Origin of the sequence: Paenibacillus sp. 7516, assembly GCF_002272715.1 — a bacterium.
Taxonomy (GTDB): domain Bacteria; phylum Bacillota; class Bacilli; order Paenibacillales; family Paenibacillaceae; genus Paenibacillus; species Paenibacillus illinoisensis_A.
Genome location: NZ_NPBI01000029.1, coordinates 1 through 95,518 on the forward strand (window position 1 = coordinate 1; position 95,518 = coordinate 95,518).

At 48.9% G+C, this 95,518-nt stretch carries 84 protein-coding genes and 3 riboswitches; of the genes, 61 read left to right on the plus strand and 23 right to left on the minus strand.

Annotated elements, in window-relative coordinates; translation table 11 throughout:
• Window positions 1-118: 118 nt before the first annotated feature.
• Complete coding sequence (locus CHI14_RS23110; RefSeq protein ID WP_095291684.1) at window positions 119-1,159, minus strand: ABC transporter substrate-binding protein; 1,041 nt, start codon at window positions 1,157-1,159, stop codon at window positions 119-121.
• 208 nt (window positions 1,160-1,367) lie between these two features.
• Window positions 1,368-1,480: riboswitch (TPP riboswitch) on the minus strand.
• A 200-nt stretch (window positions 1,481-1,680) separates the two neighbouring features.
• A complete protein-coding gene (locus CHI14_RS23115) occupies window positions 1,681-2,067 on the minus strand; it encodes a VOC family protein (RefSeq protein ID WP_095291685.1) in 387 nt (128 codons plus the stop codon).
• A 172-nt stretch (window positions 2,068-2,239) separates the two neighbouring features.
• On the opposite strand from CHI14_RS23115, the gene CHI14_RS23120 reads away from it, so the two are divergent.
• Window positions 2,240-2,740, plus strand: coding sequence for a DUF2798 domain-containing protein (locus CHI14_RS23120; protein WP_095291687.1), 501 nt, complete (start codon window positions 2,240-2,242; stop codon window positions 2,738-2,740).
• A 227-nt stretch (window positions 2,741-2,967) separates the two neighbouring features.
• Here CHI14_RS23120 and CHI14_RS23125 read toward each other — a convergent pair whose 3' ends face one another.
• Window positions 2,968-4,200 carry an MFS transporter gene (locus CHI14_RS23125; protein WP_095291689.1) on the minus strand — a complete coding sequence of 411 codons (1,233 nt, stop codon included), beginning with the start codon at window positions 4,198-4,200 and terminating at the stop codon, window positions 2,968-2,970.
• A gap of 376 nt (window positions 4,201-4,576) precedes the next feature.
• On the opposite strand from CHI14_RS23125, the gene serS reads away from it, so the two are divergent.
• The 29 genes from serS (at window position 4,577) to sdaAA (ending at window position 36,466) form a co-directional block, all read left to right on the plus strand.
• Window positions 4,577-5,872: a serine--tRNA ligase gene (gene serS, locus CHI14_RS23130; protein ID WP_095291690.1), complete on the plus strand. Its 1,296-nt coding sequence runs from the start codon at window positions 4,577-4,579 to the stop codon at window positions 5,870-5,872.
• 235 nt (window positions 5,873-6,107) lie between these two features.
• Entirely contained in the window at window positions 6,108-7,214 is a 1,107-nt protein-coding gene (locus CHI14_RS23135; RefSeq protein WP_095291692.1) for an Ig-like domain-containing protein, read from the plus strand.
• Between the two features lie 249 nt (window positions 7,215-7,463).
• Window positions 7,464-7,847 carry a ribosomal maturation YjgA family protein gene (locus tag CHI14_RS23140; RefSeq protein ID WP_249281215.1) on the plus strand — a complete coding sequence of 128 codons (384 nt, stop codon included), beginning with the start codon at window positions 7,464-7,466 and terminating at the stop codon, window positions 7,845-7,847.
• Window positions 7,837-8,394, plus strand: a complete 558-nt coding sequence (locus CHI14_RS23145) for a GNAT family N-acetyltransferase (protein WP_095291695.1) — start codon at window positions 7,837-7,839, stop codon at window positions 8,392-8,394. Before CHI14_RS23140 ends, CHI14_RS23145 begins: the two co-directional genes overlap by 11 nt.
• 53 nt (window positions 8,395-8,447) lie before the next feature.
• Complete coding sequence (locus CHI14_RS23150) at window positions 8,448-8,777, plus strand: DUF952 domain-containing protein (RefSeq protein ID WP_095291696.1); 330 nt, start codon at window positions 8,448-8,450, stop codon at window positions 8,775-8,777.
• Between the two features lie 50 nt (window positions 8,778-8,827).
• On the plus strand, window positions 8,828-9,400 hold the full coding sequence (locus CHI14_RS23155; protein ID WP_095291805.1) for a DUF1572 family protein: 573 nt from the start codon (window positions 8,828-8,830) through the stop codon (window positions 9,398-9,400).
• A gap of 49 nt (window positions 9,401-9,449) precedes the next feature.
• Window positions 9,450-10,031, plus strand: coding sequence for a histidine phosphatase family protein (locus tag CHI14_RS23160; protein ID WP_095291698.1), 582 nt, complete (start codon window positions 9,450-9,452; stop codon window positions 10,029-10,031).
• A 72-nt stretch (window positions 10,032-10,103) separates the two neighbouring features.
• Entirely contained in the window at window positions 10,104-10,829 is a 726-nt protein-coding gene (gene pxpB, locus CHI14_RS23165) for a 5-oxoprolinase subunit PxpB (RefSeq protein ID WP_095291807.1), read from the plus strand.
• Window positions 10,826-11,854: a 5-oxoprolinase subunit C family protein gene (locus tag CHI14_RS23170; protein ID WP_095291699.1), complete on the plus strand. Its 1,029-nt coding sequence runs from the start codon at window positions 10,826-10,828 to the stop codon at window positions 11,852-11,854. Before pxpB ends, CHI14_RS23170 begins: the two co-directional genes overlap by 4 nt.
• On the plus strand, window positions 11,851-12,615 hold the full coding sequence (locus tag CHI14_RS23175) for a LamB/YcsF family protein (RefSeq protein ID WP_095291701.1): 765 nt from the start codon (window positions 11,851-11,853) through the stop codon (window positions 12,613-12,615). The genes CHI14_RS23170 and CHI14_RS23175 overlap by 4 nt, the downstream gene beginning before the upstream one ends.
• Window positions 12,616-12,679: 64 nt before the next feature.
• Window positions 12,680-13,138 (plus strand): NUDIX domain-containing protein, encoded by a 459-nt coding sequence (locus tag CHI14_RS23180; protein ID WP_095291703.1) that lies wholly within the window; start codon window positions 12,680-12,682, stop codon window positions 13,136-13,138.
• A 400-nt stretch (window positions 13,139-13,538) separates the two neighbouring features.
• The gene (locus tag CHI14_RS23185; RefSeq protein WP_095291705.1) at window positions 13,539-13,955 is read left to right on the plus strand and encodes a pyridoxamine 5'-phosphate oxidase family protein; all 417 of its coding nucleotides are present in this window, start codon (window positions 13,539-13,541) and stop codon (window positions 13,953-13,955) included.
• Window positions 13,956-14,426: 471 nt separating this feature from the next.
• Complete coding sequence (locus tag CHI14_RS23190; RefSeq protein WP_095291707.1) at window positions 14,427-16,673, plus strand: bifunctional 2',3'-cyclic-nucleotide 2'-phosphodiesterase/3'-nucleotidase; 2,247 nt, start codon at window positions 14,427-14,429, stop codon at window positions 16,671-16,673.
• A 211-nt stretch (window positions 16,674-16,884) separates the two neighbouring features.
• Window positions 16,885-17,928, plus strand: coding sequence for an EAL domain-containing protein (locus tag CHI14_RS23195; protein WP_095291708.1), 1,044 nt, complete (start codon window positions 16,885-16,887; stop codon window positions 17,926-17,928).
• A gap of 228 nt (window positions 17,929-18,156) precedes the next feature.
• Complete coding sequence (locus CHI14_RS23200; protein ID WP_095291710.1) at window positions 18,157-20,250, plus strand: methyl-accepting chemotaxis protein; 2,094 nt, start codon at window positions 18,157-18,159, stop codon at window positions 20,248-20,250.
• A gap of 140 nt (window positions 20,251-20,390) precedes the next feature.
• Entirely contained in the window at window positions 20,391-21,683 is a 1,293-nt protein-coding gene (locus CHI14_RS23205) for an arsenic transporter (protein WP_095291711.1), read from the plus strand.
• A 646-nt stretch (window positions 21,684-22,329) separates the two neighbouring features.
• Window positions 22,330-23,262 carry a phosphate ABC transporter substrate-binding protein PstS family protein gene (locus tag CHI14_RS23210; protein WP_095291713.1) on the plus strand — a complete coding sequence of 311 codons (933 nt, stop codon included), beginning with the start codon at window positions 22,330-22,332 and terminating at the stop codon, window positions 23,260-23,262.
• 114 nt (window positions 23,263-23,376) lie between these two features.
• Window positions 23,377-24,312 carry a phosphate ABC transporter permease subunit PstC gene (pstC, locus tag CHI14_RS23215; RefSeq protein WP_236146679.1) on the plus strand — a complete coding sequence of 312 codons (936 nt, stop codon included), beginning with the start codon at window positions 23,377-23,379 and terminating at the stop codon, window positions 24,310-24,312.
• Window positions 24,313-24,314: 2 nt separating this feature from the next.
• A complete protein-coding gene (pstA, locus tag CHI14_RS23220; RefSeq protein WP_095291810.1) occupies window positions 24,315-25,202 on the plus strand; it encodes a phosphate ABC transporter permease PstA in 888 nt (295 codons plus the stop codon).
• A gap of 12 nt (window positions 25,203-25,214) precedes the next feature.
• Window positions 25,215-25,970: a phosphate ABC transporter ATP-binding protein PstB gene (gene pstB, locus CHI14_RS23225; RefSeq protein WP_095291715.1), complete on the plus strand. Its 756-nt coding sequence runs from the start codon at window positions 25,215-25,217 to the stop codon at window positions 25,968-25,970.
• A gap of 238 nt (window positions 25,971-26,208) precedes the next feature.
• Window positions 26,209-27,264 carry a phosphotransferase enzyme family protein gene (locus CHI14_RS23230; RefSeq protein ID WP_170948246.1) on the plus strand — a complete coding sequence of 352 codons (1,056 nt, stop codon included), beginning with the start codon at window positions 26,209-26,211 and terminating at the stop codon, window positions 27,262-27,264.
• Window positions 27,265-27,477: 213 nt separating this feature from the next.
• Window positions 27,478-28,188, plus strand: a complete 711-nt coding sequence (locus CHI14_RS23235; protein ID WP_095291812.1) for a response regulator transcription factor — start codon at window positions 27,478-27,480, stop codon at window positions 28,186-28,188.
• Complete coding sequence (locus tag CHI14_RS23240; protein WP_095291718.1) at window positions 28,185-29,648, plus strand: sensor histidine kinase; 1,464 nt, start codon at window positions 28,185-28,187, stop codon at window positions 29,646-29,648. The genes CHI14_RS23235 and CHI14_RS23240 overlap by 4 nt, the downstream gene beginning before the upstream one ends.
• A 34-nt stretch (window positions 29,649-29,682) precedes the next feature.
• Window positions 29,683-30,774, plus strand: a complete 1,092-nt coding sequence (locus CHI14_RS23245) for a LolA family protein (protein ID WP_095291719.1) — start codon at window positions 29,683-29,685, stop codon at window positions 30,772-30,774.
• Window positions 30,775-30,805: 31 nt separating this feature from the next.
• The gene (locus CHI14_RS23250; protein WP_095291721.1) at window positions 30,806-31,300 is read left to right on the plus strand and encodes a PH domain-containing protein; all 495 of its coding nucleotides are present in this window, start codon (window positions 30,806-30,808) and stop codon (window positions 31,298-31,300) included.
• A complete protein-coding gene (locus CHI14_RS23255; protein ID WP_095291723.1) occupies window positions 31,293-32,813 on the plus strand; it encodes a PH domain-containing protein in 1,521 nt (506 codons plus the stop codon). The genes CHI14_RS23250 and CHI14_RS23255 overlap by 8 nt, the downstream gene beginning before the upstream one ends.
• A gap of 211 nt (window positions 32,814-33,024) precedes the next feature.
• Complete coding sequence (locus CHI14_RS23260; RefSeq protein WP_095291725.1) at window positions 33,025-34,308, plus strand: MFS transporter; 1,284 nt, start codon at window positions 33,025-33,027, stop codon at window positions 34,306-34,308.
• A 193-nt stretch (window positions 34,309-34,501) separates the two neighbouring features.
• Window positions 34,502-34,627: riboswitch (glycine riboswitch) on the plus strand.
• Window positions 34,628-34,631: 4 nt separating this feature from the next.
• A riboswitch (glycine riboswitch) is annotated at window positions 34,632-34,733 on the plus strand.
• 106 nt (window positions 34,734-34,839) lie between these two features.
• Window positions 34,840-35,529, plus strand: coding sequence for an L-serine ammonia-lyase, iron-sulfur-dependent subunit beta (sdaAB, locus tag CHI14_RS23265; protein WP_095291727.1), 690 nt, complete (start codon window positions 34,840-34,842; stop codon window positions 35,527-35,529).
• A complete protein-coding gene (gene sdaAA, locus CHI14_RS23270) occupies window positions 35,519-36,466 on the plus strand; it encodes an L-serine ammonia-lyase, iron-sulfur-dependent, subunit alpha (RefSeq protein WP_095291729.1) in 948 nt (315 codons plus the stop codon). The genes sdaAB and sdaAA overlap by 11 nt, the downstream gene beginning before the upstream one ends.
• Before the next feature lie 178 nt (window positions 36,467-36,644).
• Here sdaAA and CHI14_RS23275 read toward each other — a convergent pair whose 3' ends face one another.
• Window positions 36,645-38,405 (minus strand): alpha-glycosidase, encoded by a 1,761-nt coding sequence (locus CHI14_RS23275; protein ID WP_095291730.1) that lies wholly within the window; start codon window positions 38,403-38,405, stop codon window positions 36,645-36,647.
• Window positions 38,406-38,610: 205 nt separating this feature from the next.
• Between CHI14_RS23275 and CHI14_RS23280 the strand changes: the two genes are divergently transcribed.
• The 6 genes from CHI14_RS23280 to CHI14_RS23305 all read left to right on the plus strand — a co-directional run bounded on the left by CHI14_RS23280 (window position 38,611) and on the right by CHI14_RS23305 (window position 46,450).
• Complete coding sequence (locus tag CHI14_RS23280) at window positions 38,611-39,294, plus strand: response regulator transcription factor (RefSeq protein ID WP_095291732.1); 684 nt, start codon at window positions 38,611-38,613, stop codon at window positions 39,292-39,294.
• Window positions 39,291-40,802 (plus strand): HAMP domain-containing sensor histidine kinase, encoded by a 1,512-nt coding sequence (locus CHI14_RS23285; RefSeq protein WP_095291734.1) that lies wholly within the window; start codon window positions 39,291-39,293, stop codon window positions 40,800-40,802. The genes CHI14_RS23280 and CHI14_RS23285 overlap by 4 nt, the downstream gene beginning before the upstream one ends.
• A gap of 99 nt (window positions 40,803-40,901) precedes the next feature.
• Window positions 40,902-41,816 carry an ABC transporter ATP-binding protein gene (locus tag CHI14_RS23290; protein ID WP_095291735.1) on the plus strand — a complete coding sequence of 305 codons (915 nt, stop codon included), beginning with the start codon at window positions 40,902-40,904 and terminating at the stop codon, window positions 41,814-41,816.
• Window positions 41,813-42,529: an ABC transporter permease gene (locus CHI14_RS23295; protein WP_095291737.1), complete on the plus strand. Its 717-nt coding sequence runs from the start codon at window positions 41,813-41,815 to the stop codon at window positions 42,527-42,529. Before CHI14_RS23290 ends, CHI14_RS23295 begins: the two co-directional genes overlap by 4 nt.
• Before the next feature lies 1 nt (window position 42,530).
• Window positions 42,531-43,265, plus strand: coding sequence for an ABC transporter permease (locus CHI14_RS23300; protein WP_095291738.1), 735 nt, complete (start codon window positions 42,531-42,533; stop codon window positions 43,263-43,265).
• A gap of 476 nt (window positions 43,266-43,741) precedes the next feature.
• Window positions 43,742-46,450, plus strand: coding sequence for a PAS domain S-box protein (locus tag CHI14_RS23305; protein ID WP_095291740.1), 2,709 nt, complete (start codon window positions 43,742-43,744; stop codon window positions 46,448-46,450).
• A gap of 120 nt (window positions 46,451-46,570) precedes the next feature.
• On the opposite strand, the gene CHI14_RS23310 is transcribed toward CHI14_RS23305, so the two are convergent.
• Window positions 46,571-47,524, minus strand: coding sequence for an L-lactate dehydrogenase (locus CHI14_RS23310; protein WP_095291742.1), 954 nt, complete (start codon window positions 47,522-47,524; stop codon window positions 46,571-46,573).
• Window positions 47,525-48,019: 495 nt separating this feature from the next.
• Between CHI14_RS23310 and CHI14_RS23315 the strand changes: the two genes are divergently transcribed.
• A complete protein-coding gene (locus CHI14_RS23315) occupies window positions 48,020-48,673 on the plus strand; it encodes a MerR family transcriptional regulator (protein WP_095291744.1) in 654 nt (217 codons plus the stop codon).
• Between the two features lie 92 nt (window positions 48,674-48,765).
• Window positions 48,766-49,635, plus strand: a complete 870-nt coding sequence (locus tag CHI14_RS23320) for a serine/threonine protein kinase (RefSeq protein ID WP_249281216.1) — start codon at window positions 48,766-48,768, stop codon at window positions 49,633-49,635.
• A gap of 97 nt (window positions 49,636-49,732) precedes the next feature.
• Here the strand turns inward: CHI14_RS23320 and CHI14_RS30345 are convergent, their stop codons facing one another.
• The gene (locus CHI14_RS30345; RefSeq protein ID WP_095291745.1) at window positions 49,733-49,942 is read right to left on the minus strand and encodes a hypothetical protein; all 210 of its coding nucleotides are present in this window, start codon (window positions 49,940-49,942) and stop codon (window positions 49,733-49,735) included.
• A gap of 214 nt (window positions 49,943-50,156) precedes the next feature.
• Here CHI14_RS30345 and map point away from each other — a divergent pair, with 214 nt between their 5' ends.
• Window positions 50,157-50,906 carry a type I methionyl aminopeptidase gene (gene map, locus CHI14_RS23330; protein ID WP_095291747.1) on the plus strand — a complete coding sequence of 250 codons (750 nt, stop codon included), beginning with the start codon at window positions 50,157-50,159 and terminating at the stop codon, window positions 50,904-50,906.
• 258 nt (window positions 50,907-51,164) lie between these two features.
• Complete coding sequence (locus CHI14_RS23335) at window positions 51,165-52,184, plus strand: NADP-dependent oxidoreductase (protein WP_095291748.1); 1,020 nt, start codon at window positions 51,165-51,167, stop codon at window positions 52,182-52,184.
• Window positions 52,185-52,300: 116 nt separating this feature from the next.
• On the opposite strand, the gene CHI14_RS23340 is transcribed toward CHI14_RS23335, so the two are convergent.
• Window positions 52,301-52,786 (minus strand): CcdC family protein, encoded by a 486-nt coding sequence (locus CHI14_RS23340; protein WP_170948247.1) that lies wholly within the window; start codon window positions 52,784-52,786, stop codon window positions 52,301-52,303.
• Between the two features lie 301 nt (window positions 52,787-53,087).
• Here CHI14_RS23340 and CHI14_RS23345 point away from each other — a divergent pair, with 301 nt between their 5' ends.
• The gene (locus CHI14_RS23345; RefSeq protein WP_095291750.1) at window positions 53,088-54,221 is read left to right on the plus strand and encodes a hypothetical protein; all 1,134 of its coding nucleotides are present in this window, start codon (window positions 53,088-53,090) and stop codon (window positions 54,219-54,221) included.
• A gap of 87 nt (window positions 54,222-54,308) precedes the next feature.
• Here the strand turns inward: CHI14_RS23345 and CHI14_RS23350 are convergent, their stop codons facing one another.
• Window positions 54,309-54,881, minus strand: coding sequence for a TetR/AcrR family transcriptional regulator (locus CHI14_RS23350; RefSeq protein WP_095291751.1), 573 nt, complete (start codon window positions 54,879-54,881; stop codon window positions 54,309-54,311).
• Complete coding sequence (locus tag CHI14_RS23355; protein ID WP_095291753.1) at window positions 54,878-55,603, minus strand: MBL fold metallo-hydrolase; 726 nt, start codon at window positions 55,601-55,603, stop codon at window positions 54,878-54,880. Before CHI14_RS23355 ends, CHI14_RS23350 begins: the two co-directional genes overlap by 4 nt.
• A 420-nt stretch (window positions 55,604-56,023) precedes the next feature.
• On the opposite strand from CHI14_RS23355, the gene CHI14_RS23360 reads away from it, so the two are divergent.
• Window positions 56,024-56,482, plus strand: coding sequence for an Rrf2 family transcriptional regulator (locus tag CHI14_RS23360; protein WP_095291754.1), 459 nt, complete (start codon window positions 56,024-56,026; stop codon window positions 56,480-56,482).
• Between the two features lie 212 nt (window positions 56,483-56,694).
• Window positions 56,695-57,321, plus strand: a complete 627-nt coding sequence (locus CHI14_RS23365; protein WP_095291756.1) for a nitroreductase family protein — start codon at window positions 56,695-56,697, stop codon at window positions 57,319-57,321.
• Window positions 57,322-57,439: 118 nt separating this feature from the next.
• On the opposite strand, the gene CHI14_RS23370 is transcribed toward CHI14_RS23365, so the two are convergent.
• Complete coding sequence (locus CHI14_RS23370) at window positions 57,440-58,123, minus strand: S-layer homology domain-containing protein (RefSeq protein WP_095291758.1); 684 nt, start codon at window positions 58,121-58,123, stop codon at window positions 57,440-57,442.
• Window positions 58,124-58,262: 139 nt separating this feature from the next.
• A complete protein-coding gene (locus tag CHI14_RS23375) occupies window positions 58,263-59,294 on the minus strand; it encodes an AraC family transcriptional regulator (protein WP_170948248.1) in 1,032 nt (343 codons plus the stop codon).
• A 90-nt stretch (window positions 59,295-59,384) separates the two neighbouring features.
• On the opposite strand from CHI14_RS23375, the gene CHI14_RS23380 reads away from it, so the two are divergent.
• From CHI14_RS23380 to CHI14_RS23405, 6 genes are all read left to right on the plus strand, one after another.
• Window positions 59,385-60,440 (plus strand): lactonase family protein, encoded by a 1,056-nt coding sequence (locus tag CHI14_RS23380; protein ID WP_095291762.1) that lies wholly within the window; start codon window positions 59,385-59,387, stop codon window positions 60,438-60,440.
• Window positions 60,441-60,789: 349 nt separating this feature from the next.
• Entirely contained in the window at window positions 60,790-62,598 is a 1,809-nt protein-coding gene (locus tag CHI14_RS23385; RefSeq protein ID WP_212677024.1) for a rhamnogalacturonan lyase, read from the plus strand.
• Window positions 62,599-63,072: 474 nt separating this feature from the next.
• Window positions 63,073-64,152 (plus strand): sulfate ABC transporter substrate-binding protein, encoded by a 1,080-nt coding sequence (locus CHI14_RS23390; RefSeq protein ID WP_095291765.1) that lies wholly within the window; start codon window positions 63,073-63,075, stop codon window positions 64,150-64,152.
• A gap of 79 nt (window positions 64,153-64,231) precedes the next feature.
• Window positions 64,232-65,068: a sulfate ABC transporter permease subunit CysT gene (cysT, locus tag CHI14_RS23395; RefSeq protein ID WP_095291766.1), complete on the plus strand. Its 837-nt coding sequence runs from the start codon at window positions 64,232-64,234 to the stop codon at window positions 65,066-65,068.
• A 44-nt stretch (window positions 65,069-65,112) separates the two neighbouring features.
• Window positions 65,113-65,988: a sulfate ABC transporter permease subunit CysW gene (cysW, locus tag CHI14_RS23400; protein WP_095291768.1), complete on the plus strand. Its 876-nt coding sequence runs from the start codon at window positions 65,113-65,115 to the stop codon at window positions 65,986-65,988.
• Window positions 65,989-66,209: 221 nt separating this feature from the next.
• Window positions 66,210-66,449, plus strand: a complete 240-nt coding sequence (locus tag CHI14_RS23405) for a YezD family protein (protein ID WP_095291770.1) — start codon at window positions 66,210-66,212, stop codon at window positions 66,447-66,449.
• Window positions 66,450-66,587: 138 nt separating this feature from the next.
• On the opposite strand, the gene CHI14_RS23410 is transcribed toward CHI14_RS23405, so the two are convergent.
• Together CHI14_RS23410 and CHI14_RS23415 are read right to left on the minus strand one after the other, a co-directional pair.
• Window positions 66,588-68,126, minus strand: coding sequence for an extracellular solute-binding protein (locus CHI14_RS23410; protein ID WP_249281217.1), 1,539 nt, complete (start codon window positions 68,124-68,126; stop codon window positions 66,588-66,590).
• A 168-nt stretch (window positions 68,127-68,294) separates the two neighbouring features.
• Window positions 68,295-70,604 carry a helix-turn-helix domain-containing protein gene (locus CHI14_RS23415; protein ID WP_095291774.1) on the minus strand — a complete coding sequence of 770 codons (2,310 nt, stop codon included), beginning with the start codon at window positions 70,602-70,604 and terminating at the stop codon, window positions 68,295-68,297.
• Between the two features lie 313 nt (window positions 70,605-70,917).
• Between CHI14_RS23415 and CHI14_RS23420 the strand changes: the two genes are divergently transcribed.
• Window positions 70,918-73,674, plus strand: coding sequence for an S-layer homology domain-containing protein (locus CHI14_RS23420; protein ID WP_249281218.1), 2,757 nt, complete (start codon window positions 70,918-70,920; stop codon window positions 73,672-73,674).
• Window positions 73,675-73,839: 165 nt separating this feature from the next.
• On the opposite strand, the gene CHI14_RS23425 is transcribed toward CHI14_RS23420, so the two are convergent.
• On the minus strand, window positions 73,840-74,727 hold the full coding sequence (locus tag CHI14_RS23425) for a hypothetical protein (RefSeq protein WP_095291775.1): 888 nt from the start codon (window positions 74,725-74,727) through the stop codon (window positions 73,840-73,842).
• Between the two features lie 111 nt (window positions 74,728-74,838).
• Between CHI14_RS23425 and CHI14_RS23430 the strand changes: the two genes are divergently transcribed.
• The 3 genes from CHI14_RS23430 to CHI14_RS23440 all read left to right on the plus strand — a co-directional run bounded on the left by CHI14_RS23430 (window position 74,839) and on the right by CHI14_RS23440 (window position 77,901).
• Window positions 74,839-75,255: a GNAT family N-acetyltransferase gene (locus tag CHI14_RS23430; protein WP_095291777.1), complete on the plus strand. Its 417-nt coding sequence runs from the start codon at window positions 74,839-74,841 to the stop codon at window positions 75,253-75,255.
• A 259-nt stretch (window positions 75,256-75,514) separates the two neighbouring features.
• On the plus strand, window positions 75,515-76,147 hold the full coding sequence (locus CHI14_RS23435) for an NAD(P)-dependent oxidoreductase (protein WP_095291778.1): 633 nt from the start codon (window positions 75,515-75,517) through the stop codon (window positions 76,145-76,147).
• An 80-nt stretch (window positions 76,148-76,227) separates the two neighbouring features.
• The gene (locus CHI14_RS23440) at window positions 76,228-77,901 is read left to right on the plus strand and encodes an NAD(P)H-hydrate dehydratase (RefSeq protein ID WP_095291781.1); all 1,674 of its coding nucleotides are present in this window, start codon (window positions 76,228-76,230) and stop codon (window positions 77,899-77,901) included.
• Between the two features lie 299 nt (window positions 77,902-78,200).
• Here CHI14_RS23440 and CHI14_RS23445 read toward each other — a convergent pair whose 3' ends face one another.
• A complete protein-coding gene (locus CHI14_RS23445) occupies window positions 78,201-79,811 on the minus strand; it encodes a gamma-glutamyltransferase family protein (protein WP_095291817.1) in 1,611 nt (536 codons plus the stop codon).
• Window positions 79,812-80,002: 191 nt separating this feature from the next.
• On the minus strand, window positions 80,003-80,902 hold the full coding sequence (locus tag CHI14_RS23450) for a glucose 1-dehydrogenase (protein ID WP_095291783.1): 900 nt from the start codon (window positions 80,900-80,902) through the stop codon (window positions 80,003-80,005).
• A 156-nt stretch (window positions 80,903-81,058) separates the two neighbouring features.
• On the opposite strand from CHI14_RS23450, the gene fosB reads away from it, so the two are divergent.
• A complete protein-coding gene (gene fosB / locus CHI14_RS23455; protein WP_095291785.1) occupies window positions 81,059-81,478 on the plus strand; it encodes a metallothiol transferase FosB in 420 nt (139 codons plus the stop codon).
• Between the two features lie 134 nt (window positions 81,479-81,612).
• The gene (locus CHI14_RS23460; RefSeq protein ID WP_095291787.1) at window positions 81,613-83,424 is read left to right on the plus strand and encodes a S9 family peptidase; all 1,812 of its coding nucleotides are present in this window, start codon (window positions 81,613-81,615) and stop codon (window positions 83,422-83,424) included.
• A 123-nt stretch (window positions 83,425-83,547) separates the two neighbouring features.
• On the opposite strand, the gene CHI14_RS23465 is transcribed toward CHI14_RS23460, so the two are convergent.
• From CHI14_RS23465 to CHI14_RS23480, 4 genes are all read right to left on the minus strand, one after another.
• Entirely contained in the window at window positions 83,548-84,582 is a 1,035-nt protein-coding gene (locus CHI14_RS23465; protein ID WP_095291789.1) for an aminoglycoside phosphotransferase family protein, read from the minus strand.
• A gap of 17 nt (window positions 84,583-84,599) precedes the next feature.
• Complete coding sequence (locus CHI14_RS23470; RefSeq protein ID WP_095291790.1) at window positions 84,600-85,571, minus strand: SMI1/KNR4 family protein; 972 nt, start codon at window positions 85,569-85,571, stop codon at window positions 84,600-84,602.
• A gap of 153 nt (window positions 85,572-85,724) precedes the next feature.
• On the minus strand, window positions 85,725-86,756 hold the full coding sequence (locus tag CHI14_RS23475; RefSeq protein ID WP_095291792.1) for a ribonucleotide-diphosphate reductase subunit beta: 1,032 nt from the start codon (window positions 86,754-86,756) through the stop codon (window positions 85,725-85,727).
• A 160-nt stretch (window positions 86,757-86,916) separates the two neighbouring features.
• The gene (locus CHI14_RS23480) at window positions 86,917-89,250 is read right to left on the minus strand and encodes a ribonucleoside-diphosphate reductase subunit alpha (protein WP_095291793.1); all 2,334 of its coding nucleotides are present in this window, start codon (window positions 89,248-89,250) and stop codon (window positions 86,917-86,919) included.
• 753 nt (window positions 89,251-90,003) lie between these two features.
• Between CHI14_RS23480 and CHI14_RS23485 the strand changes: the two genes are divergently transcribed.
• Complete coding sequence (locus tag CHI14_RS23485) at window positions 90,004-90,330, plus strand: MTH1187 family thiamine-binding protein (RefSeq protein WP_095291795.1); 327 nt, start codon at window positions 90,004-90,006, stop codon at window positions 90,328-90,330.
• A gap of 147 nt (window positions 90,331-90,477) precedes the next feature.
• On the opposite strand, the gene CHI14_RS23490 is transcribed toward CHI14_RS23485, so the two are convergent.
• From CHI14_RS23490 to CHI14_RS23500, 3 genes are all read right to left on the minus strand, one after another.
• Entirely contained in the window at window positions 90,478-90,999 is a 522-nt protein-coding gene (locus CHI14_RS23490) for a stalk domain-containing protein (RefSeq protein ID WP_249281219.1), read from the minus strand.
• A 318-nt stretch (window positions 91,000-91,317) separates the two neighbouring features.
• On the minus strand, window positions 91,318-92,430 hold the full coding sequence (locus CHI14_RS23495; RefSeq protein WP_095291798.1) for a PsbP-related protein: 1,113 nt from the start codon (window positions 92,428-92,430) through the stop codon (window positions 91,318-91,320).
• A 47-nt stretch (window positions 92,431-92,477) separates the two neighbouring features.
• Window positions 92,478-92,879 carry a helix-turn-helix domain-containing protein gene (locus tag CHI14_RS23500; RefSeq protein ID WP_095291800.1) on the minus strand — a complete coding sequence of 134 codons (402 nt, stop codon included), beginning with the start codon at window positions 92,877-92,879 and terminating at the stop codon, window positions 92,478-92,480.
• Window positions 92,880-93,273: 394 nt separating this feature from the next.
• Here CHI14_RS23500 and CHI14_RS30350 point away from each other — a divergent pair, with 394 nt between their 5' ends.
• From CHI14_RS30350 to CHI14_RS23515, 5 genes are all read left to right on the plus strand, one after another.
• Window positions 93,274-93,378, plus strand: coding sequence for a sporulation protein YjcZ (locus tag CHI14_RS30350; protein ID WP_192262833.1), 105 nt, complete (start codon window positions 93,274-93,276; stop codon window positions 93,376-93,378).
• 50 nt (window positions 93,379-93,428) lie between these two features.
• Window positions 93,429-93,533: a YjcZ family sporulation protein gene (locus CHI14_RS30355; protein ID WP_212677023.1), complete on the plus strand. Its 105-nt coding sequence runs from the start codon at window positions 93,429-93,431 to the stop codon at window positions 93,531-93,533.
• Window positions 93,534-93,766: 233 nt separating this feature from the next.
• The gene (locus CHI14_RS30565; RefSeq protein WP_095291802.1) at window positions 93,767-94,084 is read left to right on the plus strand and encodes a hypothetical protein; all 318 of its coding nucleotides are present in this window, start codon (window positions 93,767-93,769) and stop codon (window positions 94,082-94,084) included.
• Between the two features lie 522 nt (window positions 94,085-94,606).
• Window positions 94,607-95,203 carry an RNA polymerase sigma factor gene (locus tag CHI14_RS23510; RefSeq protein WP_095291804.1) on the plus strand — a complete coding sequence of 199 codons (597 nt, stop codon included), beginning with the start codon at window positions 94,607-94,609 and terminating at the stop codon, window positions 95,201-95,203.
• Window positions 95,200-95,518 (plus strand): zf-HC2 domain-containing protein (locus CHI14_RS23515; protein WP_170948250.1); only part of this gene is annotated, 319 nt, incomplete at its 3' end. The genes CHI14_RS23510 and CHI14_RS23515, both read left to right, overlap by 4 nt.

Sequence of the window (95,518 nt, forward strand, 5' to 3'; positions counted from 1 at the left end):
GCATATGCTTCCGAAGGAGCTTTCTTTCAGAAAGCTATTAGGCGACCACTTTGTTTCTACAGATGGGTTCTGCACTCTTCGTTCTGGTGTACATAAAAGTCGACTATATAATTGTATTTTATTGGGGTAAAAAATCGTTTGTATAGGCTTGGGATACATCAATCTGCTCATCAAGCAGTTTTTTGCTGAACATCCAGTCCGTGTAATTCTGCCACACTTCCTGTTTTTGCTCACCCCAGCGCGGAGCGTCATCCTTGTATTTCGGGCTCAGCCATTTCTGACTTGCCACCACAAGGTCTTTATCGAGATCAGGTACAGCCTTGATTAAAATGTCTGCGGCTTCTTCGGGATGATCAATCGCATATTGATACCCTTCGGAAGTAGCCTTCATAAACGCCTTCACCAGCTCTGGGTCATTCTGAATGGTCTGCTCGTTCGTCACGAGTACAGGCGTGTAATAGTCCAGCGCATCGGAATAATCTTTCACATACAGCATGTCGAAGGGTTCTCCGCGCAGCTCGGCCTCAATGCCGGTCCATGCATAGAAAATCCATGCAAAATCAATGTCCCGTTTCACTGCGGTAAAAAAGTCGGCGTCGCCCATGTTGATATTTTTAACCTTGGACACATCGGCACCTTCGCCTTCCATAATGGACTGCATAACCGCTTCTTCAACGGGGGAGCCCCAGCCTCCATAGGATTTGCCTTCGAAATCCTTGGGTGATTTGATGTTTCGGTCCACCGGAGCGGCGAATCCAGATGTATTATGCTGAATGACGGCTGCAATGGAGACGAGCGGAACGTCCTGTGTACGGGCCTGTGTTACGCTCTCCTGATAACTTACCCCAAAAGGAACTTCGTTTGAGGCTACCATTGTATCCGCACCGCCGGCTCCCGGCTGCACAATCTCGACATTCAAGCCTTCTGCCTGATAAAATCCTTGATCCACGGCGGCATAAAGCCCGGTGTGATTCGTATTGGGTGTCCAGTCGAGCACGACTTTAACATCCTTCAATGCAGCGCTGTCACCTTCGCTGCTGTTTTCAGTGTTGGTGCTGCCGTTCTGTCCTGCAGGCGCTGCTTCCTTGCTGCCGCATGCAGCGACGGTGACCAGTGTCACACACAAGAGCAGGAGTCCGATCATTTTACGCCATTTCATCTTGTTTTCTCTCCTTCATATGGTCCGGCCAGTGGCGCGGGGTACTCCTTGGCTTCATATCCAAGCATGGTGCATAAATCCTTCGATTTATACCAGCTATGATCCGGATGACGTACTTTTTGTGTCAAAAAGATACCATCAAAAAAAGCGCCCCGTAATCCGGGACGCGTGCAGGCGTTAGAGAGGTGGCTACAGCACATGGCTGGGCCAATTCGATATACTCCGATTCCTACGCTGGCATGATCCAGATCAGGTCTAAGGGTTAGCATCTTGATGGGATACACTCTCAGCCGGCCAATTCCGACTCCCCTGGGAAACTATGAAGTTACGGGCATTACTAGGTGTAATTATAGGCCAGAGGTCGGAATGTGTCCAGTCAGGAACTGGATGGAATAGCCAAGGGGAATTTGCTTTGGGGAGTGTATCGAATATCAGGAAGGATAAGCAGATCGGAATCGATCTTTGTTTGAAGGCAGACCGGTACATGCTTGATTTACTGAACTTTGATTTTGATCACGTAATTAGCGCTGGAAAAACTCAATCCATTCCTTCTCCGGTCCATAGATGAAGAAATAGCGATAGCCATTGGGCAGCGTAATGATCTCCCCGTCAATAAACTCGGCCTCCGTAGCCTGAATACGCTTATATTCCGCATCAAGGTCCTCCACGTGGATGGCGAAATGGTGCACCGTTCCTTCGGAAGGCAGCTTATCACTGTATCCCTGAATCAACTCAATCTCCGTTTCCTCACTACCATTGAAGCCAAGGAAAGCGAGTTGAATGACACCGTTCGTGTGAGTTACCCGGTCTTTCAATTCGAGTCCTACAATCTCCGTATAGAAACGCAGTGTAGTGTCCAGATCACGTACAGCAATGCCGATATGGTCAATACGCTTTTGAAAACCCATCATAAAAACCTCCCAAGTTCAGAAAATCGTTTCTTACATATTAAGGGATATGATAGATTCCTAATTCCGAGTTGTCAAATATGATTTAAATCGAATTCACAGAATGTTCACTTATGTGGAGATATTCGCGATCTTTATAATTGGCAGAGTAAACAGAGAGGATGAGAGAGAGTTGCCAACCACGAAGAAAGAACATATTTATTTTGGCTTGATGATGTGTACAGGAATGGTCATCGTGATGATGTCCTTTAACCTGATTTACAACGGATTAATCGGTAGATTATCCCCACTTGAATTACTGTTTCAGTTTGTTTTGTGTTTTGCCGTTGCTTTCCTGGTGGAATCCTTTATTGTCGGCCCGGCAGCCCAGAAAGTTGCTTTTTCACTGCCGTTTGACAAGTCCAACAAGCTTCTCGGTATTGTGGCCATATCTTGCTGCATGGTTGTTGGCATGGTTTTGATCATGTCCTTGTACGGTATGGTTACATCTTATTTTGCGAATCAATTGGAGGGGGAATCGCTGCTCGAAACCTATCTTCACACCATCACTCGTAACTTTAGCCTGGCCCTTCCGCTGCAGCTTCTCATTATTGGGCCCCTTGTTCGCTATGTATTCCGCACATTTATTAAAGGGAAAGAAGTGGTGGCTCCCTTGATCAACAATGAAGCTTAGTAAACCTGATGAATGTAATTCATTAATTAATGCTAGTATTTCTTTCTCCAGAAATGAAATAACCTGCCGCAAACTATTTCCTGGGCAATCATGATGTAGACCATTGAACTGCATGAGTTTCAGTCTTCATTACGATTATTGAAGCAAAAAGGGCTCCAAAGCATATGCTGCGGAGCCACTTTACATTAAAGCTAATTGGTGAATTTAATACGAACGCAAGACGGTGATCAAACGGAAGCTGCACGTTGTCTGTTCTGCCACTGATAAGCAACCAAGCTGATTACAAGCAGACCTGCAGTAAACAGCGCGAGCATCCATGTGGATTGATTGACGTCCAGATGATCCAGACTCCAACCGGTGAGCAGAGGCAGAATGGCGCCGCCAACTCCGCCTGATGCAATCAGGATACTTGGGGTGGACTCTTCTGTTCCTGGCAGCATTTTGCTGGCAAAAACGAGAGCAATGGAGAAAACTCCCGAAAACGCCAGCCCAAGCAGGAGAATAATTAGAAAAGCAGACCAGATCTGGTTGGTGAACGGGAAAATGGCCATAAGCAGCACAGCTGCCAGACAGCTGTATAAAATGTACACGCGATACTGAAACTTTTCAGCGATATATCCGGCGAAGAGTCTTCCAACAGACATCGCAATCCAGAAGCAGGTAACACTAAGTGTTGCCCCAGCTTCCTTCATGTTCATTTTTTCAATCAGAATGGCAGGCATGAAATTGGCAAGGCTCATCTCCGTGCCGACATAGAGAAAGAAAAATACAACAAATAAGATCATCAGGGCCAGATTACGGCCTCGGTAGGTTGAACTGGTTGTGCCACTACCTGCAGGAGACTCACCATCGGATGATTCCACAGCATGGATATGTCCAGCAGCGGCATCTGGCTGGTGCCTGCTGAGTGCATGATCCAGCTCCCCGAATGACATTTTGGCCCAGAAGAGGAATGTTAGTGCTGAACAGACGGCAACGACGAGGAAGGACATGCGCCAGTACCCTGCCGAGATCAGACCGCTGGCGATAAGCGGCATGACCATGGCTCCGATGCCGAATAATACTTCAAGTTTGCTCATCGCAACTGCGGTATTTTCTTTGATGGCGGCAATGATGATCGTACCGATTACGGCTTCAATCATGCCGAATCCGAAACCGGCTGCGGGTGCAATGACGAACATAAAGCCCCAGGGAGGCAGCAGCATATAGGATAACTCTGCAATGCATAGCAGAGCTGCAGCGATAAGTAACCCGCCGCGTTTGCCAAAGCGACGATTTAACGGAGGGGACAACAGTACACCGCCCAAGAATCCGGCAAATTGGGCAAAGATCAGTGTTCCTCCCTGGCTGTAATCTTTGCCATAATGTTCTAGTGCGACAGGCAGAATGGAACCGAGGACCACGTGTGCAAGTCCGATAAGAAAGTAGGACAGACAGCCGATCCATAACAATTTTTTCATGGAAAACTCCTTCTATACCCTATGTACAATTTGAAGTCAGCTACTTCGGACCATTCATCCGAGTGCAAACAAGTCTATCATAACAGCATATGTAAGGATTTGGTAGGACTTGCAAAGTGGTTCATGGTTCGTATATACTGAGACACAACAATTACAGATCGGAACCATGCCGTTGAAGAGCATCCAACTCGGAGGCGTTATCGCCAGGGGAGCGAATCCATCCCCAAGTTAACCGGAACCGCCCGTTATCGCGGACCAAGAGGCTGGAACAGGGTATCCTGATTCGGCAAGTTGGGTGGCACCGCGAGCAGAGCGCTCCTCGTCCCAAGGGATGAGGGCGCTCTTTGCATTTTTTTAGCCAAAGGAGACGGTGACCATGTTGGACATGAAGTGGATTCGGGCCCATGCAGATGAAGTGCAGGCGGCGGCAGACGGGAAGAAAATTAATATTAGCATTCGTGCATTGCTGGAGCGGGATGAGGAACGCAGAGCGCTTTTGCAGGAGACAGAAGAAGGACGCAGGATGCGGAACACCTTATCAGCGGATATCGGAAAATGGATGCAATCCGGGGACCGTGAACAGGCCGAAGGATTAAGAACTCAGGTGAAACAGCTGAATGAGAAGCTGGAACAGGTCGAAGCGAAGCTTGCGGAGGTGCAGGAGGAAGTGACCCGGCTGCAATGGCTGGTGCCTAATGTCGTATCACCGGATACGCCGATTGGAGCATCGGACGAGGATAATGTGGAGCTGCGACGTGTGGGGGAAACACCGACATTCGCTTACACAGCCAAGGACCATGTGGAGCTCGGGGAGCTTCATGATCTGATTGACATTCCGCGCGGGGTGAAGATCGGCGGGACACGAAGCTATGTGCTAAAAGGAGCAGGGCTGCTGCTGCACCGGGCAGTACAGCAGCTCGCACTGGATCTGCTGCTGCGGCAAGGGTTCACCCCTATGGAAGTGCCTCTAATGGTCAGAGAGGATGCACTTGTAAACACGGGATTTTTTCCGACAGGACGCGATCAGGTCTATGAATTGGAAGGTGAGGACAAGTGGCTGGTCGGCACCTCCGAGGTACCACTCGTATCGTACTATGCCGATGAGATTGTAGATGTACAGAAGCCGATCAAACTGGCTGCCGTATCCAACTGTTTCCGCAGTGAGGTTGGGTCAGGCGGAAGGGATGTACGAGGTTTGTACCGGGTGCATCAGTTTGCGAAAGTCGAACAGGTCATTCTCTGTGCACCGGATGCAGAGGAATCGGAGCGGATGCTGCAGGAAATTACCGGACATGCAGAGGAATTGCTGCAGCTGCTTGAACTGCCTTATCGGGTCGTGGCGGTATGTACAGGCGATATGTCGCAGAAAACGTATAAACAATACGATATTGAGACATGGATGCCGAGCCGGGGCGCTTATGGGGAAACCCATTCGTCGTCAAACCTGCATGATTTCCAGGCACGTCGTTCGAATATTCGCTGCCGCAATGCCGAAGGTCAGCTAGCGTACTGCCATACGCTCAACAATACGGCCGTGGCATCGCCGCGGATCCTCATTCCACTTTTGGAGAACCACCAACAGGAGGATGGAAGCATTCGCATTCCGGCAGCTCTCCAGCCTTATATGGGTGGGGCTGAATATTTGACATTGCCTCTTCAAAGTGAAGAGTAACCGTAAAGTATAAGTTGGTAGCAAGACAGAAACGGAGCTCCTTTCCCAAAAGGTTCTGTTTCTGTCTTTTCAATGTAAATGGCGTATAGCTTTGGTTGGTTAAGGTTCATCGGTAAAATGTCGAATCTCACTTCTTTTGACCATCCTGGCACTATAATATTCATTATTATGCATTCAATCTCCGATATAATATAATAGAAGTAAAATATTGGGTTATGGGAGATGGAAGATTACAATGAAAAGAGTTAAACGAACACTACGAGGAATGCTTGCACTGATCATGGTATGTGCCATCTTGGCTCCATCACACATTCTGGCGGCTACGGGTGATGTGACCTCCATTGAAATTACCAACAGCAGCCCGCAGAAGTTAAGTGTGTCACAGACGGCTGCGCTGAAGGTGATGGCAGAAGTTGAAGGGTTTGATAGCAAGCAGGATGTGACTGCTGGGGTTACATGGTCTACGAGTAATGCAGCAGTTGCAACCATTGTGAAAGGTAAAGTAAAGGCAGTAGCAGTGGGTGAGGCAACGATTCATGCTGAAGTCGATGGGGCCAAGGCGCAGCTTGTTGTCCAGGTTTCCGAGAAAATCAAAAGCATCAAGGCATCGCCCAAATCCTATAGTTTTGTCAAAGGCAGTGAAAGTGCACTGCCCAAAGTCAGCATTGTACGTGCGAGCGGCAAGGAAGAAGATGTAACATCAGAGATCGTGTGGAGCGTTTCGAATGCAGCAGCTGTCGTGGAAAACGGCAAGATCAAAGGTAATACGCCTGGCCGGGTGCTGTTGCAAGGCAAATACGGCTCGGAAACAGTCAAGGTGCCTGTCGCCATTACCGACATTATTACCAAAGTGGAAGTTACTCCTACTGCAATGCAGTTGAACATCAAGAAATCCAAAGCATTGAAGGTCATTGGTACATATGCCAACGGAAAAACAATTAATCTGTCGAAACAGGTGACATGGACTTCATCGAACAATGCAGTGGCTACCGTTAAAAACGGGACGGTCAAAACGCTAACTGAAGGAAATGCAACCTTGACAGGAACCTACCAAGATCAGACAATAAAGACAGAAGTTACGGTTGTTCCATTGCTCAAAAAGTTGATTACAGGTCAGAAGAAGCTGGTGTTATCCCCGCAGGGAAGCACAACGCTAACCGTTATGGCGCAGTATGATACAGGCAAAACAACGGTGGTTACCAACAATGCAGTTTGGAGCAGTACGAAACCGAGCGTAGCTACCGTAACTAACGGCAAAGTGGTGGCTGTAGGTAAAGGCAAAACGAGCATAACCGCCAAGTGGAACAACAAGAAAGTGACGATACCGGTAACGGTAAAATAAAGCTTATTTCAAACCAGCGTATAACATAGCATTTTACATCATAGAGACAGACAGCAGAGGGGCGTAGAATATACGTCCCTTTTTAGATACAAAAATACGAAGTCACCGGAACTAAGAGGCTTACCTGCGCGGGCCCAGAAATAAAAACGGAGAGGACGTGACCCGCATGAAAGCTACAATTATAAGTTCAAATGGAGATCCGATGGATCGTAAGCATTAGAGAAGGTGATGTTGATCAGAGGAAGACATATGTACTTTATTGCGTTAGTCATTACCATGGCAGCTGGGCTGGCATCCCGTCGCTATGGGGATATGCTGCCTGTTTTCTTACATGAACATGCTGGAGATGCCTTGTGGGCAGGCATGATCTATTTCGGATTTCGGATGGTTTGGATCAGGCGAAGTAAGGCTTGGGCTTTCCTATTGAGCTTTGTGTTTAGCTGGGGAATAGAATTCTCGCAAATGATTCAGATGCCATGGCTCAATGAGGTGCGTTCAACCATGTTGGGTGCCCTGATTTTGGGACACGGTTTTCTTGTCATAGATCTCGTCAGATATACAGCAGGGATTCTGTCCACGTTCGTAATAGACCATTATTTCCTGAGCAATAGGAGGAGTTCGTATGAACATTGAAAAGTTATTCGCGGAATCGCCAGAATTTGAAACGGAACGGCTGCTGCTCAGACGTCTTACATTAGATGATACGGAGGATTACTATGCATTTGCTTCCGACCCCAGAGTGAGCGAGCAAAGTCTGTGGAACTGCCATGAGACGGTGGATGACTCCGTTCAATACATCCAACGGGCCCTGGACAATTATGAAAAGAAATCGGTGTATCTATGGGGATTTGTTCGCAAAGACACGGGGCGCCTGATTGGCCGCGGGGGAATATTTCATTTTAATGAACTTATGCAGAGTGCTGAACTGGGATATGCCATTGCAAGCACGGAGTGGAATAAAGGGATTGCTGCAGAAGCGATGCAGCCCATTGTTCATTACTGCTTTCAGGAACTGGACTGCAACCGGCTGGAGGGCAGATGCAATGCTGGCAACATCGGTTCGGCGCGGGTTATGGAGAAACTGGGCATGTCGTATGAAGGCCTGCTTCGCAAGCAATTGAAGATCAAAGGCGTGTTCACGGATCAAAAATTGTACTCCCGTATCCGGGATGATCTATAATACTTGCAATGATACACAGGATACATAGAAGAGATTGATAAGGAGGCGGCGCAATGATCTACAGCATTATTTCTCAATCGGTATGGAAACAGGTATCCAAGGAGAGCGTGTATGCACCGGATAGTCTGGACACGGATGGATTCATTCATTGCTCTACCAAAGAGCAGATTCCATGGGTAGCTGCGCAATATTATGCAGGGCGTACGGATCTTCTGCTGCTGGGTATTGATGAAAAAACATTGAAGCCAGAACTCGTATATGAAGACCTGTATGAGTTAAATGAACTTTTTCCTCATATTTATGGAGAGCTTAATCTCGATGCGGTGAAAAAAGTGATTCCTTTTCCGCCGAATGAAGAAGGCGTACTGGTATTTCCCGAATAAAGCAAGCCTTGCACTCACTATGGATATAGAAAGGTGTTGGCCAATTGGATATGAATATGAATCAGGTATTTCTGGAGACAGCCGAGAAGCAATTTCTGTATTATAAGCAGCTTGGAGAGAAGGCCATGGAGCAGCTGGAGACGGAGCAATTATTTCAGGCATGGCATGAGGATACCAACAGCATTGCCGTTATTGTGAAGCATCTGTGGGGCAATATGTTATCCCGCTGGACGGATGTGCTCACAAGCGATGGTGAAAAGCCTTGGCGGGCGCGAGACGCGGAATTCGTCAATGACATCTCCACACGAGAAGAACTGATGGGCAAGTGGGAGGAAGGCTGGAACTGCCTGCTGAATGCCATTCGTTCTTTTGCACCGGAACAACTCTCACAGATCATATACATTCGCAATGAAGGTCATACCATCATGGAGGCTATTACACGGCAATTGGCGCATTATCCGTATCATGTGGGACAAATTATTTATGCAGCCAAAATGCTGAGAGAAACACCATGGGCCAGCCTTTCCATACCAAGAAATGGGTCAGCGGTATACAACGGCAGCAAGTTTGCTAAACCAAAAGAACGCAGACATTTTACCGCGGATGAGTTAGACACGGATTGAATGATCGACAACATGATTAACCCTACTATAGAACAAAGAGAGGGACACTATGACACAGTTTGCATTAATACGTCACGGAAGCACGGCATGGAATAAGGAGAAACGGTCTCAGGGACAGACGGACAATCCACTGGATCAGGAAGGGAGAGAACAGGCCGTTTTGCTTGCGGAAAGGCTGAGTTCGGAATCGTGGGATGCCATCTATGCCAGTGATCTGGGGCGTGCACATGAGACGGCGAAGATTATCAGTGAACGGCTGGGTATTCGTGAGATTCATCTGGACCCAAGGCTGCGTGAGATGGGCGGCGGTCAGGTGGAAGGAACAACGGAGGCAGAACGTATAGCCAAATGGGGCCCAGAATGGAGCACTCTTGAGCTGGGACGGGAAGCTGCAGAAGCTGGGACGATGCGTGGCAGTGCTGCGATCGAGGATATATGCAAAGAGCATCCTGATGGTAAAGTGATTGTGGTCAGTCATGGGGCCATTCTGCGTAATACCCTTCGAGGATTGGTACCCACGCTTGATGTTAGTACGAAGTTGTCCAATACCTCAATTACCCGAATAGAAAAGAAAGCCGGGTCCTGGGCGTGCGAATTATACAATTGCAGTGTGCATTTGAATTCGAAATAGAACATGATCAATCCTAACTTACCAATAGGGGGAGATGGCGTGAGCAAAATCAAGTATGAATGGACAGAAGAGATGCTGTCTCCACTGGGTGAGGCTGGGGTAATGATTCGTTGCGGAGATGCAATATCGGATGAAGTTCACCGCAGAGTGATCTCGGTTTGTGCTTGGGTGGAGGGAAATTCCTTTCCGGGTTTGGTGGAGTTGGTTCCATCATTCGCGTCGGTTGCACTGTTTTATGATCCAATAGTTGTTGCAGAATCGGCTCGATCGGCTTTAGGAAAAGGAACAAATAGAGTTTCTCCATATCAACAGGTGTGCAGGATGATATTGTCCCGGTTAGAGATGCTGGAGGATTCCGTACATAATCAATTCAGAACCATAGTAATCCCCGTGTGCTACGGAGGTCCATTCGGGCCTGATCTGGAGTATGTTGCGAGTGAAAACGAACTGACCCCGGATGAGGTTGTTGCGATTCATACATCCGGGGAATACCTGGTCCACATGATTGGATTTGCCCCGGGGTTCCCCTACCTTGGCGGATTACCCAAGCGGATTGCGACACCCCGAAGAGCAACTCCGAGGCTGAGAGTGGAAGCCGGTACCGTCGGAATCGGCGGCGAGCAAACCGGAATATACCCGGTAGCCACTCCTGGTGGTTGGCAATGCATCGGACGAACACCCCTGAAGCTGTTTCGTCCTGAACACGATCTGCCGAGCCTGCTCCAGGCAGGGGATCGGGTCTGGTTTGAAGCGATAACGGAGCAGGATTACTTGGAGTGGAAGGAGGGCGAAGGATGAGAATGGAGGTCATTCGCCCAGGCCTGTTGTCCACAGTTCAGGATGAGGGAAGGTACGGATATCGACGGCATGGGGTACATCCGGGTGGAGTCATGGATACATTTGCAGCAAGAACAGCCAATATGCTGGTGAATAATCGCCGTAATGCAGCTGTGATGGAAATAACCATGACGGGCCCTGAGCTTCGATTTCATGAAAATAGCCTCATCGCTCTATGTGGTGCAGATCTGTCGGCGTCCGTGGGTGATCAGCCCGTTCCCCTGTGGCGTCCGGTCGCGTTAATGGCGGGAAGTGTATTGAAATTTGGGCGATGTCGATCCGGATTGAGAGCATATCTGTCCATTGCCGGTGGGATAGCGGTGAATGAGATCATGGGGAGCCGAAGTACGGACCTGAAAACAGGTATTGGTGGCTTGGAAGGCAGAGCTTTGCGGGCAGGAGATAAAATATCTGCTGCGGAGGCATCTTGGGAAGCGCGAGCCATGCTCCATCAATTGCTGGAACAAGCGAAGCTGGAAAAGACAAAAATAAAGGGGCCGATATGGTACCTATCCAGCAGAGAGTGGCCTTTATATCAGAAGGATCCAGTGATCCGTGTAATGTCGGGTGCCGATACCTCCAAGTTTACCAGGGAAAGCCTGGAACGATTGTATAATGAACAATATGTGATTGCTCCTCAGTCGGATCGGATGGGATATCGATTGGAGGGTTCAAGGCTGGAGCTTGAACAACCCATGAGCCGGTTATCGGAAGCCGTAACCTATGGCACAGTTCAGGTCCCAGCAGATGGTCAGCCTATCATCCTGATGGCAGATCATCAGACCATTGGTGGATATCCTGTGATTGCACAGGTAGCCAGGGTGGATTTACCGGTATTGGCTCAGGCAAGGCCCGGGACTCGGGTGGCTTTTCAGCCAATTACACATGAAGAAGCGCAGCAGTTATTCCTGGAGCAGGAACGGGGATTACAATTGAGCGCTGCATTCATCCGCAGAAGATTGACCGAAACGGGGGATCGCCAATGAAGACGGTAGATATCAATTGTGATCTGGGCGAAAGTTATGGGATATACCGAATGCCGTGGGATGAAGCGGTTTTGCCGCTGATCACTTCGGCCAACATTGCTTGCGGATTTCATGCAGGGGATCCAGCCACGATGCGATCCACGGTGGAAAAGGCGATGGAGCATCAGATTGCAATTGGAGCACATCCGGGATTGCCGGATATGCAGGGGTTTGGCAGGAGAAGCATGGATATAACCCCGCAGGAGGCCTATGACATGGTCGTATACCAGATTGGGGCACTGGATGCCTTCGTACGAGCATACGGCGGCTGTATGCATCATGTGAAACCGCACGGTGCGTTATACAATATGGCTGCGGATAACATACAGCTTGCTGAAGCCATTGCTCAGGCGGTTTACAACGTGAGCCCAGAACTATACCTGTATGGTCTTGCGGGCAGCGCGCTCATTGAGGCAGCAGATCGTACCGGTCTGCGCAGCATAAGTGAAGTGTTTGCAGATCGGACTTACGGTTCGGATGGTAAATTGACGCCCCGCAGTCATACCGGAGCAGTCATTGGGCAGCCGGAACAAGCACTGGCTCAAGTGCTGCGCATGGTGAATGAAGGTATCGTTGTGTCCACGGATGGCATAGTGGTTCCTCTCACAGCGGAGACCATATGCATACATGGTGATGGAGAGCATGCTCTTGCTTTTGCAAGAGAAATCCGCAGATTACTTGAGGCTGAAGGGGTAATTCTATCGGCTGCAGGCCATGCTTGAGAATGGATCGGTACCGGAACCGTCCGAGATCAATACATATGAATGAATTGGAGTCGATAAACAGATGAAACCGATACGAAATTCCGCAAAGGCGGTCATCGTACATAATGGAAGGCTGCTCGTCATCCGTTTGGAGGATCAATACGGTACAGCTTATGTTTTCCCAGGTGGAGGACAGGAGAAGGGGGAAGAACTGAAGGATGCCGTCGCTCGTGAATGTTTGGAGGAGATCGGGCAAGCGGTGACTGTGGGAGACTTGCTTCATATCCGGGAGTACATCGGGAAGAATCATGAGTTTGCCGAATGGGATGCAGACATTCACCAGGTTGAATTTTATTTCGAATGCAGTCTGAAGGATGTAAATGCCACAGTATTTGAAGGCACCAACCCGGATGACCATCAGGTCGCGGTCGAATGGATCGCCCTTGGGGATCTGCCATCCGTTCGTTTGTATCCCCAAACGATTGGCGGGTTGCTGCTGAAACGTGAAACATCGAGGATTTATCTTGGGGATATAAACTAATAACCTTTCCAATATTGTCACGTTTACGAACGGATTCATGGATTCACCATAGGTGGGGTGGGTACACTATAAGTACAGGCTTTTATGTCACAACAACTTATATATAGCAGGCCGATGCTTACTCGATAACATCAAAAGAAGCCCTTAAGACGGGTACTTAATGAGGTGTCCTGTATGCTTTGTCTTAGCTATCTCTGATTTGAAGAGTTGTGGGAGCAGTGAAGGGGACGGAATCGATTCTGAAGAAGCGTCAGCGGTCACGTTTGTCTCTGAATTATAACCTTACAACAATAAAATCGAGAAAATTCAGAGACAACAGTGATCGGAAGAACGATCCGTAACCGTAACGGCTGCCCATATGTACTTCAATACTACCCCCAAACCGGAAGGAGCATGTCCCATGAATAAGACGGAACTCGAACAAAACATTGTAAAGGCATTGGAAAACAACCCTTTTTGCAGCTTCTCAACTGTGGAAAATGGTAAACCGAAATCCCGCTATATGGCGCTTTTCAACGATGGTATGAATATCCACTTGGCGACGAACCGCCGCACGCATAAGGTAGAGGAGCTTGAGAACAACCCTAATGTCAGTCTTTTGCTCGGCTATGAGGCGGGTGGCTCCAAAGAAGTGGTTGAGATCGAAGGTACCTGTGAAGTGACCAAAAATGAAAACCTGCGCGAAGAAGTGTGGAATGATGAACTGAAAGCATGGTTTGACGGACCGAACGATCCGAATTATGTCATTTTGGATATTACACCAGTTCGTATTGAGTATACAGGCAAGGACCATGAGCATCAGGTGTGGGAACAATAAAGCAACCAAATGAAGTGCCCTGTGGGAGCGCTGAATAATCAGATATCTTGATGGACATATAAACCGTGAGGCCGCAGGGCTTCACGGTTTTTTGCTGGCTGATGAATAGGCTGAAATGGTTACATATGTAAGTCCTATGTAATATACGTATTTAACACGCTTGGTAAACTATATATTAACAAAAAAAGAGAGAATAATGTCGAAATCCCGCATGATTATGTAAAGTTGGATTCTTATGTGCGGATAATGTAAAAAATAATGCTTTTCAACCACGCTTCATTGCGTTATGATTTGGAATGTAAACGATACGCACAGATATGAATAGATGTTCATGTGAGATAAACTAACCTGAATTCAGCTGGTGAAGACCATGATTTCAGCACGCACAACCCATGAAATCTATGCTATTTCTGCGCCTATTCGTTTGCACACTATGGCATGATTCAATGTACATAACCGGGAGGGGTTATTTTGAAAAAGAACAAAAAAGTATTATCAAGCCTGACTGCCGCTTTGGTTGCATTAAACGTGCTTGCAGTTTTTCCGGTACCTGTATCGGCTGCAGATGCTGCCAAAGTAAAATTGCGGATCATGGAAACAACGGACATTCATGACAATCTGATTAACTACGACTACTACTCCGATAAAGAGACCGATCAATATGGACTCGCCAAAACAGCTACGCTGATCAAAAAAGCGCGTGATGAAGCGAAGAACAGCCTGTTGTTCGACAACGGTGACCTGATTCAGGGTAATCCGCTCGGAGACTATGTAGCCAAAATCGATCCACTTCAAAAGGGTGAGACTCACCCTGTATATAAAGCAATGAACCTGCTCGATTATGATGCCGGTAATATCGGGAACCACGAGTTTAACTATGGTCTGGATTTCCTGGACATGACGCTGGAGGGCGCCAACTTCCCTTATATTAATGCGAATGTCTATGTAGATGACGGTGATGACGATGAAACGAATGACAAAAATTACTTCACACCATATGAGATTCTGGACAAAAAAGTAACGGATGAGAGCGGTAAAGAGCACACGATCAAAGTGGGTGTTATTGGATTCGTACCGCCACAAATCATGCAGTGGGACAGTGCTAATCTGGAAGGCAAAGTCATTGCCAAGGATATTATTGCTACAGCCAAGAAATTCATTCCGCAAATGAAGGCTGAAGGGGCAGACATTATCGTTGCCATTCCTCACTCCGGTTTTGAGGATATCCCTCAAACGGATCTGATGGAAAACTCGGTGCTGTATCTGAGCCAGGTAGAGGGCATTAATGCGATTCTGTTTGGACATGCCCACAAGGTGTTCCCAAGTGCTGATTTTGAAGGCAAAAAGGGAGTAGACCTTGAAAAAGGAACCATCAATGGCGTTCCAGCAGTGGAGCCAGGCTTCTGGGGTGATCATCTCGGAATCATTGATCTTGATCTGGAGCTGGTGGATGGCAAGTGGAAAGTGGTAGATTCTGCGACAGAAGCACGTCCAATCTATGACACTGCGAACAAAAAGCCATTGGTTGATGCAGATCAGGAGATCATCGACGCGGTTCATGAAGAGCACGAAGGTACGCTTGACTATGTACGTGGTCCGGTCGGAGAGACAACGGCTCCAATCAACAGCTTCTTCGCTTTGGTTCAGGATGATCCATCCATTCAGATCGTGACGAATGCTCAGAAATGGTACGTGGAGAAACACATGCAAGGAACCGAGTATGAAGATATCCCGGTATTGTCTGCAGGAGCTCCATTTAAAGCGGGCGGTCGTTCAGGTGCTTCATACTATACGAATATCCCTGCAGGCACCATTGCGATCAAAAACGTAGCTGATCTGTACGTATATCCGAATACGGTACATGCCGTAATGGTCAACGGTGCAGAAATCAAGGAATGGCTGGAATGGTCTGCAGGCCAGTTCAATCAAATCGACCCGGCTAAGGGTGGACAGCAGCAGCTGATCAACATGGATTTCCCGACGTACAACTTTGATGTTATCGATGGTGTAACGTATCAAATCGATGTGACTCAGCCTGCCAAATACGATTCCAAAGCAACCGTGGTGAATGCATCGGCAAGCCGGATCAAGGACCTGAGCTTCAATGGCAAACCGATCGATCCGGAGCAAAAGTTTATCGTGGCAACGAATAACTATCGTGCTTCTTCGTCCAAACTGGCCAATCCGGATGGTAAACGTATCGTTTTGGCAGCACCGGATGAGAACCGTCAAGTCATCATTGACTATATCCGTGATAACAAAACAATCAATCCGGCAGCGGACGGCAACTGGTCACTGGCACCAATTAAGCCTTCTGCAAGTGTAACTGCAGCAGCACTGAACGATCTTGAAGTGGTGTTTGCGTCTTCTCCGGATGCCAAAGCGCTGGTTGAAGCTAACCCGGCAATGTCGTTCATTGGTACGAATGACGAAGGTTTTGCCGAGTATGGATTGAAATTGACTGGAGAAGCAGCGGTGACTCCTGAACCGGGAACGAAGCCTGCTCCAGCACCGACACCTGCCCCAACAACAAAACCAGAACCGCAACCTGAGAAACCAGCAAACGGCAAAGTGGTATATGTGGTGAAAAAAGGGGACAACCTGTACCGCATCGGCTTGAAATATGGTGTGGACTGGCGCAAGCTTGCCACAGCCAACAAAATTTCAAATGTACATCAATTGAAAGTTGGACAGAAAATCGTAATTCCCGCTTCTTAATATTCAGCGGATCATGAAGGCCGACAGTCAACAGACTGGCGGTCTTTTTTACTGCAAAAATGTTTAAGACTGTAGCAAAAACGTTCATACCGGAAGTCATCAAAACACTAGAGATTAATTTTATGACCCATGCTATAATATTTACAAACTTTGGGTATATACCATTTAACATTAATTGAAATAGAAACATAAACCGGCAAGGGGGTTCTACATGAATTGCAGTGGCTGCAGTCCAATCTATCCAATTGAGGATCAAGGTACTCTGTATCTGCGTCCCGTTTTCCCCGTTTTGCTGGAATTGCTGAGAACGTTGGGTGGGCATGTTGAACATTCGGATGAAGAAATATGGATGACCTATACGAATGTTGAATCTGTACAAAACTGGCTGGAAGCGATACAGAAGCTCGAAGCCATCCGCCCGGAATCGATTACAGTACAGGTAACTCCAATTCATGAACAGGCGGATCAAGCAGGCTGGATTAGTCTTCAGATGATGAAATCTCGATTCAAGCATGCAGATCTGGTATCGATTATTTTGAACAATCAATTCAGCAGTCATATGCAGCCTATTGTTGATGCAAATGAACAGATTGTCGGATTCGAGTTTTTGCTTCGGCCTTCCGAAAATGGCACGCCATTTAGCCCGTATAACTTGTTTGAGGTTGCCCGGGACACGGGTTTACATTCCTTTTTGGATCGGACCGCAAGAATCACAGCAATCGAAACAAGTGCAGCTTTTTTGCCTCATGGTGTTAAGCGCTTTGTGAATTTTCTGCCCTCCTCTATATACAATCCTGAATTTTGCCTGACCCATACGTTTGAAGCGATTGAGCGCTTGGAACTGGATCCCAAGGATTTTGTGTTTGAAGTTGTGGAAACGGAACAGATCCAGCATATGTCCATTCTCCAGCATATTTTTTCGGTGTATCGTTCCCGTGGAATGTCGGTAGCACTGGATGATGTTGGGGCAGGGTATTCGACCATCGAATTAATGAATCGGCTGGAGCCTGATTTTGTCAAAATTGATCGCAGTCTGATTGATCAGTGTGATCGTGACCCGGTGAAACAACAGCAAATTATCGATATTGTGCAGATGTCACGCCGATTCGGGGGACGAGTGCTTGCTGAAGGCATCGAACGCATGGAGGAATTCGATTTTTGTCGCTCCATAGGGATCGAGCTGGCTCAGGGATATTACTTTGGCAAACCGTCGCCCAAGCCGCCACAGGGCCCATACCGTCAAACATCCGCCTAGATAAATGCCTTTTTAATGTGTACATATAAACAAGTCACTTCCAATTAGCGGAGTGGCTTGTTTGATATGTCATGTAATTTATTGTAATCAAATAAATTTGAACTTAAGCCGATATATAAGATAACCCTATCGCGAAGATTTGGTATGAAGAGAAGGGTTAAGGTAGACATGGAGAGGGTCCTACATACAAACAAAGAAGGATTGAACTTTTTAGAGGGGGAAAAGCAGATGGGGGAGAATCTGGACCAAGGGCAAGCGAAAAAGGCGGCCAAACCAGTCAAACAGAAAGATAATAAAGCAAAAAAGAAGAACAAGAAAAAAGGCTTTGTCTGGAGTATACGAAATAAATTGCTGGTATCCTTTCTGGCCGTATTGCTCGTGCCTAGTTTGATCATTGGAATGATCACACTGATGATTGCCGATCGCACGGTAGAAGGTCAACTGATGGATAGTGCCAAACAAAGTGTAAGCACGACGAATTCAATTATTGAAACCCATGTGAATGCGAAGATTCACGATATCAACTATTTTGCCGATTCCATTCGGACGGACATGCTTAGTGAGGATAGTGGTCTTTCTGAAGTGGAAGTGAAATTACAGCAGTATGTCGGATTGCATCCCGATGCGTTGAATATATTTGTAGGAACTGAAGATGGGACCATGGTTAGGGGGAAAGAAACATCCGGAAGTGCACAAGGGTCCAACTATGATCCAAGGGAGAGGGAATGGTACAAGCTGGCGATGGCCAACCCGGGTAATCCCGCTGTGTCAGCCGTGTCCAAGAATACGGATGGAGTAACGGTTGTGTTCATCTCCAAAACACTGGAAGATCAATCTGGTGTAGTAGGTCTGTCTTTGGATCTAACGGAACTTAGCGAACAGGCTTCCATTAAGGTGGGCAAGGAAGGGTACGTCATTATCATGGATCCGGAGAAAAATTATATCTCCTCACCTGTGGTGGAATCTGGCACGCACGAAACGTCAGAGGCTTTGGACCCCATGTTTGAAGAACAGGAGGGATCGTTCGATTACACCTACAATGGTGATTCCAAAATGATGATTTTCTCCACCAATGAAGCTACGGGCTGGAAGATTGGCGGAACGATGTTCCAAAGTGAGCTGTCGCATGCCAGTAAAGACATTCGGATGGCAACCTTAATCGTCATTCTCGCTGCGACTTTCCTCACGCTAATATTCATAATCTGGTTTACACGTTCCATGCTGCGTCCAATCCGGCGCCTGCAGGAGTCTGCTCGTGCGGTGAGCAAAGGTGATCTGACGGTCAAGATGGAAACCGGACGAAAAGATGAAGTCGGTGATCTCGCCAAGTATTTTGAGCGGATGGTAGATAACCTTCGAATGATGATTCTGGGTGTACAGGAGACGACGGAGCAGGTATCGGCTTCCTCTCAGGAATTATCGGCGAGTGCGGAGCAAACGACCAAAGCCATTGAGCACTCGACACTTTCCATTCAGGAACTTGCGGAAGGTGCAGAGCAGCAGGTGAAGAGCGTGACGGGCGGATCGGGGCAGATGAGTCGTATGGTCGAAGATGTCCGCATGATGTCTGAACGTGTGCAATCCATTACGCAGAACATGCGGAATACATCCGGAGCAGCTTATTCCGGTAATGAAGCAGCGGGACAGGCCATGGATCAGATGAGCAGCATTCAGGAGACGGTGGAACAACTGGCAGTGGTAGTTCAGTCCTTGAATGCGCGGTCCACAGAAATCGGAAACATGGTTAATGTCATCGCCACCATTTCCAAACAGACCAACCTGCTTGCACTGAACGCATCTATTGAAGCGGCGAGAGCAGGGGATGCTGGCCGCGGATTCGCAGTTGTCGCAGGTGAGGTTCGGAAACTGGCGGAAGAATCCGGCAGCTCTGCAGCACAAATCGGTGAACTTGTTCATAATATCCGTCTGGATATGGATGCCGCCATGGGTGCCATGACGGCTGCCCAGACCCGGGTAGAGGATGGCATTCAGGCAGTAAATACTTCAGGACAGTCATTCGCACAGATTCGTGTGGCCGTTGAAGATGCAGCCCATACGCTCGATGATCTGTCTCAAACAACAAAGCAGCTGGAAGAAGGGGCGGCTCGTGTTGCCCAAGCCATGAATGATATTTCTGTTGTAACCCAGGAGAGCGCTGCGAATACGGAATCCGTGTCCGCTTCGTCTGAGGAGCAGCTGGCATCTGTAGAAGAGATTGCCTCGTCATCGGCACATCTGAACAGTATGGCGGAACAATTGCAAGGCCTGCTGGGCATGTTCAAAATGGTGGAAGATACGCCGAAGAACAAGGACCAGGCATAACCCGGTGATAATACTTGTTCATAGAATAAAATAAAGATAGACAATCCTCCTGTTGCCCTGTATAACTATATCGTTGGTTTTTCTCTTAGATTGCGGTGTATTTATAATAGTAGTAACAGGGTGAAGGTACAGGAGGATTTATGACATACGTAGCTATACTAATCTTTGCATTAACCGTTACATTGGTGATCTGGCAGCCTCGTGGACTGGGTATTGGCTGGTCTGCTTCAGGTGGAGCCGTGCTTGCCTTGCTATGTGGTGTCGTCAGTCTGAATGATGCCTCCGATGTGGCATCCATCGTATGGAATGCAACACTGGCATTTGTCGGTATCATTATGATTTCACTAATTCTGGATGAGACGGGATTTTTCGAATGGGCTGCACTTCATATGGCGAGACTCGCTGGAGGGAATGGGCGCAGATTATTTATCTACTCCATTTTGCTCGGAGCAGCAGTGTCTGCTTTATTTGCCAACGATGGTGCGGCGCTTATCCTGACTCCGATTGTTCTCGCCATGGTGCGTGCGCTGAAATTCGATGAACGCATGGTACTTGCATTTGTCATGGCAAGCGGGTTTATTGCCGATACCACCTCTCTGCCGCTGGTTGTCAGCAACCTGGTGAATATTGTGTCAGCCGATTATTTTGGAATTACGTTTGTGGAGTATGCTGTGCGGATGATCGTTCCCAATATCTTTTCCATTGTAGCGAGTACAGGAATGCTGTATCTGTTTTATCGTAAAAGTATACCCCATCGCTACGACATCTCCGCCGCTCGCGATCCCAAGGAAGCCATTCGCGATCCGCGGATGTTCCGTATTGCCTGGTATATGCTTGCACTGCTTTTGATAGCTTATGTCTCCAGTGAGTTTCTGCCGATCCCGGTATCGGTTATCGTGGGCGCCGTCGCTCTGCTATTCGCCATATTGGCACGCAAGAGTGAAGCAGTTGATCTGAAACGTGTTGTCAAGGAAGCGCCTTGGTCCATTGTGGTTTTTTCGGTAGGCATGTACATCGTTGTATACGGACTGCGTAATGCCGGATTAACAGATCATCTGAGCCGCTGGCTGGATGCCATAGCAGAGCATGGCCTGCTGGCTGCATCGGTGGGCATGGGATTGATTGCAGCAGTATTATCATCGGTGATGAACAATCTGCCAACCGTGTTAATTAATGCACTGGCGATCCAGGGTGCCCATACCGAAGGCATTGTTCGGGAAGCGTTGATCTATGCCAACGTGATTGGGTCTGATCTGGGTCCCAAAATGACGCCGATCGGTTCATTGGCCACATTGTTGTGGCTGCATGTGTTGTCGCGGAAAGGTGTAAAGATTACGTGGGGATATTATTTTAAAGCAGGTGTTATCCTGACGATCCCGACATTGTTAATCACCTTGGCTGGACTGGCCCTATGGCTGTGGATTTTGAATTAGTAGAAAAGGCTGCTTTTACTCTGGTGCCATGCACTTGAGAAGAGCAGTTTTTTTATTTTCTTCTATATATGAAGTTTAAATACATCTAATCAACCATTAATAAAAGACCAGCCTTTTATTGGCTGGTCTTTTGTATTTTCTCATCTCTCCCCAGGCGGTGGATTGAAACGTCTGGAAGCGACCACACAACACCGAAGCAGTGGAGGGGACGGAATCGATTCTGAAGAAGCGAAGCATTCGCCTGCTGTTTGAAGTTTTTTAACATTACATTGGAACGGAGAGGACAGAAATAATCTGAAGAAGCGAAGCGCTCGCCTTTAGCACCGGATTTTTACCAAATGGGAAAAAATGAATGAAATCCGGGGATAACAGCGATCGGAAGATTGTTCTGTCAGCGTAGTGGCACCATGTGATTTACGTGAGGTGGGACAAATACAGCGATCGGAAGAACGATCCGGGACCGTAACGGTCGCTCGATAGTTGAATTAACTTCCATATATTTCAAAACACTGCCCATAATTTTAACATTGCGTTTACAAAACATTGATTTTGAGATGACATACCGAAACTACAATGATAAAAGAGTTGATGGTGAACAAACAAATTCACAAAACGCCATCACTACATTGGGGGAGGAAAACAAAACATGTTTAAAAAGTTGCCGTTTATTTTGATGACCTTAACGTTCGTACTGGTACTCGCAGCATGCGGATCCAAAAATGACGCTGGTACAGAGGGCGCTACAAGCAATGGTTCAGGATCAGGCGAAACAGCTGCTGAGCTTAGCGGAAACATCCTGGCTGTTGGTTCAACAGCACTGCAACCTCTGGTAGAGCAAGCTGGACAAAAATTTATGGCAGTTGATGAATATAAAAATGTAACAGTGCAAGTGCAAGGTGGCGGTAGTGGTACGGGTTTGACTCAAGTATCCGACGGACAAGCTACAATCGGTAACTCCGACGTATTTGCAGAAGAGAAGCTGGAAGATGAAGCAAAAGCAAAAGAACTGGTTGATCATCAAGTAGCAGTAGTAGCGATCGCACCAGTAAGCAACAAAGATGCAGGTGTGGAAGACTTGACGAAACAACAATTGATCGATATCTTCTCCGGTAAAATTACAAACTGGAAAGATGTTGGTGGTGCAGACCAAGCAATCGTTATCGTTAACCGTCCAAGCAGCTCCGGTACTCGTGCAACATTCGAGAAATTCGCTCTGGGAACGAAAGTAGAAGATATCCAAGGTTCCATTCAAGAAGATTCCTCAGGTACAGTGAAGAAGCTTGTATCCGAGACTCCAGGCGCAATTGGTTACCTGGCACTGTCTTACCTCGATGACAGCCTGCAAGTATTGAAATACGAAGGCGTTGAAGCAACAGTTGAGAACGTAGAAGCTGGAACATATCCAGTGTGGGCTTACCAGCACATGTACACGAAAGGTGAGCCGGATGCAGCTACAAAAGCATTCCTCGACTACATGCTGAGCGACGAAATTCAACAAAATGATGTAACGGAACTGGGTTACATTCCGGTATCCGGCATGAAAGTAAAACGCGATGCAGCGGGTAACTTGACTCAATAATCTTTGAACTTGCGCATACAGCGAGAGAGGCGGACTAAGGTCCTGCCTCTTTACGCGGTTTGAACTGAAATAATCCCATATTTTACATTACTCTATTATAGAAGGATGGTTGTTATGGAACAGACCGAAGGGGGAACGGTAATGAACAGCAAGATCAAGTCACGCCGGCCCTTGAGAGAGAAACATTTCTGGGAAGAATGGACAGGACGGATCTATACGTCGATTTGTGTCGTATTGTTGATCGTTGTCATGTTTTCCATCGTTTATTTTGTGGCGTCCAAGGGTCTCTCCACCTTTTTTAAGGATGGTGTGAGCCTGAGTGAATTCCTGTTCGGCAAAACGTGGAGTCCATCATCAGAACCAGCAGCCTATGGAGCATTACCGTTCATCACTGGTTCCTTCACAACCACCCTGCTGGCCGCTTTGATTGCAAGCCCGCTCAGTTTGTGTGCGGCACTCTTTATGACGGAGATCGTGCCGGGTAAAGGGAAAAAGATACTGCAGCCTGCCATTGAATTGTTGTCCGGTATTCCGTCTGTCGTTTACGGTTTTATCGGTCTGAGTGTCATCGTGCCTTTATTGCGCAGCATCTTCGGCGGAGCCGGCATCGGGATTGCAGCCGGATGTCTGGTTCTATCCGTAATGATTCTGCCTACCGTAACAAGCATTATGGCCGATGCTCTGTCTGCTCTGCCCAAAGGTTTGCGTGAATCGTCCTATGCTCTGGGCGCTACGCGCTGGCAGACGATCTACCGCGTTATTATTCCAACGGTTCTGCCAGCCTTGCTGACAGGGATCGTTCTGGGTATGGCTCGTGCCTTCGGTGAAGCACTCGCTGTACAGATGGTTATCGGTAATGCACCGCATGTACCGACATCCTTGCTTGAATCAGCTTCTACATTAACAAGTGTAATCACCCTGAGTATGGGTAACACCACAATGGGTTCGGTTCATAATAATGCACTCTGGAGTATGGCGCTTGTCCTGCTCGTAATGACGTTTGTATTCGTCATTCTGGTTCGTTTGCTCGAAAGGAGAAACCGGGTATGAAAATGAAGGCGAAAACGGTCGATAAAATTGCTACATCCGTCATAGTTGTTTTGGCCTTGTTCATCGTGGTATTGCTGCTCGGTTTGCTGGGATTCATCCTGTTCCGGGGAGTAGGGCAAATCAACTGGCACTTCCTGACGAGTGCACCGCAGCTGCTCAAAGGGGGCGGCGGGATTGGACCGCAGCTCTTTAACTCCATCTTCCTGTTGATCTTAACGCTCATTATCACCATTCCGCTCGGTTGGGGTGGAGGAATCTATATGGCGGAGTATGCGAAGCCAGGCAAGATTACAAGTTTTATCCGATTGGTTGTTGAGGTATTGTCCTCCTTCCCATCGATCGTTATTGGTTTGTTTGGACTCTTGTTGATTGTGAATACGTTCGGCCTCGGCTTCTCCCTGATCTCGGGTGCCATGGCGCTCGCGATATTCAACTTGCCGCTCATGGTACGAACAACGGAGCAGGCTTTCCGGGCCGTTCCGAAGGAACAGAAGGAAGCGGGCCTGGCACTGGGTCTGTCCAAATGGAAGATCATCACGTCGATTCTGCTGCCTGTGGCACTGCCAAGCTTGATTACAGGTACAATCCTGGCTTCCGGCCGGATCTTCGGTGAAGCGGCAGCCCTGATGTTTACGGCAGGAATGAGCAGTCCGCCACTGGACTTCACGGATTGGAATCCGACAAGCCCAAGATCGCCGCTTAACCCATTCCGTCCGGCAGAGACACTTGCCGTTCATATCTGGAAAGTCAACAGTGAAGGCATTGGACCAGATTCCAAGGAAGTGGCAGCCGGAGCATCTGCGGTGCTTGTTATCCTTGTACTGGCGTTCAATCTGAGTGCGCGCTGGATCGGCCGGGTTGTATACCGCCGCATGACAGCTTCGAAATAAGGAGGAACCAACATGGCCATACCTTTTGGTACGGAACAGTTAAGCATATATTATGGGCATTTCCAGGCAGTTAAGCAGATCAGCCTCGCGTTTCCTGAAGCCAGCGTTACAGCGCTGATCGGACCTTCCGGTTGCGGTAAATCCACGTTTTTGCGGTCCCTCAACCGCATGAACGATGAGATTTCCGGTTCCCGTACAGAGGGACACATCTGGATGGATGGTAAAGACCTGAACGAGCCAGGCACCGACGTGATCAAATTGCGCCAGAAAATCGGCATGGTGTGGCAGAAGCCTAACCCATTTCATAAGTCCATCTACAACAATATCGCGTTTGGCCCCCGCTACCGCGGTATCAAAGGCAAGAAGGCACTGGATGAAATCGTGGAGAAAAGCTTGCGCCGCGCCGCGCTGTGGGATGAAGTGAAGGATCGACTGAATGAGTCGGCCCTGTCTCTCTCTGGTGGACAACAACAGCGTCTGTGTATTGCCCGTGCACTGTCTGTTGATCCTCAGATTTTGCTGCTCGATGAGCCGGCATCCGCGCTGGACCCGGTATCGACGGGTAAAGTAGAGGAACTCATTTCCGAGCTTAAGAAGGATCTCCGAATCGTAATCGTAACCCATAATATGCAGCAAGCAGCACGCATCTCGGATTATACAGCGTATTTTTATCTGGGAAGCATGATTGAGCACGGGGATACAGAACATATCTTCACCAACCCCGATAACCGTTTGACACAAGAGTACATTATGGGACGTTTCGGTTAAGGAAAGTGCATGACATTGGATGGAGTATAATATAAAGCAATAAACAGAGAAGAAAGCATAGCACCCAAACGACAACGTTTGGGGTTATGCTTTTTATATTTTAATATTGGTAGAGTTTGCCATAACAAAAACAATCATGCTACGATAACCAGAGTTACAAGATGAGTAGTACAGAGATCCATGTTTCTGAAGGTAGAGATGACGAGTTGAAATATCTAGAATTCTGAAGGAGATGTTGATGATAACAACGGACCGCGAACGATTCCTGGACAACTTGGTAAAGGATGCGATAACACGCTACCCCTTAAGAAAGCCCTCGGCCTCCTTTATCCGTCACAATGAGAACCTGACATATCGTATTATGGACGAAGCAAGTGGGCAGAAGTATCTGCTGCGTATACATAAAGCTGCTTATGCAAGCATGACCGGTATTCAACATACACTTCCGGCGCTGGAAGCGGAGATGAGTCTTCTTCATGAATTAAAATTATCTACCGGATTACGCGTGCAGAGCCCTGTTCGTAATCTGTCGGGAGATTGGGTTACTGTCTGCTTCTTAGAAAGCGGGGAGGAAATCTGCTGCACTATGCTTGAATGGATTGAGGGCAGGGACATTCAGCAAGGGGAGCAGCTGACAACAGAGCAGATTCATGACCTAGGGATGCAGATGCAGACACTTCACCAGTATGGTCGCGTACAGGATAAACCTGATACAACCAGCACCGGACCAGAAGCGAAGGATGGCTGGTCAGGCCAGACTGAAGTTCGTCCATCATATGGAAGTATGAAGGAAAATCTGAACATGCTTGGGCAGCTTGAGGAAGGCGTCAGATTGGGCATATTTACACCTGAGGACTTTGCTTTGATACGTGAGACATTTGCGAATATCAACAACCAGCTGGAAGCATATCCTATTGGCCCAGAGACATGGGGAGTCATTCATGGTGACATTACCCGGGGGAATCTGCTGGTGACGGAACAGGGAATCTCCATGATCGACTTTTGCTTATATGGTTATGGCTATTATCTTTTCGATGTTGCAGGTGCGGCCTTGATCTTCAACAGGGAAGAACGGGATATCTTCCTGTCGGGGTATATCAAACAAACAGCTTCGCTCACCAAACAAGAGATCAGGTTGATGGAAGGATTCATGTTGATATTTACGTTCGGTTATTTTGCCTTCCAGATGGCCAACGAGTCCAGACATGAATGGATGAAGGATCGGATGCCGAAGCTCTGCAGCAAATACTGCAGACCCTACGTCGAGAACCGCAGTATCTTCTATGAATTATAAGATCATTATCTAATACAGTAATGAAGGCATTACGGCATCACAACATTATGACCACATGCTTCAGCCAATATAATTGGGGCGTCCTGAACTCAGGGGGCTCTTTTTGTATACTCTTAGCTTTTTGCTTCAAGAACCATTTATGAAGAAAGTATAAACTCTGAGGAGAGAAAGGTGTATTTCGTTAAAATACAGTCATGGGAGGATGAAGCAGCGATGAGAGACAACGTGAACATACTGCTGGTGGAGGATGATCCGGAAATTGCCCGTATTTTGATGGACCATCTTCGGCGTGAGGGATATGGGGTGACCTGGGCTTCAAGCGGCCTGGAGAGCTGGGAAGATTTCAGGGAGGGGACCTATCAGCTGGTCCTGCTCGATCTGATGCTGCCGGAGATGGACGGGTTCACGGTATGTAAAAATATCCGGCTGATCAGCGACGTTCCGCTGCTCATGATGAGTGCACGCATCGAAGAGGAGAGCAAGGTTAGAGGGCTTGGTCTGGGCGCTGACGATTATATTACCAAGCCGTTCAGCCTGGCGGAGCTTACAGCCCGCATTGAATCCCATCTGAGCAGATATCGCCGATATCAGGGCATCAAACCGGAAGCGACCCATCAAGCGTACAACGACGGATTGGCGATCAACCCATTGAATCAACAGGTGCAAATTCACGGGGAAGATGTCGTACTGACGGGCAAGGAGTGGGCTTTGCTCACGCTGCTCGCCTCTCATCCGGGCCGTGCATTCACCAAAGCGGAGCTGTATGAACATGTGTGGAACCAGCCGGCAGTAGGAAGCTCAGGTACGGTTACCGTCCATGTCAAAAGCCTGCGGGCCAAGCTGGGCGACGAACCACATCAACCACGCTGGATTCAGACCGTGTGGGGCAGCGGATACCGATTTATAGGAGATATAGCAGAATGAAGCTGAAGTACTGGTTGATGGTTGCTTTTCTCATTGTGATGCTGCTTCCTGTCGCTGCAGGTTGGGCACTCTTCTCCCTGTACAACTACTATAATGACCAGCGCTCCGTAGCGGAATATGTAGAATTAACCGGGCGGCTGGCTCCCATTGAAAAGAGGTTGTCCGATCCGGGCCTGTACCGTCTGCAATCTTCGGATGCCTATGCTTCGCTCTCCGGACTTGTTAGTGATCAAGTGAACGTTGACCTCTATCTGCCTTCAGGGATCCGGGTGTATACATCCGGCGGAGATACCTGGGCTGCCGGAGCTTATACGGTAAGGGGTTCGGAATTATATCGTGATCTGTACGACATGCAGATTCGTCATCGCACGTTTACGCTGAAAAAGCCGGTATGGGAAAAGGGTGAACTGATTGGCATTTACGAGATTACCATGCTTCGCGGAGAATGGCTGGAGGGCATCTCGGTTCGGACAGCCTGGGTTGTTGGGTTCGCTGGTATTTTTTTCATCCTGTTATATGGCACCGTGCTCTGGCTGCTATCCAGAAAGCTCTTCCGTCCGATGAGACATCTGATGGGCCGAATGCATGCGTTTGCGCGGGGTGAGGTCCCCGTAGATAGCGTGCCGGCACGTCGGGATGAAATGGGCATGCTGCTGGAGCAATTTGATGCGATGCAGGAGAAAGTCAGGCAGACTCAGGCAGAGGTGGAGAAGGAGCAAAAAGAGAAAGAGCTCATGGTCGCTTCGCTGTCTCATGATCTGAAGACGCCATTAATGTCCATCAGTGCCTATGCGGAGGCACTCAGTGTGGATGCTCCGCTGGAGCCGTCAGAGAGACGGGACTACCGGGATGTGCTGTTTGGTAATGTGGAACGGATGAAACACATGATTGGTGAACTTGAAATGTATACGGCGCTGGGTTCCAGTGAATTGGAGATGGCCATGGTGGAGGTGGAAGGAGAAGAGTTCTTCGATATGCTGCTTGGAAGTTACGGGGGACTTGCCGAGCGTGGACAGATTGAGGTGAGAACGGCTGTCCGCACGGACTGCCTGTACCGGCTTCATCCCGAACAACTGATGCGTCTGACAGATAATTTGATCAACAATGCACTGCGTCATACAAGCCAGAACGGTTTGATGGGTCTGGGTGTGATTGCTTCAGATCAGCCGCTGCCCGAATGGGTTATTCCAACACTGGCGCAGGAGCTGAATGAGTACAGAACGGGGGCAACATTAATTCTGGTGCAAAATGAAGGGACTGCTATTCCCGAAGAACAGCTGGATCGTATTTTCGAACCCTATGTTCAACATCAGAATCAGGAAGAGAAGGCGTATGCGGGCAGTTCGGGTCTCGGATTAAGCATAGCCAAACGGATTGCGATCAAGCATGGAGGTGAGATGCGCATGTGGTCGGCTGAAGGATATGGCACGCTGGCTGCATGTCGATTGCCCGAGTTGTAATGCCCTTAAACGAAATGAGAGAGGATGAACGATAATGATGAAAAAAGGTTGGATGATGCTCGGTACAGCGCTACTTGCGGGGTCACTGCTCGGAGGCTGCGCTGAGAAGGATCTGGTTGGCCTGTCTGGTGATGAGATGATCGAGAAGGTCGTCACTGCAGAAACGAAGCCCGCTTCCTACTATGCCGAAGGTGTAATGAAAGTGTGGTCGGATGATAAATTGAGTCACACCATGCACATTAAGGAATGGGTTGACGGAGAGACCGGGCGTAAGCGCACCGAAACAGAGGAGAATGGCCATGTCAGCTACGCGGTCAATAACGGAACAGATATCACCATTTACGAAAAAGAGACCGGTACGGCCTATTCGATGAACGTAGCTGCCACGGGACAACAGCCAGAACAGACTCAAAAGCAGATGCTGGTGGATCAGCTGGAACGGTTGCGGGATTCCCATGATGTGGATATGATGGGACAGGAAGAGCTTCACGGACAGGAAGTCATTCACATCAAGCTGATGCCGAAAGAGAATGGCACCTTATCCATCTCCTCCGAATATTGGGTTGACCCCAAAACGTGGATGATTGTTAAAGTCATCAGCACATATGGTGATGAAAAGTCAGAAATGGTCTATGATCCGATTCAATATGATCCCGAATTTTCGGAGGATACGTTCGTAATCGACATTCCCGAAGAAGTGGAAGTGAAAGATCTGAACGATCTGAGCCAGAGTTCGGAAGTGAGTCTGGAAGAAGCCGAACAAGCGTTGGGCCAACCCTTTTTACAGGATATGAGCGGTGAACTTGAGCTGTCTCGGGTGGAGATGTTTTCATCAAGCGGAGAGTTTGGCAGGGATGAAGTGACTTTGTATTACGTCAACAACGACAAGGTTGAAGTGAGTCTGTCCGTATTCAAGGCACCGGATGAAAATGTGGATGATACACTGCTGCCTGATGAGTCCAAGGTAGAGGTTCGGGATACCGAGGGTTCGTATATGAAGAGCATACGAAACATATCATGGACTGAAAATGGGCTGCGTTACTCCATCATGGGTGAGAACGAGGAATGGACGAAGGAGAAGCTTCAGGATTGGGCGAAGGATCTGAAGCTTCCTAATCAGCCTTAATTTTGAATGGTAGGAGAGTGTGAGTCACGCAATGGATTACACAGAGGTTAACAACGGAGAACTGCGACGTCTCCACCCCAAAGCGAAACAAGCTACAGCCCTGACGGCCCTTATGGTCAATGGGCTGTTGACTCTTTTGGCCGCTGGATATCTGATGATCGCATGGGTTAGAGACTGGGTGCTGTGGCCGGGCTGGATCGGCTTAGGGCTTTTTATTATTTCACTGGTCTGGTACACATGGATTCTGCCCGGCTTGCGGCACCGACACTTTAGTTTTCGGGTGGCTGAGGATGAAGTGGAGATCCATTCCGGCTGGTTATGGCATACGGATACGATTGTGCCGATGACGCGTGTACAGCAGGTGGAACTGGAGAGCGGTCCGCTGCTGCGAAAGTATGGACTTGCCAAGGTCAGCATCGTTACTGCCGCAGCCACACTCCATATCGCAGGACTGGAAAGAGAGGAAGCAGAGCAATTGAAGCGCAGTATCGGACATCTGGCGAAGGTGGAAGATCCCGATGAATGAACCAAAGCATCTACATAAGCTGTACATGTTATTTCCCTTTTTTAGCGTAATGAAGTCCATCATTCCCATCCTCGTTCTACTCATCATCAAAGGCGTGAACTGGAGCAAATTTCCCTGGTATGGTTATGCTGCTGCCATTGTTCTATTTACGCTTCCGTTTATTCTGTATGGGTGGTTTAAATGGCGTAAATTCAGCTACACGCTTCAGGATGATCGGATTATGCTGCGTCAGGGCATCTTTGTCCGGGAGGAGAAATCGATCTATTTCAGCCGTATTCACTCCATCCAGACACAGCAGCCTTTGATTCAGCGCTTGCTCCGGCTGGCACAGCTCAAGATTGAGACGCCGGGCGGCAGCAAAGAGGCCGATGGTGTATTGCCCGCTCTCGCAGTTGCGGAGGCCGAGCGGATAGAGCAATGGTTATATCAGAAGCGGAATGAGGCTGTGAAGAAAGCGGAAGCACCTCTCTCAGCTGAACATGCTGAAGATCTTAACTCAGATGAAGAGGGGGAATCTCCTGAGCAAAAGGAGAAGCACATCCAGGCATCCGCTCCGCTTATGCAGCCAGAACGGGAGGTTTTGCTTCGGCTGTCAGCCGGAAGACTGTTTGCCGGAGCGCTGACCACGATGAATCTGCCGCTCGTCGTCGTATTCGGAACTGGGGTTTATTCCTTCGCAGATGACCTGCTCCCTGCGCATTTCTACAGCAGCTTGGTTGAGCGGGCTGGACAGCTGCCAGCGATCTGGTGGCTCGGACTAGTTCCTGTCATGTTTTTGCTGGCCTGGATCTTGTCTGCTGTCCTGTTCACGATAAAGTATGCCGGATTCACGGTCGAGCAGGAAGGCGGTAATATTACGATTGTTTCCGGATTGCTCGACCGAAAGAAGCATGTGTTCTCACCAGGGAAGGTCCAGGCGGTGGAGATCAGGGAGGGACTGCTGCGACAGCCGTTTGGTTATGCCGAGGTGGAGATTTTTGTTTTGACTTCAGAGATGGAGAAAAAAATGATGCTTCATCCGCTGCTGCCGCTCCGCGATGTCAATGAGCTGCTTGCCCGAATTGTACCGCAATTCGTCATGCAGCCACCCGCTAACAGACCCCCGGACCGAGCTCGCTGGTTATTCTTGCGCTGGAAACTGCTTGGTGCAGCCCTGCTGGGAACAGCGGGGACGGTGTTTCTGGGCCCGATGGGTGCATTTCTATTTCTCCTTATTCCCTTATGTGCCGTTTGGGGATACGGGTGCTTCAAGGATGAAGGGCTGAGTATTCAGGGCAAGCTGCTAACCATTCGCCACCGGGCCATCTCCCGCAGAACAGCGCTGATGCGCCGGCCTCATGTGGTCACAGTAGATACAGTTGCTACCCGAAGACAGCGAAGCAAGTCCTTGTTATCCGTTCGGGCGAGGCTGATGGTAAATCGGAGCGGCTTCAAAGCCATATTCCTGGAATATGGCCAGGCTAATGCCGTAAAAGAATGGTTTCGGCAGGCTTCGGATTTGGCCCAAAAATGATATAGAAAGCATCTTAGATTAAAACGACTTGAGACTGCCAGATTAAGGGCAGTCTTTTTTGTACGGGAAGTCTTGCACAACATGATGATCGACGCAGGCATTGTCCATTTTTTTACTGCGAAAAAGGATCAAATAGGAGATAATACAATTATTGGGTTTTAAATCAGTGCATTGAATGATTTAAGGAATGAATCCGGGAGGGATATAATGGATGAGTAATGATCGTGATCAGGGGAAAGGGAAGGGCGCCGAGTCAGGTGGATGGAAACATGCCGGCTTGCTGCTGGGCGGAGTAGGCATATCCAATCTGGGGGATTTTATCTACATTGTGGCCATTAATTTGATGGTGCTTAACATGACACAGTCCCCGGCGGCAGTCGCAGGCTTGTGGATTATCTCGCCGATTGCCTCGGTATGCACCAAGTTCTGGTCAGGCAGTCTGATTGACCGCTACGACCAGCGGCAGCTGATGATTGGGGCGGATGTGGTGAGAGCTGTGCTCGTGGCATTGCTTCCGCTGATGCCCAGTCTATGGATGATGTACGGCATCATGTTTCTTGTCAGCATGTCGTCATCCATATTCGTACCTTCTTCGCAGGTGTACATCACCCGTCTGGTTCCTGCAGAGCGGCGCAAGCGATTCAATTCCCTGCAGGCGATGATCAGCTCAGGTGCTTTTATTACCGGTCCGGCCATAGCCGGAGTCATGTTAATCTATCTGTCTCCTGTAGCGGCGATCTATGCCAATGCAGCTTCCTTTGTTGTGTCGGTGCTCGTCCTGATGTTTCTGCCAAGGCTGGGCACTGGAGAGCAGAGCGGCGGTAGGACAAGGCTGACCCCTCGCCTGATCGCCCAGGATTGGCGGGCCGTAATGCAATTCAGTCGCCAAGCAGGATATGTGGTAGGTATCTATGCCTTATTCCAGATTATTCTTGTTATTGGTATGTCGCTGGATGCACAGGAAGTGGTGTTTATCCGTCAAGTCATGAACCTGTCTGAGTCACAGTATGGTGCGTTGATGAGTGTTACTGGAGCTGGATACATGGCGGGTTCTCTGCTGGTGTGGTTGTTCGCCAAACACTTGTCCATACGTCACATGATGGGCGGGGGCGTGCTCTTAGTTGCGCTTGGCTATTTCCTGTTCGCTCGTTCGTTTTCGTTCGAGCTTGCCGCATTCGCCTTTATTCTGCTTGGGTTGTGTTCGGCGCCGGCAAACACGGGACTGGTCACCTTTTATCAGAATAATATACCGGTAGACTTGATGGGGCGAATGAGCAGCGTACTTGGACTCATGCTGAGTGCATTGCAGGTCATTTCGATTTTGGTCATGGGTGTAGTTGCCGAAATGATCTCTCTTCGAACCGTATATACGGTCGTTTCGGCAGTTCTGATGCTGGGTTCCCTCCTGTTATGGCTTACGAGCTGGCTTCCTTCAAGACAGTCATATTATAAGGATCACAGCTCATCATCAAAATCAAAATCTCTCCACAGCTAGTCTATAGCCTATTGAAAACTGAACGATTCTGTGGAAAGCTGCATATAATATTAGAGGAATTTTACCAAGATGATAATGATGCGTTACTTTTGTTGACATTACGTGTGTTGCATATTAATCTGTTATATGAATGATCAATCTCATAAGGACAACGTTTGATATGTGTTCAAGCGAATATATACGATACAGCGGATGAGAACGAGCGGGAGAGACCTGGGCAGGCCATTGGTTTCAGTAGGCTGCCAGGCACCGAAGGAGCAAGCCGCTGCGCACCCGGCGCAGGTGGTTAATCTCTCAGGTAAAAGTACCATCGTTGGACGCAACTCTGGAGAGTGCGCGAATGCGCCACCCAAGGGGTATATGATGAGTAGGGTACCCCTTGGGGCGGCCTCTGATCATGAAACTCTCAGGTAACGAGGACAGAGAGAGGGCCTAAGGCCTTCTACTGTCCTTTTTTGATGTCATCATTCAGTAATTAAGGAACATTATGGTGCATGTCTGGATGGATATGACGATATGGAGGGGTGCAGGATGCGATTTAAAGATGTTTTTTCAATTATTGGTCCGTCGATGACGGGCCCTTCAAGTTCACATACAGCTGGGGCAGCGAGACTGGGGAGAATTGCAAGGCAGTGGCTGGGGTGTACGCCTGAACGTGCCAGGCTGACACTGTACGGCTCATTTGCCGATACGTATCAAGGTCACGGTACGGATCTGGCGTTAATTGGTGGTTTGCTTGACTATGTCACGGATGATCCACGTATACCAGACGCCGAGGCGTATGCCGAACAAGCGGGTATGAAGGTTGAGTTCTATACAAGTGGACTGCCTGCTCCGCATCCGAATACGGTCAAAATTGAGTTGTGGCATGGTGAGCGTCAATGTTCACTCGTTGGTGCTTCGATTGGCGGCGGCAGTGTGTCGGTGCATGCGCTTAATGATTTCCGGGTACAGATCAGCGGGGAATTCCCCACACTCGTTCTGCGTCATGCGGACAAGGCAGGGGTGCTTGCTTCCGTGACGTCTACGATCAGCTCCTCAGGGGTTAACATCGGGTATATGCAGGTAGACCGGAAAGCCCGGGATGGCGAAGCGCTAACAGCGATGGAAATGGACGGAGCACCAAGTGCCGAGATGTTGGAACGCTTGCGTTCACTGGATCATGTGCTGGATATTCGCGTCATTGATTTGAAGAGAGGGGTTGATTCGGATGCGGTTTAAGCACTTGCATGAGCTGAATACGATCTGTACGGCTGAATCCAAAACCATTGCGCGGCTAATGATCGAGGAGCAGGTTCAGGAGACGAATACGCCGGAAGCAGACGTTGTGCGGCAGATGTCGGAATATTATCAGGTGATGAAAGAGGCTGTACAGAAAGGACTGACGGAGGACACCACTTCGCGCAGTGGCTTGACTGGCGGAGACGGCAAAAAGATGGCCCAATATATTCGCCAGGGCGAAACCTGCTCGGGTGACGCTTCCGCACTGGCAATGGCTTATGCCCTGTGTGTATCTGAAGTCAACGCATCGATGGGCCGGATTGTGGCTACACCGACGGCTGGTTCATGCGGGATTATCCCTGGTGTATTCATCAGCTCCCAGGAGCGATTCGGATGGAGTGATGAGCATCTGGTGAACGGCTTATTCTGTGCAGGTGCAATCGGATATGTTATTGCCAATAACTCGTTTATTTCAGGTGCAGAGGGTGGCTGTCAGGCAGAAGTCGGTTCGGCGATCGGCATGGCTGCCGGTGCAATGGTGGAGCTGCGCGGAGGGACGCCGGAGCAGGTTGTTCATGCCGTAGGTCTCGCGTTAAAAAATACACTGGGCCTCATCTGCGATCCGGTTGCAGGGCTTGTTGAAATTCCATGCATCGTCCGCAACGGACTCGGTGCGGTAACGGCACTGGCTGCGGCCGATATGGCGCTGGCCGGGGTAAGAAGTGCCATTCCATCGGACGAAGTCATTGACGTCATGCTGGAAGTGGGAAGTGCGATGCCGAGCAGGCACCGCGAGACAGCGCAGGGCGGGTTGGCCCAGACGCCAACAGGCCGGAAAATGATGGAGAAGCTGGCGAAACCCAAAGCGAAGCGTGCGGAACCTGAAGCAGAGTCCGAACCACAGAACACGAAGGATGACTCGAAAGAGCAGGCGTAGAACAAAGCCGATAGGATAGAATTTATTATACGGGACAAAACGGAGAAAAGCGTCCGCTGACCTTTACAGGTCATGCAGGACGCTTTTTTTATTTAAAGAGAAAAACGCTTCAGCCTAACTCCGGGCTTTACAGGAGAAAGCTCATGTAATCTACGAGGATGAAAAATAAATATTAAGTTTATTCCTGACCGATATCCGTACTTAACACGGCATAACCGTATGCAGGTAGTTCAACAGCGAGAACATCGCCGTCCCTGGCCGTGCGGTGGTTACCGTCCAACAATTCGGTCCATTCGCCCGCACCCGCCTCGAATTCAATGATCGCCGTTTCCTCCGAACGATTGAACAGAACGAGAATGCGTTCATCCTCACTTTGGCGTTCGAGAACAAGCTGGCTGCCCTCAGGACGGGCTTGCAGGAATCGGACGTGACCTTCTGCACGGAGAGCGGGATGGGCATGGCGAAGAGCGATGAGCTGCTGATAAAAGGTGAACAACTCACGGTCCTGCTTCGCCTCGTCCCACTCCATGCATTTCCGGCAGCCCGGATCTTGGTCGCCATCCAGCCCAATCTCGTCTCCGTAATAGATACACGGCGTGCCCAGATAAGTGAACTGGAACAATGCGGCCAGTTTCATCTTGCGCTGATCGCCTTCACACAGCGTCAGCAGTCTTGGCGTATCATGGCTGTCCAGCAGGTTGAACGCCACTTCGCTGGCTTGCAGCGGATAACGTGACAGCTGCCGTCCGATGGAATTCGCGAACGTCTCGGCATTCATTTTATTTTTGACAAAGAAACCATTCACGGCATCGGTAAACGGATAGTTCATGGCAGCGTCGAACTGATCGCCTTGCAGCCAGGCCGAGGATTCATTCCAGATTTCTCCGAGAATATACGCCTCTGGATTCGCAGCCTTGACCACCCGGCGGAAATCGCGCCAGAATGCATCATCCACTTCGTCTGCAACGTCCAGCCGCCAGCCGTCCATGCCCACTTCCTTGATCCAATACTCGGCTACCTTCAGCAGATAGTCCTTCACCTCTGGATTTTCCGTGTTCAGCTTCGGCATGTGAGGCTCGAATCCAAAGGTCTCATACGTAGGGATGCCATCCTTCACATCCAGAGGGAATTCATGAAAATGGAACCAATCCTTGTATTTGGACTTCTCCCCGTTCTCCTGTACGTCCACAAATGGGGCAAACGTCTTCCCGGAATGATTGAATACCGCATCGAGAAGCACCCGGATACCGCGTTCATGACACAGCTTGACCAAGCGTTTCACGGTGTCTGCATCACCAAAATGCCGATCTACCTGGAGGTAATCCTCGGTATCATATTTATGATTCGTAGTTGCTTCGAAGATGGGGGTAAAATAAATGGCATTAATGCCTAGCTCACTGAGGTAGTCCAGATGATCCATCACACCCTGGAGGTCACCTCCAAAGAAGTTGGATGGTGTAGGCTCGCCGCCCCATGGTTCAACATTCTCCGGATTCAGTTCCGGATTGCCATTGGCAAATCGCTCAGGGAAGATCTGATAGAAAACCGCATCCTTGACCCACTCAGGCGGCGTAAAGACCGCACCCTGGTGAATATAGGGGAACTGAAACATCTGCCCCGTATCGTCTGGTTCGTCTTCCTGGAAACCCGTTTCGGACATCCAGATCTGCTCGTCCCCACTTTTGAGCAAAAAGGAGTATTTCAGACGATGGTACGGAGGCTTTATTTCCCCTTCATAGTAGTCGAACATAGAGTCTGAGGTGAATTTGGTTAAAGAGATTTGCTTTTTGGTATTTTCCCATGCGTATTTGTCGCCAGTCATGGCGTATACCTCGGTGAGATCATTCTTTTTGGCACGCAGGCGCAGGCGAACAGTATCCTTATCGTAGGCATATGCCCAGTTCCGTTTGGGTTGATGATAGATGGCTTCCAGCAGCATGTTAAAATTCCTCCCGTCTATTCACTTCATATGTACATCATGGACATCAGGCATGGCATTTCTGTAGCTGAAGATTAAGGTATAATACTAATGAAAGTAACGATGTAATCCCTTTAGATGGTGCTTCGTTCATACATACAGCTTACTCCAATATGTTCAGATATATAATTAACCCAAAGGGTACAGAAAGGAAACGAATCTACGCATGAAAACAAAACTGCTATACATTGAGGACGATACGGAAATCGCGACATGGGTCAGGGCTGACCTGGAGGAACGAGGTTATGAGGTCATATGGCTGGGAAGCGGTGAGGGGGCAGCCGAAGCTGCTGGGGGCTGCTCACTGATTATTTTGGATGTCATGCTGCCTGGGCTGGATGGATTTACGGTAGGACAGCGGCTGAAAAAGGAACATCCTTCCGTGCCCATCGTCATGCTCTCGGCCAGAACATCCATTGATGACAAGCTGCATGGGCTTGATTTTGCCGATGATTATGTAACTAAGCCGTTTCACCCCGATGAGCTCGCTGCACGCATTGAAGTACAGCTGCGCAAGGCAGGAACTACCGTTTCGTCCGATGCTGCCCTGAAGCTGGATCACCTGTCCATCTATGAGAAGGACAATCGGATCGTCAATGAGGAGACGGGGGAGGAGATCATTTTATCAGGCAAACAATTTCACATCTTCGCGTACCTGCTCAGGCATATGGGCATGATCCGTACGAAAGAACAGATTTATGAGGCTGTCTGGAACGAGCCTTATCTGGATGGGGATAAGACTTTAATGGTACATATTCGCCATCTGCGCGAGAAGCTTGAACGGGATCCGGCCAATCCGTCGGTCATTCAAACCGTTCGCGGGGTTGGATACCGTGTGAAGAAACCATGATCAGGCGGTTCAGAAAGCAAGAGAATCGGGCAGAACAGAGCGCAGGAAAGAAGAACGAAAAACGAAAGCTCCGATTCGGCCGCTCGCTGATGTCCCGTTATATGCTTCTGATCCTGTGTGCGGTTTTGTTCGTCCCCGTTGTTCTTCCGATCACTTCTGTCATTTATGTCGTGGTCGTTAATAACGTGAGCAAGAGCAACGCCGCTCCTTACGGTGACGTTACGCACATAAGCAATCTCTGGTCCAATGAATCGAAGAAGCTGGGTCAGGCAGCGCCTGCCAAGATCGACGATCGCATGAAGCAGTTACATGCCAAGTATCCCAAATCTTCAGTGTACAGAGTGGATGAGAATGGGAAAACCGCTTTTATACTTGGAGGTGAAGGCGTAGAAGTAATTGAAACTCCGGTAAATGGATCAACCCTGACTACTCTGAAATGGCCGCTGGATGATCAGAAAAAGGTAGAAACCCGCATTCCCGCAGTATGGGATGCATCCTACACGCTGGCATTCATGAAGGAAGCTGTCTACCGTGACCCGCTAACCGTTGTTTCATTTATAGGTGGTGGCAATCAGGACAAGGGAAAAGGCTTCATGGTCATTGAAGTGCCTAGATATCTGCTCCAACAATCTCAGAGCAACTGGCCGATGGAGCTTCTATATCTTGGCTTGCTGATGACGATTATTTTTCTACTCTTTATTGTGATGTCGATTCTGTTTTTTGCACGGATTCGCAAACGGCTGATCCGCCTGCAGACAGCCATGGTTACGCCAGGTAAGGAAGGCATACCGCTTCCTGTCGATATTCGCAGATCCGACGAGATTGGTCAGCTGGAAGACTCATTTAATCAGATGGTGTATCAGCTGACGGAAAGCCGTCACAGGGAACGTGAGGAGGAGCAGTTCCGCAAACGTCTCATTGCAGGACTTTCCCATGATTTGCGTACGCCGCTAACGGTCATTCGTGGGCATATGCATGCTCTTCACAAGGAAGCGCTCAGTGATAAGGGCATCAGTTCATTGTCACGCATGGAGTCCAAGATGGATGATCTAAGCGGACTTATTGATAACATGTTATCGTACAATCTGCTTGCGAGTGGTAAGTACACGCTGAAGCTGGAAGAGAAAGATGTTTTCCGGATCGTTAGGGAAACGGCTGCGGCATGGTATCCCGTATGGGAGAAAGAGCAGTTCGACATCGATATTGATCTGCCGGATGAGCCGCTGATCTGGCGTGTGGATGAACAGGGCATGCGTCGTATTCTGGATAACCTGTTTCAGAACGTGGTTCGGTATGCAGGAGACGGAAAATACATTGGCATATCCACTGAACGGATTCAGGACAGAACCGCTCTGGTTATTCGGGATCAGGGTCCGGGCATGCAGCAAGAGGTGGGGACGAAAGGTACGGGTCTCGGGCTGTCCATTGTGGATCTGCTCGTTCGCGAGATGGGCCTGCGTAAGAAGGTGGATAGCTCACCCGAAGGAGTTCGGATATTTATCTATTGACCTATGGTCTGACCTAGCACGATTTAAACTAATCTTAAACTTCGGACAACTGTAGTTTTAACCTTGGACGGTTACGATGATATCCGAGGTGATTAAACAGTGAGTGATAACATTATTCAAACGGCTAATTTATGGAAAACATATCGGGATCGTGCGGCGGTTCGTGAATTGGATCTGCATATCAAGAAGGGGGATATTTACGGTTTTCTGGGGCCCAACGGTGCGGGTAAAACAACAACCATTCGCATGCTGCTGGGCTTGATCAAACCGACAAAAGGGGTCATTCGTGTCTTCGATAAAGATATTCGCAAGGATCGCATGGATATTTTGCGCCGTGTTGGTTCGCTGGTAGAGTATCCGTCTTATTACGGGCATTTGAATGCAGTTGAAAATCTGGAAGCATTGCGGCGGATCCTGAATGTGCCCAAATCCAGAATTGCCGAGGTATTGTCCATAGTCGATCTGACGAGGGATGCAAAGCGCGCGGTTAAAGGGTATTCACTTGGAATGAAGCAAAGACTCGGGATTGCAAGTGCCTTGCTGGGTCAGCCGGAACTGTTGATATTGGATGAACCAACGAATGGACTGGATCCCGCCGGTATTCAGGAGATCCGCGAGTTAATTAAACGCATGCCGCTGGAACATGGCATTACGGTGTTGGTATCCAGTCACTTGCTTAGTGAGGTGGAGCAGATGGCTAGTCGGGTAGGGATTATTCGTGAAGGCAAAATGGTGCTTCAGGATACCATTGCAAACCTGCATAGCCAGACAGGCAGCTCTATCCGGTTGACTGTCTCCGAGCCGGAAGAAGCTATGAAGCTGGCGAGAGAACAAGGGCAATTCGGTCAGCGTCAAGGGTCTGAGCTTACATTCCCATACATGGACAACAGTGCGATTGCGCTGCTGGTACGCAGACTGGTTGAGCAAGATCATGCCATTTACAGGGTGGAGGAGCACCGTCAGTCTCTCGAAGACCTCTTCATGCGGGTCATTGGTGAGGGGGCTATGGTATGACGGGGCGTGCATTATCGTCGGACTGGCTCAAAATTCGTGGCAAGGGCATTTGGTTTCTTGTCTTCCTTGCACCCATCGGACTTACCCTAATGCAGGCTCTGAACTTTGGACTCCGTCTGGATTATTTAAAAGGAATATATGGGGATAACCTGTGGAATGGGCTTCTGGAGAATGTGATTGTTTTTGTACCGCTAGCTTTAATGCTTGGCGCAACGATCCTGAGCTCCATGATTGCCAATGTTGAGCATGAGCAAGGTTCATGGAAGCAGCTTCTGGCAATGCCGATTCCAAGACCAGCAGTTTATCTGGCGAAGTTCCTACTGGCGTGTATATTGCTTGTCATCTCTTGTCTTCTTTTGACTGCCGGGATCGTGATTCTGGGACTGGTATTCGGTTTCGATGCGGGAGAAATCCCATGGGGGCAGGCAATCAAGCTGGGATTGCTGCCGCTGGCTGGAGCGCTTCCCGTATTGTCGATTGAGCTGTGGCTCACCATGGTTGCCAAAAATCAGGCGCTTCCGGTTACCCTTGGCATTGTACTTGCCATCATAGGCATGTTTTCACTCAGTCTCTCGCCAATCTTCCCGCTTGCATGGGCACAGATGGCATGGAATGGGCCGAATCCATTCATGTACGCAGGACTGGGACTGGCTGCGGGAATTCTGATTATGCTGCTTGGAATGATGCATTTCAGCAGGAAGGATGTGGCGTAGGATGAACTTTGCTACGACGTATTTCCGAATCCTGTCCGCCGAACGGCTGAAAATGGGCAAATCACCTGTATGGCTCTTGATTCTGCTGAGTCCGTTGTTAGCTTTGCTTATTGGGCTGCTCAGTGAGCCATCAGGACAGTGGGAAGTTCTGATGGGAACGATGGTCTTTTTGCATGGGATGCTGCTTATGCCGATCCTGACGGGTGTATTCACTTCATTTGTCTGCCGCTTTGAACATGCTGGTGGGGGGTGGAAGCAAATGCTGGTGCTGCCTCTCACCCGGACAGGCGTTTATGCAGGCAAGTTGACGATTGTCATTTTACTGCTGTTGGGTACCCAATTGCTGCTGCTGATATCCATTCTGCTGGCAGGATGGATTCAGGGCCTTACCGATCCTGTACCATGGTCGTTAATTATCAGCAAATTACTGCTCGGCTTGTTCGCCTGCCTGCCCCTTGCCGGACTGCAAATGCTGGTTTCCCTAATATGGAGCAGCTTCGCAGCACCCCTTGCTCTGAATTTTGCCTTGACTGTACCGAACATACTGATTGTGAACTCGGCGAAAATCGGTCCATTCTATCCTTGGGCTCAGCCCATGCTGCTGATGACACCAACGGATGGCGGGGGGTTCGGGGCCTACAATGTACCGCTTGGTACGCTCCTTACCGTAGTTGGAGGAAGTGCGGTGCTGTTTATACTTATTGGTGTTCTCTATTTTAGAAAAAAGGAAATTTAGATGGTGTGATGTTTAAGACTGATCTTCATCAGATCAAGATCCCCCAAGACCGTCAACCGAGTGTGTATTCGGGTGCGGACGTGGGGGTTTTTTGGCACGTCCTGTTCTACTTCGTACTGAAAAAGTCGTTTATATTGATGCAGGTACGCTCTTTGTGTATCGATTATAGCTGAAATGATACATAATGTATCTAAGACATTGTAACTAATATCCAGATTTTCAAATGCGATTACGGGAATGGTGCCCCCCAGTAGAAGTTGATTTAAAGTGAAGAAATGGAGATTCCACCTTTTTCTATTTGGAATATTACAATTTTTATACCAGATTGTAAGCAAAGTCAGACTGGAATCTGGTAAAATAAAAAAAGCTGTTTCTAGGCAGCCTTACTTGGTTATTCGTGGGTAGATGCTTTAGACTCCAAATGACGTTAATAGATTGTTAGAAGAAGATAAAGGCTGAGAAAAGAGGGGTAAGCCTTGGATATTAATAAAACGGAAACCCTGAAGCGGATTATTTCTGAGGGAAGTTCTTACCAATCACTGTTTTTTAATCACCCGGATGCCATATATGTGATGGACATCCATGGAAACTATATCGATGCCAATCCATCCGTAGAGCGTATATCAGGATATACACTCGATGACCTGATGCGTATTCATCCAAGTCAGGTCTGTCCGCCAGAGAGTGAACAGTCGAGGCGAGACTATATTCGTGAGGTGATTACTGGTCGTTCAGTCAGTAACAACATCACGTTTTATCATAAGAATGGTTCTGTAAGACAAGCCGAAATTACCTACGTACCCATTACAGCAGGAGAAGAGGTTGTGGGCATCTATGGCATTGCCAAAGATATAACGGAGATCGTTGAAGTGGAGCGGAAACTCCAGGAAACGCAAGAAAAGTATCAAGTGCTTGCTGAACATGCTCAAGACCTCATTACGACAAGTTCACTGGATGGCGAGCTGCTCTATGTATCTCCATCTGTGTATCCTCTGCTTGGGTATCAGCCGGAAGAGGTGACTGGCAAGTCCTTCAAGGATTATTGTTATCCCGGAGATTTTCCTGACCCGCTGGAGCTATCCGAGATTGGCAATGGCTGCAAAATGCGCGTGCGACACAAAAAGGGTCATTACATCTGGATGGAAACTTTGGCTAAGCCTGTAGCTGGAGAGAGGGGAAGAGGCATTCAGATTGTAAGCATAAGCCGGGATATTACGCAGCACAAGGATGCAGACAGACGCCTGAGAGAGAGTCGACAGCGTTACAAATCCTTGTTCGAGCATAATCCGGCTGCGGTGTACTCTTTGAATCTCGAAGGCAAGTACAGTGCGGTGAATCGAAATCTGGTCAAAATGCTGAATATTCCGCGCAGCAAACTCATTGGACAATCGTTTTTATCCAATCTGGATCCATGTGAGGCAGGGCGCGGCAGAACCTATTTTGAGCTGGTGAAGCAGGGGAAACCGCAGCATTATGAAACTCGCATTGTGAATTCCTCGGGCAAGAAGTTCGATGCATCCATCATCAATGTGCCCATTATCGTCGACCAGGAACTGGTTGGAGTATACGGAATATTGTCCGATATTACTGAACGCAAGGATTATATGGAGCGTATTCAGGAGCTCAGCAAGCAGCATGCACTGATACTGAATTCCGTCACGGAAGGCATATATGGTTTGGATGCGGAAGGCATCACCATGTTTATGAATCCGGCTGCCGCTTCCATGTTTGGTTATGAAGTGGAAGAATTCATCGGCAAAAACGCCCATCCCATTATCCATCATTCCCGTGCGGATGGAAGTTATTTTCCCAAAGAAGAGTGTCCAATTCACATGACGGTGATGGATGGAAAAGGTCGCTCCGTCAAGGAAGATGTATTCTGGCGTAAGGACGGCAGCAGTTTCTTGGTGGAATACCAGGTTACGCCGATTATTGATCAGGAACAGATCCAGGGCGTAGTCATAGTGTTCAATGATGTAACCGGAGAGCGTGAAATTGTGCGAGCCAAGGAGACGGCTGAGCTTGCAGCGCAGGCCAAGTCGGAATTTTTGTCGATGGTAAGCCATGAGATTCGCACGCCGATGAACGGAATTGTTGGCATGACCGAACTGCTGATTGGAACCGATCTGTCGGAAGAGCAGCGGGAATATGCCCAGATTATTCAGGAGAGCGGGGATGCGCTGCTGAATATACTGAATGATATTCTGGATTTCAGCAAGCTGGAGTCCGGTAAAATGGCTCTTGCATACGAACCGTTCTCTCTTCGCAAAATGCTGGAGCAGGTGGCGGAGCTGTTTAAACTTCGGGCAGACGAGAAACAGCTGCAGATCAGGTATCGCCTGAATCCAACCATTCCGGAGTTCATGGTGGGAGATGCCATGCGTATCCGTCAGATTCTGGTCAATCTGGTCAGTAATGCACTGAAATTTACGGACAAGGGCAGCATTGATGTCAATGTCGATATCGTTAAGGGCAGAAAGCCAGAAGATAGCGTGCTTGATTTTGCAGTGAAAGATACCGGGATCGGCATTCCTGCGGACAAGCTGGATCAGTTGTTCCAATCCTTCTCCCAGCTGCACCCAGTCATTAATCGCAAGTATGGAGGTACAGGACTTGGTCTTGTCATCTCGAAGCGGCTTGTGGAGATTATGGGCGGTAGTATTGGCGTGGAGAGTGAGGACGGCAAAGGATCAACCTTCCGTTTTGCCGTACCTGCAACAAGTGTAGATTACGCGTCAGAAGACACAGCACGTCAATTCAGTCACGACCGCACACGTCAAGGTGACAAGGTGGCCATGCGGATCCTGGTAGCCGAGGATCACCCGGTGAACCGGAAAATTTTGACCGAGTATCTTGAAAAGCTTGGCTATGAAACAGATGTATGTACTAACGGAGTTGAAGCCATTGAGGCCATCTCGCAGAATTCGTATGATATTGTGTTGATGGATATTCACATGCCGGTCATGGACGGACTCAAGGCAACCGATCTGGTACACCGTCTGATTCCCCAGGATCGTATTCCCGCGATTATTGCCGTAACAGGTAATGCCAAACGGGAAGACAAGGAAGCCTGTCTCGAGATGGGTATGCGTGATTTCATCAGTAAACCGGTGATGCTCAGTGAGCTGAAACGTGTGCTTCAGCAATGGGGGCCTACAGATCAGCCTCAGCTGGCACCGAATTAAATATAAGCCTGAGATGTTAATCCAAACAGGCCAGTGATTTCTCCTAGCAGGAGGTCGCTGGCCTGTTTGATTGTTCATGCTTTTTTATTCTGGAATGAGTCTGTAAGGCTGACGGAACAATTACGCCAAGGTCAGACGATTAATGTTGCCTGATAATATCTCACAGGAACGCTCGAATTTCTCGCGCTCGGACGCGTCCAGATTCAGTTCGATAATTTCCTGAATTCCGTTTCCTCCGATAATGGCTGGGACACCTGCACAGACACCGCTCTGACCATACTCTCCCTCCAGAATGGCTGAGACGGCAATGATTTTGTGTTCATCATTAAGGATCGAGCGTGTAATATGAGCCAGTGCATTGCCGATACCGAATTGGGTGGAACCTTTGCGTGTGAATATTTCCCACCCGGCATCTTTGGTTTTGCGGGCAATGTCGTCGAGGTCCAGGTGTTTGAAGCGTTCCTTATGCTGCTCCATAATGTGCATGATCGGTTTGCCGCCAATCGTCACGTGGGACCAGGCAACGAACTGGGACTCCCCATGCTCCCCGAGAGCATATCCGTGCACGCTGCGCGGATCGATGGAGAACACTTCAGATAGCAGCGTTTTGAGACGAGAGGAATCAATGGAGGTCCCGGTACCGATGACACGCTCACGCGGAAGACCGGATAACTTCCATACCATATAAGTTACTATGTCAACCGGATTGGCTGCGACGACAAAGATGCCGTTGAATCCGCTATCCATGATGGGGAGTACGATGTCTTTTGCAATCGATTCGGCCTCCTCCAGAATATCCAGACGTGTCTGGCCTGCTTTTGGATTGGCTCCTGCAGTCAGGACAATGACATCCATGTTTCCGCAATCTGCATATGTCCCGGCATATACTTTGGTTCGATTATGTGTAAAATCCATACAATGCGAGAAATCCAGCGCCTGCGCCACAGCACGGTCATACGTCCGATCCACCATCATGATTTCCCTGCATATCGACTGATTGATCATGGAATATGCACAACTTGAGCCTACAAGACCCGCCCCGATGACCGCCACTTTACCTGATTTGCCTAACACTGTCGTTCAACCCCCATATCCTAATCATGTAATTGTCCTGACTTCAAGCCATATGTTAAGTATAGTCCTTTAATTTATGCCGAAATCCGTTTCTACGTTACATAAGATAACACATGGAAAAGCAGTGCAGCAATGATATCCTCTGTCGCGGGAGCGTATTGGAGTAATGGGGTTAACAAAATTGACATGAATATCCTGTTTTCATAAACCGACGGCGTCTGCACCAGCATCATTCGACGTGACAGGATTCCTCCTCCATGTCGGAAAAAGAGAGATTTTTACGAATAACAGACGTGACAAAAGTTCTTATGAATCCGCAGAAACAGAACAAAACCGCCAAAGGGATCGAGCCAGACGTTGACGAATACATAGGGCAAGCTAACCAAAAGCCATTTGTTCATGAGACAGGTTGACCCGATCCGATGACAGTTCCAGAAGGGAACACTGAAGCCAACATTTCGAATTCAAAAGACTTCATTCCGGGAGGGAATAATGATGATTGAAGAAGCAGGAGCAACGACGGAAACGGCCAAGAGCCTGGGCATAGGAGCCAGTACTCTTCGTAAATATGCGGCAGCACTTGAGGAACAGGGATATCGATTCGAGCGTTCCGCCAACAAGTCCAGATTGTTCAGATCGGACGATATTCAGTGCATTGAACGATTAATGACGGAGCTGAGGGAACATAATCTGCCGCTTGCAGATGCCGTGGTGACTGTCCTGTCCCCAAATGTGCCAGAGAGCACCGTAGAGATGACTTCTGAGAAGGAATGTGCAGCAGCCGTGCTGCCTGCCGTATTCCCTGAAGAAACGGAGCCGACTGGCCATCTTCGGTCCTATGAAGGTCTGGGTCAGCTTGTGAATGAAGTGACCTTCGGGATGATCGAGCCACAGGATGATCGTGTGCAAATGCTTCAGCAGCGGGTGGATGAACTGGAGTTAACGCTGAAGCAGCTTGCTGATACGCATACGGCTCTCCAGGATCAGATGGAGAAGCAGCGTCTATGGATGAATGAGAAGCTGGAAGAAGAACGGGATCGTGAACTGGTCACCAATCTGCGCAGCTTCCAGGGCCGTAAACGCAAACCGAAAGGGACTTCGCTGCGTATGCTCTTTGGCTTGCTGCCCAAGAAACACAAGGAAGCGTGACGGCAGAGGGACTGCCGTGATTTCGTGCGGACAGCCTGATATAATAAGCTCCATAGTACAACAAGAAAACTGGCTGTTACGACTGCTCGAACGTGCCTGTGAAGGGTCGCGTGAAGTTCAGAAGTGCCGGTGTGGGAGGACAAGTGGAGCTGCAACGAAGCTGGCAAAGATTGGTTGGTCTGTGGACAGACCGTCCCCGGCGGGAAGGTTCTCTGATCTCGGGACGTTACCGAATCCAGGAGCTGCTCGGTATGGGGAGTTATGGACTCACCTATTTGTGTATGGACGAACTGAATGGCGAGGAAGTGGCGTTAAAGGAATCGAAGCCCAGCAAAGGCAGACTTTCTGCCCGGTTGCTGGAACGGGAAGCGGACGTGATGAGCCGGATGGATCACCCGGCCATCCCGAAGCTGCTGCATGCATTCATATATAAGGGGAGAAGCTACATTTCCACAGAGTATATCCGGGGAAAGACACTGGAACAGTGTATATTTGAACAGGGCCGTAAATATACAGAGCAGGAATGTTTGGTACTGGCTCTCCAACTGCTGGAGCCTGTGGTCCACGTTCACGAGCGGGGATATATCCATGGGGATGTGCGCATACCCAACGTTATTTTGCGTGATGAGCGCGTACATTTGATTGACTTCGGTCTGGCACGGCGTATGGGGGAGCCGTTGCTGCCTGAGCTGAAGCGAAGAATGCGGGAACTGCCTAGGCCGGAGGATGAGCCGGCAGCACCTGATCAGGATTTGCAGGATCTGGGACACTTTCTTCTGTTTATGCTGTACTCGGCATACGAGCCGGAGAAGGGCAAGGCACCTGCAAGCTGGCAGGAAGAGCTGCAGCTTACGCCTGGTTTGCACCACATGCTGGAGAGACTGCTGGGGCTTCGCCCGGCATACACAGAAGGAGCGCCTGAATTACAGGCCGAGATGGAACGCTTGCTGGATTCTTATTAAAAGTGAATCGGAAACGCCAATAGGGGATGTTCTGCTACCGTGAGATACGGCTGGCTGAACATCCCCTATTGGCATAGATCATCATTGCAGCACCATATTAACTGGAGCTGTATTTTCTGCTTTTGTAATAACCGGAACCATGGCGGTTATCCCTGTATTTCATATCGGACGATGAATATCGTTTATAGCTTCGTTTGCCTGAGGAGCTGCTGTGGCGTTTATAGGAGCGTCTGTCCGAGGAGCTGTAGCGCCTTCGGTGAGATGAAGATTTGGAATCAATGAGTTTACCAATAATTTTTTTGAACATGGATAATCATCCTTTCTTCTTCAACCGTTTTAAGCATATACGCAGCCTTGGTGGGGAGGGTTTCGTGTTTTTTATGGAATGTGGTATTCATTGCACACGAGGTTGACGTATAATAGGATGTTGGTGCTTTACAGATTGTACGAATTTTTTATTTTGTGCGTTTCGCGTTACAATAGAAGACAGGATAAGATCATAACGGACAGGAGAAGTTGGAATGATTACGTTAAAAACCAAAGAGCAGATACAGAATATGAAAAAGGCAGGTGAAATTCTCGCCGCGTGCCATAAAGAAATTGCGAAAATGATCCGTCCAGGAATCACCACCCAGGAGATTGACCAGTTCGCAGAAGCTTTTATGAAGAAAAATGGCGCAACACCGGAGCAAAAAGGGTACAACGGGTACCAATATGCGACATGCGCGTCTGTAAATGACGTGATTTGTCATGGCTTTCCGGGAAAATACGTACTGCAAGACGGCGATATCGTTACGATTGATATGGTCGTTAATCTGAATGGCTGGCTGGCCGATTCCGCGTGGTCTTATGCAGTGGGTCAAGTGACACCGGAGGCCCAGCATCTGCTGGATGTCACCAAAACGTCCCTTTACAAAGGCATTGAGCTTGCCGTAGTTGGCAACCGGATTGGTGATATTTCCCATGCCATTCAGACGTATGCTGAAGGGGAGGGCTTGTCTGTCGTACGTGAGTTTATCGGTCATGGCATTGGCGAGAAAATGCATGAAGAACCACAGGTGCCCCACTATGGTCCACCACATCGTGGTCCCCGCCTCAAAGAAGGCATGGTCATTACCATTGAGCCCATGCTGAACATCGGAACGTACCGCAGCAAGCTGGATGCGGATGGCTGGACCGCCCGTACGCAGGACGGAAGCCTGTCTGCTCAATACGAGCACACCATCGCCATCACAGCAGATGGTCCTGTAATTTTGACAGCACAGGAATAGTGAATCAATTGTGGCAATAGAATGATATTTGATGTTTTCAAGGCGGCCCACGTTTGTGATCCGCCTGTTTCGGTTTAAACTATTAAGAGTCAGTATTTGGCATATGGGATACGAAAGAGCATCGTGGGGATTCTGAATTGCTAACGGTGGCTTCCAGATCAGCTATGTCCAAATGCTCGAAAAGATAACATATTGTGCTGGTGGTATAACACATACGATGATAAGGGTTATACGCAGGCCACTGGCAACAAGGAGGTCATGAAGTTGTCTCAAAATGAACAGATCGTACTAGCATCCCGTCCGGAAGGTGCACCATCCAGGGATAATTTCAAATTCATTCATACTCCGCTCCCTGAACCGGAAGCAGGACAGGTTCTGGTGCGTACATTATATTTGTCGGTTGACCCTTATATGCGGGGCCGTATGAAGGATACGAAGTCTTACGCACCTCCATACGCGCTGAATGAAGTGATCAAAGGTGGGGCGATTGGACAAGTGGTGGACTCGTCAGAGCCCAATCTGCGCAAAGGGGACTTCGTCTCCGGGATGTGGGGCTGGCAGCGGTATGCGGCTGTCAACACGGGAGATCTCTCGCTGATCGATACGGAGGAAGCACCGCTTACAGCCTATCTTGGTGCCCTCGGTCTGACGGGCCTGACGGCTTATTTTGGCATGGAGGATATCGGGAAACCTAAGGATGGCGAAACGGTGGTGGTATCCGGTGCAGCGGGAGCCGTCGGTATGATCGCAGGTCAGATCGGCAAGATTGTCGGAGCAAGAGTGGTTGGAATTGCAGGTTCTGACGAAAAATGTGCATATCTGAAAGAAAAGCTCGGGTTTGATGTGGTCCTCAACTACAAGCGGGAGAATGATATGTCTGCAGCGATTGAACGGGTGTGTCCGGACGGCGTGGATGTCTATTTCGATAATGTCGGCGGTGACATCTCGGATGCCGTGCTCAGACATATCAATCGAAATGCACGTATTCCGCTGTGTGGGCAGATTTCGTCCTACAATTTGGAGAAGCCGGACATCGGCATGAGACCACAGACATTGCTTTTGACCAATACCGCGCTGATGAAAGGTTTTCTATTGGGGGACTATGCCAAGTCCTTCAAGGAAGGGCGCGCCAAGTTGGCAAAATGGATGAGGGAAGGCCTCATTCAATACGAGGAGAACATTGTAAAGGGGTTTGATCAGACACCGGAAGCCTTTATGGGACTGTTCTCGGGAGATAACCTGGGTAAACAGCTGGTGAAAGTTGCAGATCCCGAGTAAGATCATGCATTCCCCTATATGCCATAGAAGCAAGGCCAGATAAACAACAAAAAGACACGTTCGCATGCCTATATGCCGAGAACGTGTCTTTTATTTGACTTCGTCGCTCATTACACTCAAGCTGATGCAGCGACGACTTCTTTGTAGTGTTTATACATATATACCCGCCAGCGCACGATCATGCCAAAGGCCAGAAGGAAGAACAATCCGCCGGTTTGCGGAATGGTAACGTACTGCTGGATGACTTCATGCAGGATCAGACGTACCGCCAGCAACCCAAGCAGGATGAAGGCAAAGCTCCGGGAACGGGTCGCGAATATCTCCTCGTTTACCTTTTCAAACCGGGTACTGCGAATGAGAGGATAGGAGAAGATGAACCAGCCAACCAAAAATGCAATCAAGGCCCACCATAACGGAAAATGTGTCTCTGGTACAACAAACATCAAAAATCCGGTACTCATGCCCAGTGGGGGAATCAGAATTTTGCGTATGGTCACCGGTCTGTGACTGGCTTTCAACCGGATGAAGATGGCAAGCAATGCCATGATAAGCATACCCAGGGTTGCACCGATCTGAAGGTAAGACGGACTGATTTGAGCCACGGAAATATCCCTCTTTCTGGAATAATATATGTTCCGGACATCCGGATCATCAAACAAATCATAGAATTTATTGTTTCTATATATAGATTCTATTATATCACAAACCAAGAAAGCCGATAGAATGCTTAGTGCATCATTTTGCCCGAATACGGTATAACGAGATTAACACAGTTTGTATTGAAAATTTGTACTATTTTGTCCAATGCAGGTGCATTTATGCGAGCAAGGGCAAATCAGGTAATCAAGCACGATATAAATGCACAGAGAGAGCAAGCAAGACACCCTGGGAGGAAGACACAGCATGAAAAGAAACCACAGGCCGCTAACCTTATGGTTGCTGGCTTGTCTGACAGTGATATCGGTCGGTCTGGTTGTCCCCTGGATCTGGTGGCAATCTCAAGCACCGGTGCTGCTGAACATCATGATTATAGACAAAACAAAGGCTAATGCACCATCTCCGGGATATAAGGGTCTGGTTTGGCTGTTGAATCAACAGAAGATTGTACAGAAGACCGGAGAACGATACGTTTATGACGAAAATGAGGAGGAGCTTAACCTCCTAGAGGACACTTCTTCAATAACGAAAAAACTTCCGGACGAGGTAACTGAAACCGATCTGATCTATCTGGCTTCATCGAAAACAAACGCTGCACCTCCTGTTAGTCTCAAAACGAAGAAAGGCGAGGAGGACGCAGGGTTAACGGTTTATGATGCCCTTAAAATCCGCGAGGCAGCCAGCAAAGGGGTCGCAGTCGTTGCAGAGTATAACACACAATTCTTATGGACATCGGATAACGTCAGGGAGCAGCTTCATCCCATTTTGGGCTTGAAGAGCAGCGGCTGGCGGGGGAAATATATATCCAATCTGCAGAGCCGAGTTCAAGTGCCTGAACAGGTCCGTATGGATTATGAGCGTATTGCGGGGCAGGATTGGCCGTACTCCGGAAAAGGTATTCTCCTGGTGCATGACGATGGCCGGGTCATCGTGCTGCGTGGCGGCACGGATGTCCAGACAGCAGAGATCAAGCTGTCTTTTACGGAGGAAGGCAGGCAGTGGAGCGGCATTCAGCAGGAGTTCCAATATACCAGCTGGTTCGATGTTGTCGTGCCGGATTCGCCAGAATCGATACTGGCAAGATATAAAACGAGCCTGACTCAAGAAGGTCGGCAGAAGCTGGTTAATGCCGGTATCCCGGGTGATTTTCCGGCCATCCTTCGTAATGATGGAGATTATCAGTCGTATTATATGACCGGTTCATTCGGAGAGATGGAGCATTACTCATTCTGGCGCAGGATCAAGGGATGGGATGTCATCAGAGAGTGGCTTACACCGAATCGAAAAGAAATACCGGATATGTTTTACTGGAAGGTGTACGTGCCTGTCATGAAACAGATTCTGAAGGAAGTTCAAGCCGAAGAGCATGTGTGGCCATAGAGAAAGACCGTTTGTAGAGAAACGGCCGAAGGTAGAGAGGGATGCAGCGTCGTGCTGCATCCCTTTTCAGATATTTACGGTGTAGAGTCAGTCCTGATGCAAATGCTGCAGCCCGTTAAGGAAGGCCTGGACGGTCAGGTGCAGGCTCTCATTGGAGTCAAAATCCATGTTGAACCCGCCCTGGGCTTCAATGGATGCGAAGCCATGGCACAGGCTCCTTAATCCGCGCACCGCATGCAGCGCTTCGGCTTCGGTTAGCGGGTAGGGCTGCAATGCATGCAGCAGAATGTCCAGCGTAGCTGCACTGGCTTCGGCAAGCTCCGGTTCATGAATATCCGGAGCGTGGAAGGAGGCTTCGTACAGTCCTGGATGCTGGCGGACGAAGCCGATATAAGCTGCGGCGATGGCCTGTATGGCCTCGTCGCCCGTGCGTTCAGCGGCAGCCGCGGCAAGTGCCTGGCTGAGCTGTAATACAGACATCAGCGCCAGTTCCTGGCGAAGCCCGGGAAGCCCGCTGATGTGGTTGTACAGCGACGGGGAGCGTACGTCCAGCCGCTGGGCCAGTGCGGCCAGCGTCAGCGCCTGGAAGCCGTCGCTGTCGGCAAGCTGGGCCGCGGCACTTAGCAGTGTGCCGCGATCCAGCCCCTGCCGCGGGCTCACAGGTGCCCCCCGGCAGGGCGCAGCCGCTGCTCCGCATCAGCCGCAGCCGCACGCATGGCGGCCGCTGGCTGGCGCAGCATCCGTCCGTGGCCTACCGCCAGCACGGACGGTTCCAGCTCGGCCAGGTGCTTCGCGCTGGCCAGAGCCAGTTCCCGGTTCCACGTTGCCAGCGCGGGGAACGGGAAGAGCGGGCGCACGCGGCCGGAGACGGCGAGGCCGCCATGCAGCTGATAGGCGTCGCCGGCAATGAGCACGCGGCTGCGCATATCCATGAAGGCCATATGCCCTGGGGTATGGCCTGGAGAAGCAACGGCGATCAGGGAGCCAATGCGATCGCCGTCTTCCAGCAGCCGGTCCGGACGGGTACGGATGCCTTTCGGCACACTGCCGCGCACCGGGGTCTGTGGTTCTCCGGGAAGCAAGGCAGCATCACCGGCCAGAAGCTTGGCATCCCGGCTGGAAATAGAGACTTCTGCTGAAGGGACTGCCTCCTTGAGGCCATCCAGCGCACCGACATGGTCGCCATGGGCATGGGTCAGAATAATCCGGGTGATCGGTTTACCAAGGGATTCGGCAGTAGCAAGAATCCCCTTCAGACTAAATGGCATCCCCGCATCAATAACGGTAACACTATCTTCTTCTTCCACAAGATAGACGTTCACAGGGAAAAGACGGGGGAGAAAGGAAATTTGAATAACGTCATGTTCACGAGTTAATCTCATTCAATTGGGCCTCCTAAAACTAATGGTATTAGTAATATAACTAATGGCATTAGTTTTTGCAAGAGGCCTCATAAAATAAAAAAAATCGAGGAAAATCTTTTCTTTACAAAAAAAGCGTTTTCAAAATGAGGAATACCGATTATAATGATGACGTAAGCCCTTTCATATGTCTATCTTTTTGGAGCCATTCGCGATGCGATTGGCTCACTTTTTTTGTTCATTTTGTATAGAAACGCGATTGCTTTCGTAAAATGACCTTGTTCTGTTTGAGGACCATAAATGCTGCTATAACAGGGAATCCTGGGCCTGGTTGAACTGGTGAGCAGAAGTTGACAAACATAACTGTTATTCCTATAATAACAGTTGAACTTACCTTGTGTTGAAGCACATCGGTGATTGCTGCCGGGAAGGGAGTAAGTGATGAACAGTGAATTTACCATTGCCGTCCATTGTCTGGTTTTTCTGTCCATGAAGGATGAGTGCATGGCGAACAGTGAAGACCTGTCCCATAGCGTCGGTACGCACCCGGCGAGAGTACGCAAGGTTCTTAGTGTGCTGCGGAAGAATGGTTATCTGATCACCAAGGAAGGTGCTCACGGCGGATACCTGCTCAGTCGTCCGAGCGAGGAGATCAAGCTTGGAGAGTTGTACCGTCTGGTTGCCGGCGGCTCACTTGGGCCTAATTGGTGTTCAGGAGAGTCCGGTTCCAATTGCATCGTCTCCTCTAATATGCAGGATGTCATGGGGAGCATCTATGATGGCGGTGAGGAAGCGCTGACTTCCTATTTCGACAGTATATCGATTGAGGATGTGAAGCATCGTATCGGAAATGGGGAAGCATGCTCTTCGTCCAAGAATGAATTGTCGTCGAACGGTTAATTGGCATGGACGTTGTCCCGGTGAAATGAGATTCATGGATGTTTCAGGAGATTCCGGGCATAACGTGAACACAGATGGGTGCGATCGTCTGCGCTGATGTTATTTTCGGAAGGTGGGTATCTCGTAGAGATCACTTGATATGGCCTTGCGAACATAAATGAAATAACAGAAAAGCTGAGATATAATAAAAACAATTTTGGGGAGTGGAATGAATGTCCAGCATGGAAAACAATGAAACACTGCGCGTCATTAACGAACGTCATTCAGTCAAGAAATATGAAGCCGGTTTTGTTATGCCAGAGGAGGATCTCACTGCGATCCTGACTGCAGCTTCCGAAGCTCCATCTGCATGGAACCTGCAGCACTGGAAATTCCTTGTGATTGAATCCGAAGCGGATAAGGCTAAGTTGCTGCCGATCGCTTATGGTCAAAGTCAAATCACAGAAAGCTCGGTTACGATCGCTGTACTCGGAGACCTCGAAGCCAATCGCAATGCGGTCATCTATGATCAGGCTGTTGAAGCTGGCTACTTGAAGCCTGAAATTCGCGACGCGTTGGTTGGTCAAATCAACGGTGCTTATCAAAGCCAGCAAACGGCTCGCGACGAAGCGATCCGCAACGCTTCCTTTGCTTCGCAAAACATTATGCTGGCTGCGCGTTCCCTTGGCTATGATACATGCCCAATGGGTGGTTACAACCCGCAGCAACTGATCGAAACATTCAACATTCCTCCTCGTTACATTCCAACATTGCTGATCACTGTGGGTAAAGCGGCACAACCGGCTCGTCCAGCGGGTCGTTTCCCATTGTCTGATGTCGTAGTTAGAGGCTCGTTCTAAGATATTCGTATTAAAAATAGCCGCATGCCCCCTCAGGGAGCATGCGGCTATTTGCTGTGAGAGGCAGAAATGATGGGGTGCTCAGCCACCCATCATTTCCATCTCTTCATTGCAATTCTTATTTCTCAGGTGTTTCCGGGATTTGCGGAGCATGGAAATTTTCCATGTATTCGATGGCGTTATACATCATGACTGCCGCTTCTGCGCGAGTGATGGTTTCCTTCGGATTGAAGTTGCCACCCGCATCAAGCGTATTAATTTTAAGAACCAGTGAGCGCTGAACAGCACCCTGATACTCTGGAGTAAGCTCCTGCTCATCTGTAATGTCTACCGGTTTGATATTAATCATCGGCAGGCCGCCTTTGGCTTCGATCCCCTTCATCAGGAACAGAGTGAATTGTTCGCGTGTCATTTCTGCAGCCGGATCGATGTCCTTGGGCATCTGAATTCCATTATACTGGGCACGAACGAAGGCATCGCTGTACCAAACGCCGTCCTTGACGTTGCTGAAGGTGTCACTCGGGAGCGGTTGTTTGATAAAACGAATCGCATCCAGGTTCAGATCGAGACCATCGGTAATCAGCTGCACTCCTTGTGCAGTATTTAATTGCTGTTCCGGTTTGAACAAGCTGTCGCTCACTCCCTTGATCAATCCATCCTGATGCAGAGCTTCAATTTTGTCAGCGCCTGCAATACCTTGAAGGTCAGTAAAATGGGCTTGAGCAGCGTTAATCGGGCCAGCACTCAGGGAGAGTGTGAGCAGTGCTCCGGCAGTTAAAGTGGCTAGTATATTTTTTTTCATGTTGCAATCGCCTCACTTTTCTAGGGAGTCCCTTTGTATAAAAGCTATTTGCCCCTATAGACGACCCTTGTCTAAAAAAGGTTGCTGCAATTTTCCAACTGATCATTCAATTTGTTTCAAGTAACAAGGTCGTGCACAACTAGCCCTTGGATTTGTTGCGATACTCCGTGGGTGAACGCCCCATCATTTTGCTGAACAGTCGTGAGAAATAATAAGGGTCCTTGAACCCCAGCTCGGAGCTGATCTGTTTGACGGTCCAGTCTGTAAAATCAAGATAACGGCAGGAATGCTGGATTTTGAGTCGCAGGAAATAATCTATGGGTGAATGTCCGGTTGCCTGCTTGAACAGTTGTGAATAATGGGGTGCCGATAACTGGGCTTGTGCTGCGAGCTCCTTTAACGTCAATCCGCGCTCCAGGTGTTCCAGCATATACTGGACAGATTGTTCAGCCGCTCGCTTGCTGCTGATCATGCTGACACCTGTTCCCTGACCATAGGCCAGCATACCGAGCATATAGCCCGTAATCTGCGAAGCGTATATCATGGCTTGCAGGGAGTACCCGGTTTCCAGTGCATCGTAGCATTCATGGAACAATTCCAGCCATTTGGGGGCTTTGGAAGGAGCGATGGCAGAGATTTTATGGGCCAGGAGCAGTTCAATATAGGTAGAAGCGTGTTCGCCACGCAGATGAATCCAGTAGATGCTCCAGGGTTCAGCCGCATTGGCCCCGTAAACGTGGGCCATATGTGCAGGCAAGATGACCAGGTCGCCTGCATGTACAACTTGGGGTTTGCTGCGATCTAATTCGTACCATCCTGTTCCTTGTACGCAATACATGAGAATATGGGAGTCACATCCTTGAGGCCGATCCCGGTAATGATGCTCCGCTTCATGGAAATATCCGATATCAGTAACGTAGAGCCCTGAAGTAACTGGGTATCGTGCTGCTTCTTCGAGCAATGGATCAGGCAGTACAACGAGTTTTTGCATAGGGAATCCAGCAGATTTGCGCAGTGTGGTTGTACGGTTGTAAGGTCTCATACTTGTATTATGGTGAGGGACGATGGGGGAGTCAATGTCGGATATGCAAGCGTTCACAGAAATATCATGATCTGCAGAACGTTGCGTCTGTTCCGATGAAGCAGAAGCCGGTGAATTGGGTAAGTACATTATAGTGGAACCATCAATAATCCAGAGCATGAACCGACTCATGAAGCAGAATAGACATGGAATTGGAAAAGAGAAGGAGAGATGAGAGATATGGAACGAGCAGCAGCGAATGAAACATTTTTCTATACAGGAACTTATGCATCAGCGGATCAACCAGGGATTGTGCTGTGCGCAATGGATGCAGGTACAGGTGAGATGAGAATCGTCAGTCACACAGAGGGTGTGGACAACCCATCCTATCTCGCATTATGTCCAGATGCTAACTGTCTGTACGTTGCGAGTGAAACCGATGAGGGAGAGTTGCTGGTATATCGCAGGGATGCGGCAACGAGTGAACTGCATCTGATGGATCGCAAACGGACCAGAGGGGCTTCTCCTTGTTATGTGTCGGTCACCAAGGATGGCAAATGGGTTCTAACTTCGAACTACAGCAGTGGGAGTGTGAATGTATTCCCGGTAGGGGATCAAGGGACGCTTGAAGAGATGAGTGCACTGGTTGAACATACGGGCAGAGGGAAAAACGATGATCGTCAGGAAGGACCTCATGCTCATTCCATACAGCCGGACCCGTCCGGACAGTATGCGGTCGTATGTGACCTTGGGCTCGACCAGATTATAGTTTACCGTATGGAAGAGGGACGGTTGGTCACACACCGCGAAACGAATCAGCCCCCTGGTTCAGGTCCAAGACATTTGGTTTTCCATCCGAGTGGGAAGTGGGCATATGTCATTAATGAGCTGAACAACACGGTTACTGCATTCATGTATGATGAGCGGAGAGGTGAGTTCAATACGCTGCAGCATATCTCCACACTGCCTGAAGGGCATTCGGGAGAAGGAACAGCTGCAGATATCCGTGTATCCCCTTGCGGCCGTTTCCTGTATGCTTCCAACCGCGGCGATGACAGCATCGTGCTGTATCATATTGATCAGGAATCCGGAAAATTGGAAGCCGTGGAATGGACGTCGACCATCGGTCAGACTCCTCGTAACTTCAATTTGCTGCCAGGCGGCATTCTGCTCGTGGCCAATCAGGATAGCAACAATATTGTTGCATTTCAAATGGATGGAGAAGATGGGCGCCTGACGCACAATGGATTCAAGCTCGAAGTGTCCCGTCCGGTATGTATTGCGCCAGTGGTTTAAGCTGCAGTGCTGCAATGAGCAAATTCAAATACGATTAACTCAAGACCATGCATGGGCCTAATCCAGCATGGTCTTTATTTTTTTTATAATTCAACGTATCCCAAAAAGTTCAAGGTATCCCGAAGAATACAAAATCAAAGTCCTTACGACATGAAATTACTAATTTAGACCTATAGATGGAATTAAATGTTTAATTTAGAATGGAAATATTAAAGCGCTTACATAAAGATGACGCTAAGGGGACAACGGGCTTACCAATTCCATTTGGGGAGGCTATTATTCTATGTTGAATCGATTGTCTTGGAGAAGGACACTGCGAATTGCCGGAATAGCCCTGCTAAGTTCAGCCATGCTGACGACTGCGTTTGGACTGGGGAACACACCGGTAACCGAGGCGGCGGGTACGCGTCAGATGGAGTTCCTGGACCGTGGGGTGGTTGCGGTAAAGACAGGTACGGGTGTATTTGTCAGCTGGCGTCTTTTGGGTACGGAAGGATCAAATGTTTCGTTCAATGTATATCGGGATGGAACCAAAGTGAACGCATCCCCCATAACCAATAGCACGAATCTTCAGGATGCCAGCGGGACAAGCAGTTCCAAATATACGGTTCGGGCCGTAGTGGGCGGAACCGAGCAGTCGGCTTCGGCAGCTGCAAGTGTATGGGGAAACAATTACCTGTCTGTGCCCCTCAGCATACCGGGGGGCGGGACAACACCGGATGGGGTGGCTTACACGTATAGCGCCAATGATGCCAGTGCAGGCGATCTGGACGGCGACGGGGAGTATGAACTAATCGTGAAGTGGGACCCTTCCAACTCCAAGGATAACTCTCAGAGTGGATATACCGGTGAAGTATTTATCGATGCCTATAAATTGAACGGGACACGCTTATGGCGAATTAGCCTCGGCAAAAATATCCGCGCAGGTGCTCATTATACCCAGTTCATGGTGTATGACCTGGATGGCGACGGCAAGGCCGAGGTTGCGATGAAAACGGCTGATGGCAGCAAGGATGGCACTGGTACGGTCATTGGCGATGCCAGCAAGGATTACCGTAATTCCAGCGGATACGTTCTATCCGGACCGGAATTCCTGACCATCTTCAATGGGCAGACTGGCAAAGCCCTGTCGACAGTGAACTATGAACCGGCACGTGGCAACGTATCCGATTGGGGAGATAATTATGGCAACCGGGTTGATCGTTTCCTTGCAGCGATTGCCTATCTGGATGGAGAACGTCCAAGTCTGGTTATGGCACGCGGATACTACACTCGTACGGTGCTTGTAGCCTACAACTGGCGGAATGGGCAGCTGACGAAGCAGTGGACATTCGATTCGAATACATCCGGCAATTCGGGGTATGCCGGGCAGGGAAATCATAATCTGAGCGTAGCGGACGTGGATGGAGACGGCAAGGATGAGATTATCTACGGTGCCATGGCGGTGGATGATAACGGAAAAGGGTTGTACACAACAGGGCTTCATCATGGCGACGCCATGCATCTGAGTGACCTGGACCCCGACCGCGCCGGGCTTGAGGTATTTCAGGTTCATGAGACCCCGTCCAATGCGGGAGTTGAATTCCGTGATGCACGTACAGGGCAGTTGATCTGGGGCATACCTACAACAAAGGATATCGGACGCGGCATGGCAGCGGATATCGACCCGAGATATAAGGGGGCTGAAGTTTGGGCGGACGGTGGTCTGTATACAGCCAAAGGACAGAAAATTGGCACAACCTTGCCTTCATCCACAAATTTTGGCATCTGGTGGGATGGAGATCTGCTGCGGGAACTGCTGGACAGCAACCGGATCGATAAGTGGGACTATGCCAACAGCAAAACGGTTAATTTGCTGACAGCTTCAGGTGTTTCCTCCAATAACGGTACGAAATCCACACCGAATCTGCAGGCTGACCTGTTCGGGGACTGGAGGGAAGAGGTGGTATGGCGGACAAGCGATAGCTCTGCGCTGCGGATCTACACCACAACTGCGGTCACGGACAAGCGGATCTATACCCTGATGCATGATCCGGTGTATCGTCTTGGTATCGCATGGCAAAATGTTGCCTATAATCAACCACCCCACACCGGTTTTTATTTGGGTGAAGGCATGAGCACGCCACCGGCACCCAATATTCATTACGCCGGGAAATAAGAGATAAGCATGAGCTGCGGCAACCAGAGCAAGATGCAATGTTAATCCGTTATTCTGCCTGATCCGAGGACAACAGGGTAATCCTGTTGTCCGTTTTTCATTCAATGTCAATCGGATTGAAATCCCGAAGAAATCGGAAAAAACGTTTGACAGGCCAGAGGGCTACCCTTATGATATGCATATAACTTACTAAACAGGTAGGAATAATAAAAATGATTGCTTTAACTATTGCGACAGCAGTCATTACAGTCAGAGAAGAGTAACTTGAACAGAATAACGTTCTAACCGTATAGACGGAGGAACACCGCAGCACATCATTTCTGGATGAAGCATACACGGCCTTGGGTCGGCATGACTTTGTGAGGGAGAAGTGTGCGGGTGGTTCCTCCGTCTTTTGTTTTTTTCGGTGCGTTCCATGCTGTTCAGCCTGCCTGAGGTCGTCATTGCAGAACCATTCTGGGGGGAGTGTTGTTTATGAAAAAGAGAATTCATAAGGGTATTCTGGTTGGTCTGGCATTGGTATTAACAGGGGTACTGGCAGCGTGCGGGGCGGAGAGCAGCGGCTCCAGTGCGGCAGGAACATCTGGAGAGCAGGATAGCGGTAAGGAAGCTGCCACAGCCATCGAGCTGCTGAATGTATCCTATGATCCGACGCGGGAACTGTATGAGCAATATAACAAGGCGTTTGCGGCGTATTGGCAAAAAGAAAAAGGCCAGGAAGTGACGATCAAGCAGTCACACGGCGGTTCCGGTAAACAGAGTCGTTCCGTGATTGATGGCTTGGACGCAGATATCGTTACACTGGCATTGGGATATGATATCGATGCAATCGAGGATAAAGGGCTGATTAATGCGGGTTGGCAGGATAAATACGAGCACAACAGCTCCCCTTATACCTCAACCATTGTATTTTTGGTACGCAAAGGCAATCCAAAAGGCATCAAGGACTGGGATGATCTGATCAAAGGGGATATCCAGGTGATTACCCCCAATCCGAAAACGTCCGGTGGAGCAAGATGGAATTACCTGGCGGCATGGGGATATGCACTGAAGAAAAACAACAATGATGAGGAGAAGGCAAAGGAATTCGTAGGTGAACTTTTTAAGCACGCACCAGTACTTGATTCCGGGGCACGTGGCTCTACGACAACATTTGTTGAACGTGGTATCGGTGATGTGCTGCTGGCCTGGGAGAACGAAGCGTTCTTATCGGTAAAAGAGCTGGGTCCGGACAAATTCGATATCGTTGTTCCTTCCGTTAGTATCTTGGCTGAACCACCTGTAGCGATCGTGGATAAAAATGCAGACAAAAAGGGCAGCCGCGAGGTGGCAGATGCTTATCTGAAATATCTGTATAGTGAAGAGGGGCAGACCATTGCCGCGGAAAATTACTATCGCCCGACGCTGGATAGCGTGAAGGAGAAATTCAAAGACCAGTTCCCGGATGTTGAGCTGTTTACCCTGAAGGATGTATTTGGCACATGGCGGGATACGCAGGCCAAACATTTCAATGACGGAGGGATCTTTGACCAGATCTACGTTCCAGGCAGTTAATGTTGGATAAAAATAGAGCTCACGACCATGTAAGCGGCCAACCAGCCCTACCGGCTGAAGGCAGAGAGGATGAACGTCCATGAGCAAGGTGATGGTGGCCCGGAGACGCATACTGCCGGGCTTCGGATTGACAATGGGGTACAGTGTGTTCTACCTGAGCCTGGTTGTACTTATTCCACTGGCAGCGTTGATCTTTAACTCCACGGGCCTGACCTGGTCCACGTTGATTGAGACAGCAAGTAACCCCCGGGTACTTGCTTCTTTCAAGGTTAGCTTCCTGACAGCAGGAGTCGCTGCCTTGATTAATCTGGTTCTTGGGCTGCTCCTGGCTTGGGTGCTGGTCCGGTACGAGTTTCCAGGCAAGCGCCTGTTTGATGCGGTCATTGACCTGCCATTTGCCCTGCCTACTGCAGTGGCAGGTGTTGCCCTTACGGCCCTGTATGCCGGAAATGGATGGATTGGGCAGCTGGTGGAGCCTCTGGGTATCAAGCTGGCGTATTCGCAGGCAGGAATTACCCTTGCACTGATGTTTATCGGTATTCCGTTTGTTGTACGTACGGTACAGCCGGTTCTGGAAGAGCTGGAGGCCGAAGTGGAAGAGGCTGCTGCCACGCTGGGAGCAGGGAGATGGCGCATTTTTCGGACGATATTGCTTCCGGATCTGATCCCGCCGCTGCTGACAGGGTTTGCACTTGCTTTTGCCAGAGGCATTGGGGAATATGGATCAGTCGTATTTATCTCGGGCAACATGCCGATGAAAACGGAGATTGCACCCCTGCTGATCATGGCGAAGCTGGAGCAGTTCGATTACGCAGGAGCTACGGCTGTAGCCTTGCTGCTGCTGCTGGTTTCTTTTGTCCTGCTGCTGGTGATCAACTCCCTTCAGCGCTGGAGCAGGAAGGCAGGCCGGGCTTAGGTTACGTAGGCTAACTTATATAAACCAAAAGGAGGTATATATGTATGGCAGGTTCCGTTCCAGTAACGCCTGCTCCCCCTATGCGAACCGGTCCGGGGCCAAACCGTGCGACAACAGAAGCTCCATGGGTCAAATGGTTGTTGATTGGTCTTGCGGGTCTGGTACTGCTCTGGCTTCTCATTTTGCCATTAATCGTTGTAATGATGGAAGCACTGAAGCAAGGGTGGAGTGTCTATATTGCAGCTCTTACCGAACCGGATGCCATGTCTGCCCTGAAGCTGACATTGCTGGTTGCAGCGATTACCGTACCGCTGAATACGATATTTGGTGTAGCTGCAGCCTGGGTCATAACCAAGTTCCAGTTCAAGGGAAAGGGAGTCTTGATCACGTTAATTGATCTCCCCTTCTCCATCTCACCAGTTGTGGGCGGGATGATCTTTGTACTGGTATTTGGCTCCAATGGCTGGTTTGGTCCGTGGCTGGCAGAGCATGATATCAAAATTATTTTTGCCTTGCCTGGTATCGTAATCGCAACGCTGTTTATTACCTTTCCTTTTGTAGCGCGAGAGCTCATTCCATTAATGGAGGATCAGGGTACGCGGGAAGAGGAGGCGGCAGTTACGCTCGGCGCTTCGGGATGGCGAATCTTCTGGAATGTCACGCTGCCCAACATCAAGTGGGGGCTGCTGTACGGCATCATTCTGTGTAATGCCCGCGCGATGGGCGAGTTCGGAGCTGTATCCGTGGTGTCGGGACATATTCGCGGAGAGACGAATACACTGCCGCTGCATGTCGAGATTTTGTACAACGAGTACCAGTTCTCGGCATCGTTCGCTGTCGCTTCCTTATTACTGATTCTGGCTCTGGCAACGCTGCTGCTCAAGAGCTGGCTGGGTCACAGAACGGTTTCAGAGAAGTAATTAAGGGTCCGAATTCCGGCCCCTTTCCAGTCTATTTGGGAGAAATCACGAGTTCTTTATATTTCGATAATGTTTCTTGAAAATACAGATTGACAGCTACTGGAAGCCCTGCTAATGTATAAACCAAGTATATAGGTTGGATAAGAATGATTTATAAGTCGGATGGATGATCATGCGTCAATCATATAGCGGGCAGCAGCCCGGGAAGAGGAGGCGGCTCTATGGCTAAGCCGTTAAAAGTGGATGAGGTATGGATGGATCGAATTGCCGGACAGCTGAATGACATGGAGTTTGGCTCGCTTCACATCGTTGTACATGAAGGTCAGATTGTGCAGATGGAGCGAACTGAACGCAAACGATTTGAGAACACGCCCTCAGGCAGCACCTCCAAATCCGGCAGCACCGCACGAAGCAGCTCCCCCCGCTCCCTGCGCGGATCGAACGCAAGTGCGAAGGGGTAGAGATTGAGGTGGCATCAGGGAGCACAGATTGAAGCATAGATTGGCTTAGTGTGAGCTACCCATAAGTTTCCCAAAGAACACGTATTCTTTCGGAAACTCGTGGGTAGTTCATGCTTTTAAAGGGATAATGCGGCCAAACTATTTCGTGGAACTTGTCTCCATTTGCCCGTTATACCATTCATTAGCTTCAGTCAGTACCTGCTGCCCGCCTGCTTCCATAAATTCCTCCACGAAGGTATCAAAACTTTCAATAGGCTGATCCCCGGTAATGATGGAGATGTATGCTCTGTCCCTCATATGGATCAACTCAGATGAATATTGAATCAGTGCAGGGGTTGCCACCTCCAGATGATTATAAATACCATTCTCCGTCAATTCCTCAGATGCAGCCCACTGCTCCCGTTTGCCGATGGATGCACCAGGAACAGTCATGCCAATGCTGGAGCCGATCATATTAGTGTAATTCTCCATACGGTTATATGGGGGCAGAATGTGAAATTCCCCTGAAGATGAAGAGCTCCAGTCCCAGTGTTTGCCTGGAAGGCCATATTCCATTTTGATCTGCTCAGCCGGATCGGAGTTGGCACTGACATAATCGAGGATTTCAAGGATTTTTTCCAGTTTACCAGGCTCGTTGACCGCATCGGCCCCGATTGTAATGAAACTCATCAGCAGATTGTAGCCTTTGGAGCCACGGAGTCCATCAGGCCCTGTAACAGGAGGACCGAATTCAACGTCTGCAGTTGCGTTCTTCTGCAGGAGTTCATGGACATTGAACATGGCTTCAACGGGAATTTCCTCGTCCTTTTCATTAAGGACGCTATAATCTCCGTCTTGAGTCCAATGATAATAATTGCCCATCGAGGTCATCCCAATTCTGCTGTTAATAAATGCATGGGACAAATGTTTGTATCCACCTTTATTTTCTCCAGTTATAAATTCAGGATCGATAATCCCATCCTGATACCACTTCTGCAGATAAGCCAAGGCTTTCTTCATCTCAGGTTCCAAAGCGCCGATTACGAGACGGTCATTTTTTTGGTTAAAGTACAGCTGCTCGGTAAAAACGGACTGCCCAAAAGCACCAAAAACGACATTCATGCCCTCTTTGGATAACCCGTATGTATCCTGTTTCCCATTTCCGTCAGGGTCACCTTTGGCGAATGCATACATAACCTTCTCAAATTCCTCTAATGTCCGCGGAATATCGAGACCGAGTTTCTCCAGCCAGTCTTGCCGATATACGACAGGGGTCCGGTAGATGTTAGTCTGATTGATGACCGGTATTCCATATAAGGCACCATTTATTTTTCCGTACTCCAAGTAACGTGAATCATAATCACGGATTCGCTTCACAATATGAGGCGCATGTTCTTCTAGTACGTCCACGGGAATTTCTGCTAACACCCCTTGCATCTGATATTTAAGCAGATCATGTGGCTGCCTGATCCGAAGAAGATCCGGTATGTTCCCTTGAGCCAGCTTCAAGTCCAGCAGGTCCTCATAGCGTCTGTTCTCCAGGTTCCACACCTCCAGATTCACATCAAAAAGATCCTCGATATAGGTAATCATCTCGGCATCCTCAGGAACAGGGGTATTCTGATGCATGGTCCAGGAGATCGTATATGGCGGCTCTGTATCCTTCTCAGACTCATCAGCAGGATTATGCGGCTGCATTTGAGCGCGTTGTTCCCCCAAGACGGTACAGCCACTCATGCATACGATAAGGATAACGGTTGTTATAGATAGACACAGAGCTCTTGAAAGGTTGAGGTTCATAACAGCTCCTTCTCATGATTTGATATCTGGATCAATGTCCAAGGATAGGGGTAACCCTTCGGCCAATCAGTTCATCAGACTGCGCATGAAGTTTTTCGGTGTACAGCCGTGAATTTCCTTGAACTTCTTAATGAAGTAAGCAGAGGTACGGTATCCGACCGTGCTCGCAACCTGCTCAATAGTAAATTCCTGTTGGGCGATGAGTTCGCGTGCGCGTTCCATTCTCTGATTCGTGACAAATTCCGAATAGGCGATGCCGGTGTCTTCCTTGAAAATCTTACTAAGGTATTTGGGACTGATAAACACTTGTTCCGCGACATGATCCAGCGTGAGATCGCCCGAAAGATGCTCGCGAACGTAAGCTTTAACAGCTGAAATGGTATCTGGACTCCTGACCTCGCTTCGTTTCTCCATATGTGTGATAAATTCGGTTACGAGATGAGTCATCCATTCCGAATACCGGTTGATATTGTAGAACGAGGAATATTGCTTGTACAAATTCATGGAGCTCGCCTCGGCGGGCTGCCAGCGCACCTGACTGATGCAGTCAGCGTATATGGAAACCATTTTTAATAAAATAATGCGGCTGTATTCGGCTGAATAGAGGCCTTCCTTGATGGTCGATACCATATCCTGAATGGCCTGAACCGTACCGTCCATATCACGGGATTGCAATTTCTTCTCAAAATTCATGAGGTACGCGTCCGGAATCTCCAAACTGCTGGTTTCCCTTTGGAGAAGATCAAGGTCTTGAATGGCTGACAGAGCGGGAAAGAAATAGCTGTATTGAATCAAGGCTTTCGCCTCATGATAGCTTGTGTGAATCTCCGTGACATGCTCTACCCAGCCGCCTAACGACACCGCAAAATCCAGACCGAACCGGCTTCTCGCCTCGGAATGAATAAAGTTTACAATGTAATCCGAAAGAGGCTCTTCGAGTTGGTTCGTACAGAGAATTACTGCTATTTTGTGATCCTGCAATTCCTCCGCGAGCAGCTTTGTTTCAGCCATTTCTGTTATCTCCAGCTGCTGAATCATCGTGTACAACGTATGCTGCAGCTGTCGTGGCTGTAATTCCTTCCACTTCTCGCTGACGGGGTCAATGACGATACAGCGATAGCGGGAATAGGCCACCGACACCCGAACAGATTGCAATTGTTCGGTAAGTTCCTCGGGTGTAAATCGGTTATTTAACATATTCAGCATGACACTGTGCCTAATCATTTTGTGATTGGCCTGCAGCGTTTCTTCCAGACTATCGACTTTGATGGAAAGGCTGCTGATAGCCGAATCGATGAATCGATATTCGTTCTGCTTCAGGCTGCTGGGGCTATCTACCCTGGCCTTGATATTATTCAGGATCCGCTTAAGAGGACTGTAATTGACTACGGTGAAGACTAACGACATAGCCATCCCAACCGCTACAGCGAGCAAGCCCAGAAGCGCAGAGACCTCCTTTAAGCTATCCAGCTTATAATAGAAGCTTTTATTCGGGGTGGTTGTGTACATTCTCCATCCATTTTCTTCGAATTGCTCTTGGGAAACAACATAAGCATCATGATTAAATATTTGCGTGAAGCTCTCATCGGAAGAAGGATTGGAGAGCAGCAATTGAAGCAGATTCTCGTTCGTGGAGCTGCCTAACATCGATTTATCAGCGGCAGATATGACGATTCCGTGCTGATCCACGATGTATGTATTTTCATAGTCTGCAGGGATCATATTACGAATCAGCTGACTGATCGTCGATTCTTTGATATCAATCGCAACCATGACTTTACTGTCTTGTCCAGAGGACTGAAATGGATAACTGTGAACATAAGAGATTAGAGGAATCGTGCTGCTCTGTTCGGGTAATTCGATATAAGTGTCCTCAGGAACCATACGAGTCTGCATCCATAAGGAACTTTTGTCACTCTTTTTCATCACTTCAATCCAGTCGTAGGCAGTATCTACGCTCGAAGGAGTGACTTCATGGAACTGCAGCCCATACACAGAAGAGATCATGAAATGATTCTCTGTATCGTACACATGAATGGCCTGAATCAGGTCGGAGTAATTCTGCACCTGACTTTTGAGCAGCTGCTCGATGTCCAGAATTTTGCTGTGGTTTCCTTGCAGGCTATCGAGCTGAATGCTGACGGGGCTTCCCAGGGCAAGAGAAAGATAGACCTGATTCACCTTTTCGATAACGGCGGTCTCCATATAATTGACGGTGCTTTGCAGCTGCAATTGTTTGTTGATCCGAATCTCTTTGCTGTATTGATGGGAGAAGAAGAGATATAAGATAGAGCCAAAAAGAAGCGCAATAACAAGGACGACAGCAAGATAGGAAAAAACCATCCTGGATCTCACCGACTGGAAGAGCTTGCGCATTCTTTTTCCTCCTTCATCACTGGTTTCTAGACAACTTCATCATTATATAATAGCCCCGGCACTAGAAATCATGTTGATCGAAATTTAACAAACACCCCCAGAACAATTTACCTTCCGTTAATCTAAATTTACAAACAACGGCACTCTAGATGACGATTCTATTATTCACTCTATTTTTTGGAGAATACACCGGCCAAAACGTACGAATTTGATATAAAACGGAATTTGTTCTATAGATGCCAGGCTCCCCCGAGTGCTAAAGTAACCCCAGATCAGACACGGAATGAATGGAGACGATCCTACACATTCGCTGATGAAATCGAAAAATTACGATTATGGGAGCGTGTATTTGCAGGCCATGAGAAAACCACTTAAAAAATCACTGGCATTACTTCTAATGTTGTCTATGGTAAGCCCAACGTTTGCAGATCGGAGCTTTGCAGCCGATCAGAAGATTCAGTTCTCTGATATTAAGGGACACTGGGCGGAAGCAAACATTCAAGCATGGGGTGATGAAGGACTGATCCGGGGCTATTTGGATCGTTCATTCAAACCAAACAACGAGATTACGAGAGCAGAATTTATGAATCTGGTGAATGGTGCTTTTGGATATGCAGGACAAGCTGCCATTAACTTTAATGATGTTTCTGAGGATGCATGGTATTATCAGGCCGTTTCTACAGCTAGTGCGGCTGGATATATGGATGGTTATGCGGATCAAACGATGAAACCTCAAAATCCGATCACACGTCAGGAAGCAGCCAAAATCATCGCTGGCATTCTGAATCTGGACCTGAATGAGGGAGCTGCGAATGCATTTAGCGATGCTTCGTCCATTGCGGATTGGAGCAGAGGAGCTGTAGGCGGAACTGCAGCAGCAAAAATTATTTCCGGATATTCAGATGGAAGCTTCAAGCCGCTTCAATCCATCACTCGTGCAGAAGCTGTAAGTGCACTATTTAATGCCTTGGAAATAGACTCCAACGCAGCTGCTAAACCATTCAAGCCAAAGGGCACGGCTAATGTGCTGAATGTGGAACCCCCTGCCGAAGAAGCTCGTCTGTCTGCAGTCGAACATGGAGCCAATGCGGACGACGGAACGTTGAAAAATATTGCGGCAACGAATCCATTTATTAATATTTTGGACGGTTTCGAACAAGTCTGGTCCATGAACCAATCGGATTGGAGAGATGGGACAGCTGCGACGAAACCGGGAGTTAAGGGAGAGGTTGCAAAGTATGGCGATGGACCGACCCCATATTATGATGGCTTTAAAAATGATCAAAAGACAGCCGTCGCAGACCAGAAAACATTCGCGAACGAGGAAATTCGAAATCAAGCGACTTGGGTTGCCAATATCAAATATGTAGAAGATGTGACGCAAAATCGTACCGATGAAGAGGCTTTAGCCGCCTATTATGATGACCAGAGAGATAAGATCTACAGTATGATGGAAGCTTTTGGCCCACTGGCTAACACATATGTAGACATCGTTAAGCCAACGACAAGCGTCGAAAGAGAGATCAGCGACATGGATGTTGTCTTGACAGAAGAAACGGCAGAAGACCAAAGCCAGGGAATGGGAAGTGATTGGGCTAAGACGGAGCTTGCAGACATGGTCGCTCTGGTGGATCTGGTTCGATTCAAAATTCCTTCATCCTCCAACCCTTCGAAATACTTCTACTCTTCCCCAAGACCATGGAGAATGAATACGAACGGAGAAGTGAAAGAGGTTGTCGATGAGAATGGTTTAGCCGTGTGGGAAACCTTAGGTAAAGGTGAAGTGACAGAAGAACCTTTGGCTTCAGGAGGAACAAAAACAACAGGAGAAAAGCATTTCCAACAATACGAAAGCAACGTTGAAATTATTCCTGCATTAAGCTATGTAAGGAGAATAGCTGAGGATGGACGAGGAAAGGACGGAGGATATCCAAGCGGGCATACGAGTGCTTCGTACTTGTCTGTACTTCCTTTTGCCTACGCTACGCCAGAGCGGTTCTCTGAATTTTTAACAAGAGCAGCCCAAATGGGTGAAAACCGAATCGTAGCCGGGATGCACTCGCCGCTTGATGTTATCGGTGCAAGAATACAGGCTACTGCAATGACTGCATATGCATTTAATAAGGAAGATAACCAAGAAATGATGGAGAAAGCATATGAAAATACAGGAAAGGTATTTGGTGCGTTAGCAAAAGAAAAAAATATGAGTTTGTACGAATATGCACACACGGTAACAGAGGACTATACTTTCAAAAGTGCATATGACGAAAAGAAATGGGAAAATCATGATGCCAATAAAGCCTTCTACCGAGAAAAACTCACATATGGACTGCCACAAACAGGAATCAAAGGTTTGGCTCCTGAAGTGCCACAAGGAGCAGAGGCACTATTGAAGACACGCCAGCCTTATTTAACCGATGAGCAGCGTAGAGAAGTGTTGTATACGACATCCATCGATTCCGGTTATCCGGTTCTGGACGAATCAAACGGTTGGGGCAGATTGGATTTGGTAACGGCAGCGGATGGCTACGGCGCATTCATAAACAACGTAACCGTGGATATGGATGCTTCCAAAGGGCGTTTCAATGCAGAGGATTGGTGGAGAAATGATATCTCCGGCAGTGGAATGCTGACGAAAAAGGGAACAGGAACACTTACCATGACAGGCAATAACAGTTATACAGGCGGAACGCTTCTGCAGGCAGGAACGCTGGTGGCTGAATCTGCAACTGCCTTTGGTCTCGGTGATCTGTATGTGGAGAATGGAAAAGTCATCGTTCATGCAGATGGAGCATTAAATTTAAATAGAAACTTTACCATGGACAAGGGAACGTTGGAATTGGTTATGGACGATGATAACGGTCAGGTTAATGTTGGCAAAAAGCTGTATCTGGATGGAGGAAACCTCAATCTAGACTTGTCCAACTATAAGATCGAAGGTTCCAAGGATATTACTTTAATTACGGCAGGCGTAATTAAAGGTGAATTCGACCAAGTCACAGCGGATGGTTATGACGTTCAGGTTACTTACGAAAAGGACCGCATCATTGCACATGTTGTAGCCAAATAAGCTAACTCATTTATTGCAGCAATACTATTCTTATCATGGAAAAGGACTGAACTACGTTGTAGTTCAGTCCTTTTTGCATCCCGAGCAACACGCAGGATTCAGACGTGAGAGTTCTGGTTTACCCAGTGGTTGTAATTATCACAGATTATAAGTAGAAAAAGGTGACTATTCGCCCGTGTAGGCACTAGCTTTACGTGCTGCACTCACTTCGTTTTCAGTAGGGGGCTCATTCGTTGGCTCCAGCTCGGTATGACCTACATAAGGGCGATCACTACGTGGGCGAGTTCCAGTAAACCCGAAACCTGAAGTGAACAGGATCAGCTGTAATCCCAAGGCATAAGGAGCAGCAGCAGGCCCAATCAGATGGAGCAGCGAGCATAGCACGATCAGCAAGAAGAGTATTTTGTTCACTGTACCTGATGGTTCGCGGCGCAGGCTGGCCCAGAACAGATAACCATACATTATGGCAATCAATAAGGAAACTGCACGCAACCACGGGAGGACACTCTCCCATGAATCTACGGAAACGTCCAACAGTCGCTGGCGGAACACAAGATCAGCAACCAGAAACAGGGTAGCTGCCAGTGCAGCCGGTTCGGCCAGAGGCCGAAAGATTGTCCAGATGGCCTCGCCCCAATGATCTGTTCGGTTATCTTGACCGAGTTCATCTGATAATGCGGTGCATTCTCGTTCCAATGCTCTGTGCATCAGCGCGAGTCTGGCAGGATCATGCTCCTTGATGCAATCGCGGATCTGATCCTGTAACGTAGAAGAGAGATCAGATGCTGATTTGCAGGCCAGCATGGCCATGAACAGATCCTGTTGTTCATTTTCTGAGAATGAATACTTTTTATGTTCCAGAATGGTGAGTTTTCCCAATAGGTTTGTGCTTATGTATAATGTATCTTGTATCCTTCGCATTCGCCTTTCGTGGCTGCGGCGAACTTCAGTGGCAGACCATATATATATCCAGAGCAGCAGAGCTATGACTCCAAACAGCACAGCCTCAGCGCCGGGGCGCGATATCAGCTCTTCGATCCAGGGTTGAAACACACGTTTTCCTCCTTTGCATAAACTCGACGTATCTTGAAACACGCTTCACGTAAGCTTTCTCTCACTATTACACAGGAAGTAGATGAATTCAAGCAGAAAGGGGCACAATTCATGGACCAGATCAGCATTGAACACATTCCACCCACAGCAGCAGAGTATCTTGCCTTGCGACAAATTGCGGGTCTCAGTGCGATGAGCAAGGAGGGAGCAGAAATTGGACTGCCGAACAGTCTTTTTGCCGTATGTTTACGCAATGCAGATACACTCGTAGGCATGGGCAGGGTTATTGGGGATGGCGGTTGTTTCTTTCAGGTGGTGGATATTGCTGTTCACCCGGATGTTCAAGGCAGGGGATATGGCAAGTTGATTATGAGCGAGATCATGAAATACTTGCGTGAACATGTGCCTGCACGAGGCTTGGTGAGTCTTCTTGCGGATGTACCTGCAGATCGCCTGTACTCCCAATTTGGTTTCACCTATACCAGCCCGAAATCGGAAGGCATGTGGTGGAGGCAGGGAGAGGATTGACGGATATAAATGAAATATCCCGATCTTGAAGCCGCCGTAGCGGCTTTTTGCTGTGTAAAAAATGCAGTGGATGCAGAAGATAGGTGCAGCGCTGCTTATTGGATGTGTGAATTCTTGTCGGTTTATTAACATTGGTTTACAAGTGGCTACATCCGGTTTAAGATGGCGTGAGCCGTTTAAGGTATATAACAATAGGATTAAGTATTACAATATAACGGTATGTTGACATGGTGATATCTACTGAAAAGAGGGATAAGATATGAAAGTAGCAATTTTTGGAGCGACCGGAACGATTGGAAAGACGATACTGTGGGAGCTTATGGACCGCGGGCATGAAGTGACTGCGATTGTGCGTGATCCGTCCAAGGTGGAAATGGTTCATGAACGTCTGCGTGTGGAAAAGGGAGATTTGCTGAACCCGGATCAGGTAGCCGATCTTACAGCAGGCCAGGAAGCTGTCGTTAGTGCCTATGGTCCGGAATTCGGAGAAGAAGAGGAGCTGCTGGAAGTTACACGTTCACTGATTGAGGGTGTTCGCCGCGGCAAAGCCAGCCGTCTGGTTGTCGTTGGCGGAGCTGGCAGCTTGCTGACCGATTCGGGTGAGATGCTGATGGATACACCTGGATTTCCGGAGGAAGTTAGAACCCTGGCGAAGGCGCATTTGGATGCTTATGGCTTAATCGAGGAATCGGATATCCACTGGACGTATATGAGCCCGGCGGCAACAATTACTTCCGGACCGCGGACAGGCCATTTCCGGATCGGGATGAATCGTTTGGTAACCGATGATCTGGGAGAGAGCACAATCTCGGTTGGCGACTTTGCTGCGGCATTGGTGGATGAGCTTGATGATCCGCAGTTTATTGGTTCCCGTTTTACGGTAGCTTATTAAGGGAGAGTTTGCCGGGAGCTAGTAGAGTCGAATGATGCCAAACGCAGAATGAGAAGTTACTCACCGGGGAGGGATGAACCTTGTTTATCGTCACCGCTGAACAGATGCGAGCTGTAGATGAGCATACCATCCACAAGCTGGGCATTCCTGCTGCGAGTCTGATGGAGAACGCGGGCAGAGCCATTGCGGAGGAAGTTATCGCCTTGTGCCGTGAGGAGGCTGCGGGCGGTAGGGTGGTTGAACACAAAAGGCGCCGGGAGCAGGGAGAGGCCCAGCGGGCACACACTGGGCCCGGTGATCGCCAAGGTTTCGGGGGCGACATCATCGCCGATCCGGCGCTGGTGATGGCGCACCCCGCTGATCAGCATTGGTACATGCTGATCGGCAAGGGCAATAATGGCGGGGACGGGCTGGTTGCGGCCCGCCATCTGCTTGAAGCGGGGCTCGGCGTGACCTTGATCTACGCCGATGCGCCCGAGTCACTGCGGGGCGAAGCCGCAGTGCAGCGAGATGCCGCTGCGCAGCTCGGCATCCCTGCCCTTGTCCACGGCCGTGAAGCCGTGGACTTCAGCCGGTGCACAGGCATCGTGGATGCACTGCTGGGCACCGGCTCGCAGGGGGCGCCGCGGGGAGCTTACGCGGCGCTGATTGAGGCGGCGAACGACAGCGGTAAGCCGGTCGTCTCCGCCGATGTGCCAAGCGGGCTGAATGCCGACACCGGAGAGGTACACGAGCCCTGCATTCAAGCCCAGGTGACTGTATGCCTCGCGCTGCTGAAGCGCGGGCTTGTACAGTATCCGGGCGCGTCGGCCGCGGGGCGCATCGTGGTGCGCGCCATCGGCATTCCGGCACGGCTTGCGCCGGAGCACGGTCCTACCGTTCGTCTGTTGACGGAGGAAGTGATGCGCGGTGCCCTGAACGTGGACACGGATCGTCTGCGGGCACCGGATGGGCACAAGGGTACCTACGGCCACGTACTGCTGGCAGCAGGCAGTCTGCCGATGAGCGGCGCAGGTCTGCTCTCGGCCAAGGCTGCAATGCGCGCTGGCTGCGGACTCGCTACATGGGCGCTGCCTGCGGCGCTGCTGCCGCATGTCATCGGCAGTGTGCCTGAGCTCATGCTCGCAGCCGCCGCAGATGGCGACAGCGGCGAGTGGAACGCGGCTTCCGCCGAAGCCGTGCTTCGTCTTGCGGAGAGCCGCGACGTGATTGCAACCGGGCCGGGCCTCGGCCGCTTCGAGGGCGACACCGGCTGGCTGCGCCGCCTGTGGCAACAGACGGATCGCCCGCTCGTCATCGACGCGGATGCCCTCAACATGCTTGCAGACGCGGGCCCATCCGGGCCTCACGACTGGGGCCGGCGCAGTACGGCGACCATTCTGACGCCGCACCCCGGAGAGATGGGCCGCCTGCTGGGCATGCCGACCCCCGAAGTGCAGCGTGACCGGATCGGACACGCTGCACGGTACGCCCGCGAGCAGGGCGTGACCCTGGTGCTCAAAGGAGCACGAACGGTCATCGCAACGCCTTCCGGCGAGGCGTACATTAACACCACCGGGCACGCCGGCATGGCAACGGGCGGCGCCGGGGACGTATTGACCGGCATCATCGCCGGTCTGCTCGCTCAAGGACTCAGCGCGGAGCAGGCAGCCGCTTTTGGTGTATACCTGCACGGCCAGGCCGCCGAGCAGGCTGCGCTGCGGCGCGGCGATCCGGCGTCTCTGCTGGCAGGAGACATCATTGACGCCCTGTGATGCCCCTTGCTGAGAGAGCCGTAGCCTATGTGAACTGAATAATATACTCGGAATTCATCCGTGTAATAGACTAACCCAAAAAGGCAAAGAAAAGATCAGCGAATGATCTCTTCTTTGCCTTTTTGATCTGAAAATCTTGTGACTTGAGGATGATAGCGATTTATGGATAATCATCATTCCTATCGATGGAGACCCTCTATATATCAACGGTTTCTCCTGCCGCCGAAGCAAATGGCCAGCTTATGGTTGCTCCTGTTTGGATACTGCTCACTTTAAACTCAGTTTTAAGCTGAGCTGTATTACCATGCAGCCACCGATCCGTTTGTCCGGCTTTCGGTGCCAGCACATAGTACCCCGCTGCCTGGGTCACGCCATATAATCTGGCCGCGTCCAAACATGGAAGGGTCGAGAGCAACCTGAATATCATGCCCTTTGCGGGCAAGTGCTTGTGCAATATGCTGCGGAAAGCCGGTCTCCACCAGTATCGTTTTGCCTTTTGTCCACTGCCACCTTGGAGAATCCAGTGCTGCCTGCGGATTCAAGTGGAAGTCTACCGTGTTCATGACAACCTGCACATGGCCCTGAGGTTGCATGAAACCGCCCATGACCCCAAATGGGCCAACCGCTTCATCTCCGCGCGTAAGGAATCCTGGGATGATTGTATGATACGTGCGTTTGCCTGGCTCCAGGGCATTGGCCTGATCAGGATCGAGTGAGAAGTTATGACCCCGATTTTGCAGGGCGATACCTGTTCCCGGTACGACCAGCCCGGAGCCGAAGCCCATATAATTGCTCTGAATGAAGGAAACCATGTTGCCTTCACCGTCAGCCGCAGCAAGGTATACCGTACCGCTTCCCTTCGGATTCCCTGCTTCAGGCATGCGTGCTGCGTCACCGATGAGTTTGCGCCGCTCCTTCGCATACGCTTCGGATAGGAGCTCCTTCACCGTCACGCCCATCTTACGTTCCTCGGTTATATATTTTTCACCATCGGCGAATGCGAGTTTCATCGCCTCGAGCTGTCTGTGATATCCGAGCACGGATTCTTTTTCTTCAAAGTCGAATCCTTTGAGCAGATTGAGCGCCGAGAGGGCAATCAGTCCCTGACCGTTTGGCGGAATCTCCCAGACATCGTAGCCTCGATAGGAAACCGAGATGGGATCGACCCATTCAGGCTGAAAGGCCGCCAGATCGTCTTTGGTCAGGTAGCCGCCATGCTCTGCCATAAACGAATGAATGCGCTCCGCCAGTTCTCCTTCGTAAAAGTCACGTGCGCTGCTCTCGCCGATTCGGCGAAGTGTATTCGCGTGATCCGGCGAACGCCACATCTCGCCCGCGGCCGGAACACGCCCGCCTGGAGCGAATGTCTCAAACCAAGCACGCCCGGCTGCCGCATCGCCCTGGCGTGCATAAATGTCCGCTGCCCGTGCCCAGTGGCGCGCCAGCCCAGGCGCAAGCGGGTAACCTTCCTCCGCGTAGCGGATAGCCGGTTCCAGCGCTTCCGCCAGCGTGAGCCGCCCGAAGCGGCGGCTCAGCTCAGCCCAGCCCGCCGGTGCGCCAGGCACCGTCACCGGGATGACCCCAAGCTTCGGCATCTCCGAATGGCCTGCCGCCTTGAGCGCCTCAATGGATATGCCCTGAGGCGCAGGGCCGCTGGCATTCAGGCCGTGCAGCTTGCCCTCGGTCCAGACGAGGGCAAAGGCATCGCCCCCGATGCCATTGGACGTTGGCTCCAGCACGGTGAGCGCAGCAGCCGTTGCAATCGCGGCATCAATGGCGTTGCCGCCTTTTTTTAACACATCCAGACCTGCTTGTGCTGCAAGAGGCTGCGAAGTGGCGACGATGCCTTTGTTGGCATAGACGGGCACACGATAAGAGGGGTACGGTTGATAGAGTGGATCGTAGTTCATCAGACGGTTCAGCTCCTTGTCCCAAGATGTCAGGTTCCGGTATACCGGATGCTTAACTCCTAACCCACTTCGGAACAAGATCCTGATTCTCCTGCTGAACTTGCCAAATCCAACCTGACATGGACGATAAATCGATTAAGCAGTACACCATATTGTTGCATAATACCTATTGGTTTTTACCACGCCTGATCTTAGGTGGTCACCATATCGCCGCCGTTGATATGAATGCACTCACCGGTTACGTACGAAGAATCACGCGATGCGAGATATACATAGGCCGCTGCCAGTTCATAGGGCTGGCCTGCACGACCCATCGGCGTATCTGTTCCGAATACCTGCACATCCTCAGCAGAGAAGCTGGAGGGAATGAGAGGGGTCCAGATTGGACCTGGAGCTACACAGTTGACCCGAATTCCCTGAGAAGCCAGTGATTTGGCGAGTACGCGTGTGAGAGAGACAACAGCCCCTTTGGTGGAGGAGTAGTCGATCAGCTGCACGTTGCCCTTATAGGCTGTAATGGAAGCCGTATTGATAATGGAAGCCCCTTTGCACATGTGCGGGAGAGCGGCCTGGATCAGAAAAAAATAGGAAAACACATTAGTCTGGAACGTATGGTAGAGCTGTTCCTCCGTAATGTCGACAATACTCGGCTGCACATACTGCACCGCATGATTGTTGACCAGAATATCTATTTTCCCGAAGGTTTCCATCGTAGTACGGATGACGGCGTCACAGTTTTTCTTCAGCCGAAGATCGACCTCAATGAGCAGACAGCGCTGACCCAGTTCTACAATACGATCGCGAGTCCACTCGGCATCCGTCCGTTCATACAGGTAAGCAATGACAATATCGGCACCTTCCTTGGCATAAGCAATGGCTGCGGCTCTGCCGATTCCACTGTCCCCACCCGTAATGATGGCTACTTTGCCATCCAGTTTGCAGCTACCGATGTATGCCGGATCCTCGCTAATGGGTTCAGGTACCATGAGTGTTTCCAGACCAGGCTGCCGGTCCTGATGCTGGGGTGGAAATGCCAGTTTTTGCTCTTTGCAGACCGTCTTCTCACCATAAAAAGGGTAGACAGGATTCATTCGCTTTACATCCTCCTCGAACATTCATTGATATGCCTAAACTATGCGTTCGCCCAGAAGAAGGTGCGGTGAGAGAAGAAGTCATTTGTTTTTTGAAGGAGAAATATACCATAATAAGGATGTGAGTAATCAAAATAGTGGAGGTGTCAGGAGCGAGTGAATATACAGGGAATTAATCATCTGTGCTTTTCCGTATCCAATCTGGAACGATCCATTACCTTCTATGAGCAGGCTCTCGGTGCCCGGATTCAAGTGAAGGGCCGCAAGCTGGCGTATTTTGAACTGGCGGGTCTCTGGATCGCTTTGAATCAGGAGGATGTTATTCGCAATTATACGGAACGAACCTATACACATATTGCCTTCACTGTGAAGGAAGAGGAGTTTGATACCTCTGTGCAAGAGCTAAAGGCAGCAGGGGCCGATATTCTTCCTGGCAGAGCACGCGATCCCAGAGATGCAAGGTCTGTTTATTTTACCGATCCCGATGGTCATCTGTTCGAACTGCACACAGGCACTATGAAACAAAGACTCGATTATTATCGTGAAGATAAACCACATATGACTTTTTATACGTGAAAATGGATCAGATAATTCATGTAGAGGAATATGACATGAGTATTGTGTAAACAATGGAATTTCCTGTAATATGGACAAATATACCTTAATTCACCACCGTTAAATACTTTTGTTCATTCCCAAGGAGGTTTGTCATGCTTCAGTTTCCCAAACCGGATGTAGAGCAGTATTTCCAGACGTATCGCATTTCGCACTTTGCCGTATCGGCTGATGAGAAACGTTTGTTTTTTGACAGCAATCTGAACGGTGAACCGAATATCTGGGCGATGGATCTGCCGGGTGGATACCCGTATCCCTTGACGTATTTGAACCAGAGCAGTCAGTTTATTAAGCCTGATCCGCTTGGACGCCATATTCTCACGGGTTTTGATCGGGACGGCGATGAGAACTATCATCTATATGCGCTTAAACCGGAGGGTGGCGTGCCGCTGCCCATTGTGCCTGCTGAGCCGAATGACCGCTGTTATTTCTCGGAGTTGTCCGAGGATGGACAGCGACTGTATTACGTGACGAGTGCGGGTAACCCGAATTATCTCAATTCACGTCGACGCGACCTGGAGACCGGTGAGGATGTGCTGTTGTACAGCGGGGAAGAGGCAACAAGCTACTTGGTTGCGGTAAGTCCCGACGAGAAGAGTTTCGTCATTGTGAAAATGTATTCCAATACGTATCAGACAGCGCACCTGCACTTGGAAGGGGAGATGATATCTATTCTGCCCGATTCGGAGAGACAGAGCCAGGTATCCGAAATTCTATTTGCAGATGACCATCGCCTTTTGCTCGTCACCAATGATAAGGAAGAATACTCTTATGTGGCTGAATATAGACTGGATACCCGCGAGTTCCGACCTTTGTGCAAAATTGAAGGGGAGGACGTGGAGATGATTCGCTGGCATAAGGCATCGGAGACATTGTATTTCTGGACGCTTACAGGTACGGAAAACCGAATGTACATCCTGGGCAAAGATGCTGCGCAGCCGCGTCGTCTCGACATGCCTTTGGATACGGTAGAACAGACGCGCGTAACCAAAGCGGGCAATGTGTACATTCTTGGGCGGGGTGCGATTCAGCCGCATAATATCTACCGATTGCCTGCGGGGAGTGATTCTTGGGAATCACTCACGGCCAACCGGGTGACAGGGCTTGATCCGGATGATCTGGTCTATCCTGACCTGGTTCGGTACAACTCCTATGATGGTCTGGAAATCGAGGCACTTTTCTTTAAAGCCAAGCCGGAGCAGGCCAACGGTTACACGGTGTTCTGGCCGCATGGTGGACCACAGGCCTCGGAAGCCAAGTTTTTCCGGCCGATGTTCCAGCTGATGCTGGCACAGGGCTATCATATTTTTGCACCAAACTTCCGTGGAAGCACCGGGTATGGTGCCGAGTTTGTGAAGATGGTAGAGCGGGACTGGGGCGAGGGACCGAGGCTTGACTGTGTTGCCGGCATAAATTGGCTGTTTGACCAAGGCATCTCCTCACCAGATCGCCTGTTTGTGGTTGGAGGCAGTTATGGCGGGTACATGACGCTGCTGCTTGCGGGTCGTCATCCCGAGCTGTTCCGGGCAGCGGTCGATATCTTTGGGCCAAGCAACCTGTTTACGTTCCTGGAATCCGTCCCGGAGGATTGGAAACCGATGATGGATAACTGGCTCGGTGACCCCGTTCGCGACCGTGAGCGGTTAACGAAGGACTCGCCCATCACTTACCTTGACCAGATGGTAAACCCGATGCTGGTCATTCAAGGCGCGAATGATCCAAGGGTTGTGAAGGCCGAATCGGATCAGATCGTGGCGGCACTTCAGGATAAGGGCGTAGACGTGGAGTATATCGTATTGGACGATGAGGGTCACGGCTTCTCCAGAAAGACGAATGAGATTCTTGTGTATCGGCGGATGCTGGAGTTTTTGCAGAAGCATCAGGAAGCGCCTGTAACGCAAGCCTAAGCTAAACTTACCGTTTGACCATTTAGTTAGCAAGACAGGATAAAAAACGACCGAAACAGGGGAAGTCTCTGATTTCGGCCGTTTTTTTGTTTATTCTTATTCGTTGCATTCAGATCGGCTGCTTTAATCAATCAATCCTAGCACAGAATCGATATATTGCTGCGCCCAGACTGTAAAAGGCAGGTCTGCCTCCCATGTGACCCGATTGGTCGCTTTGGCTTCGCCCCATACCAGAATACGCTGATACAGCAGATGAATCCCTAAGCGAACGGCGAAGTGTTTGCATCGCTCTTCGTCATCAGCGCAGACAAGTTCCCGGTAAGTGTACAGAAAGCGCTTGGCAAGCTCGGGCTGATTTTTATGTATATACATGGCTGTCATTTTGGTCAGATCTGCCGTACCGTCCCCGAAATATGAGGTAGTAAAATCAAACAGGCCACTAATGCGCCAGTCGGAAGCATGGCTGCCAACCTTCTGGATGACAAAGTTCTCCACCTTGAAATCTCCCATGACAAAACCCGGAACGGGCATGGCCCCAAATGCAGCCTCTGCATGGCTAAGCTGTTCATCCACCCAAGCTATATCTGCATCCGTAATGACAGAGTACTTCTGGGCATCCAGCAACCAGTGACGGATGGTTCCATACAGCCAGTCGAGATAAGTACCCGCAAAGGGAACGATTCGTTCGGCTATGGGGTCATACTCGCCTGCATCCGGTACTTTCCATCGATGCAGTTCAATCAGGCTACGGGCGAGCATGGAGGCAATCTCTTCTTGCTCATCCTGTCCGAGTACGGCCTGGAGCGAAGAATCATACAGGTGTTTTCCCGGTAAACGAGGCATGATCGCGTAACTCCAACCCAGTAAGTCCGTGTTTTTTTGCAGCAGGTAGGGGACGGGTACAGGAATGGCCGTGTGCTCAGCTAACTGCTGGGCGAAAAACTGTTCTTCCTGCAGCTGTCCAACATACAACGGGTTGCCTTTCAAAATATACTCCCCTTGAGAGGTACGGATGAGCAATGTCTGGCCCATGACTCCCTTTTCGGTTTGTTTATATTCTTCAAGGATTCCCAGGTCGAATTCATGGAGTGCTTCTTGAAGTGAAGAGAATGCAACATCGCCAATTTTGTGGGTAGCAAAATAAATTCGGGTTGTCATAAGGGCCTCCTGCCGGTTTAGTCCTCGTCCTCTTCGTCCAGATCGAACGTTTCCTCATCCACCAGTCCACGAACAAACGCTTCAAAGTTGGGTGCCAGGTAAGTGATCTCATAGTCATCTTCCTGGTCCACATGTACAACGCAGGGCTCACCTTGCGGACCGCAGAAACGATAATCCAGCATCACGACATCATGACCGGCAGATGGACAGTCACAGATCACAATGCCCAGATCAGGATATCCCCAGTCCTCAATCATGAAGCGACTTCCCATTTCTCCGGTAAGGGAATAGGACTTGTCATTCCCAATGCCCATCATGCCGGTAATGGCGATATGATTTTCCGCCCAGGATGTAGCTTCTTCTGTAGGGGAAACGGTACGTGCAGGAACTCCACCGTTTTGAATGTTCATTAATTGAATATAGGAAGCAGGCAGTTTGTAACCCAGTTCCTGCTCGGTAGAGATGATTTGGCTTTCATTAAAAGGAGAAGAAACATAGCTGCTCTGTGCATAGTCACTATGCTCCCAAAATGTGGAGGGATCATAGGAGCCTGAGGCCGCTCTAAGGTGGTTCTGGATCCCGCTTTGTTTCCATTCAGCCAGCTTCTCTAGATGACGCTGCCGGTCCCGCTGCATTTTTACAACTTTGGAACGGGTTGAATTCAGAAATTCGAGTGTCGAATCATCATAGGGCTGAAGCCGGTCAGTCTGTTCAAATGCTTGCAAGGCCTGATCGTATAGGGCCATATGGTAATAGGCATAACCCAGACGGAATTGCCAGAGTGGATCCCATTTGCCTTGCTCTTCAACGGATTTAAGCTGCTGAATGGCTTCACGGTATCGTGCACTATTGTTATATGCTCTCGCTAGATGACCTGTCAGGTCATAATTCCGATCGGGTACAGGGATCTGTTCTATGCGTTTGATAATGAGACCAAACAGGTCCTGGTCATGCCAGGTGTTCAATTGATCAAGCAGTTCTCGTTCCATCCTTTAGCCTCATTTCAATAGGAGATTCAAACCTTCTCCATTATATTACAGAATTTTCATCCATGGGGAGAAGGGTACAAAACGTAACAAAAACACTCCCATATAGGGAGTGTTTTATGGATATATTGTGTCTTTTGTACACTATATCTGAACTTACAAATCGTCGAATCCGTTGTCGTCGCCGACTTTACCATAGTTACGGGATTTCGCCTCGAAGAAGTCTGTTTTTGTTGCATTGAGTGCTTCATCAGAGAAAGGCTTGATCCAAGGCATGCAGTTTACATCCACGCCTTCGTAAGCTTTATCCATGCCCATGAGACGCAGACGTTTGTTGGCGATGTATTTGATGTAGTCTTCCAACTCGTTCAGGTCAATTCCGCGAACATTGCTGAGCGTGTAATGTGCCCAGTTGGTTTCCAGCTCGACGGCACGGTCGATTGTTTTGTAGACATAGTCCATGTTCTCAGGCGTGTTCAGTTCAGGGAAGTCAACGAGCAGCTGCTTGAACACTTCAGCGAAGAAGTAGCAGTGCTGATTCTCATCACGCTGAATGTAAGAGATCATCTGGCTGGTTGCCATCATCTTCTGGTCACGAGCCAGGTTGTAGAAGAAGGCGAATGTACTGTAGAAGAAAATACCTTCAAGTACTAAGTCGGCTACCATGGCTTGGAAGAATGTCTGTGGAGACGGCTCGTCCCGGAAGCTTTGATAGATATCGGCGATAAACCGGTTGCGGTCGAGCAGCACGGGATCATGTTTCCAATATTCAAAAATCTCTTTTTGCTCCCGATCAGATACGATGGAAGACAGAACGTAGGAGTATGATTGGTTATGAACGACTTCCTGTTGTCCGATAATGGCCGAGATCGCTTCGAGCGAAGAATCGGTGAAGTACCGTTTAACGTCACCTACAAACATCGTTTGCATGGAATCAAGTACAGCCAGCAGGGAAATGTTGATTTTGAATGTACGCTGTTCTTCCGGATCCAGTTGGGCGAATTGGGATGCATCCTTGGACATTGGAATTTCGTCAGCAATCCAGTGGTTGAGCAGCAGTACTTTGTACAGCTTGTACATATGAGGCATACGAATGTCGTTCCAGTTCAGAATCCCGGAGCATTCACCTTCAATAATTCGAGTCGATTGGTTAGGTGCTTCTGTATTGAAAATTTTCTGTACTTGCATAATCCGTTCACTCCTCAATTCAAACTTTTAGTTCAGGCATCTATATCAACATCGCTGGGATGCTGTGATCGTAATTTGGGCAAAAAAGTACCAGGGCAACGCCATTTTGCAATCAAAACAGGATGCCCTGGTAGTCATCGTGAAACGAATAATCTATCGATCAGCTTGCGCAGGAGTCACATTCTTCAATCGTCAATGCACGGCTGCGAACATAATAGGTCGATTTCAGACCCGCTCTCCAGGCATGCAGGTGCAGTTCAAGGAACTCCGTTGCTTTGATATCAGGACGGACATACAGGTTGAAGCTTTGTCCCTGATCGACGTGACGTTGACGGGCAGAAGCCATGTTGATGGAAGCATGCTGATCCACCAGGAAGGCCGTTTTATAGTACCAGATGGTTTTGTCCGACAGGTCTGGTGCCGGGTTGGCAATCTTGTATGTTGTTTTCTCTTCATAGGACAACAACTCATAGAGCGGGTCGATACTTGCAGTAGATCCGGCAATGATGGATGTTGAACCATTAGGTGCGATCGCGAACAACCATGCGTTACGTACACCGTTTTGCTGAACTTCAGCCTGGAGCTCTTTCCACTGTTCGGTCGTTACGAATTCGCCTACGCGCTCACCCGTCGTGTAATCACGCTGCTCGAAGTATTTGCCGCTCTCCCAGTCGGAACCTTTGAATTTCGGATAGTGTCCTTTTTCCTTGGACAGTTCCATGCTGGCTTTGACGAGCAGGTAGTTGATTTTTTCGTACAGGTTATCGTTGTAGGTTACAGCCTCATCGGATTCCCAACGGATGCCCTCAAGAGCAAGCAGGTGGTGAAGTCCGAATGTACCCAAGCCTACGGCACGGTATTGGCTGTTGGTATATTGGGCTTGCAGTACTTCAATGTTATTAATATCAATGACGTTATCCAGCATGCGAACCTGAATCGGTACCAGACGCTCCAGTACGTTATGAGGCACGGCACGTGCCAAGTGAATGGAGTTCAGGTTGCAGACCACGAAGTCGCCAGGCACTTTGGAAATCACGATGCGTGTTTGACCATCCTTGGTTACAAGCTCTTCTTTTTCTACTACCGTTGCAGACTGGTTCTGCATGATCTCGGTACAGAGGTTGGACGAGTACACCATGCCGTGGGCACTGTTCGGGTTGGAACGGTTAACCGTATCGCGATAGAACATATAAGGCGTACCTGTTTCAAGCTGTGATTTCATGACACGTTTCATAATATCGATGGCTTGTACCGTAATACGGGACAACAGCGGGTGGTTTACCGCTTCTTCATACTTTTGGCGGAATGTGCCTTCGCCGAAGGACTCGTCATAGAAATCTTCCAAGCCGAGTGCGCGGCCGTTTTCGTCTTTCCAACCCATGATCTTTTTCGTTTCATGCGGGCAGAACAGGCTCCACTCACCGCGGCTGGCTACACGTTCCATGAACAGGTCAGGCAGACATACGCCGTGGAATACGTCATGCGCACGCATACGCTCGTCCCCGTTGTTCAGCTTCAGATCCAGGAAGGCCAGAATGTCTTTGTGGAAGACGTCCAGGTAAACGGCAATTGCACCCTTGCGTGTTCCCAGCTGATCTACGCTAACGGCTGTATTATTCAGTTGGCGAATCCAAGGGATTACGCCGGAGCTTGTGTTTTTGTGACCACGGATGTCTGAACCACGTGCTCTGACTTTACCGAGGTACACACCGATACCGCCACCCATTTTGCTAAGTCTAGCTACATCCGTATTGGAATCAAAGATGCCCTCAAGGGAGTCATCCACGGTATCAATGAAGCAGCTGGAGAGTTGTCCTGCCACTTTTTTACCTGCATTGGACATAGTCGGCGTGGCAGCTGTCATATACATGTTGCTCATCGCCCAATAAGCTTCCTTAACCAGATGCATGCGGTTCTCTGCAGGCTCCTGGTGCATCAGATACATGGCGATAACCATGTAGCGCTCTTGAGGCAGCTCCATTACTTTGCCGTCAAAGTCATTTGCGAGATAGCGTTCTGCCAGTGTGAGCAAGCCGATGTAGTCAAAGAGCAAATCGTTGCGGTAATCAATGCATTCCGCCAGTTCATCAATTTGTTCTTTGGTGTAGCACTCCAAAAGTTCTTCACGGTAGATGCCTTTTTTCACAAGGTCTACAAGGAGAGGATAGAATGCACCATAAGGCTCGTCCGGATAAGATTTGTATCTACGGTTGGTAGCCGCTTTTTTGTATAGGGAAGTAAGCAGCGAGCGTGCCGCCGCGAATTTCCAGTTCGGCTCCTCTTTGGTTACCAGTTCCAGTGCGCTCATCATAAAAGCGTTACTGATCTCGTCTCCGGTTACTTCGTCACGACGAAGTTTGCTGTTAACCCCGCGTACCAAACGTTCCTTGTCCAGCATGTCCAGTCCTTCCAGGATACGGTCGGCATATACCGAGATACGCATATCGTCAAAGGCAAGCTGGCGGTTGTTCGGCTTGATCACAACTTGTGGCATGAATATTCCTCGCTTTCGCATGATTAAGAGATAAATTGGAGAAATTCTTATATAAAGAATTGAGTGTCTTCTTACGGTGAGAAAAAAATAGATACTTCCAATGGACTGCGGTGGTGACAGTTTGCGCATGCAAAGACCCCGTAACATAGGAGCAGCTTCAGAACATGATCATATAAAAAGCACTCCCCGCCTGACGGCCTGAAAATGCCCATGAATGCACTGGCTTCCTGACAGTCGCAAATATACGTCGACTGCAAGGTGCTATTATGTAAGGTTGTGTCCATATCTAGTTGCGACTGTCATAGAGGCAACCGGGTGCAGTCCAAACAGCCCCGTTAACCTCGGCGTCAGTTCTGTTTCGAGAAAGCGATTTTCACCTACAGGGACGTGCCTTGGAAGGTGATTCCATCCTGTTTTTCGCGAGATTGCAGAAGATGACTTTCAGAAGTGGGGAAACGCTTTGTCACTACATTTTGTTGCTGTTATCCTACTCTAACCCAACATCTTGTGTTTGTAAACAGGTTCAGCACACTAAAACGTAATTCCGAGTATACCATTTACGGCATGAATCCGCAAAGGAAAAGGACTGGAAGATTTGAAGATTATTCAAAAAAAAATTTTGTCCAAATGGAATGACGTCTTCACGTCAGTTTGAATTGTGACGCCTTCAACTGGTAAAATAAAAATAGTCAAAATTGCGCTAAATATAGCGACAACGTTAATCTACGAAGCTGAAAAGGGAGGCGGAGCAGGATGGCAATAGCAGAAGTGACCGTAATTCCAATTGGAACAGGAACGACCAGTCTAAGCAGTTATGTGGCCGACATGCAGGCCGTATTGGAAAACCAGCGTGGCATTACATATCAGCTGACTTCAATGAGCACCATTATCGAAGGACCGCTGAACGAGGTCTTCACAGCCATAGCGGCTCTGCATGAAGCTCCGTTTCTATCGGGCGCCCAGCGGGTCTCTACATCCGTTAAGATTGACGATCGGCGGGATAAACCGGATGCCTCCAGCATACAGAAGCTGCAATCCGTTCAGGACAAGCTGGCATCCCGTGAGGTACGTCCGAATTAGGGATTAGGATGGGGTTGGTCGAATTCGCTATTCTTTCGGACGGGGTAATACCCTTTCTCAGCAGGAGCTAGGTAACTCTGACAGAGGAACAGCAGAGGAAAGAGCCTCGCCGGAGATATATCCCGCGAGGCTCTTTATTAAAGTGAATTACTTGATTAAACCAGCTTTTTTCAGATCTCCACGGTTCAATACCAGAGAACCCTGCAATTTTTTGTAACGAATTGTTTTACCCGATGGATCTGCTACCACCTTTTCTTCGTTTTCCTTAAGACCATTCGCATTAACACTCAGAATGGTTTTAAGATTTTTTGATACATTATAAACATCCGCGGAGTCTCCCTTGAGTGCAACGTCGTATCCATTGGAGGCAGATAAATCAATTAGAGTAATCCAGTCTGCTTGAGTTTGACTCTTTGCAGAGAATTCGATAGAGCGGGTCGCACTTGCGTAATTTACTTCATAACCAAGAATTTTGGCTGCTTCACGAAGTTGTAGGTATGTATTGCCCTTATAAAGTAGTTGATCGGATGTTACCGATTTGGACTGACCGTTAACAATAACTTTGAAGTTCGCCAACGTTGCTTGCACCTTTTGGGAGGTTGCAGCCACAGCCATGGAAGAAGAACCAACTAACATTCCTATAGATAAAGCAAGAATAACTTTTTTCATTTTCACCTTTATCATCAACTCCTATGTAAATGTGTTATACCTGAGAATAATACCCTAATCAGGGAGGATTGACACGGGTGAAATATATTATTTTTTTACTTCTTACGAATCAATATGAATGCGATTTATCACGGGGAGTTGTACCTAAAAATAAACATAAATATATAGTTGGAGTGTAAAAATGGTACTTACGATTTGTGTTAATAAAGTTATGATTATGACGAGGGGACTATGTGATTTCGTGTTTGTGATAACTAAATGAGGCAGGAAATGAAGAGAACTCAACCTTCTAGGTTGAGTTCTTATTTGTGCAAGGAATTATTCAGCGATAACCAGTGAAGCTCCAATCAACGTGGAATTGGTAAAACCGCCTCCGACATTTTGGAATGAGTAGTTGGCAATAGGTGCACCAATTACGGTAGCGTAATCTCCATCAAGTAAATCTCCAGTTGTTGCTGGGTATAGTGCTGTAACATAGTTACCGTTATCATCCATAACAAGAACAATTGAAAAAGTTGATCCGAGAGAGTTATCCTCTTCAACCTGAATGACTTGTCCGCTGACACTGACAAAATCCTCATAATAGTTAGCCACGTTTTTATTCAGATGTCTGGTTGTAACCTTGGAGTCAACAAGACCTTTTGCCTTTTTGCGAAGATCCGCTGTACTCGCAGGGAACAAATCACTATTGCCGGCAATGAAATCGTAAGAAGCCTGCTCTAATGCAGCTGTGTTATCTGTGACAAAAGGTGTTAAATCATTGAAGAAATTTGCAGCTGTGCTTTCAGCAGCCGTGCTCCCGGCAGTCTGTTCCAAAGGAGCAGAGATACTTAGGGAATTAATGATTTCGTTAATTGTATCCTGATTATAAGAATCTTTGGAAGAGGTTATCGTCATGGTGTAGAGTTCACTATTAGTCGGAATCATGTACTGGACGATAACTATATTGGTGCCCGAAGTGTGTGTATAGTTTCCTTCCAAAACCCCGGCGTTATATTCTTTGTAGGGCTTATTGGTATAACTAACTTTCTTATAATTGGAAATGCCAATAGATTCACCGTTTTGTGTGTAATAGTCTACAACATTATTGGCAAACTCTTCAGGATTAATTGAACCCGATGGGCTGGATTCGATGGTGAAATTAATGTTATCTGCAAATTGTGATGATGTTGACTGGTCAGAAAATGCTGCTTTGACTGCTGCATTCATTTGACTTGTATCTACGCTTTTCCAGTGATCTGGATAAGAAAATGAGAAGCCTTCCCCACTGTATGTAGTATATTTGGTAGTCTTAGCCTCGGCAGAGACTGTTTCAGTTGCACTTGTACTTGTTGTTTCTGTAGTTGGTGTGTCTGCTGTTTTGGATGTTTCTGAATTACTGCAAGCACTAAGCAATGCAGTTAATGCCAGAATCGTAATAAGTTTTTTCATGATCTCTAATATCCCCTAATGTGCTTCTCATCGGATGAGATTTTGTCTTAAGTCATCGTGTGTTTACGGTGCTCCAGAGTTGAGTTCTCGTAGTTACTCATAATAAAGTTGAAAAATTGCAGGGTTTCCTTTTTAAGCTGATCAGGTGCATTAAGAAAACTCTTTAAGAAAGTCCCATGTACAGGATGATCCAGATATGAAATGAATTCTTGATTCAGATTTCCAATCGGAGATGCTAATGACGACTCAGGAGTTAGACCGATAAGATAATCTGCACTGGTATCCAAAGTCTTTACTAAACAACATAAAGCTTCAGGATCAGGTTTTCTGTGATTGGTTTCATACCGGGACAATTGGACTATGGTGAGATCCGTTTTTTCTGATAATTCCTTCTGTGAATACCCCTTAATTTCTCTTAAATGCTTAATGCGCTCACCCAAAGTAGGCATAAAGACTCCTTTCCACATGAATAGTAAAATAATAACATTACTAAATAAAAGAGAATATAAAATTACCAAAAAGGTAATTTTGGAACGATTAATCAACAGATTAACCTATAAATAATACCATTATGGCAATATTTGTGCATCCATTTTAAATGGAGTGATACAGTTAGCGCCACTATATAAACAATTAAGCTCAAACATGCGCATCTATCCAAAGAACTAGTGGTTGTTGAAATATGCAAATGTAGAGAACTGGAATCCGTATCTAAGTAGTTATGTTAAATAAATGAGGATGCTTCTAGGGTGGTGGACATCAGCCCATTTTTGTCTAGAGCCCGGTCTGGGAAAGGACTTCTGCATATAGTGAACTGTACCTCAAATCAAAGGAGGGTTTTACATGAGTGGAGTTGTAGGTGGATACGGCGGAGCATGGACATCGACTGGTGCCATTTTGGTTCTCTTCATCCTGTTGGTCATCATCACTAAATCTTTCTGGGTATAATAGCATTTATTAGCCCCACACACGAATTCTCTGGTAAAGGGGGGTTCTCCATGAGCGAAGTCGGAGGCGTAGGATACGGCGGCTGGACATCGACTGGAGCCATCTTGGTTCTGTTCATTCTCCTCGTCATCATTACTAAATCTTTCTGGGTGTAATATAGCGAACTCTGCCGGTTACCCGGCAGGGTTTTTTTAGGCTGTGGACAAGCTGGACGGGTGGCTGGGATAGAAGAAGCATACAGAAATCAGATTAAAAAAACACAGGTAAATTCCACGCTAGTCCAAGGCAAAAAGTGCCCATTTTATGCAAATGAGGGCCATAGCCCGGTCCAGCGGTAGGCAAAATACATAGCTTAGGGGTGTAGGCAAATGCTAAGGAGGAATGAACAATGAGCGAAGTTAAACCGAATTCACCGAACGGACAGGGACACGTATACGGACATATGGGAGGTCATGAACATATGCATGGTTACCCATACACAGGTCACGAAATGTACGGTTACGGATGCGGAACAATGCCGCTTGGATACGGATATGGTTACGGGTATGGGCACCACGCGAACCAGGCCCCAATGGTGCACGGTTATGGTTACAGCAAAGGCTGTGGAACGTCTTATGGTCACGGTGGGGGAAGCTGGGGATCCATGGGTACCATTCTGGTGCTGTTCATCCTGCTGGTCATTATCTCCAAAACCATGTTCATCTAAGTGAGAACTTTTCGACAAAGATAGGATAATTAAATTAGGAAATATGTAATCAGACATGGAAAAGCACCCGGAACCCAATTCCGGGTGCTTGGTTTGTGTATGTTTTCAATCTTCTCAAGAATAAGTGACTTCCAAAACAACAAAAGCCCTACCTCTCTTTTGTCCTTGCGGCTCCGATGACCGCGCCAGTGTGAATGGGAAAATCTTGTGAAACTCTGTTATACCGGGTTAATGTGATTCAGGTTCTTCAATCTCCATAGGTTGGTTATACATATTCGCTGCGGTCGCAGCATGAAGAAAATATTCCGGGGTTAAAAGAAGATAGAAAATCAGTTGAGGTTTAATTCCAACTTTAAGAGTATACCACAGTCTGTAATTTTTTGCAAGATAAAGGAAGGGTGGAGTGTTTCGCGAGGAAAAAATCATGAAAAGTTTTCAGATTTTTTCTTCTACAAGGTAATCCTCTTCAAAAGTTTTTTCGTAGGTTATAATGTTGAGGGAGATCAAGAAAGGGGCCCTCGCATGACTGAATCAATGGAGGACAGCAGGTTAATGCAACAGATCGCAGAGAGGGATGCATCTGCACTGGAGCTTTTATATGACCGCTATGAGCGGGCAGTGTATTCGTTTGCCTACCGGATCGTAGGTGATCCAATGACGGCAGAAGAAACGGTACAGGAACTGTTTCTGCGAGTCTGGAATAACGCAGAACGATACGAGGCCTCCCAGGGGAAGCTAACCACATGGATGTTTGCCATAACGCGAAACATTGCAGTGGATATGCTGAGGCGCAAATCGAAAGGTGCCGCGACAACGGCGGTAGAGAACGAATCTCTGGCAGCGTATGCCGACGAACAAACCAATACGGAACAAGAAGTGGAACGGAAGTGGGAAGGGACCCGAATCAGGGAAGCCTTATCCCAATTGAATCGCGATCAGCAGCAGGTTATTGAATCCATATATTACGGGGGATTAACGCAGCAGGAAGTATCCAGCCGATTCGGGATACCGCTGGGTACGGTCAAGAGCCGGGTCAGGTTAGCAATGAAGCAGCTTCAGAAGCTGCTAGCCGATGCTGAATTGCAGCCAGACGCGGGAAGGGAGGGCATACATCCATGATAGAACGACATGAAGAGTGGTCTGATCTGGCACCGATGTATGTGCTGGGCGGACTGGAAGCCGAGGAAGTGGAAGCATTTGAGGCACATATGGCTACGTGCGAAGCATGCCGCCAGGAAGTGAAGGAATTGCAGGAAGTTACCGGCTTCCTGCCACTCACGGCGGAACCAGTTGCTCCGCCGCCGGGCATGCGGGCACGTGTGCTGGGCAACGTGCTCAGCCGCGCGCAGGAGAGCGCCGAGGCGAAGCCGGTGGCTGCTCCTGCCGAGCCTGAAGCACCCGCGGTGCAGCATGCAGATGCGGCGCAGCCCGGGC

Bases quoted from the DNA above. Each gene is read 5' to 3' on its own strand.
- CHI14_RS23110 (WP_095291684.1), bottom strand. From the start codon at position 1,159: ATGAAATGGCGTAAAATGATCGGACTCCTGCTCTTGTGTGTGACACTG.
- CHI14_RS23115 (WP_095291685.1), bottom strand. From the start codon at position 2,067: ATGGGTTTTCAAAAGCGTATTGACCATATCGGCATTGCTGTACGTGAT.
- CHI14_RS23125 (WP_095291689.1), bottom strand. From the start codon at position 4,200: ATGAAAAAATTGTTATGGATCGGCTGTCTGTCCTACTTTCTTATCGGA.
- serS (WP_095291690.1), top strand. From the start codon at position 4,577: ATGTTGGACATGAAGTGGATTCGGGCCCATGCAGATGAAGTGCAGGCG.
- CHI14_RS23135 (WP_095291692.1), top strand. From the start codon at position 6,108: ATGAAAAGAGTTAAACGAACACTACGAGGAATGCTTGCACTGATCATG.
- CHI14_RS23140 (WP_249281215.1), top strand. From the start codon at position 7,464: ATGTACTTTATTGCGTTAGTCATTACCATGGCAGCTGGGCTGGCATCC.
- CHI14_RS23145 (WP_095291695.1), top strand. From the start codon at position 7,837: ATGAACATTGAAAAGTTATTCGCGGAATCGCCAGAATTTGAAACGGAA.
- CHI14_RS23150 (WP_095291696.1), top strand. From the start codon at position 8,448: ATGATCTACAGCATTATTTCTCAATCGGTATGGAAACAGGTATCCAAG.
- CHI14_RS23155 (WP_095291805.1), top strand. From the start codon at position 8,828: ATGAATATGAATCAGGTATTTCTGGAGACAGCCGAGAAGCAATTTCTG.
- CHI14_RS23160 (WP_095291698.1), top strand. From the start codon at position 9,450: ATGACACAGTTTGCATTAATACGTCACGGAAGCACGGCATGGAATAAG.
- pxpB (WP_095291807.1), top strand. From the start codon at position 10,104: ATGCTGTCTCCACTGGGTGAGGCTGGGGTAATGATTCGTTGCGGAGAT.
- CHI14_RS23170 (WP_095291699.1), top strand. From the start codon at position 10,826: ATGAGAATGGAGGTCATTCGCCCAGGCCTGTTGTCCACAGTTCAGGAT.
- CHI14_RS23175 (WP_095291701.1), top strand. From the start codon at position 11,851: ATGAAGACGGTAGATATCAATTGTGATCTGGGCGAAAGTTATGGGATA.
- CHI14_RS23180 (WP_095291703.1), top strand. From the start codon at position 12,680: ATGAAACCGATACGAAATTCCGCAAAGGCGGTCATCGTACATAATGGA.
- CHI14_RS23185 (WP_095291705.1), top strand. From the start codon at position 13,539: ATGAATAAGACGGAACTCGAACAAAACATTGTAAAGGCATTGGAAAAC.
- CHI14_RS23195 (WP_095291708.1), top strand. From the start codon at position 16,885: ATGAATTGCAGTGGCTGCAGTCCAATCTATCCAATTGAGGATCAAGGT.
- CHI14_RS23200 (WP_095291710.1), top strand. From the start codon at position 18,157: ATGGGGGAGAATCTGGACCAAGGGCAAGCGAAAAAGGCGGCCAAACCA.
- CHI14_RS23205 (WP_095291711.1), top strand. From the start codon at position 20,391: ATGACATACGTAGCTATACTAATCTTTGCATTAACCGTTACATTGGTG.
- CHI14_RS23210 (WP_095291713.1), top strand. From the start codon at position 22,330: ATGTTTAAAAAGTTGCCGTTTATTTTGATGACCTTAACGTTCGTACTG.
- pstC (WP_236146679.1), top strand. From the start codon at position 23,377: ATGGAACAGACCGAAGGGGGAACGGTAATGAACAGCAAGATCAAGTCA.
- pstA (WP_095291810.1), top strand. From the start codon at position 24,315: ATGAAGGCGAAAACGGTCGATAAAATTGCTACATCCGTCATAGTTGTT.
- pstB (WP_095291715.1), top strand. From the start codon at position 25,215: ATGGCCATACCTTTTGGTACGGAACAGTTAAGCATATATTATGGGCAT.
- CHI14_RS23230 (WP_170948246.1), top strand. From the start codon at position 26,209: ATGATAACAACGGACCGCGAACGATTCCTGGACAACTTGGTAAAGGAT.
- CHI14_RS23235 (WP_095291812.1), top strand. From the start codon at position 27,478: ATGAGAGACAACGTGAACATACTGCTGGTGGAGGATGATCCGGAAATT.
- CHI14_RS23240 (WP_095291718.1), top strand. From the start codon at position 28,185: ATGAAGCTGAAGTACTGGTTGATGGTTGCTTTTCTCATTGTGATGCTG.
- CHI14_RS23245 (WP_095291719.1), top strand. From the start codon at position 29,683: ATGATGAAAAAAGGTTGGATGATGCTCGGTACAGCGCTACTTGCGGGG.
- CHI14_RS23250 (WP_095291721.1), top strand. From the start codon at position 30,806: ATGGATTACACAGAGGTTAACAACGGAGAACTGCGACGTCTCCACCCC.
- CHI14_RS23255 (WP_095291723.1), top strand. From the start codon at position 31,293: ATGAATGAACCAAAGCATCTACATAAGCTGTACATGTTATTTCCCTTT.
- CHI14_RS23260 (WP_095291725.1), top strand. From the start codon at position 33,025: ATGAGTAATGATCGTGATCAGGGGAAAGGGAAGGGCGCCGAGTCAGGT.
- sdaAB (WP_095291727.1), top strand. From the start codon at position 34,840: ATGCGATTTAAAGATGTTTTTTCAATTATTGGTCCGTCGATGACGGGC.
- sdaAA (WP_095291729.1), top strand. From the start codon at position 35,519: ATGCGGTTTAAGCACTTGCATGAGCTGAATACGATCTGTACGGCTGAA.
- CHI14_RS23275 (WP_095291730.1), bottom strand. From the start codon at position 38,405: ATGCTGCTGGAAGCCATCTATCATCAACCCAAACGGAACTGGGCATAT.
- CHI14_RS23280 (WP_095291732.1), top strand. From the start codon at position 38,611: ATGAAAACAAAACTGCTATACATTGAGGACGATACGGAAATCGCGACA.
- CHI14_RS23285 (WP_095291734.1), top strand. From the start codon at position 39,291: ATGATCAGGCGGTTCAGAAAGCAAGAGAATCGGGCAGAACAGAGCGCA.
- CHI14_RS23295 (WP_095291737.1), top strand. From the start codon at position 41,813: ATGACGGGGCGTGCATTATCGTCGGACTGGCTCAAAATTCGTGGCAAG.
- CHI14_RS23300 (WP_095291738.1), top strand. From the start codon at position 42,531: ATGAACTTTGCTACGACGTATTTCCGAATCCTGTCCGCCGAACGGCTG.
- CHI14_RS23315 (WP_095291744.1), top strand. From the start codon at position 48,020: ATGATTGAAGAAGCAGGAGCAACGACGGAAACGGCCAAGAGCCTGGGC.
- CHI14_RS30345 (WP_095291745.1), bottom strand. From the start codon at position 49,942: ATGTTCAAAAAAATTATTGGTAAACTCATTGATTCCAAATCTTCATCT.
- map (WP_095291747.1), top strand. From the start codon at position 50,157: ATGATTACGTTAAAAACCAAAGAGCAGATACAGAATATGAAAAAGGCA.
- CHI14_RS23335 (WP_095291748.1), top strand. From the start codon at position 51,165: ATGAAGTTGTCTCAAAATGAACAGATCGTACTAGCATCCCGTCCGGAA.
- CHI14_RS23345 (WP_095291750.1), top strand. From the start codon at position 53,088: ATGAAAAGAAACCACAGGCCGCTAACCTTATGGTTGCTGGCTTGTCTG.
- CHI14_RS23355 (WP_095291753.1), bottom strand. From the start codon at position 55,603: ATGAGATTAACTCGTGAACATGACGTTATTCAAATTTCCTTTCTCCCC.
- CHI14_RS23360 (WP_095291754.1), top strand. From the start codon at position 56,024: ATGAACAGTGAATTTACCATTGCCGTCCATTGTCTGGTTTTTCTGTCC.
- CHI14_RS23365 (WP_095291756.1), top strand. From the start codon at position 56,695: ATGTCCAGCATGGAAAACAATGAAACACTGCGCGTCATTAACGAACGT.
- CHI14_RS23370 (WP_095291758.1), bottom strand. From the start codon at position 58,123: ATGAAAAAAAATATACTAGCCACTTTAACTGCCGGAGCACTGCTCACA.
- CHI14_RS23375 (WP_170948248.1), bottom strand. From the start codon at position 59,294: ATGTACTTACCCAATTCACCGGCTTCTGCTTCATCGGAACAGACGCAA.
- CHI14_RS23380 (WP_095291762.1), top strand. From the start codon at position 59,385: ATGGAACGAGCAGCAGCGAATGAAACATTTTTCTATACAGGAACTTAT.
- CHI14_RS23385 (WP_212677024.1), top strand. From the start codon at position 60,790: ATGCTGACGACTGCGTTTGGACTGGGGAACACACCGGTAACCGAGGCG.
- CHI14_RS23390 (WP_095291765.1), top strand. From the start codon at position 63,073: ATGAAAAAGAGAATTCATAAGGGTATTCTGGTTGGTCTGGCATTGGTA.
- cysT (WP_095291766.1), top strand. From the start codon at position 64,232: ATGAGCAAGGTGATGGTGGCCCGGAGACGCATACTGCCGGGCTTCGGA.
- cysW (WP_095291768.1), top strand. From the start codon at position 65,113: ATGGCAGGTTCCGTTCCAGTAACGCCTGCTCCCCCTATGCGAACCGGT.
- CHI14_RS23405 (WP_095291770.1), top strand. From the start codon at position 66,210: ATGGCTAAGCCGTTAAAAGTGGATGAGGTATGGATGGATCGAATTGCC.
- CHI14_RS23410 (WP_249281217.1), bottom strand. From the start codon at position 68,126: ATGCAGCCGCATAATCCTGCTGATGAGTCTGAGAAGGATACAGAGCCG.
- CHI14_RS23415 (WP_095291774.1), bottom strand. From the start codon at position 70,604: ATGCGCAAGCTCTTCCAGTCGGTGAGATCCAGGATGGTTTTTTCCTAT.
- CHI14_RS23420 (WP_249281218.1), top strand. From the start codon at position 70,918: ATGAAATCGAAAAATTACGATTATGGGAGCGTGTATTTGCAGGCCATG.
- CHI14_RS23430 (WP_095291777.1), top strand. From the start codon at position 74,839: ATGGACCAGATCAGCATTGAACACATTCCACCCACAGCAGCAGAGTAT.
- CHI14_RS23435 (WP_095291778.1), top strand. From the start codon at position 75,515: ATGAAAGTAGCAATTTTTGGAGCGACCGGAACGATTGGAAAGACGATA.
- CHI14_RS23445 (WP_095291817.1), bottom strand. From the start codon at position 79,811: ATGAACTACGATCCACTCTATCAACCGTACCCCTCTTATCGTGTGCCC.
- CHI14_RS23450 (WP_095291783.1), bottom strand. From the start codon at position 80,902: ATGAATCCTGTCTACCCTTTTTATGGTGAGAAGACGGTCTGCAAAGAG.
- CHI14_RS23460 (WP_095291787.1), top strand. From the start codon at position 81,613: ATGCTTCAGTTTCCCAAACCGGATGTAGAGCAGTATTTCCAGACGTAT.
- CHI14_RS23465 (WP_095291789.1), bottom strand. From the start codon at position 84,582: ATGACAACCCGAATTTATTTTGCTACCCACAAAATTGGCGATGTTGCA.
- CHI14_RS23470 (WP_095291790.1), bottom strand. From the start codon at position 85,571: ATGGAACGAGAACTGCTTGATCAATTGAACACCTGGCATGACCAGGAC.
- CHI14_RS23475 (WP_095291792.1), bottom strand. From the start codon at position 86,756: ATGCAAGTACAGAAAATTTTCAATACAGAAGCACCTAACCAATCGACT.
- CHI14_RS23480 (WP_095291793.1), bottom strand. From the start codon at position 89,250: ATGCCACAAGTTGTGATCAAGCCGAACAACCGCCAGCTTGCCTTTGAC.
- CHI14_RS23485 (WP_095291795.1), top strand. From the start codon at position 90,004: ATGGCAATAGCAGAAGTGACCGTAATTCCAATTGGAACAGGAACGACC.
- CHI14_RS23490 (WP_249281219.1), bottom strand. From the start codon at position 90,999: ATGAAAAAAGTTATTCTTGCTTTATCTATAGGAATGTTAGTTGGTTCT.
- CHI14_RS23495 (WP_095291798.1), bottom strand. From the start codon at position 92,430: ATGAAAAAACTTATTACGATTCTGGCATTAACTGCATTGCTTAGTGCT.
- CHI14_RS23500 (WP_095291800.1), bottom strand. From the start codon at position 92,879: ATGCCTACTTTGGGTGAGCGCATTAAGCATTTAAGAGAAATTAAGGGG.
- CHI14_RS30350 (WP_192262833.1), top strand. From the start codon at position 93,274: ATGAGTGGAGTTGTAGGTGGATACGGCGGAGCATGGACATCGACTGGT.
- CHI14_RS30355 (WP_212677023.1), top strand. From the start codon at position 93,429: ATGAGCGAAGTCGGAGGCGTAGGATACGGCGGCTGGACATCGACTGGA.
- CHI14_RS30565 (WP_095291802.1), top strand. From the start codon at position 93,767: ATGAGCGAAGTTAAACCGAATTCACCGAACGGACAGGGACACGTATAC.
- CHI14_RS23510 (WP_095291804.1), top strand. From the start codon at position 94,607: ATGACTGAATCAATGGAGGACAGCAGGTTAATGCAACAGATCGCAGAG.